The sequence below is a fragment of the Streptomyces zhihengii genome (assembly GCF_016919245.1).
Classification (GTDB): Bacteria; Actinomycetota; Actinomycetes; order Streptomycetales; family Streptomycetaceae; genus Streptomyces; species Streptomyces zhihengii.
On the sequence record NZ_JAFEJA010000001.1, the window covers coordinates 3,190,529 to 3,302,919 of the forward strand.

Below are 112,391 nucleotides of genomic sequence, written 5' to 3' on the forward strand. Positions count from 1 at the left end.
CACATCCTCAGCGACATCCCGATCCTGTCGGAGAACGGCGTCTCCGCCCGCGACTGACGCAGCGGCGAGAATGCCCCCGTGCGCCCCGCGCACGGGGGCATTCCCCTGTTCCGGCCATTTCCCCGGGAAATGCCGACTCTTCGCACATTCATTCATCACATCATCATGAATTCATTGATGGATTCCGCTCAACGGTTCGACCCATTATCGGTGAGGCATACGAGTGACTTTTCGAACCGGCGGTCTCCGACCGGTTTCCCATCGGGAAGCGAATCGTTACCAGTCTGCGGAGGCGCACGCCCGCAGCACCCCTGATGCGGCTGCGCGGCGCGAAGGCCGCGCCGCGTACCGCGCCCCTGCTGAAAGGATCGAAATGATGCACAAGAAGGCTGCAGCCGTGGTCGCGGGTCTCGTCCTGGCCCTCGGCGGTGCCACGCCCGCCATGGCCGACGCGGGTGCCGCGGGCGCCGCTGTCGGTTCCCCGGGCGTGCTCTCGGGCAACGTGATCCAGGTCCCGATCCACATCCCGGTGAACGTCTGCGGCAACTCGATCAACGTGATCGGGCTGCTGAACCCGGCGATCGGCAACACCTGCATCAACGCCTGACGTACCGTCACGACGCCCTGAGGGCACGGTGACCGAGAAGCCCCGGGGAGCGGCCCGCCGCCCCCCGGGGCTTCTCGCATGCCTACCGGGCCACCGCCGCCAAGGTGCCGCTGACCACGGTGGCCTCCCGTTCGCCGCAGACCTCGACCTGCGGCACGAGGCCGTGCGCGGTGAACGCCGCCACCGTCCACGGCGTCTGCCGGCCGCTGGTCTCGACGAGGAGCACCCCGCCGGGGGCGAGCCACCGCGCCGCCCCGGCGGCGACCCGGCGCTGGACGTCCAGACCGTCGGCGCCGCCGTCGAGCGCGACCCGCGGCTCGTGGTCCCGCGCCTCGGCGGGCAGCAGGGCGATCTCGCCGGTGGGCACGTAGGGGGCGTTGGCGAGCAGGACGTCGACCCGGCCCCTGAGCCCGGCGGGCAGCGGCGCGTAGAGGTCGCCCCGGTGGACCCGGCCCCCGAAGGGCGCGACGTTGCGGCGGGCGCAGCGCACGGCGGCCGGCTCGATGTCGGCGGCGTGGAGTTCGCCGCCGCCGAGCGCGTGGACCACGGCGGCGCCGAGCGCCCCGGAACCGCAGCAGAGATCGACCACCACGGCGCCGGGCGGGGCGAGGGCGGCGGCGCGTTCGACGAGGAACTCGGTCCGCCGGCGGGGGACGAAGACACCGGGGTCCACGGCGATCCGCAGACCGCGGAACTCGGCCCAGCCGACGACGTGTTCCAGCGGGAGGCCGCCGGCGCGGCGGGCGGCCATGGTGTGCAGTTCGGCGGTGTCGCGGGCGGCGGCCGCGAGGAGCGCGGCCTCGTCCTCGGCGAAGACGCAGCCCGCGGCACGCAGGGTGGTGACGACGGAGGGGAGAGCGGGGGATGTCGGCGGAACCGGCATGGAAAGCCTTTCGGGTACCCGAGGGCGCCCTCGCGGTCACCTACACCCGGTGGACCGCACGGCCTGTGGAGGAGGGCACCCGGCCTGCTGCTGCGGAGATCGGGCTCACCTCCCGGGTCGGTCCTGACATGCGCGGACGCACACCTTATCGCACGGACACCACCCGTCCGGGGTGCCCGGGTGACGAGCGCAACACCCGGTCGCCGATCGAGGGAATCGCAGGCCGCCGCCCGGCGGGAGCCCCCTTTCGAAGGACGCCGGGCGGCCCTGCCAGCGGAAGCAGCAAACCGGGATATTCGCCCCATGCTTTTCGCGGACCGCGGTCCGGAGCGATCACCTCCGGACCCCGGTAGCCTCACGGCATGCAGGTGATCCAGTCCACGAAGCTCGCCAATGTCTGTTACGAGATCCGGGGCCCGGTCCTCGAGGAGGCGATGCGGCTCGAGGCGGCGGGGCACCGCATCCTCAAGCTGAACACGGGCAACCCCGCGGCCTTCGGTTTCGAGTGCCCGCCGGAGATCCTCGAGGACATCCTGCGCAACGTCGGCAGCGCCCACGGGTACGGCGACGCCAAGGGGCTGCTCTCGGCCCGCCGCGGCGTGATGCAGCACTACCAGACCAAGGGGATCGACCTCGACGTCGAGGACGTCTACCTGGGCAACGGCGTCTCCGAGCTGATCCAGATGTCGATGCAGGCCCTGCTCGACGACGGCGACGAGGTGCTCGTGCCGTCGCCCGACTACCCGCTGTGGACGGCGTCGGTCTCGCTGTCCGGCGGCACGGCCGTGCACTACCGCTGCGACGAGCAGGCGGACTGGATGCCCGACCTGGCGGACATCGAGCGGAAGATCACCGACCGCACCAAGGCGATCGTGATCATCAACCCGAACAACCCCACCGGCGCGGTCTACGACGACGCGATGCTGCGCTCGCTCACCGAGATCGCCCGGCGGCACAACCTGGTGGTCTGCTCGGACGAGATCTACGACCGGATCCTCTACGACGGCGCCACCCACACGCCGACCGCCGCGATCGCGCCGGACCTGCTGGTCCTGACCTTCAACGGCCTCTCCAAGAACTACCGGGTGGCCGGCTACCGCTCGGGCTGGCTCGCGGTCTGCGGGCCGAAGGCGCACGCCTCCTCGTACATCGAGGGCCTGACGATCCTGGCCAACATGCGGCTGTGCGCCAACATGCCGTCGCAGCACGCGGTCGCCACGGCGCTCGGGGGGCGGCAGTCGATCGAGCAGCTGGTGCTCCCGGGCGGGCGCCTGCTGGAGCAGCGCGACACCGCGTACGACCTGCTGACGCAGATCCCGGGCATCACCTGCGTGAAGCCGAAGGGCGCGCTGTACCTGTTCCCGCGGCTCGACCCCGCGGTCTACAAGATCAAGGACGACCGGCAGATGGTGCTGGACCTGCTGCGGGCCGAGAAGATCATGGTCGTGCACGGGTCGGGCTTCAACTGGCCGGAACCCGATCACTTCCGGATCGTGACGCTGCCGTCGGCGGACGACCTGGCGGACGCGGTGACCCGGATCGGCACCTTCCTGGACGGCTACGGCCAGCACTGAGCACCGGCCCCGGGCGGGGGCGATCTCGCGAACGGCATCAACTTTAGACTGAATCCAATGTAGGATGGTCTCCTGACCGTGAGCAGGAGGCCATCCCCATGTACGAGCCGATCCGCAGCAAGTCGGTCCACTCGGTGGCCGACCCCGCGCAGTCGCCCCACCGCAGCCGCGAGGAGGAGCTGGACATCCAGCTCGCCGGGCATCTCGCCGCCCTGCTCGCCGTCACCGACGAGCTCGGTCTCGACGAGGCCGCCGAGGCCGTCGCCGCGCAGGTGGCCCGGCTGCGCGGCGCACCGCCGGCGCGGCACGCGGCGCTCAGCCGCTCCGACGACGCCGCCCTCCACCGCCGCGCGCACGCCCTCGCGGGCCGTGCCCTGGTCGTCGCCGCGTCCCGCGCCGACACGGCCGTCGCGATCCTGGCCGCCCAGCGCATGGACGCGCACGCGGCCGCCCTGAAGAGCCGCCACCTGGTCGGCACCTCCTGACGGCCCCGGTCCGCGGCCGGGGAGGCCGCGGACCGGGTTGCCACCTCTCCCCTTCTCCCCTCTCCGGCTCCCGTGCCGGGCGCGCCCGTGCGCCGGCCGGCCCCGGCAGGACCGGGGCGCCCCCGCCGGGCGGCTCCCGGTGTCCCCCGGCTCCGCGACCGCGCCGAAGTGGCCGGTTCCGGTTGCGTACTGGGATCACCCCTTCACCCCCCGTACACCGGACGCGCTCCGGAATGTGGGTTTCCGCGCGCACGCTTCAGCCGTGAGACGCATCGTGGGAATCGTCCTGGCGGTGCTGCTGATCGGGGGCGTGGCAGCCGCCCTCGTCGCAGGCCGCGACAGCCGGGACACGGGCACGGCAACGAAGACCGTGCGCGGGGTGATCGGGTCGGAGAAGGCGGAGTTCTTCGCCGACCCGGAGGTGGTGAAGGCCCTTGCTGCCAAGGGGTTCACCGTGACGACGGAGACGGCCGGGTCCTGGGACATGGACCAGCAGTCCCTTCAGGGACAGGACTTCGCCTTCCCGTCGTCCAAGGCGCCGGCCGACGCGCTGCGCGGCCGGTCGGCGATCCAGGCGGGCCCGCTGCGGCCGTTCTACTCGCCGCTGGTGGTGGTCGCGCACCGGGCCGCGGCCCAGGTGCTGGCAGGCAACGGCCTGGTCACCATGACCGGGGCGGCCAGGGGCACCCTGCGCATGGAGCCGTATCTCCGGGCCGCGGCCGACGACCGGACCTGGCAGCAGCTGAGGGGCGCCGACGCGCACGCCGAACTGTCGGGCACGGTCTTCGTGACCAGTACCGATCCCGTCGCCTCCAACTCCGGGGCGCTGTACCTGGCCGCCGCCTCGTACGTCGCGGACGGCGGGCGGGTGGCGGCCGACGAGGCGGCGGTGGAGCGCACCGCGCCGCTGCTGAGGAAGCTCATCCGGGTGCAGGGCGCCCAGCAGACCGGCAGCGACGCCCCGTTCCGCGACTTCGTCAGCGGGGTCGGCAACCCGCTGGTCCTCGTCTACGAGTCGCAGGTCGCCGCACTGCTGCTCCAGGGGCAGGACCCGGGTGACCTGATCGTGCTCTACCCGGACACGACCGTCTCCAGCGACCACACCCTGGTCCCGTTCACCGGGAGCGGGCGTGAACTGGGCACGCTGCTCGCCTCGGACGCCGGTCTGCGGGCGCTCGCCGTCCGGCACGGCTTCCGGCCGCAGGGCGCGGCGGCCGAGTTCACCGCCGCGACCGCCGGGCACACCGACCGTCTCGACCAGAAGCTGACCGGTGTCCGCCAGGCGCCCGTGCCGACCGCCGCGGTCCTGCGCACGATGGCCCAGCGGGCCCGGTCGTAGGGGGAATGACCGGCATGAACGAGCAGACCGTACCTCTCGTCCTCACCCCGCCCGAGCCCGTGCCGCCCGTCCACGCCGAGCAGGCGGCCGGACTGGTGCCGCTGGACGGGGCGGTGCGCGAGGAGATGGCCCGGCGCGCCGCGGACTTCGTCGCGTCACTGACCGGTGTGGACGCCAGGTCACCGGAGTTCGCGCGCCGCGTCGGGGAGATCGACCGGCTCGGCGAGGGCGAGATGAAGGGCGCCGCCCAGCAGTCCAACCGGATGCTGGACCGCACCGTGAAGTCCCTGGCCGGCGACGGCGGTGACGCGCAGGCCCGGGTCGGCGCGTCGCTGGTCGAACTGCGGCGCGCCGTCGAGGACCTGGACCCGCGCGACACCCCGGGCAGGGGCGCGCGCAGGCTGCTGTCCCGGCTGCCCGGGGGCGACAGGTTCCGTGACCACGTGGCCCGGTACGCCTCCTCGCAGGCGACGCTGAACCGGATCGTCGGCTCGCTGCGCGGCGGCCAGGACGAACTGCGCCGGGACAACGCCGCGCTCGCCGCCGAGCGGGCCCGGCTGTGGGAGACCATGGGGCGGCTCCAGGAGTACACCGTCCTCACCGGAGCGCTCGACACCGCCGTCTCCGGGCGGATCGCCGCCGTGGAGGCGGCCGACCCTGAGGGGGCCGGCGCCCTGCGCGCGGACGTCCTGTTCCCGGTCCGCCAGAAGCACCAGGACCTGCTCACCCAGCTCGCCGTCTGCGCCCAGGGGTACCTGGCGATGGACGTCGTGCGGCGCAACAACGACGAACTCGTCAAGGGCGTGGACCGGGCCGCCACCACCACGGTCTCCGCGCTGCGGATCGCGGTGATGCTGGCGTCCGCGCTGGAGAGCCAGCGCCGGGTCGCCGCGCAGGTCGACACGCTCCGGTCGACGACCGAGGAACTGGTCCGGGGCAACGCGGAGATGCTCGCCACCCAGAGCGGCGGGATCCAGCGCATCGCGGCGGACCCGGCGGTCGGCGCCGAGACGCTGCGCTCGGCCTTCCAGCAGATCTACCGGACCCTCGACGCGATCGACGCGTACAGGGCCGAGGCCGCCGAGTCGATGGCGGCCACCGTGGAGTCGCTCGCCGGTGAGCTGCGGACCGCGAGCGGGTATCTGGAGCGGACCCGTGCGGCGGACCCGGCCGACGGCGGTGCGTCATGAGCCGCCGCGCCCTGGCGGGCGTGCTGCGGCGGGCGGTCCGTCCGCCGGGCCGCGTCCGCGCCGGGGAGCCGCGGCCGGCGCGGCGCCCGGCCGTCGCCGCCGCCGTGCTCGGGCTCGCGCTGCTCGCCGGGTGCACCGGCGCGGACGGCGGTGGCGGGGACGGCGACCGGGAGGGGCAGGGCCCGCCCGTCACCCTGCGGGTGCTGGCCTCCAGCGAACTTCAGGACATGCTCCCGGTGCTGGAGGAGGCGCGCCGGGCCACCGGGGTCTCTGTGTCGCCGACCTGGAGCGGCACCCTCGACGCCGTCGAGGAGGTGGCGTCGGGCCGGGCCGACGGGAAGTACGACGCGGTGTGGCTGTCCTCCAACGACTATCTGCGGCTGCGGCCCGGCATCGCCGGGCGGCTGAGCAGCGAGACGGCCGTCATGACGTCCCCGGTCGCCGTCGGGGTGCGCGAGGAGACGGCGAAGCGGCTGGGCTGGAAGGACGGCGAGGTGACCTGGTCGCGGATCCACCGCGCGGTCGCCGACGGGGAGCTGACCTACGGGATGACCGACCCGGTGCGCTCCAACTCCGGTTTCGCCGCCCTGGTCTCCGTCGCCTCGGGTCTGTCCGGCGCGCAGTCGGCGCTCACCGACGCCGACGTGGCGAAGGCCACGCCCCGGCTGAGGGAGTTCTTCGCCGGGCAGCGGCTCACCTCCGGGTCCTCGGGGTGGCTGGCCACCGCGTACACCCGGCGCACCACGGTGGACGCGCTGGTCAACTACGAGTCGGTGCTGCTGTCCATGAACCGCGACGACGGGGCCGGGCTCACGGTCCTGCGGCCGAAGGACGGAGTGGTCACGGCCGACTACCCGTTCACCCTGCTGACCTCGGCCCCGGCCGGGCAGCGGGAGGCGGGGCGGCGGCTCACCGCGTATCTGCGCGGGGCCGGGGCCCAGCGGGAGATCACCGCGCGGACGCTGCGCCGGCCGGTCGCCGTCGGGGTGGCGCCGGACGGCCGGCTCGGCTCCGGGCAGCGGCGCGAACTGCCGTTCCCCGGCACCCGGTCGGTCGCCGACGGGCTGCTGGAGGCGTACGACAACCGGCTGCGGCGGCCGTCGCGCACGGTGTACGTGCTGGACACCTCGGGCTCGATGCACGGTGACCGGCTGGACCGGCTGAAGGCGGCGCTCACCGGGCTCACCTCCGACTTCCGCGACCGGGAGGAGGTGACGCTGATGCCGTTCGGTTCGGCGGTCAAGCAGGTGCGCACCCACACCGTGGACCCGGCGCGCCCCGGTACCGCGCGGGAGGCGATCCGCGCGGACGCCGAGGCGCTCACCGCGCAGGGCGAGACGGCGATCTTCGGCAGTCTGCGGGAGGCGTACGAGCATCTCGGCGACGGGACCGGCGCGTTCACCTCGGTGGTGCTGATGACCGACGGGGAGAACACCGCGGGGCCGCGGGCCGCCGACTTCGGCGCGTACTACCGGGCGCTGCCGGCCGGGCGCCGTGAGACGCCGGTCTTCCCCATCGTCTTCGGCGACTCCGACCGGCGGGAGCTCCAGGACATCGCGGCGCTGACCGGCGGCAGGGTCTTCGACGCGACGGCCGGTTCGCTGGACGGGGCCTTCGGGGAGATCCGTGGCTATCAGTAGCGGGGCGCTGCGCTACGCCGGGTCGCGGAAGAACCTGACCGGCTCGGCGCTCGGCCTGGTGGGTCTGGGGCTGACGTTCACCGGACTCGCGGGCGCCTACTGGCCGTTCGTGGTGGCGGGGCTCTACGGGGCGGGCGCGCTGCTCGCGCCGCCGGAGCGGCCGCCCGCGCCCGTCTTCCCGGCTCCGGCCGAGCATCCGGACGCGCTGCGCGAGGACCTCGCCGCGCTGCGGGCCCATCTGGCGTCGGCCGGTCTGCCCGCCCCGGCGCGGGCCGGTCTCGACGAGCTGACCGGGCTGTTCGCCGCGCTGCTCGCGCCGGGCTGGACGGCCGAGGTGCTGATCGCGGACCCGGAGGCGATGCACACGCTCCGCAGGGCGGTCCGGCAGGACGTGCCGGAGGCGGTGGACGCCTATCTGCGGACCCGGTGGTGGACGCGGGCCGGGCGGGGACGGGGCGGTGCGTCATCTGGACCGCCAGGTGGCGGCGCTGCGCGCGGAGGCCGGGAGCCTGGCGGCCGCGGTGCACGAGGCGGCGGCGCGGCGCCAGGAGATCCACACCCGCTACCTGGAGGAGCGCGGCGGGCGCGGGTGAGCGGCCGGGAACGGCGGAAGGCCCCGGAGCGGTGTGCTCCGGGGCCGTTTGCCGACCGGGGTCAGCCCAGGCGTGCGACGAGGGAGCGGTACTCGTCCCACAGCTCCGCGGGCGTGTGGTCGCCGAAGGTGTTGAGGTGCTCGGGGACCAGGGCGGCCTCCTCGCGCCAGACCTCGGTGTCGACCTTGAGCAGGAAGTCGAGGTCGTCGTCGGAGAGGTCGAGGCCGTCGGTGTCGAGCGACTCGCGGGTCGGCAGGACGCCGATCGGGGTCTCGACGCCCTCGGCGCTGCCGTCCAGGCGCTCCACGATCCACTTCAGCACGCGGCTGTTCTCGCCGAAGCCGGGCCACACGAACTTGCCCGCGTCGTTCTTGCGGAACCAGTTGACGTAGTAGATCTTGGGCAGCTTGGCGGCGTCGGCCGAGGCGCCGACCTTGACCCAGTGGGCCATGTAGTCGCCCATGTTGTAACCGCAGAACGGCAGCATGGCGAAGGGGTCGCGGCGCAGCTCGCCGACCTTGCCCTCGGCGGCGGCGGTCTTCTCGGAGGCGACGTTGGCGCCGAGGAAGACACCGTGGTTCCAGTCGAAGGACTCGGTGACCAGCGGGACGGCCGAGGCGCGGCGGCCGCCGAAGAGGATCGCCGAGATCGGCACGCCCTTCGGGTCCTCCCACTCGGGCGCGGCGATCGGGCACTGCGAGGCCGGCACGGTGAAGCGGGCGTTGGGGTGGGCGGCCGGGGTGTCGGACGCGGGCGTCCAGTCGTTGCCCTTCCAGTCCGTCAGGTGGGCGGGCGCCGTCTCGGTCATGCCCTCCCACCAGATGTCGTTGTCGTCGGTGAGGGCGACGTTGGTGAAGACGGCGTTGCCCCAGAGCGTCTTCATGGCGTTGGCGTTGGTGTGCTCGCCGGTGCCGGGCGCGACGCCGAAGAAGCCGGCCTCCGGGTTGATCGCGTAGAGGCGGCCGTCCTCGCCGAAGCGCATCCAGGCGATGTCGTCGCCGATGGTCTCGACCGTCCAGCCGGGGATCGTCGGCTCCAGCATGGCGAGGTTGGTCTTGCCGCAGGCGGACGGGAACGCGGCGGCGATGTAGCGGGACTCGCCCTGCGGCGGGGTCAGCTTGAGGATGAGCATGTGCTCGGCCAGCCAGCCCTCGTCGCGGGCCATGACGGAGGCGATGCGCAGGGCGTAGCACTTCTTGCCGAGCAGGGCGTTGCCGCCGTAGCCGGAGCCGAAGGACCAGATCTCACGGGTCTCGGGGAAGTGCGAGATGTACTTGGTGGAGTTGCACGGCCACGGCACGTCCTGCTCGCCCTCGGCGAGCGGGGCGCCCAGCGTGTGCACGGCCTTGACGAAGAAGCCGTCGTCGCCGAGCTCGTCGAGGACGGGCTGTCCCATGCGGGTCATGGTGCGCATGGAGACGGCGACGTAGGCGGAGTCGGTGATCTCGACGCCGATGGCGGAGAGCGGGGAGCCGAGCGGGCCCATGCAGAAGGGCACGACGTACATCGTGCGGCCCTTCATGGAGCCGCGGAAGACGCCCTTCTCACCGGCGAAGATCTCCTTCATCTCCGCGGGGGCCTTCCAGTGGTTGGTCGGGCCCGCGTCCTCCTCCTTCTCGGAGCAGATGAAGGTCCGGTCCTCGACGCGCGCGACGTCGGTCGGGTCGGAGGCCGCGTAGTACGAGTTCGGGCGCTTGACGGCGTCCAGTTTCCGGAACGTGCCCTTGGCCACCAGCTCCTCGGCGAGGCGCTCGTACTCCGCCTCCGAGCCGTCGCACCACACGATGCGGTCGGGCTGGGTGATCGCCGCGATCTCGTCGACCCAGCGGATCAGTTCCTGGTGGTTGGTCGGGGCGGTGCCGGGAGCCGCGTTGTCGCGCGCCACGATTGCTCCTAAGTGAGGGGTTTGTAGGTTGTTGCCCCGTGGGGGCTGCGACCCGGACGCTTCGTAGGCGCTCATCCGGTGCCGACCGCACTCATCTGATGATCGGCGTCGGACGCCCATATGTCCAGAGGGCCTCTCACCTGAGCATGCCCATCTGTGCGTGAGGATCGCCACATGTGCGGGCGTGTCGCGCCGGGCAGGTGAGCGCCGCCACACGGCTCCCGTCGCCTACGGTCGCGTAGGTAACATTCCGGCTATGACGTCAGCCGCACTCGAAGCGACCGAGAACGCCCTCCAGCAGGTCAAGCCCCGGCTCCGCGGCTGGCTCCACGCGGGCATGTTCCCCGCCGCCCTGGTGTCCGGAATCGTGCTGACCGTCCTCGCCGACTCGACCCGCGGCCGGATCGCCTGCGGCATCTTCGCCCTCACGGCCTGCCTGCTGTTCGGCGTGAGCGCGGTCTACCACCGCGGCACCTGGGGCCCGCGGGCGACCGCCGTGCTGCGCCGGCTCGACCACGCCAACATCTTCCTGATCATCGCCGGCACCTACACCCCGCTCACCCTGCTCCTGCTCCCCGACTCCACCGGGCGGGTCCTGCTGTGGGCGATCTGGGCGGCGGCCGCGGCGGGCATCGCCTTCCGGGTGTTCTGGGTCGGCGCCCCTCGCTGGCTGTACACGCCCTGCTACATCGCGATGGGCTGGGCGGCGGTCTTCTTCCTCCCCGACTTCATGCGCAAGGGTGGCATCGCCGTGCTCGTGCTGGTCGTCGTCGGCGGTCTGCTCTACAGCGCCGGCGGCGTGATCTACGGGATGAAGCGCCCCAACCCCTCGCCGCGCTGGTTCGGCTTCCACGAGGTCTTCCACTCGCTCACGCTGGCCGCCTTCGTCGTGCACTACGTGGGCATCTCGCTCGTCGCCTACCAGCACTCCTGAGCCGCCCCGCGGCACCGGCGGGCCCCGCATGCGCCCGCGGGCCGGGCACCGCCTCAAAGGACGGCGGAATCAGCCCCGTCGACCCGGGCGCCGGGCGGGTCCGATCTGATGTAATCGCCTCTTGACGACCCCGCGGGGGCGGGGTCAGAGGCGGGGGGCGGCGTTGCAAGCGCTGGATGCGGCAGATCCGCGGCAGGTGGGGCGGTATCGGATCCTCGCGCGCCTGGGCGCGGGCGGCATGGGCCGGGTGTACCTGGGGCGTTCCACCAGCGGCCGGATGGTCGCCGTCAAGGTGGTGCGCGACGAACTGGCGGGGGAACCCGACTTCCAGCGACGCTTCGCCCGCGAGGTGGAGGCGGCCCGCCGGGTCACCGGCTTCTTCACCGCGGCCGTGGTCGACGCCGACCCGACCGGGTCCCCGGCCTGGCTGGCCACCGCCTACGTCCCCGGGCTGCCGCTCGACGAGGCGGTACGCGCCCACGGGGCGTGGCCCCGGCCCTCCCTGCTCGTCCTCGGCGCCGGACTGGTCGAGGCCCTGGAGGCCATCCACGCGGCCGGGCTGATCCACCGCGACCTGAAGCCGTCGAACGTGCTGCTCTCCGGCGACGGCCCCCGGGTGATCGACTTCGGCATCTCGATCGTCGCCGAGGCGAGCGCCCTGACGCAGACGGGCATGGTGATCGGCACCCCCGGCTTCATGTCGCCGGAACAGGTGATGGGGCAGAGCGTCGGGCCCGCGAGCGACGTGTTCTCGCTGGGCGCGGTGCTGGCCTTCGCCGGCACCGGGACGAGCCCCTTCGGCACGGGCGCCGCCCACTCGGTGAACTTCCGCGCCGTCTACCAGGACCCCGAGCTCCAGGGCCTGCCGCCGGACACGGACTTCGTCCGGCGGTGCCTGCACAAGGACCCGGCGCAGCGGCCCGCGCTCCCCGAACTGCTCGCGGAGTTCGGACGGCTGCTCCCCGACACGGGCGGCCACACCCTCGCGGGCGGACTGCCCGAGGCGATGAACTGGCTCCCCGCCGCCGTGGCCTCGGCCGTCGCCGGCCGCGACGGGAGCGCCCTTCCCGTGCCCGCGTCCGACCCCCGGATCGACCTGGGCAAGCGCCCCGGGGAGCGGACGCCCGCCCCGCGTCCGGCCCCCGCGGCGGACCCCGCCCCGGCGCCGGGCCCCGTCCCGGACGCGGCTCCCGCCGACGCGACCCCGCCGCCTCCCTCCCCCGCCGTCGCGACCCCGCCGCCCGGCCCCTCGGCGGGGACCACGCCCGCGCCCTGGCCCGGCACCACCCGGGCGCAGGGCGATCCGGCGCCGCCGTCGCCGCCGCCCTCCTTCCCCCCGCCGTCGGTCCCGCCGCACCTGGTGAGCGGGCCGGTGACCCCGTACCCGGCGTCGCCGAAGCGCCCCGGCGCCGACGGCCCCGCCCGCGCCCGCCGCCGGATCGCGGCGATCGCCCTCACCGTGGCCCTGGTCGCCGGCGGCGGCGTCACGGGTGTGGTGCTGAAGATGCGGGCCGACGACAAGAAGGAGCAGACGCAGGGACAGGGCGACGGCAAGGGCGACGCCACCCCGGCGAAGGGCTTCGACGCCGCCGTCGGGCACGTCGTCAACGCCTCCGACAAGAAGGGCGGCACGCTGCGGCTGGTCAGCTCCCAGGACGCCGACTCCTGGGACCCGGCCCGCTCCTACTACGGGTGGGTCTGGAACATGCAGCGCCTCTACACCCGCACGCTGCTGACCTACGCGCCCGAGCCCGGCGGCAAGGGCCTCGAACTCGTCCCCGACCTGGCCGAGGCCCAGCCCGAGGTGTCCTCCGACGGCCGGACGTACACCCTCACCCTGCGCTCCGGTCTGACCTACGAGGACGGCTCCCCGATCACCTCCGCCGACGTGAAGTACGGCATCGAGCGGGTCTTCGCCCAGGACGTCCTCTCCGGCGGGCCGATCTACCTCGTGGAGAAACTGGACCAGGACCAGAACTACCCCGGCCCCTACCGGGGCGGCTCGACGGGGCTGAAGTCGGTCGAGACGCCGGACGACCGGACGATCGTCTTCGAGCTGGCCGAGGCCGACTCCCAGTTCCCCTATCTGCTCACCCTGGGCGCGACGGCCCCCGTCCCCCGGGCGAAGGACACCGGGAAGGACTACGGGGCGAAGCCCGTCTCCTCGGGCCCCTACCGGTTCGAGAGCTACGAGCCGGGGCAGCGGCTCCTCCTCGTCCGCAACGAGAAGTGGGACGCCGCCACGGACCCGCTGCGCAAGGCGCTGCCGGACGAGGTCGAGCTGACCGTCACCAGCGACCCGGAGGCGGCCGACGCGCGGCTGCTCGCGGGCGACGCCGACCTCGAAGCCTCACAGACCGGTCTCTCCCAGCAGTCGGTCATCAAGGTCCTCGGGGACGAGAAGCTGAAGGCCGACGCGGACAACCCCCACAGCGGCTACCTCCGCATGGTCACGATGGTCTCGAAGACCGCTCCGCTGGACAACGCGGACTGCCGCAAGGCGCTGGTGTACGCGACCGGCACGGACAATCTGCGGTCGGCGCGCGGCGGTCCGTCGTTCGGCTCGCTGCACGGCAACACGCTGCCGCCGACGCTGCTGGGCGCGGACTCCTACGACCCGTTCGGCGTGGCGAAGGGCAAGCAGCAACTCGACAAGGCCGCCGAGGCGCTGAAGGCGTGCGGGAAGCCCGACGGCTTCACCGTGAAGGCGGCCGTGCGCGGCGAGAACGTCAAGGACGTGACCGTGGCGACCGCGCTCAGGAACCAGCTCAAGGCGGCCGGCATCACCCTGGAGATCGAGGAGTTCGACGACTTCGGGGCCTACTACAACCTGATCGGCTCGCCCTCCACGCAGAAGAAGAAGAACATCGGCGTGCTGATCCTGGGCTGGGGCGCCGACTACCCGACGGGCGCGGGCTTCCTCCAGCCCCTGGCCGACAGCCGCCAGCTCCGGCCGAGCGGCAACTCCAACTACGCCCAGATCGAGGACCCCCGGATCGACGAGCTGTTCGACAAGGCGGCGGCCGAGACCGACCGGGCCGCGGCGGGCCGGATCTACCAGGAGATCAACCACAAGGTCACCGACGGGGCGTACTACCTGCCCGTCGTCGCCGACAAGACGGTCGCCTACCGCAACCCGCGGCTGACCAACGTCTACGTCCACCAGGCGTTCAACCTGATCGACATCCAGGCCCTGGGCACCGGCGGCTCCTGAGACACCGCGGCACCGGGCCCGGCGCACCCCGCGGGGTGTGCCGGGCCCGGTGGTGTCCGGTCCGGGCGCGGGCGGTCACCGCCTGCGCAGGTCCCCCTTCCCGCAGGCCGTGCCGTCGCGGTCCGGGTCGAGCCGCAGCGGGTCGTCGCCGCCGTTGACCCGCAGCCGGCCGTAGTCGTGGTCCGCGAGCCACCGGCAGCGGGCCGCCGTCGTCGGCTTCACCGACTCCGGGAACACCGTCGGCACGCAGACACCGGCGCTGCCGTAGTGGCGGTCGCAGCCGGCGATCGCCGGGTCGACCGGCACCGAATCGCGCTTCTTCAGCTTCTTCCGGGGCGCCTTGGCCAAATCGTCGGCGAACTCGTGCACATGCGCCGAGGGCGCGTGGTGCCCCGCCGACGAGCGGGCCATCGCCGCCGGGCCGCCGAGGCGCACCCACTCGGCGACGGACGGGATCCCGTTGGCGTCGACCGCGAAGAGCATGTACCAGCCGGGCGGGGCCAGGTTCGGGTTGCTGGTGACGTTGAGGTCGACGTTGTTGCCGTCGACGCTCAGCGGCAGGTCCACGAACCGCTGGTTCGGGTCGGAGGAGTGGGTCACGGCGGCCGGGCGGATCAGCTCCGCCTTCGCGATCGGCCGGTCCACGGTGATCCGCTGGGTGTCGCCGTACGTCCACTCCCCGTCGATGACCGAGGTGATCCGCGGCCGGGGCCCCTTGAGCAGGTACGGCGGCGTGTAGACGGACACGTTGTGGTTGTAGGTGCCGTTGCCCGGGTTGTCGCCGACGGACATCACCCGGCCGTCGGGCAGCAGGAACGACGACGAGTGGTAGCCGCGCGGGATCGGGTCGGTGGCGAGGCCCGGCTCGTAGGTGTCGGTCGCCGGGTCGAAGAAGGACGCCTCGTAGACCGGGTCGGCCCGGTCGTGGAGCGCGCCGCCGGTCTCGAAGACCTTGCCGTCGGGGAGCAGGACGGCCGAGACGTACATCTTGCCCTCGGCGCCCGTCTGGGGCCGCCTGCCCTGCCCCTGGTCGACCTCGCCCTGCGGGATCGGCGGCCCGTGCACATAGGCCGGGTTCGGCTGCTTGAGGTCGATGATGTCGGTGAAGCGGTTGGCCACCGGGTTGGTCTCGTTGTTGCCCCCGCCGATGGTCAGCACCCGCTGGTCCTGGGCGGGCGGCAGCAGCACGCTCGCCGACTCGTCGCGCTCGTCCTTCGCCCGCAGGCCCGGGACGTCGGTGACGGTGTTGGCGTCGTAGTCGTAGATCGAGGCGCCGGTGCCCGGGGTGCCGTTGCCGAAGGTGTGGCTGCCCGAGTAGAAGAGCCGGCCGTCCTGCATCAGGATCATCGCCGGGTACAGGCCCCAGTACGACCAGGTCTGGTTGACCTCGTTCATCGGCAGCCACTTGTTCTGCGCCGCGGAGAACTTCTCGGCGGTCACGTTGCCGGTGGAGTCCTCCTTCAGGCCGCCGAAGGAGATGACGTCGCCGTTGCCGAGGATGGTCGCCGACGGGTACCAGTGGCCGCCGTTCATGTCGTTGGTCCGGATGTAGCTCTCGGTCTCCGGGTCGAAGACGAACGAGTCCTTCAGGCCCTGGTAGCCGATGGTGCCGTCCGCGGAGGGGTAGCCCTTGTTGCCGGACATGATGAGGATCCTGCCGTCCTGCAACTGCACGTGGCCCGCGCAGAACATGTCGACCGGTGTCGGGATGGTGCGCCAGGTGCCGTCCTCGGGGTCGTAGACCGCGGAGGTGAAGGTGCCCGCCTCGAAGAGCGACTCGTCGTTGCCGGAGCCGGCGATCACCAGCACCTTGCCGTTGTGCATCACGACCGAGTGCATGGAGCGCACCGGGTTCTGCACCGGGAGCACGTCCCAGCGGCCCTTCAGGCACTCCTCGGGGGTGCCGGTGCACTGCGGCTCGGGCGTGGGGACGGACACCTCCTCCATCACGTAGTCGTCGGTGGTGACGGATCCGGTGCCGTAGACGGAGACGCCCCAGGCGATCTTGTCGGTGCCCGGCGGCACGGCCGGGGTGCGGACCTCGGCGCGGGCGTAACCGGCGCTGACCTCCAGCGTCTTGAGGTCCGTCCAGTACTGCCAGCCGGCCGTGGTGTCGCGCCGGAAGAGGGTGACGGAGACGTCGGGCGTCGTGGACTTGTACCAGAGCGAGAGGTCGTACTGCCGCTCCGGCACGACGGTCGGCGCGCAGGCGGTGTTCTCGGTGATCAGCGCCTTGCGGTCGCCGTCGACGCGGCGGGTGAGCGAGACCTTCATGGCCTTGGTGCCCGAGTGGGCGTCGGCGACGGTCTGGAAGGAGTAGTCGTTGTCGCCCCAGCCGGACTGGGACCAGCAGGCGGGCATGGTGCCCGTGCCGGCGGTCTCGAAGCCGGGGTTGCTGATCAGGTTCGGCGGGCCGGCCTGTGCCGACTGCGGCACCGACACCAGCAGGGCGGTCGTCATGGTGGCGACGGCGAGCAGCGCCGTCCGCCGTCTGCGGCGCAGCCAGTTCCTCGGCGGTGGTGACATGGGAGGTTTCCCCTTTCGTGCGGGTGACGGCCGGGGCCGCCGGCGGTACGACGGGTGCGGGTGGCCCGCGCCGGTCACGGCGCGGGCCGGGAGGCGGGAGCGGCGCGCGCTCCGGCTACGGCGCCGGCGAGGCGGCGGTGGCCGCCGCGTCGGCCGGGAGCGGCGCGGGGGCCGGGACCGGCGCGGGGGCGGCCGCGTCGGCCGGGACCGGGGCCGGGCCCGCGGCCCGGCCGGCCTTCCGGCCGCGGTCCCGTGCGCGGCCGGGGAGGTAGACCAGGGCCTCGGTGGCCGCGAACCGCACCACGAACGTGGTCAGCAGGGCGAGCGCGGTGGCGGGCAGCACCGTCATCCCCAGCTGGGCCACGAACAGCGCGATCAGCGGGATGCGCAGCAGCAGATCGGCGTTGGCCAGCAGCGCGAAGCGGCCCAGCCGGTCCGCCCAGTGCCGGTGGTGGCGCCGGTCCCGGAAGAGCAGCACCTCGATCAGCAGGAAGTTCCAGAGCACGCCGAACTGGTTGGCCACGATCTCCGCCGGGAGGTAGTGCATCCCGGCGCCGGTGAACAGATGGAGCGCGAGCAGGTTGGGCACGAAGCCGGTCAGCCCGATCAGGCCGAACGCGACCATCCGGGCGGCCGCCGACGCCGTGCGCAGCCCGGTGAGGTGGGACAGGAAGCGCAGGCCCTCCCTGGCCGTCGACTTGGACTCGCCCGCGAAGCGGTCCTGGAAGACGAACGGCACCTCCGTGACCGTCTCGGGGCGGCAGCGCACGGCCAGTTCCAGCAGGACCTTGTAGCCGAGCGGCTTCAGTCCGTCCGCGTCGACCACACTGCGCCGGATGGCGAAGAAGCCGCTCATCGGGTCGCTGACGCCGCGCAGCCGGCGCGGGAAGAGGCCCTTCGTCAGCCAGGTGGCGCCCCGGGAGACCGCGACGCGGTAGCCGCCGGCCAGCCCCTCGCGGCTGCCGCCGCGGATGTAGCGGCTGGCGACCACCAGATCGGCGGAGGCCCGCTCCCCGGCGGCCACCAGCTCCGGCACCAGGGCGGGCGGGTGCTGGAGGTCGGCGTCCATGACGACGATCCACTCCGAGCCGGCCCGCCGCATGCCCTCGACGACCGCCCCGCCGAGCCCCCCGACGGGGTCCTCGCGGTGGATCACCCCGACGGGGAAGGGGCAGTCCTGGGCGGCGTCCCGGATGACCTCGGGGGTGTCGTCGGTGGAGTCGTCGACGAAGAGGATCTCGGGTGCCAGCCGGGAGGGCACCGACTCGGTGAGGCGGCGCAGCAGTTCGCGGATGTTGGCGGATTCGTTGAAGGTCGGCACCACGACGGTGACGGCGCCCGGTTCGGCGACCTGGGCGGTGCTCAGGGCGGGGTCGCCGAGTTCCTCGGCGCTGGTGCGGGGGGTGGTCACCGTTCACCTCCGGCGGCGGTGACGCGGCGGATCTCGACGCGGTCCTCGCCCGCGCCGAAGACGGCGACCGGCCGCGAATGCTCCAGTGCCGCCTTGACGTTGGGCAGGTCGACGGCGTCACGGCGCACGGTCGGCGACGAGACGACGTAGTCGATGTCCCGCCAGCCGCGCGGCATGGTCTTCGTGACGGCCGGGTCGAGGTCGGCCTTGTAGAACCAGATCACCCCGGTGCCGGGGGTGAAGCCGTCGTGCACCAGGTCGAGCCAGAGGGCGTCGTCGACGAGCACCCGGGTGTCCGCCGGGTTCTCGACCTCGTTCTGCATCCACGCGGCGGCGGCCCGGTAGGGCGCGTTGGCGTCGACGGTCAGCGCGTCGCGGTTGCCCTCGTACCAGTGCGGTGCGACGAAGCCGAGGGCGGCGGCGGCGAGCAGCGCGGCGACACCCGTGCGGATCCGGCGCTCGGTGCGGGGCGTGGCCGCCCGCCGGACGGGGCGCCGCAGCACGGCGTGCGCCACGCTCGCCGCGCCGCCGGCCAGCACCAGTGCCAGGAAGGGCAGCGCCTGGATCACGTACATCGCGGGGAGGTAGCCGGAGGGCCGCATCGCGACGACCGCGAGGATGGCGACCACCAGCGACGGCCCGGCCAGCGCACGGGCGGTGACCGACCAGCGCAGGGTGAGCAGCAGCAGCGCCGCACCGGCCAGACCGCCCACGGGCAGCACGGTGTCGTAGTAGAGCCAGGAGCGCAGCACGCCGTTGGAGCCGGAGCCGGCGTCCAGGATGAAGCCGGAGCCCGGGCGGCTCATCTGGTAGGCGATGCCGTCGATCAGCGACACATGGCCGGGCCCGGGGAACAGCTCGCTCTTCAGCATCGCGTACAGCGGGTACGACAGGCCGATCAGCACACAGGCCGTGATCGCGCCCGTCACCGCGAACTTGCGGGTGTCGCGGTGGCTGTGGCGCCACATGGTCACCAGCAGCGCGGGCAGCACCAGCAGCATCGTCTCCTTCGTCAGCACGGAGACGGCGGCCGCCAGTCCGGCGGCGAAGTGGTGCCACAGGTGCCGGCTCGGGGAGGCGGCCAGGCAGAACGCCAGCAGCATCCACATGACCGCCAGGTTGTCCAGGAAGAGCTGCCGCTGGAGCACCACCGACAGCGGCGAGAGACCGAACAGCGCCATGGCGAGCCCGGCCGCCCAGCGCGGCAGGAACAGCCGCCGCGCCAGCACGTACACCAGCACCGCGCAGACCGCGCCGACCGCGAGCATCGCGAGGCGCATGGTGGCGACGGTCATCGTCTCGGGCGCGATCAGCGAGGGGATCCAGGTCAGGAAGGCGATCTGGATCCAGCCGAGCGGCGGGTGGTCGTACCAGTAGGTGTAGTGGGCGAGGCCCTCGCCCTGCTGGACGGCCCACGCCTGGGCGAGGTAGGTGCCCTCGTCGTCGCTCAGCGTCGGGAAGTTGCCGATGTTCCAGCCCTGCACGACGACGATCACGCAGAGCAGCGCCCCGCAGAGCAGCAGATCGGGCCGGGAGTGCCGGAAGCGCACGACGGGCCGGACGAAGCCGGGCGGCGTGACGGGGCCGCGGGACCGCTGCGCGGGGATGGAGACGGCAAGGGTGGAACCGCTGCCCGCCTTGGTGGTCTCCGGAACGGGCGGAAGGGTGGTGGTCACCGGCGGGCGTCCTCTCTGGCGTCGGTGCGGTCGGTGAGGTGCGCGCCGACGTGGCTCGTCAGCTCCCATTCGTTGCGGCCCCGGTACTCCCGCCAGACCGCGCGCACGGCGGCCCCGGCGAGCAGCATCTGGTAGAACGGGCCGCCGACGATCAGCTTCACGTAGTGCGCGAACCGGACCCGCAGGCCGTACTGCACCCCGAAGTCGTGCAGCCCGACCACCTCGAAGACGAAGGTGACCATGGCCGTGATCAGCGGCAGGAACGTCACGATGGCGACGGCGGCGGGCACGTCCAGGAAGAGCGCGATCCCCACGTTGAGCGGGATGATCACACCGGAGAACGCCTGGAGGAACGGCGTCATCAGGGTGTAGCGGGCGAGCATCCGCTGGCCGCGGCCGGGGAGCTGCTTCCAGTCCTTCTTCCGGTACACCTGGAGGAAGCCCTGGTTCCAGCGGGTGCGCTGCTTGAGCAGGCTCATCAGGGTGTCGGGGGTCTCCTCGCGGGTGACCATGTCGCTGTCGTACGCGACGACGACCTTCTTGCCCACCGAGGAGAGCCGCACGCCCAGGTCGCAGTCCTCGGCGAGGCAGTCCGGGTCCCAGCCGCCGGCGTCGCGGAGCACCTGGGTGCGCACGAAGACGGTGTTGCCGCCGAGCGGGATGAACCCTTTCTGCGCATGCAGATGCAGCCGGCTGCGGAAGTAGAAGAAGTACTCCAGGCAGTTGCGCAGGCTGTACCAGCTGGAGTGGAAGTTGATGAGCTGCACCCCGCCCTGCACCACGTCCGCGCCGGTGGTGGTGAAGGCGTGGTCGACGTGGGCGAGCAGCTCGGGGTGGACCTGGTCCTCGGCGTCGAAGACCCCGACGACGTCGCCGCGGCAGTACGGCAGCGCGGTGTTGAGCGCCTTCGGCTTGTTCTTCTTCTCGTGGTGGTCGGTGACCACCCGCACCCTGACCGGGTCCCGGGCCGCCGCGCGCTCGGCGCACGCGGCGGTCTCCGGGTCGTCGTGGCCGACGATGACGATGATCTCGAAGTTGGCGTGGCCGGACTCCAGCAGCCGCTCGACGGTGTGCTCCAGGACCGCCTGCTCATGGCGGGCGGGCAGCAGCAGCGAGAACGACAGCCCGCCGGTGCCGTCCGGCCGGTCGAAGCGGGTGGAGGCCAGCGTCTCCGGCGTACGCCAGGCGTGCATCTGCCACCACAGCGTGAACGCGGCCATCCAGAACAGCGCCATGGAAATGGCGACGACGATCACCGATACGAGCACGAGCCCCCCTATGGCCCCCTGCGCGCCGCGGCAAGGACCCCCCTTGGCCTCCGGCACGCACGACTTCCCCCACGCACGCACCCCCCGGTACGCGCGCCGACTGCGGGTCGTTCAGGACGATAGGGGCGGAGGATTGCGTTCCGGTGCTCCCGCGTTAAATTCCGCCGGTTCGGGCTCAGTTGGTGAGCTTTCGGGCAAGTTCTGCTTCGTCTGTGGTCGGTGCCTCGCACACGAATGCGCGGCAGACGTACGCGGCCGGATTCCCGTCCACCAAGGGCCTCGACGCCAGCAGCGGGAACTCGTCGCCGTCCGGCTCCCCCACCGCGACCACCGCTCCGGGCGCGGTCGCCAGCAGGGCCCTGTGGTGAAGCTCACCACGGCGCGCGTCCCCGCGGGGCCCGACGACCGCGACCTCCCGGGGCCCGTCCAGCAGCGCCTCCGCGACCGCGAGCCCCCAGCCGATGAACCGCGGCGCCCGCGGCCCGAGGGCCTTCACCACGCCCAGCGCGCCCTCCGCGGCGCCGCGGTGGACCTCCGAGCCGGTGTGCGCCGCGTACGACAGCAGCGCCCCGGCCGCGGCCGACCAGCCCGAGGGCACCGCGTTGTCCGTCGGGTCCTGGGGCCGCCGGATCAGCCGCTCCGCGTCGTGCGCGGTGTCGTACAACTGGCCGCCCTCGCCGGTGAACCGGTCGATCACCATGTCCAGCAGGAAGCCGGCGAACTCCAGCCACACCCCCTCGCCGCCGACGGCAGCCAGCGCGAGGAAGCCCTCCGCCACGTCCGCGTAGTCCTCCAGCACCCCGGCGCCCGTACCGGCCCTGCCGTCCTTCGACGTCCGGTGCAGCCGCACCCCGCCGGCCCCGAAGTCCATGTGCAGCCGCACCAGCAGGTCGGCGGCCTCGGTGGCGCGCTCCACCAGGTCGGGGCGGTCGAAGTAGGCGCCGGTCTCGGCGAGCGCGGCGATCGCCAGCCCGTTCCAGGCCGCCACCACCTTGTCGTCCCGGCCCGGCCTCGGCCGCGCCTCCCGGGCCGCCAGCAGCCGCGCCCGCAGCTCCGCGTCCGGCTCCCCGGCCGGCAGCCGCAGCACCGACGCACCCTCCTCGAAGGTGCCCTCCTCGGTCACCCCGTACAGCTCGGCCGCCCGCGCCGCGTCCTGTTCGCCCAGCACCTCGCGCAACTGCCCGGGCGTCCACACGTAGAACGCGCCCTCGGCGTGCCCGCCGTCCGCCGTGTCGCTGTCCGCGTCCAGCGCGGAGGCGAAACCGCCCTCGGCGGTGCGCAGTTCGTTCACCATGAAGTCGGCGGTCTCCAGCGCGATCCGCCGCGCCAGGTCGCTGCCGGTGGCCCGCCACAGATGGGCGTAGACGCGGCAGAGCAGCGCGTTGTCGTAGAGCATCTTCTCGAAGTGCGGGACCACCCACTCCCGGTCCACCGCGTAGCGGGCGAAGCCGCCGCCGAGCTGGTCCCAGATCCCGCCGCGGGCCATCGCCTCGCCCGTGCGGACGGCCATCTCCAGCGCGCCCTCCGCCCCGGTGCGGGCGTGGTGGCGCAGCAGGAACTCCATCACCATCGACGGCGGGAACTTCGGAGCCCCGCCGAACCCGCCGTGCTTCTCGTCGTAGTCCCTGGCCAGCCCGAGCAGCGCCTGCGCGAGCTCGTCCTCACCCGGCACCCCCTGACCCCCGTGCGCGAGGGAACGCGACGCCAGGTCCCCGGTGATCTTCCGGGCCACCTCGGCGACCTCCTCCGGCCGCCCGGTCCACGCCTCGCGCACGCCCTCCAGCACCTGCCGGAACGACGGCATCCCGTGCCGGGGCTCGGGCGGGAAGTAGGTGCCGAAGTAGAACGGCTCCCCCTCGGCGGTCATCCACACCGACATCGGCCAGCCGCCCTGCCCGGTCGCCGCCTGCACGGCCTCCATGTACACGGCGTCGACGTCGGGCCGCTCCTCGCGGTCCACCTTGATGCTGACGAAGTGCTCGTTCATGTACGCGGCCGTCTCCGCGTCCTCGAAGCTCTCGTGCGCGAGCACATGACACCAGTGGCAACTGCTGTACCCGACGCTGAGGAACACCGGCACCCCCCGCCGCCGCGCCTCCTCGAAGGCGGCCGGCTCCCACGGCCACCAGTCGACCGGGTTCTCGGCGTGCTGGAGGAGGTACGGGGACGTGGCCTGCGCAAGTCGGTTCGCCATGCCCCCATCCTCGCGCACCCGGCCTCCGCCCCGCCCGTGCGCCACCGGGGTGGCGTTCGGGCCGCGGAGGTCGAGAAGCGGCGGCGGCGTCTGTCCGACGCGGACTCGATGGATGAGCCGCCTGGGACCTGGGCTTTTGCTCTGTGCCGAAAGCGTCTGTCCGTGCCGACGCCCACGTGTGAGGGTGTCCTGCAGGCGATCAGCGCGGGGCCACATGCCTGCCGGTCCCCGCCGGTTCAGGAGCCGGCGGGCAGCCCGGAGGAGTGGTCACATGGGCCGCGGAGGCAGGCTTCCAGGGCTTGTCCGAGCGGCGCAGGGCGGGTCACCTCCCGTCGGCGGCTACGAGAACGGCGCGTCCGTGTCCCCCGTCAGCAGTTCGACGATGCCGTACCCCGCCCACGCCGCGGCAGCCGATCAGCCACACCGTTACCAAGGGCGGTTGCGGCCGGATGCACGGAGTGACCCGGCCGCAACCGCGCATCGCCGATCAACCCCCGCGCACCAACAGTGTTCTGAGCCCGACCATGATGGACGAGAGGCACACATGTTGAAGGTATCCGTCCTGGGACCGCTGGAAGTAGCCGTCGCGGGGAATCAGGTGCCCGTCACCGCCCAGCGCGCGGCGCGGTGTCTGGCGGCCCTGGCCTTGGCGTGCGGAAAGCCGGTCAGCGTCGCACACCTGGTCGATTCGGTGTGGGACGGCGGCACCGCAGACGGCCGGGGCTCAGCTCCAGACAGTGGTGTGGCGGCTGCGTACGTCCCTGGCGGAGGCAGGATTGGCGACCGACACCATCGCCCGCCGGTCGGGGGGATACCTACTCCCGGAGGACGAGTTCACCACCGACCTTGCTCAGTTCCGGCGCGAAGTGAGGTCGGCCCGCGTCGAACTCGGCCGGGACCGCCTGGACGAAGCTGCCACTCTCCTGCGCTCGGCTCTCGGCCGCTGGCGCGGGCCCGCCCTGTTGGGCATCGGGGGCGGGCCCGTACTGGCCGCGTCAGTCGAACGGATCGAGGAGGAGCGCTGCCGCACCCTTGAGCAGTGCGCCCGGCTGGACTTGCTGCGCGGGAGACACCACGCGGTCAACGCGGAGCTGCGGGAGCTGGTCGGGCTGTATCCGCTGCAGGAATCCCTGGCCTGCACCCTCGCGCTTGCGCTGTACCGGTCGGGGCGTCAAGGAGACGCACTCGGCGTGTTGCGCCGGCTCCGGGAGCGTCTCCAGGACCGGCTGGGCTTGGATCCGGGCCGGGAATTCATGACGGTCGAGCAGGCGATACTGCGGCAGAGCATCAGCTTCTCGGCCACCGAGAACCGACTAGAACTTCGCCAGATTGAGCGCGCGCTGGAGGGCTGATGTGGTGGCGACGCCCCAACTGCCGTCCACCGGCAGCCCGGCACCGGTCATCCGGTTGAGGTAGCTCTGCAGGGCCTTGACCGAAGCGGTGCCGAAGTCGCCGTCGACGAGGAGTCCGGCGTCGTGCCGGAGGTTGAGATGCGACTGCAGCGCCCGCTTGGACGCCGGCCCCCAGGAACCGTCCACCGTGGCGCCTGTGACCCGCTGCACGGAGCGGATGGTGGCAGGCCCGAACTCCCCGTCCACGGTGAGCCGGGCGCCGAAGTCCAGGTAGGTATTGCACGCCTCCTCGGTCTTCGAACCCCACATCCCGTCATCCGCCACGCCGATGAGTCTCTGCAGCCAGCACACCCCGGCGTACGTGAGCGGTCCGAAGACTCCGTCCACATCCAGCGGAGGGCGGTGGCCCAACCTGTTGACGGTCCGCTGCTGGTAGCTGACCGGCCGGAGGTCGGTGGTGCCCCGCCCCCCGGATCCGGAATGACCCAGGTGGGTCAGGTAGGCCGACTCGGTGGACGGTCCCCAGATACCGTCATCATCAGCGCCTACCCGACGCTGCAGCCACTCCACCCCGGCCACGGTGAGCGGCCCGAAGCTGCCGTCCACGTCGAGTCGTGGGGTGTAGCCCAGGCCGTTGACAGCCCGCTGCTGACTGGCGACCGAGCGAACGATGCCGCTGTCCTGGGACTGGCCGGTGTGGGCGAGGTAGGCGGCTTCGGTGCCGGGCCCCCAGGAGCCGTCGTCCGCGGTGCCGACCTTGCGCTGCAGCCACATGACTCCAGCCTCGGTGAGGGGCCCGAAGATGCCGTCCACCGTCAGCGCCGGCACATACCCCAGGCCATTGACGGCACGCTGCTGACCGGCGGTCGAACGGACCGACGTCTCACCGCCGGAGTAGCCCCCGACGTAGGCGAGGTAGGCGGCTTCGGTGCCGGGCCCCCAGATGCCGTCGTCCGCCGTGCCGACCTTGCGCTGCAGCCACATGACTCCAGCCTCGGTGAGGAGCCCGAAGATGCCGTCCACCGTCAGCGCCGGCACATACCCCAGGCCATTGACGGCACGCTGCTGACCCACCACGGGCCGGTGGATGACGTTGGGATAGCCACCGCCCCCTCCGCTGCCGCCGCCGACGCTGTTTCCACCGCTGGAACCGTCCACGACTTCGAGGGCGGTACCGGGCATACCGTCCTCGACCCATTTCCGCAGGGTGTTACCGGGGCACTGCGTGCCTTCCAGCGCACCGTGATACGTGGCGTCCAGCGTTCGGCCCATCACTTCGTTGGCCTTCTCGTACATGCTCTTTACCGCTTTGACGACTCTGTCCGCGATTTTGCCGGTAAAATCCGACAGCATATCCTCATCGGTACCGATGACACATACGGCGATATGCGTCGTATTATAGTTCGGCGTATGAGCCCCTTTCATGTGCCAGCCGCGGGCCTCGTAGACCCTGCCCGCGACATCAATCATGAAGTTGTAGCCGATGTCATCCAGATCCTTACCGTCCATCATGTAGTCCTGGATTTGCCTGACGGTCTGACTGGAAGGCGCTCCGCTGTAGTGGACGACGAAACCCGTCCGCTTGCTGGACGGAACCGGGACGAGGGGCTGCTTGGGCTCCCTGGCCCCCCACTCCGCCCGCGAGGCGATGACGATCTTCAGGAGAAGGGGGAGTGACATCAGTTTTCCTCACCGGATCGCTGGGGCAGGACGATGGAACCGCTCTCGACGGCTTGACGCAGTCCGTCCCCGGGGCTGCCCGACGCGCTGCCGGGGGGGACCAGTTCGGCGCCTGCGGCGAAGTGGCCTTCAAGGCCCGCGAGATACGTGTTGAGGCTGTTCATCGCGTCGATCAGCGCGTCGGTCGGTGAATCCTGGACGCCGATCAGCGCGCACACCGCGTAGTACCTCATGTTCCCACCGGGGATCGGCTCGTTGGCGAATGGCCGCACCAAAACCCCGCGCCCCTCGAAAACCACCCCGTGCACACAGACCAGATAGCTGTGGGAGATATCGGGCTCTGCAGGCAGCTTCTCGACGCCGGCCACCGACATGTCGGCTTTCTGAAGGCCCCGCACCAGAGTGAAGCAGCCGCTGTGCGCAGCGGGGGCCACACGGTCCTGCCCAAGGCAGTGAATTACCACACCCCCGTTCACCGGCATCCAGCTCGACGGAGGGTGTGGGTCCGGTGCGACCGCACCCCAATCGGACCGTTCCACCATCTCAAAGGGTGGAGATTCCGGCTCGTAGATCGCCATATACGTCCTCACGGGCTTTGGTCGGCATTCAGGTGGACCTTCGACAATCGTCTCAGCACGCCCTCTCCCGCACCTCTCACCGCACTCTCACCGCGGCATCCGGAATTCCGATTCCCGTCGAGAGCCGAACGAGAGTGAATGGATAGCCGAAGGTGGTCGACAGCGGCAATGATGTCCGTGTCGATGTTCTCTGCACAGGGAGGTCTTCTTGCCGGCCATATCGCGACGCAAGGCCGTGGCAGCGGGTGGGGGAACGGCTGTCGGTATGCTCTGCGCTCCTTCGGCCTCCGCGCTGGACCGGCTCGTCGGCCGTTCCGCCACCGGTTTTCCGAACGGGGTCGCCACTCCTGCCTCGGGCTACACGATCACGGTGCTCGCCACCACACCACCGGGCAGCGGGGACTGGGAGAGCCTTGCCTGCCTCCCGGCGCCGGTGAAAGGTGGGGCGGGTTCGCAGTTCCTGGCTGTCGGCCATGCGCCGGCACGAGTGAGCTCACCCGCGGAACTCGCGCGGTACCTGGCGAGCCCGGCGATCTCCTTCCTGACCGGAGGCGTAGTCGACGGAGACCTCACCCGGAACACGAGGACAGCGCTGTCGGGACCGCTCCGAGAGGACGCTTCCCGGCTCCTGTCCGGCGCACCGCCCGCGGGGCTGCTGGGCAGCGGCCCGCTGGCGAGCACTCCCTGGGGCACGCTGCTGTGCGCGGACGGCACCAGCGGTGCGCACTTCGGCACGGCGGACGCCCGTTGGCGGGCGAACGAAGCGCATCGGCGCTACGGCGTGGGTGCGGGTGGAGCCGATGACTGGAGCCGGCTCGACCAGCGCTTCGAGATAGCGCGCAACGAGCAGTCGCCTCATCACTTCGGATGGGTGCTGGAGAGTCCGGCGTCCCAGGGCACGTGGGCCGGACAGCCGACGAAGCGCACCGCACTCGGCCGGATGCGCCACTCCGGTCTGGCTGCGACCGCCTCGCGGGGGCACGCGGTCGTCTATGCCGGGGACGGCGAACACGGCGAGTACCTCTACAAGTTCGTCGGCAGCAGGAGAACCGAAGGGGCACTGGACCACGGAGTGCTGCACGTCGCCCGGCTCCATCCGGACGGCAGCGGCGAGTGGCTGCCTCTGGTACACGGGCAAGGGCCGCTGACCCCTCGGCACGGCTGGAAGAACCAGGCGGACGTGCTGCTCCGTACCCGGCTCGCGGCGGACGGCGTCGGTGCCACTCCGCTTCCGACCCCCGGCAGGATCGCGGCCAGTGGAACGAGTGGAGAGGTGCTCTGTGCGCTGGGACGCCTCAGTGAGGCGGGCGGGTGCGAGGCGGCAGGCGGCGGCGCTCGGTCCCGCGCCACCTCGGTTCCCTTGCTACCACTTGCCGGGAACGTGCTGCGACTGCGCGAGGAAGGCCGCGATCCGGCGGCGACCGACTTCCGCTGGTCCGATGAGGAACTGTCCGGACGAGGCCTGCGGAAGGTGTCCGCCAGGGCGGGGACGCGGGCGTCCGGTGTCGTACGGGATCTGCATTACGGCCCTGGTGGCGAGCTGTGGGCCGTGGTGGCCGACGACGGGTCGTCCGACGACGCACTGCTGGTCGTCGACACCGCCGATGGCCCGGCCCGGTGTGTGGTGAAGGCAGAGCAGGGCGTCCTGTTCACCGCGGCTGCGGTTGCCACGGACGGGCGTCAGTCATTCATCGCCGTCCGTACCGTCGGGACGGACCGGCGATCGGTGGTGCTGTCCGTCCGGGGGCGCCGGTCGGCCTGACATGGAAGGCGGGACGCCGGCCTGCGCCGCCGTTCCACGTCCCGACGACGTTTCACGTACTCCTCACCCCCCGGACGTGAGAGCTCCGGAGCAGCGAGGCCTGACTCATCAATCACTGGAGGAGCACACCATGCTGGATGTCATGGCATACAGACGGATCGTCGGGATCGGTATCGCCGCGCTCGTCGTACTGAGCGGATCCGTCATCAGCAACGTCGGCACTGCCCATGCGGCAACGTACTCATGCCATATCCACATAGACGACCGCGGCTACGTCTCCGCCGGCCACTATGTCGGAACAACCGTCCAGCCCTCCTCGACCTCGGTCACGGAGGCCGGCAAGGAGGCCCAGTGCCTGCTGAAGTACTACGGCCACAACCCGGGCACCGTCGACGGTATCTTCGGCTCGAATTCGCAGACCGCGGCAAAGAAGGCGCAGCGGATCGCCAACGACAAATGTGACGCGGGCCTCGCCGTGGACGGCAAGGTCGGTCCGAAGACGTGGCCGGCCCTGCGATTCGAGTACTGCGTTACGCCCTGAGCCGAGGCAGGCAGAGGACACACGGACCGGGCCCGCACGAGCGGTCCCGGTCCGTGCCACCACCGCCCGGCCGGCGGGCGGTGGTGGTTCCTCCTGGACGGTGCTCAGTCGGTGCCGAACTCCATGGCGGCGCGGTCGAGCAGTTCGTCGTCCTCGGCGACCTCGCCGCGCGACGCGATGGCCTCGGCGCCGCCCTCCGGCATGGCGCCGATGAGGCCGGTCGACGCGGCCTGCGCGGCGCCGACGAGCGCGGCCTGGCCGGAGCCGACCATGCCGAGGCCCGCGTACTGCTCCAGCCGGGCGCGCGAGTCGGCGATGTCGAGGTTGCGCATGGTGAGCTGGCCGATCCGGTCGACCGGGCCGAACGCCGAGTCCTCGGTGCGCTCCATGGACAGCTTGTCCGGGTGGTAGCTGAAGGCCGGGCCCTTGGTGTCGAGGACCGAGTAGTCCTCGCCGCGCCGCAGCCGCACCGTGACCTCGCCGGTGACGGCGGAGCCGACCCAGCGCTGGAGCGACTCGCGCACCATCAGCGCCTGCGGGTCGAGCCACCGGCCCTCGTACATCAGCCGGCCGAGGCGACGGCCCTCGTTGTGGTACTGGGCGAGGGTGTCCTCGTTGTGGACGGCGTTGACGAGGCGCTCGTAGACCAGGTGCAGCAGGGCCATGCCGGGGGCCTCGTAGATGCCGCGGCTCTTGGCCTCGATGATCCGGTTCTCGATCTGGTCGGACATGCCCAGGCCGTGTCGGCCGCCGATCGCGTTGGCCTCCATGACGAGGTCGACCGGGGAGGCGAACTCCTTGCCGTTGATCGTGACCGGGCGGCCCCGGTCGAAGCCGATCGTCACGTCCTCGGCGGGGATCTCGACCGCCGGGTCCCAGAACCGCACGCCCATGATCGGCTCGACGGTCTCGACACCGGTGTCCAGGTGCTCCAGGGTCTTCGCCTCGTGGGTGGCGCCCCAGATGTTGGCGTCGGTGGAGTACGCCTTCTCGGCACTGTCGCGGTACGGCAGGCCGTGGGCGACCAGCCACTCCGACATCTCCTTGCGGCCGCCGAGCTCGGTGACGAAGTCCGCGTCGAGCCAGGGCTTGTAGATCCGCAGGTGGGGGTTGGCCAGCAGGCCGTAGCGGTAGAACCGCTCGATGTCGTTGCCCTTGAAGGTGGACCCGTCGCCCCAGATCTGGACGTCGTCCTCCAGCATGGCGCGGACCAGCATGGTGCCGGTCACGGCGCGGCCGAGGGGCGTCGTGTTGAAGTAGGCACGGCCGCCGGAGCGGATGTGGAAGGCGCCGCAGGCGAGCGCGGCGAGACCCTCCTCGACCAGGGCGGCGCGGCAGTCGACCAGGCGGGCGATCTCGGCACCGTAGGCCGTCGCACGGCCGGGCACCGAGGCGATGTCGGGCTCGTCGTACTGGCCGATGTCGGCGGTGTAGGTGCAGGGGACGGCACCCTTGTCGCGCATCCACGCGACAGCGACCGACGTGTCGAGGCCGCCGGAGAAGGCGATGCCGACGCGCTCGCCGGTGGGCAGTGAGGTGAGAACCTTGGACATGGCAAAAGTATGCATCAGAATGCATTCTCATGCACGCGAATCCGCGTGATCGTCCGCATCGGCACGGGTGACCTTGCCCACGCTCCGAGCGGTGACGGGCGGACCGCCCGGCGTGACGGCGCCCCGGGCAACCGACGTCGATGCCCACGGACGGCTCCCGCCCCGGACCTGCGCGAGTCACGCCGACGACCGGGCCGCCGCTCCTCCGTCAGCCTTCGCGGCCCTGCCAGGTGGTCACGCAGACCTCGTTGCCCTCCGCGTCGGCCAGCACCGTGAACGCCGGGGCGCGGTCCTCGGACACCAGACGGCCCCCGGCCGCGAGCGCGGCCGCGATCCTGGCGTCCGCCTCGTCGTGGGGCACGCACACGTCGAAGTGGATCCGGTTGCGCTGCGGGCGCGGGGCGTCCATCTGCTGGAACCAGACCGCCGGGCCCTGCCCGAGGGGATCGACGACCGCGTCCGCCTGGCCGTCGGCCTCCGCCTCGTCCGCGTAGCCGAGCACGGCCTTCCAGAACGGGCGGACGGCCGGAATGTCGAGCGCGTCGATCGCGATCTCCACGAGCTGCACCGACCGGGGCGCCTCCCCCCGGCCGGGCTCCGTCCGCAGCCCGGCCGCACCGAGCGCGGCGCTGATCCGGTGCGCCAGTTCCGCGTCCCGGCCGGTCACGGCGGCGGCCCGCACCGACTGGAGCGCCAGCACGGCCTGCCCGGGCCGGACGTCGGCCACGAGGTGCCCGTCGGCGTCGGCCCCGCACGCCTCCACGGCGATGCGCACGGCCTCGGCGGCGCGGCCGACGGTGGCCACGGGCACGGCGGTCCGCAGCGTCCCCAGCAGATACCGCCACCCGAGATCCCCGACCGCGTCGGACGCGGCCTGCCGGCTCAGCGGCTCCCCGTCACTCACCGGCACCCGCCACGAACTCGGCCCAGGCGCCCCGCCCGAGGGTGAGCGCGGGTCGCGAAGTGTCCTTGGAGTCCCGGACGTGGACGACGGAGGGGGTGGCGGCGACCTCGACGCAGTCGGAACCGGGCTCCCCGCTGCTGTAGCTGCTCTTGAACCAGGCCGGCTCCATGGCGGTCACCTCTCCCCAACCCCCGCCACGAACACGGCCCAGGCACCACGCCCGAGGGCGAGCGCGGGTCGCGAAGTGTCCTTCGAGTCACGCACATGGACGGCGGAGCGGTCGGCGGCGACCTCGACGCAGTCGGAGTCGACCTCGCCGGTGCTGTAGCTGCTCTTGAACCAGACCAGGTCTCGCGTCATGCCGGTCGCCTCTCCCCGACACCGGCCACGAACCCCGCCCAGGCGCCCCGCCCGAGAGTGAGCGAGGGGAGGGATGTGTCCTTCGAGTCCCGAACGTGGACGGCGGAGCGGTCGGCGGCGACCTCGACACAACTGGAGTCCGGCTCACTGCTGCTGTGGCTGCTCTTGAACCAGCGCAGATCTCCTGCGCCTGTGTCGGTCATGTCTCCCCCAGCAGTTTCTCGATGAAGGTCAGGGACTCATGCGGAGTCAGCGCCTGTGCCCGGATGATTCCATACTGGATTTCGAGCGGCTGTACGTCCTGCGGGTGGGAGACGAGGCGCGAGAACCGCTGTACGTCCACATGGCCGACCGTCGCCCCACTGGTCAGCTTGAGGAGTTGGAAGGGACCCGCCATGCCCGCGTGGTCGGCCCGGTCGGTCGGCATGACTTGGATCTCCACATGCCGGAGCCCACCGACCTCCAGCAGCCGTTCGAGCTGCCGGCGCCACACCGTCCGCCCGCCCAGGGGGCGCCGCAACGTCGCCTCCTCCTGGACGAAGCTGACGATCGGCGCCAAGGATCCGCCGAGCACGGCCTGCCGGGCCAGGCGCGCCATGACGCCCTGCTCCACCACCTCGTCGCTCAGCACCGGACGGCGCATCCGGAACAACGCGCGGGCGTGTTCCTCCGTCTGCAGAAGACCGTGCACATTGTGGCTCTCGTACGCCCCCAACTCCACAGCCTCCGCCTCCAGTCGGGCCAGATCCCGCACCTTCTTCGGGTACCGCGCCTCCGCGACGTCACGCTTCATCGCGGCGATGATCCCCCCGGCCTCCAGCACCTCGTCCGCCTTGTCGAGGAACTCGGGCTTCGGGACGCGGCGCCCCCGTTCGACGGAGGACACCTGCTCCTCGCCGTACCCGATGGCCGCGCCCAGCTCGCTCTGACGCAGCCCGGCGCGCTCGCGCCATGCCTTGATCTGGCGGCCGACGGCCTTCAGCACGGCGGCGGACTCGTCGTCGGCTCCATGCGGATTCATGTCGTCCATGCGCACGGCCCCTCACAGCTCGGCGGTCGTCCGGCGTACGCGGCCGGACAGCCGCCGGCCCGTCCCGGACAGAAGCCGCACGTCCCGGCTGCGGCCCTGTTCAGCGTATGCACGCTCGACCACGCTGAGTGACGTGAACCAGGAAATCACCCGAACCGGCGGATCCGCCGCCGACCTCGCCCCCGCCCCGGTCCGGCAGGTCACCGTCATGCTCTCCGCGACCCGCAGGGGCGCCCGGCTCGCGCGGCGGCTCACCGTCGCCCATCTCGCCGACTGGGGGCGGCCGCACGGAGCCGCCGAGCAGATCGTGGCCGAGTTCGCCGCCAACGCCGTCACCCATGGGCTCGTCCCGGGGCGGGACTTCCGCCTCGGCCTGACGCTGCGCGCGGACGGCTCCGTGCGCGTCGAGGTGACGGACGCGCGGGGCGACCGCCTTCCCGTCGCCGCCGTACCGGGCGCGGGCGCGGAGTCGGGCCGGGGGCTGCTGCTCGTGGCGGCGCTGGCGGACCGGTGGGGCGTCACCCCCGGGCCCGTGCCGTGCAAGACGGTGTGGGCGGCGATCGGGACACCCTGACCGGCTCCCGCCCCGCTCCCGCCCCGACACCGACCCGGGTACGCACCGGAACCCCTCGCACTTCCTCCCCCGGAGGGCGACACTTGACGGCGCGACAGATGGGTAGGGCACACGGGACCGGGCTCTTCCCGGGGGACGGGGGACGCAGATGCGGGACAGCCATCGGGCCGAAGCGGAACGGCTGTTGGGCCGGGCCGTGGAGGAGGAGGTGCGGCGCAGCGGCGGGCGGACCGACGGCCAGTTGCTGCTGTCCCGTGCCCGTGCCGAGCTCGACGCCCTGGCCGCGAGCGCGGGCGAGGAGTACGCGGCGTACGAGCAGGCGCTCGACGAGGCCGAGGCCGGTGCGCTGCCCCTGTCCGAGCGGTTCTCCCGGCGGCACGTCGGCACCCCTGCCCTGGTGACCGCCGTCGCCGCCGCGGCGGCCGTCGGCGCCGACATGGCGCTCGGCACGGCGACCGGGACGGCGCTCGGCGCGGGCGCGGTCGTCGCTGTCGCGGGGGCCGCGACCACGGTGGCGAAGGTGACGGCCTCGCACTGGCCGGCCGCGCACCGCAGGGCGGGAGCGGCCGGACAGCCGGGCGGGCCCGAGCAGTTGCGGCTCCAGTGGCTGACCGCCCTGGAGGTGCGGGGCATCCGGCCGTACCTGGACCAGCAGCGGATGCTGTCCACGACGGCCCGGCCCGCGAAGAAGACGGTGCCCGCGCCGCGGCTGCGCGGCGCGGACCGCAGCGCGGCCGCCCGCCGCAGGTCGGTGCTGGAGCAGTCGTTCGGCCATCTGCCCGAGCCGCAGGGGCCGTTCGCGGGCCGCCGTGAGCATCTGACGCGGATCGCGCAGTGGGTGCACGCGGCCCGCGCGTCCACGGAGACCAAGCCCACGCTGGTGGTCCTGCACGGGGACCCCGGCTCGGGGCGCACCACGCTGGCGGTGCGCGCCGCGCACCATCTGAAGGACCAGTTCCGCGGCGCCTGCGTGGTGGACCTGCGCGGCGAGAGCGGCCGGCCGCTGTCCACCCGGGACGCGCTGCTGCACCTGCTGAACCGGCTCGGCGCACCGCGGGAGCAGCTGCTGTTCCGGGAGCGGTCGTCGCCGGAGCAGCAGGTGCGGCGGCTCGGCGAGCTGTACCACCAGCATCTGACCGGTCTGCCGGTCACCGTCGTGCTCGACGACGCGGCCGACCCGGAGCAGGTGCGCACCCTGCTGCCGGAGCGCTCCGACTCCCTGGTGCTGGTCACGGCGCGCCGCCCGATCGCGCTGCCCGCCGACCTCCCGGCGTGGGTGCACGAGCTGCCGGTCGAGGCGCTCGACGCGGCCGGCGCGGAGGAACTGCTGCGCGAGACGGCGGGCGCCGCGGGCGCCGGCCCGGGGCCGTACGACGCCCAGTCCTCGGACCGGGTGCGGGAGCTGTGCGGCGGGCTGCCGCTCGCCCTGCGGGTCGCGGGCTCCTCGCTCGCCGTCCGCGGCGCCGACCGCCTCGCGGCCGACCTCGCCGCCTACGGCCCGGTGGAACCGGTGGAGCGCGCCCTGTGGCTGCGCTACACCGACCAGCCGGACCAGGCACGGCGGCTGCTGCGCCGCCTCGCGCTCGCGGGGCGCGCCTCGCTCGGCGCGGCCGCCGCGGCGGCGCTGCTGGGGGCCGACGAGCAGGAGGCGCAGCGGCTGCTGACGGTGCTGGCCGACGCCGGTCTCGTCGAGCGGGTGCGGGCCAGCCGCTACCGGCTGCACGACGCCGTGCGGGCCTTCGCCCTGGCGCGGCTGCTGGACGAGGAGGACGCGGACGACCGCACGGCCGCGCAGGAGCGGCTGATCGAGAACTACGCGGATCTCGCCGGTGCGGTGATCCGCATGGTCGACGGGAAGATGTCGACGCGGGCGGGGAACTTCGGCGCGCACGGCTTCCCGTCGCTGGACGCGGCGCTGCGCTGGCTGGACGACGAGTCCAGCTTCATCACGTCGGCCCTGCGGCACGCGGACGGCGTGAACCAGCAGGCGGTGCTCGGGCTGCTGGGCGCGCTGTGCGACTACTGCCTGCTGCGCGGCGACCTGTACCGACTGGGCGAGATCAGCGAGCTGACGCAGGCGGTGGACCAGGGGCTGCTGGAACGCTCGGTGCGGTGGCGCACCGGTATCGCGGCGCGCCAGCTCGGCGAGCTGGACACGGCGCGCACCACGCTGTCGTCGGTGGTCGGCCTCTACCGCGAGGCGCAGCACGACGCGGGTGCGGCGCTGGCGCTCTGCTCGCTCGGCATCACGCTGCACCACCAGGGCAACCTGACGGAGGCGGCGGCCAGGCTGAACGAGGCGATCTCGCTCCAGTCGTCGCCGGAGCAGGCCGAGGACCGGGCGTGGTCGCTGCACGCGCTGGCCGCCGTCGAGCGGGACCGGGCGAATCTCGCGGAGGCGCTGCGGCTGCTGGAGACGGCGCTGCGGCTCCACCGCGAGGGCGAGTCGCTGCACGGCGAGGCGTGGACGCGGTTCCAGTGGGGGCAGGTGTGCCTGCGGATGGGCGACGTGCCGGGCGCGGAGGACGCGCTGCGCGCGGCGCTGGACCTGTACGGGCGGACCCAGGACGCCCGCGGCGAGGCGTGGGCCGGCACCCAGCTCGCGCGGGCCCGGCTGGTCGGCGGGGACGCGTCCGAAGCGGTCGAGCAGCTCCGGCCCGCACTCGCCCGCCACCGGGAGAACGAGGACGCCCGCGGCGAGGCGTGGACGCTGTACTACCTCGGGCAGGCGCTGGAGGAGGAGGGCCGCCGCGACGAGGCGGTCCGGGAGCTGGAGCGGGCCCGCACGATGTTCTCGCGGATGCGGGACGTGTACGGCCTGGCGTGCGCCCGCCACCACTCGGGGCGGGTCACCCGCGACCAGCGCGCCGCGCAGACGGGCAACCTGCTCAACTCCGGCTTCGCCCGGCAGCTCCTGATGGACGCCCGCGCCGACTTCGCGCGGATCAAGGTGGCGCACGGCGAGGCGTGGACCTGCCTGGAGCTGGCCATGATCGACGCCGGCAACAAGCGGGCCCCGCAGGCGCTGGCGCTGTGCGACGAGGCGGCCGAGCTCTTCGCGTCGTACGAGGACCGCCGCGGCGGCGACTGGGCGGCGTTCCTGCGCTGCACGCTGCTGCCGTACGCCTCGCCGGGCGGGACGGAGGTCGGCTCGGTGGTGGCCCAGGAGGAGCTGTCGCGTCTGATGTCGGCCCGGCACCCGTCGCGCGACCCCAAGCTGGAGGACTGCGCCGAGGCCCTGCGCCTCGTACTGGAGCGCGGTGTCCGCCTGGAGGACGGCTGGCAGGCATGGGACCTGGGCCTGGTCCCGGGCCGTCACGCCCGCGAGGTGATGGGGGTCCCGGTGAAGTGACGGGGCCGCACCCCGTGCCCGGCCGGTGCGGGGCGGACCCGCCGCCGCGGCGGCCCGGGCGCGGCCTCTAAGGTCCCCGCATGGAACTCAACCTCGTCGGCCGCGCCCCCGAGGGGCTGTCCCGGCGTGCCCGGTCCCTGCTGGGCGGGCACTGCGTCCGGGTGGAGGTCACCCCCGTCGAGAGCAACCGGGCCTGGTGGCTGGAGCGCGGGATCCCGGCGGAGCAGATCGACCGCATGGCGGCGTTCCAGGACCGGTGGGGCGGGCTGCTGCTGCCGCCCTCCCAGCAGTACGAGGGCGGGCCGAAGTACTTCGACCCGGACGTGCCGGAGGAGGACGCCGACGGCTGGTGGTTCGGGGCGGGGATGCAGCGGGCGTCGGTGGACTTCTCGTTCATGATCGGCCCCGACGACTCGTTCGGGATCCATGCGCGGCGCTGGACGCCGCTGCACGCCTCGGTCGACGGCTGGGTCGAGTCCGTGGCGCTCGCGTACCACGCGCGGATGTGGTCCCGGTCGGTCACCAGGGTGACCGGCGACGACGTGGACGCCCTCCCGCTGGCCGACTGCGACGCCGTGCCGGAGGTCCGCGGCCTGGCCGACACCTGGTGGCGCGGCGAGGACCTCCTCGTCGCCCTCCACACCGGCGAGGCCCTCTGCCGCGACGCCCCCGACGCCCGCACCGCCTACGTCTACTCGGGCCTCGACACGTGGGGCCTGGACGTGTAGGGGCTGCGCCGGTCCGTCAGGCGGGCCGGTGCTCAGGGCCCCGGCGTCGCGCGGCGGGCGGGGGGGGGGGCGGGGGGGGGGGGGGGGGGGGGCCCCCCCCCGGGGGGGGGTGGGGGGGGACGGCCGCACACGGCGAGACGTCCGTCAGGCCGAGCCGCCCGCCGCCTGCTTGCGCGGGGCGGTCGTCTCCGGCTCGGGCTCCTCCTCGAAGTTCACCCGGCCCATGTGGCGGTTCATGGACTTCATCAGGAGCCACACGCCGACCGCCAGCGCCGCGAAGACGAGGAAGCCCAGGACACCGGGGGTGACCTTGTTCTCGTCGAGCTCCTTGGCCAGGGTGGCGACGTGCGTCATTGCGAGGTTTGCGCTAGCGCTCATATCAGGCATTGTCGCGGATGCCCGCGAAGAGGTCGTGCTCGGGGAGGGAGGTATCGACGAGCGACTTGGCGAGCTCGTACTCCTCCGTCGGCCAGACCTCCTTCTGGACCGCCATCGGCACCCGGAACCAGCCGCCGTCCGGGTCGATCTGCGTGGCGTGGGCGATCAGCGCCCTGTCGCGCGTCTCGAAGAAGTCCGCGCACGGGACGAAGGTGGTCAGCGTCCGCTCGGCGCGCTCGAACTCCTTCCAGCGCTCCAGCCACTCCCCGTAGGGGGACTCCAGGCCGCGCTCCAGCAGCGCCTCGTGGAGGGCGACCGTGCGCGGGCGGTTGAAGCCCTGGTTGTAGTACAGCTTCTGCGGCTGGTACGCCTCGCCGTACTCGGACTCCGGGAACTTCTCGGCGTCCGCGCTGCCCTCGAAGGCCACCATCGTGATCTTGTGGGTCATGATGTGGTCGGGGTGCGGGTAGCCGCCGTTCTCGTCGTAGGTGGTGACGACCTGGGGCCGGAACGCGCGGATCTTGCGCACCAGCTCGCCCGCCGCCTTGTCGAGGTCCTCCAGGGCGAAGCAGCCCTCGGGGAGCGGGGGCAGCGGGTCGCCCTCCGGCAGTCCGGAGTCGACGAAGCCGAGCCACTCCTGGGAGACGCCCAGGATCGCGCGTGCCTCGTCCATCTCCTTCCGGCGGACCTCGTGGATGTTGGCCTCGATGGAGGCGTCACCCTGGAGCTTCGGATTGAGGATGGAGCCGCGCTCGCCCCCCGTGCAGGTCACGACCAGCACGTCCACCCCCTCGGACACATACTTCGCCATCGTGGCCGCGCCCTTGCTCGACTCGTCGTCGGGGTGCGCGTGCACGGCCATCAGTCGCAGCTGCTCAGTCAAGACTCGATCCTCAGTGATTCGTCGCGTCGTGCGCTCTCTATAGTGACCGAACCGGGGGACGGAAAATTCCTGTCCCCGGGACCTGGAGGGATCGATCATGGCTGCTGTGCGCGAGGAGCTTCCGCAGGGGCGTTACGGCCGCTCGGCGGACGAGCGCGCGGACCGTCGGCTGAAGATCCTCGGAGCCGTGCTCGGCACCGGCATGATCGCCATGACGGGCTGGTTCGGCTACGACTACATCGCAGGTCAGACCATCAGCGCCGAGGTCATCAAGTTCGACGTCGTCGACGGCGCCCGCGAGGTCCAGGTGCACCTGGAGGTGCGCAAGGACGCCGGCGCCACCGGTACGTGCACCGTGCGGGCGCTCGCGGAGGACGGCGCCGAGGTCGGGCGGCTGGACGCGCGGATCGACGACGCGGGCACCGACCGGATCGACCGGGTCGTGACGATCCGCACCACCCGCGAGGCGACCGCCGCGGAGCTGAAGGGCTGCACGGCCGCCTGAGACCGGCCCCGGGGGTCCCGGGGCCCGCCGGCCGGAGGTTCTTCCTCCGGCTGTTCCCCAGGGATCTGTGCTGACCTGGGGAATCCTTGATCCGGACACGTATGTCCTCCCCCTTTCGCCCCGAAATTGTTAGGCTCGTGGTTTCGCCCACCCAGGAAGGACAATCCTTCTGGGTAGGGCGTTGCTTTGTATTCCCAGTACCTACGAGGAGCACCTGTGACCCAGACCAGCGAGAACGTCACCTGGCTCACCCAGGAGGCGTACAACCAGCTCAAGGCCGAGCTGGAGTACCTGTCTGGTCCCGCGCGCACCGAGATCGCGAAGAAGATCGAGGCGGCGCGCGAGGAGGGCGACCTGCGGGAGAACGGCGGGTACCACGCGGCCAAGGAGGAGCAGGGCAAGCAGGAGCTCCGTGTGCGCCAGCTGACCCAGCTCCTCGACAGCGCGAAGGTCGGCGAGGCCCCCGCGGACGACGGCATCGTCGAGCCCGGCATGGTCGTGACGATCGCCTTCGACGGCGACGAGGACGACACCCTGACCTTCCTGATGGCGTCGCGCGAGTACGCCAGCTCGGACATCGAGACGTACTCGCCGCAGTCGCCGCTCGGTGTCGGCGTCAACGGCAAGAAGGTCGGCGACGACGCCGAGTACGAGCTGCCCAACGGCAACCGCGCCATGGTGCGGATCCTCGCCGCCAAGCCGTACGCCGCCGCCTGACGCGGCCCGGACGACAGCGAGCCCCCGCGGCGCCGCAAGGCGGCCGCGGGGGCTCTGTCGTGTGCCGGCCGGTCAGGCGGTGGCGGAGCGGTACTTGCGCACCGCGAGGGTGCGGAAGACCACGACGATCAGCACCGACCAGAGCACGGACGCGAGGACCGGGTTCTGCATCGGCCAGGCGTCCGGCACCGGATAGCCGGGCGGCAGGTTGCCGAACAGCTCCCGGGCGGCCTGCACGGTCGCGCTGAAGGGGTTCCAGTTGGCGATGGTCTGCAGGAACGACGGCATGTTCTCCGACGGCACGAACGCGTTGGACACGAACGTCAGCGGGAAGAGCCAGATCAGGCCGCCGGAGGTGGCCGCCTCCGGGGTGCGGACCGACAGGCCGATGAGCGCGCCGATCCAGGAGAAGGCGTAGCCGAGCAGGAGCAGCAGGGCGAAGCCGCCGAGCACGCTGAAGAAGCCCTCGTGGGTGCGCCAGCCGACGAGCAGCGCCACCAGTGCCAGCACCACCAGGGTCAGCGTGGTCTGCACGAGGTCGGCCAGGGTGCGCCCGGTCAGCACCGCGCCGCGCGCCATGGGCAGCGAGCGGAAGCGGTCGATGAGGCCCTTGTGCATGTCGTCGGCGATGCCCGCGCCCGCGCCGGCCGTGGCGAAGGTGACGGTCTGCGCGAAGATGCCCGCCATCAGGAACTCGCGGTAGCCCTCGGCGCTGACGCCGGAGCCGGGCACGCTGATCGAGCCGCCGAAGACGTAGCTGAAGAGCACCACGAACATCACGGGCTGGATGATCCCGAAGATGATCATCTCGGGGATCCGGCTCATCCGGATCAGGTTGCGCCGGGCGACCACCAGCGAGTCGTTGACCGACTGCACGATGCCGCCGCGCGGCCTGGGGGCGACGACCTTGACCGCCTCCGCTGTGCTGCTCACTTCGCGCTCTCCTTCCGGGACTTCCCGCCGCGCCCGTCGTCCTCGGCGCCGTCGGACTCGCCCTCCGCCGCGGCCTCGGCCGCATGCCCGGTGAGGGAGATGAACACGTCGTCGAGGGTCGGGCGGCGCAGGCCGATGTCGTCGATCTCCACGCCCCGGGTGTCGAGGTCGCGGATGACCTCGGCCAGCAGCTTGGCGCCGCCGGTGACCGGAACGGTGAGCTTGCGGGTGTGCTCGGCGACGGTGACCTCGCCCTTGCCGTAGCCGGCGAGCACCTCGCGGGCGGGCGTGATCTGCTCCCGCTCGTGCACCACGACCTCCACCCGCTCGCCGCCGGTGCGGGCCTTGAGCTGGTCGGATGTGCCGCGGGCGATGACCTTGCCGTGGTCGACGACGCAGATGTCGTCGGCAAGGTGGTCGGCCTCCTCCAGGTACTGCGTGGTGAGCAGCAACGTCGTGCCGCCGCCCACGAGTTCCTGGATGACCTCCCACAACTGCTGGCGGTTGCGCGGGTCGAGACCGGTGGTCGGCTCGTCCATGAACATCACCGGCGGGGAGACCACCAGGGCGGCGGCGAGGTCGAGCCGGCGCCGCATGCCGCCGGAGTACGTCTTGGCGGGGCGGTCGGCCGCGTCGGCGAGGTTGAAGCGCTCCAGGAGCTGGGCCGCGCGGGCCTTCGCGTCGCGGGAGGTCATCTGGTAGAGCTGGCCGACCATCCGCAGGTTCTCACGACCCGTCAGATACTCGTCCACGGCGGCGAACTGGCCGGACAGACCGATCGACCTGCGCACCTCGTTGGGGTGCTTGAGCACGTCGATGCCGGCGACGACGGCGGAGCCGCTGTCGGGCTGGAGCAGGGTGGTCAGCACACGCACGGTGGTGGTCTTGCCGGCGCCGTTGGGGCCGAGAAGTCCGAGGACCGTGCCTTCGGGGACGTCGAGATCGACGCCGTCCAGAGCCCTGACGTCACCGAACGTCTTCACCAGACCTTCGGCGTAGATGGCGCCTGGCATAGGGGGTCTCCCAGGGAGCGGGGTGGATGGATCGCGTACGCGAAAGAGTAGAGAGGCGGGTGAGTCGGCGCCCCCGGGATCGCGGACCGGAGGCCGTGCCCGGCAGGTCCGAACCATAACGCGATGTATCGCGTTACTCAAGCGGTTCGGGCCGGTCCGCGCACGCCGTGTCGCACCGGCCGGCACCCGCCCCGTGAAGGGGCGGCCGCCCAGGGGCGCTCGGGCCGGGGACCGCGTACGGGCCCTCAGTCGAGGACCGTGTACCCGGCGGCCCGCAGCGCGGCGGCGACCTCGTCGCAGTGCTCCGGACCCTTCGTCTCCAGCTGCAGCTCCACCTCGGCCTCCGTGAGCCCGAGACGCGGATCGGTCCGCACATGACTCACGTCGAGCACATTGGCATCCGCCACCGACAACGTGCCCAGCAGCGCCGCCAGCGCACCGGGCCGGTCCGTCAGCCGCAGACGCAGCGAGAGGTACCGGCCCGCCGCCGCCATGCCGTGCCGCAGGATCCGCTGCATCAGCAGCGGGTCCACGTTGCCGCCGGACAGCAGCGCGACCACCGGCCCGTCGAACGACCGCGGATCGCTCAGCAGCGCGGCCACCGTACTGGCGCCGGCTGGTTCGACGACCAGCTTGGCCCGCTCCAGGCACAGCAGCAGAGCGCTGGAGAGCGCGTCCTCGGAGACGGTACGGACCTCGTCCACCAGATCGCCAACGATTTTGAAGGGCACCTCCCCCGGCCTGCCGACCTTGATCCCGTCCGCCATCGTCACCGGCGTCGGGATCGACACCGGGCGGCCCGCCGCGAGCGACGGCGGATACGCCGCCGCCCCCTCCGCCTGCACCCCGATCACCTTCACGTCCGGCCGCAGCGCCTTCACCGCCACCGCCACCCCCGCCGCGAGCCCGCCGCCGCCCATGCCCACCAGGATCGTGCGCACCTCCGGGCACTGCTCCAGGATCTCCAGCCCGAGGGTGCCCTGACCCGCCACGATGTCCGGGTGGTCGAAGGGATGGATGAAGACCGCCCCGGACTCCCGGGCGAACTCCTGCGCCCGCTCCAGCGTCTCGTCCACCACCTGCCCCACCAGCCGCACGTCCGCCCCGTACTCGCGGGTCGCGGCGACCTTCGGCAGCGGCGCACCCACCGGCATGAAGACCGTCGACCGCACCCCGAGCAGCGACGACGCCAGCGCGACCCCCTGCGCGTGGTTGCCCGCGGACGCCGCGACCACCCCGGCCGCCCGCTCCTCCGGCCGCAGCCCCGAGATGCGCACATACGCGCCGCGCAGCTTGAACGACCCGGTGCGCTGGAGGTTCTCGCACTTCAGATGGACGGGGGAGCCCACCAGCGCGGACAGATGACGGCTGCCCTCCATCGGCGTCATCCGGGCGACGCCCGACAGCATCTTCTGCGCTCCCCGGACGTCGTCGAGAATCACCGGACCGAGGACCTGGGGCAGGCGGAAGCTCATGGCACAAGTCTCGCAGTTCGCCCGCGGCGCCGGGCCGCCGTCCGAATCCCGGGCCGCGGGGGACGGATTGTCCGGCACGCCTGTACGGCACCGCACGGCCGCGTACTCTGTCCCCCACCAACCGACCGCCGCACGAGAGAGCCCCCGCAGCCATGCCCACCTCACAGGACATGACGACAGATCTCGGTCCCGGACTCCTCGATGCCCTCCAGCACCAGGTGGCCGTCTTCGCACGGCGCGCGGAACAGACGCGCCTCGGCGGTGTCGGCCAGGTCCGCAACTCCATGGACCGCGCCGCCTACCTCCTGCTCAACCGCCTCGACCAGGAAGGCCCGATGGGCGTCAAGGCCCTCGCCGCCGGCATGGGCATCGACTCCTCGACGGTCACCCGGCAGGTCGCCCCGCTCGTCGACACCGGCCTGGTCAAGCGCACCTCGCACCCCGACGACGGCCGCGCCGTCGTCCTCCAGCTCTCCCCCCGCGGCCAGGCCCGGCTCGACGAGGTCCGCGCCTCGCGCCGCGAGCTGATGCGCCAGGTCACCGACGGATGGACCGAGAGCGAACGCGAGTCGTTCTGCACCCTGCTCACCCGCTTCAACACCGCGCTCTCCGCCCGCCAGGCCGGACAGGGCACCGCCGAAGGCCCGGCCGGCACGGAAGGACAGGCTCCGCCCGCCTCCTGACGGACGGGCCCGGCAGGCCGCGGCACCGCCGCCGCGACCCCGGGGAAACGCCTCCCGGGGCCCGGCGCACACCGCCCCCGCCGACCCCTTGACCCCGGCCCCTGTCCGGGCCCTATATGAAGGTGTGAGCGAACGGCACTCGGACCGTGACCGGCGCCGCGCCCGCGAGTTCGACGGCTTCGTGGCGGGCGCGGGCGGACGGCTGCTCCACGTCGCCACCCTGCTCACCGCCGAACCCCCCGACGCCAACCCGGCCGCCCAGCGGCTGCTGACCGCCTCCCTCGCGCGCACCTACGCCGACTGGGACCGGCTGCGCGGCGAGGACCCGTACGACCGCACCCGCCAGGACCTGGCCCGGCGCTTCGCCCGCACCGCCTGGCGCCACCACCGCACCGCCGGCGGCGTCCTCGACCGCCTCACCCCGCTGGAACGCCTGGTCCTGGTGCTGCGGGTGTACGACGCGGTCGCCGAGGAACAGGTGGCCGCCCAGCTCGGCATCCCCGCCGACCGCGTCCGCGCCGCCTGCACCCGCGCCGTCGCCGTCATGCGCGGCGGCCCCTCCGCCCCGCGGGCCCGGCTGGGGACGACGGCATGAGCGGCACCGAACGCAAGGAGAGCGAGGTCCGCAGGATGATGCAGACCCCCGCCCCCGGCGTCCCCGCCGACCTCGGCGTCCGCGCCGCCGCCCGCGGCGGACGGCTGCTGCGCCGCCACCGCGCCCTGCGCAGGACCGGCTGGGCCCTGCTGGTCGCCGCACTCCTGGCGCTCACCCTGTGGGCCCTGGTCACCGAGCCGTGGCTGGCGCCCCCGTCGCCGACCAGCCCGCCCGTCGTCGGCTTCTGACGCCCTTCCGCCGCCCTGATGTCCCGGCCGCCGCGAACTATCCTGGAGACCTGGGGCCGCAACACGGCAGAGGAGGCCCTCATGACCAGGAAAGTCGCAGACTGCCGCAACACTCCCAGCGTCTCCGGATGCACCCTCACCATCTCCGGTGAGGAAGAGGAGGTCGTACGGGCTGCCGCGGAGCACGCCGTCTCCGTCCACGAGCACGCCGACAGCCCCGAGCTGCGCCGGATGATCCGTGAATCCCTCGAGGACGAGAAGGTACCCGCCTGAGACGGACCGGCACACGCGACGGGGCCCCGGCCGCACCTGTGCGGCCGGGGCCCCGTCGCGCGGGAGCGGCAGGGCTCAGCCGAGCGCCTGCTTCAGGTCGGCCAGCAGGTCGTCGGCGGCCTCGATGCCCACCGACAGCCGGACCAGGTCGCCCGGCACCTCCAGCGCCGAACCGACCACCGACGCGTGGGTCATCCGCCCCGGGTGCTCGATCAGCGACTCCACGCCGCCCAGCGACTCACCCAGCGTGAACAGCTTCGCGCGGTCGCAGACCGCGACCGCCGCCGCCTCCCCGCCCTCGACCCGGAACGACACCATCCCGCCGAACGCCTTCATCTGCTTCGCCGCGACCTCGTGCCCCGGGTGCTCCGGCAGCCCCGGGTACAGCACCTGTGTCACCTTCGGGTGCCGGGTGAGCATCTCCGCCACCCGCTCCGCGTTCTCGCTGTGCCGGTCCATGCGCACCGGCAGCGTCTTGATGCCGCGCAGCACCAGCCACGCGTCGAACGGGCCCGCGACCGCGCCCATCGCGTTCTGGTGGTAGGCCAGTTCCTCGCCCAGCTCCGCGTCCGCGGCGATCAGCGCACCGCCGACGACGTCCGAGTGGCCGCCCATGTACTTCGTCAGCGAGTGCACCACCACGTCCGCGCCGAGCGCGATCGGCTGCTGGAGATAGGGGCTCGCGAAGGTGTTGTCCACGACGAGCCTCGCCCCCGCGGAACGCGCCACGTCGGCCACCGCGGCGATGTCCGTGATCCCGAGCAGCGGGTTCGACGGCGTCTCGACCCAGATCACCTTCGTGCGGTCGTTCACCGCGGCGCGCACCGCCGCCGGGTCCGAGGTGTCCGCCACCGAGAAGTCCACGCCCCAGCGCTGCACGACCTTCGCGAACAGCCGGAACGTGCCGCCGTAGGCGTCGTTCGGGATCACCACGTGGGCACCGGGCGCCAGCAGTGTCCGCAGCAGGGCGTCCTCGGCGGCGAGCCCGGACGCGAACGCCAGGCCCCGGCGGCCGCCCTCGATCGCGGCGAGGTTCTCCTCCAGGGCGGTACGCGTCGGATTCGCGCTGCGGCTGTACTCGTAACCGCCCCGCAGACCGCCCACCCCGTCCTGCTTGTAGGTGGACACCTGGTAGATCGGGGGCACCACGGCCCCGGTCAGCGGGTCGGCGGTGTTGCCCGCATGGATGGCGCGGGTCTCGAAGCTGTGCACGCTGTGGTCGTCGCTCATGAGGCCCGAGCGTAGTCCCGCCGACGGCCCGCCGCGGCCGGGAACCCGCCCGCTCCGCGCGGGCGAGGCGGGCGGCACGCGGCCCGGGGCGGCCGGCCCGGTCCCCACGGCCCCGGCGGCGGGGGACCCGGCCCGGCCGGGAGGGGGGACGGACGGGGAACCCGGCCCGGCCGGGAGGGGGGACGGACGGGGAACCCGGCCCGGCCGGGAGGGGGGACGGACGGGGAACCCGACCCGGCCCGGCAGCCCGGACGGACGGCATACCCGACCCGGCCCGGCAGCCGGGGCGTCCGGGACAATGGAGCCATGGAGATTCTCTGGTTCCTGATCGCGATGGCCATGCTGGCCGCGGTCATCGGCCCCGTCATGATGCGCCGCCGCGCCGGAATCCGGCTCGCCGCCCCCGGCTCCCCCGACGCCGCGGACCCCGACACCTACGGCTTCGTGCGCCAGGAACTGCTCGACGTGCGCCTGCCCGGCCCCGACCAGGACCTCCTCGACGTCCTCGACGTCGTCCAGCGCACCCAGGACTGGCGCGCCGCCGCCCAGCTCCTCGCCGGCACCCCCAAGGAGGGCGAGGTCCGCTGGCAGCGCGTCCAGGCCTTCGCCGGCGCCGCCTCCCTCGAACTCGCCCAGCAGCCCGGCACCGGCGGCGCGTGGCTGCGCGCCTGGCGCTCGGAGTCCCCCAAGGACGCGGGCGGCGCCCAGGTGCACGCCGAGTTCCTCGTCCAGCAGGCCTGGCGCACCGCCACCGCCGGCACCGACGAGTTCCGCATCATCCTGGAGGAGGCCCGCGCCGTCTGCTCCGAGGCCACCCTGCTCGCCCCGGGCGACCCGGTCCCGTACATCACCGACCTCGCCGTCGCCCGCGGCCTGGGCGACTCCCACGAGCAGTTCGACCAGCTCTGGGCCAAGGTCATCGACCGCGCCCCCGACCACATGGGCGCCCACCTCGCCGCGCTCCACCACCTCTGCGAGAAGTGGCACGGCTCCCGCGAGGACGCCGACCACTTCGCCACCACCGCCGCCGCCCGCGCCCCGCGCGGCTCCCTGCTCGCCGCGCTGCCGCTCTTCGCCGTCTACGAGCACCTGCCCGAGGTCAACCTGGTCGGCAGCTTCTACCAGGGCGCCGTCGTCACCAAGGCCCTGGAAGGCGCCCTGTACGCGGTCCATTCCGCCCGCGCCGACGACCCGATGCTCGCCCATGTGCGCCACCTGCTCGTGCTGTTCCTGGTCCGCTCCGAGCGCTGGGCCGAGGCGATGAACCAGCTCGTCCACGTCGACGGCCACGTGGGCGCCCTGCCCTGGACGCACAGCGGCGACCCGGCCGCCGAGTACACCGTCTACCGCGCCCTGGCCGTCGCCGGCTACGAGGCGAACGGCGGCAGCCCGGCCACGCTGCTGCGCTGAGCCGAGCCGGCCCCGCGTGCCGGACCCGGCCCCGGGCTGCGGAAGGACGCGGGGCCGGGATCGCCCCGGGGCGAGGCCCGCCCGGCGACGGGCACGAACCGATCTTGCTCCGACCCGACTCGATGGGTGATACTCCGCTTCCCCCCACCACGCCGTGCCATGTCCGCATTTCTTTCCCGTGGGGGGAACCCGCCCGATGGGCACCACCCTGCGCGCGCTGCGCGCACTCGTCCTGCTCGCCGGCCTCCATCTGCTCGGCCTGCTGCTCCTCGTGCTGCTCGCGGGCACCGGGTACCTGCTGCACCTCCTCGTGCCGGCCGCCCTCGCCGCCACGCTCTGCCTCGTCCTCCTCCTGCTCGCGATCCCCGTGGTGCGCGGACTGTCCATGCTCCGCCTCTCCGAGGACGACGCCGTCGGGCTGCCCGTCGGCGAGGCCGACGAGCCCCGGCTGTGGGCCACCGTCCGGGAAGTCGCCGACGACCTCTCCACCCGCGCGCCGACGAAGATCGTCCTCACCGCGGAGACGGCCGCCACCGTCACCGAACGCACGCGCCTGCTCGGCCTCGTCGGCGGCCCGCTCCGTCTCCACCTGGGCGTTCCGCTCCTCCAAGGGCTGAACGAGGGCCAACTGCGCGCCCTCGTCGCCCACGAGCTGGGCCGCCACGCCACCGACTCCCGACTCGCCGCCCTCGACGCGCGCTGCCAGGACCGCGTCGCGCGCACCCTGACCCTCGCCGGTCGCCGCCCGGCCGGAGACGGCGGAGACGAGCACGGCCACGTGCACGGCGACACCGACGACGGGCACCTGCACGTGTTCGCCACGGGCCGCCCGAGCGGACCGGCCGGCGGACGCGGCTCCGGCATCACCCACCGCGCCGCGGCACGTGTCCGCGCCACCTGGGCCCGCCGCTGTCTCCGTGCCACCCTCGCGGCCGCCCACCGGCGCGCGTACGCCGCCGACGACGCCGCCGTCCGCGTCGCCGGCCGCGACGCGACCGCGTCCGCGCTGCGCGAACTCCACGCCCTCGACTCCGCGTACGCCTACTACCTCCACTGCTACGCACTGATCGGCATCCCCGCCCGTACCCTGCCGCCCCGCGGCCGGCTCTTCGGCGACTTCGGTTCCCTGCTCACCGCACGCCAGCTCGAACTCGTGCCGCTGCGCCTGCGTCCGCCGGCGGACCCCGGGTCGGCACACGACCCGCACCCGCCCCTCGCCGACCGCGTCCGCCGGATCGAGGCCCTGCCCGGCGACGGACGCGCCGACGACGGCACCGGCCCGGCCGCCGATCTCCTCACCGACCCGGCGCGGACCTACGCCGCTCTGGAGGACGCGGTCCTCGCCCCCGAGACGCTCTCCTGCGGCCGCGCCGCCGGCTGGCAGGAACTTCTCGACGCCGCCATGACCGCACGGCTCACGGTGTCCGGCACCCCCCTGCACCGGGCCACCGCCATGTACACCCGCACACCGGCGTCGCTGCACGCCGTACTCGGGGTCGTCGACGACGGGCAGCTCTGGAAACTCGCCCTGCGGATGCCGCTGTCCGACCAGGCCGTGCGGGCCGAGGGGCGAGCCTTCCGCGAATTCGTCCGGCCCGCGCTGCGCCGCGACCTGCGCACCATGACCCTGGCCGAACTCTCCGCACGCGGAGCGCTCACCTGGCACTTCTCCTGGGCCGAAGCCGCGTCCGTACGACTGCCCGCCGCTCCCGACGGCTGTGAACACGACCTGGACACGGCGCTGGACGCGGCAGTCGCCGACCGCCCCGACACGGCCCCGCTGCGCGCCCTGCTCGCCGCCGAGCCCGCCGCCTGAACTCCCTCCCTACACCACTGGAAGCTCCGTGAAGATCATCCTCTGGGTCGTGCTGACCCCGGTCGTCCTCCTCCTGCTCGGCCTCGGCCTCTATCTCCTCAAAGCCATCGTCCAGGGCGCCTTCGAAGGCTGGCGCAGTGCCGGGAACGGCGACGACGACGGGAGCTACCGACTCCCCGACGAGGCGACCGCCCTCGGCATGCTGCCGCCGAACCGGCAGGACACCGACAACGCCGCCCCGGTCCCCGCGGAACTCGCCGCGGCGAAGGCCGCGACGCTCACGAACGACTGGAAGTCCGTCGCGGCGCTGTTCGAGGCGGTGGGCACGGACTGGGAGCGGCGCGGCGCCTACTCGGAGAAGCTGGCCGACATGGCGGCGGTCGAGGACGAATGGCTGATCGCCTGGGAGACCGCACGTCCCGACGACCCGACCGCCGCTCTGCTGCGGGCCCGCAGCACGGTCTTCCTCGCATGGCGCCTCCGCGGCTCCCAGCGGGCGAAGCACACCACGAGCGAGCAGTTCGACGGCTTCCACCGCACCCTCGCCCGGTCCCGCGAGATGAACGCCCGAGCGGCTGACCTCGCACCCGGCGACCCGACGCCGCTCATCAGCGAGATCTGGACCGCGATCGGCATGGGCTACCCGCACAGCGACATGGACCGCATATGGTCCGAGATCGTCGCCCGTGCCCCGCACCACTTCGAGGCGCACTTCTCCGCCCTCCAGTACTGGTGCGCCAAGTGGCGCGGCTCCGAGCAGCTGGCCCGCGCGTTCGCGGCCGAGGCCGCCGCCGGGGCCCCGCTCGGCAGTCTGCTGACCGTCTTCCCGCTGATCGCCCACTTCGAGCACCACGACGACGACAGCACCACGGAGGCCGACAGCACACCCGAGATGATCGCCCTGGTCGACGCCTGCCTCGCCGACGCGGCCGCCGCCCCCGCCGATCACCCTCGTCTGCCCGAGGTCCGGCACCTCCTGGCCTACTACCTGTCCCTCCAGGACCGGGACGCGGCATCCGTCGAGCAGTTCCGCCTGGTCGACGGGCATGTCGACGCCCTCCCGTGGCGCTACCGCGCCGACCCGGCGGCCGCCTACTGCCGACTGCGGGACATCACGCTCCGGCAGGCCGCGGCCACCACCTGAGCCGTACCCGGCGACGGAATGCCCGGGGGCCCTGGGGCGTTGACGACTGAGCCCCCATCCGTGAAGGAGTCGCACCATGCTCTTCGGCCGTACCCCCGTGCTGCCCACCCCCGAGGAGGCCCTCACGGGCCGCCCCACCCCGTCCTTCACCGTCCCGGACCGGCACACCGTCCTCGGCAACCCCCTGCTCGGCCCGTACCCGCAGGGCCTGGAGGTCGCCGACTTCGCGCTGGGCTGCTTCTGGGGCGCGGAGCGGAAGTTCTGGCAGGTGCCGGGGGTGTGGACGACCCTGGTCGGCTACCAGGGCGGCTACACGGAGAACCCGACCTACGAGGAGGCCTGCTCGGGCCGGACGGGCCACACCGAGGCCGTACGCGTGGTCTTCGACCCCGCGCAGGTCGGCTACGAGCAGCTCCTGAAGCTGTTCTGGGAGTCCCACGACCCCACCCAGGGCTTCCGCCAGGGCAACGACGTGGGCACCCAGTACCGCTCCGCGATCCACACCCACTCCCCCGCCCAGGCCGCGGCGGCGGAGGCCTCGCGCGCCGCCTACCAGAAGGTCCTCGGCGGCTCCGGCTACGGCACCATCACCACGGAGATCCTCCCGGCCGAGGGCAGGCCCTTCTACCCGGCCGAGGCATATCACCAGCAGTACCTTTCGGACGCGAAGAACCCGAACGGCTACTGCGGCATCGGCGGCACGGGCGTGAGCTGCCCGATCGGCGTCGCCAAGGCGCCCGGGGAGTGAGCAACCCCTCGCTCCCCGACTTGGCGCACGAGCGGCTGACCCGGCTCTGGCAGGCCTCGGCCTGCCGGAGCCGGTCGCTGCCGTAGGGGGCCTGGCCGGCGAGAGCGTTCAACACGCCGGCAGCGGTAGTCCGGACCCCCAACACAGCGACGGGGCACCGGCCGGATGATCGTGCCCCTTTCCGCTTCAGCTCGCGGTCAGTCACGCCACTTCGGGACCAGCAGGTCAGGGTTGAAGGGGCGTCGGCCTCCACCGCCTACCGGCAGGACGACAACCGCATGCAGCGCCTCCCTGATCAGAGCGCGCTTCTGCGCCAGGTCGAGCCTGCCGGAGTTCCAGCGCCCCCGGACGTCTCCGGTTACCTCGGCTGCGCGCTGTTGGTTGAGGACGTGGCGAGTACGGTCCTCACGAAGTTGCTTGACCCGGGATTCCATTCTCTGGTTCTCAGGGAAGAACAACTCGTCCGAGATCTGGTCCTTCTGCCAAGCCTGCAGCAGCTTGCGTTGCTTCCGCGTCAATCGGTCCAGCTCGCCCTCCCCTGCCCATCTCGTTTCCACCTGCACCGCGCCGACTCGTTCCTCCAGCTTTGACAAAACTGCTTCGGTAATGAATTCGTCGATCTTGGCGCCATTGCGGCCCGTTCCACCGCAACCGCCCATTTCTCTGCTGGGACACTGGTACAGGTAGCCGCCGGAGAGGTCCGGTCGCACGGCCGCACGAAGGGGCGAGTTGCAGATCCGGCCGTCCCCTCCAGGCTTTCCGCATCGAAGGATTCCGGTCAGCAGATACGACGGGGTGCGGTAGTCCGCGACCGTTCCGTCAGCTTTCACCCGGGGGCCGACGCGGGCCGAGAAGATGGCGTCGATGGCCATCCACTCCTTCGAGGTGATAATCGGCTCCCAGCGACCCACAACCGGCACGCCGTTGGCGTCACGGACCAGCTCTCCGTTGTGCTTCCGCCAGCCACACAACCGCGGGTTCCACATCGCGAGTTTGAGGGATCGACTCGCCCACGCCTTGCCGTTGATCGTACGGACGTCGGCATCCCGCCACTCTCGAAGGATCGAGTGCATGGACCTGCCCGCGATCACCTCACGGGCACCCTTCGCCAGCCACGCCGCTTCCTCAGGCTCCAGCGTGAGCTTGTCGACCTGCCAACCGAACGGGCGCTTTCCGCCTACGGGGATGCCCATTTCTGCGCGAGCACGGTGCGAGCGGCGCGCACGCCGCTGCATCTTGCGCACCTCCATCTTGGAGATGACGACGCCGAAGAGCCCCATGGACTCCACATCCTCGCTGTAGAGGTTCTTCGACCCCTTGGCGTCGGCGTAGAGGCGGCCCTCCTCGTAGGTGAGCGCGTCCACGAACCGCTCGTAGTCCCCGGCTCTGCGCGCGAGCCGGTCGTCCGCAACGACGATGACGCCTCGAACCGGCTGTCCGTCAGGCAGGTGACCTGCCTTGAGCGACTTCACCATGGTCTCGAAGTCCGGGCGAAGCACACCCGCCTTCGCCGCCGACAGGTCATTGTCGGTGTAGCGGTGAACGATGGTCCAGCCCAGGCGGACCGCCGTCTCCGCATTCACTTTGTGCTGGTCCTCGACGCCGTGGCCGTCCCTGGCCGTGTCGACGGAGATACGCGCGTAGGAGACGACAGGGATCACCGATACCGCTTCACCCATTTCCCACCCCTTCACTAAGAGTAGCTAAACCTACGCGAAGAGGAGTCGCGCTGCAGTGGTACCTCGACAAGAATCCGGCCGGCTACTGCGGCATCGGCGGCACGGGCGTGAGCTGCCCGATCGGCGTCGCGAAGGCCGGCGACTGAGGCGTGCTCCGCACGCCTCAGCTTTGAGGCACCGCCCGGGGGCCCGGGGGAACCGTCGTCCGGTTCCCCCGGGCCCCCGGCTCGCGCGGGTGCCGTCAGGAGGTCAGACCGCCCACTTGTCGCAGGTGCCGGCGCTCACCCAGCGGTGCGAGCTGATCGCGTTGCTGACCAGGACGCCGCTGGTGAAGTAGTCGTTGGTGAGGTCGGAGGCGTAGCCCTCGTTGCGGGACAGGCAGATGTGGCCGCCGGTCCACGTGGCTGTGCCGTTGAAGAACTGGACCTCCTGGTTGTTGCCCTTGTTCAGGATGGACGTCGCCTTGTTGGCGTCGCCGCCCTGGAAGCTGCCGCCGCTGTCACCCCAGTTGGCGTCGTTGCCCGCGGCCCGGCCCAGGAGGCCCTCGCAGTAGGTGTAGTCGTAGGCGTACATGTAGCCGGAGAGCGCACCCGAGTAGTTGTCGGCGCAGGACGCGGCGGCCTGCGCGGAGGAGACGGGGACGGCGACTCCGAGAGCGGCCATGGCCAGGACGGTCAGTGCGGCGGGCATCTTCTTCATGACAGGACTCCTCGATCATCGGTCGGGTGGGACGGTCCGCGGACAGGAACCACGGAAATCTGTGGTGGAGCGTGCGGCGGGTTCAGAGGTCCCGGGCCCGGGAGAGGGCGGCCAGGCGCATCGTCCGGTAGGCGGTGAACTCCCCGGCGTGATCGGCGAGCGCCTTCGCCCGGTACTCCCTCTCCAGCGAGCGCGCCGTCGTCCCCAGGGATGTCTCCCGGGCGCATTCCGCCTCGGTGACGGCGAGCTCGACCTCCGCCCGCTGTGCTTCGTCCTCGCTCATCCCCTGGACGAGGCCGTCTCTCTTCTCACGGATCTCGTCCGGGCTGCGGAACGGCTTCCCCGCCTTCGCCATGCACCGCGCCCAGGCGTCGGACGCCGAGGTCAGGCGCTCGTCCCGGAGGATGAGCGGGACGTACAGCGGCGTCAGCGACGTCACGGTCTTCGCGGCACGGAACCAGGCCGCGTGGTCGCCGTACAGGTGCTCCCGCGCCTCGGCGTGACATCCCTCGCGCGGGGTGCGGACCGCGCCGCCGGAGGGCAGTTCGGCGGTGACGACGTCGTCCAAGTCCCCGTCGAGGGCCAGCGAGTAGCGGATGCGCTCCCGTTCGGGCAGGGCGTTGGCGTAGGTGATGTTGGGGTGGGTGCGGCGCGTCTGCTCGGCCGCGCGGTCGAACGCGCGGCCGTACCCGTGGCGGCGGGCCCAGTCGACGTCGTCGACGACGTACCGGCCCGTCTTGCGTTCCTCGACGCCCGCCACCGGGCCGGGCCAGTAGCGGAAGCCCTCGCGTTCCATGCACCGCAGGACGAGGCGGTCCTCCGCGCGGTCGATCTCGACCTCCTCCGCCGGGGTCAGGTCCCTGAGCCGGGTGTCCGGCGGGGCGGCTTCCCCCTGCGAGGGGCGCGCTGCGTCCGCCCGCTCCCCCTGACCGCCTCCGCAGCCCGCGGTGAGGCACAGGAGCACGACGAGCGGGACGAGAGCGGATGTCCTCCTGCGCATCCGGCACGCTCCTTCCCTCTCCGGGGAGCCCACGGCTCCGCATATGACGGGTGTGGAGAAGCCACCGGGATCCCAGGCCGGCGGCGGCTTCACCGAGGAGATTAGGGACGGCCGCCGGAGCCGGCTGTGTCGTGCGTGCGCCGTCCTTGGCCGCTCGTGCAGGCCGGGCGGGGCCGGGCGGGGGCCGTCCTCGGCCCGTCGTGCGCGGCCGCGAGGGGCCGGTCCGCGCGGCCGGCAGGAGCCGTGCGTGCGCCGTCCTCGGCCCGTCATGTCCCGCCGGGCCGGGGCCGTGTCCCGGCGGTGGGCCAGCCCGGAGGCGCCGCCCGGCCGCCCCCGGGCCTCCCCCGGACGGCATGCCTATATCAAGTTCTACGCGCGTAGGATACGGTGGCCCCGCGTTCTCCTGTGACTTCAAGTGGCCTATGGGACAAGGGAGTTGACATGTGTGAACACCATGCGGAAGACAGCGGCCGGGCACGCGCGGGGCGAGGCCTGGTCAGCCGGCGGGCGCTGCTCCGGGGATCGGCCGCCGCGCTCGGGGTGGCCGCCGGCAGCGGACTGCTCGCGGCGGCCCCCGCGCACGCGCTGAACCTCTACAACCCCTTCAGCGGCTACCCGCTCACCAGCGGCTGGCAGGACCACATCAACCGCGGCTCGCTCGGCGGGATCGACTACGCGATGGGCGTCGGCACGGCGCTGCCGGCCGCGGACGCCGGGACCGTCACCAACATCGCGGACAACGGGACCGGCGGCCACACGGTGACCATCACCCACGGCGACGGCTACCGGACCCAGTACATGCACCTGTCGCGGTTCGCGGTGGCCAACGGCACCTGGGTGCCGAGGGGAGGCATCGTCGGCTGGTCCGGCGGCGCGGCGGGCGCCCCCGGCTCGGGCAACTCCACCGGCCCTCATCTGCACTGGCACCTCATCACCCCGGGCGGCGTCCGGGTCAACCCGCTCGACCACCTGGGCGGCGGGGGCGGCGGACTGCCCAAGACGTCGACGGAGCAGGACGGCGTCCCCGGGCCCGTCATGTGGCGGCGGGCGCAGAACTGGCTGCGCATCGAGTCCGGTTACACCGGCCCGATCGACGGCGTACCCGGCCCGAACACCTACGCCGCCCTCCAGCGGAACATGCGGAACTGGGGCTACACCGGCCCCGTCGACGGCGCCCCCGGCCCCAACACCTGGGCGGCCGTCCAGCGGCTCGCCGCCGCCCACGGCTACACGGGCCCGATCGACGGGGCGATGGGCCCGGGCTCCTGGCGCGGCTTCGCCCGCTTCCTCAACCAGGACCGCTGGGACTAGACCGCTCCCGGCCCGAGAGGACGGCGGGCCGCCCCCGGGCCGTCGCGGCACGCAAAACCGGGTGAACCCGGACCGCACCGCCCGGTAGCGTCCGGCGGGCGGGCCGCCCTCCCGGCGGCGCCTCCGCCCACGTCCACCCCACGGAGACCACCATGACCGGCCGACCCGCGACGACGACCCTGTGGCGGCCCACCGGGCCCGAGGAGCTGGCGCTGGTACGGGAGTCGGGGTGGCGGGCGTGGCCGCCCCGGCTGCCGGAGCAGCCCATCTTCTACCCGGTGCTGAACGAGGACTACGCGATCCGGATCGCCCGGGACTGGAACGTGAAGCACAGCGGGGCGGGCTTCGTGACCCGCTTCGAGGTCGACTCGGAGTTCCTGACGCGGTACCCGGTCCAGCAGGCGGGCGGCCGGACGATCCTGGAGCTGTGGGTGCCGGCCGAGGACCTCGCCGAGTTCAACGCCCACCTCGTGGGCCCGATCCGGGTGGTCCACGAGTTCCGCTGAGGGACGCGGCGGCCCCGGTCACCCGCCGCCCTCGTACAGCCGCCTGAGCCACCAGCGGCGCGGATCCGCTCTCCAGCGGCTGCTCCAGGACAGCGGGTCGGGGAAGGTCCGGCGGCGGAACCGGGCGTCGAGGCGGTCGAGCAGCCGTCGCAGCTCGCCGGCGGCGGCGGGCGGCAGGACGGCCACGACCTCCTCCAGGGTGTCCCGGCACTCGGCGATGTCGTCGTAGCGGCAGCCGGGGCAGGCGGGGCACGAGGAGGGTTCCAGCGCTGCCCGGCCGCCGGGTGCCCGGACGAAGGCGCGGTAGCGGGCGAGCATCCGGGCGGTGACTCCGGGCGCGATGTCCACGTGGCGGGACGTGTGTTCGGCGAAGTGGATCGCGGCGGTCGTCCCGGCCGACAGCCGGTCGTCGACGGGGCCGAGATCGCGGGCCCAGGCCGGTGCGGGCCGATGGGCGGGGAGTGCGGCGCGCAGGGCGCCCGGCCGTCTACGCGGCATGTGCCTTTCGGCAGGTGGTCGTCATGCCGTCATCCTGCCACGGCCGCCGCGACCGTCCGGGGCGTTCAGACGCGGGCGGCGTCGAGGGACGGGAAGCCGATGACCACGGCCGCCTCCGGCCGGTCGCCCTCCAGAACCTCGTGGGCGGCGTGATGCGGCTACGGGTACGGGTCAGGTCGCGCGCCCCGGGGCGGCTTCGCCTGTCGGCCCCCCGAAGGGTCAGGGCCCCGGGAGGTCAGGGGCCGGCGGGGCCGGGCGGCACGGTGGCCTGGAAGTAGCCGACGAGGCGTTCGCGGCGGTAGCCGAGGCGGTCGTTGACGGCCAGCATGGGGCCGTTCTCGTCGGCGACGGTGGTGGCGATCTGGCGGAGTCCGGGGCGTTCGGCGGCGAGGACGCCCATCAGATGGCGCTTGACCGCCCGCCCGAGGCCGCGTCCGCGGTGGGCGGGGACGACGACGGTGTCGTACTGGAGCGCACGGGTGTCCGCCGGGTCGCGGAGCACGACCTCGGTGTAGGCGGCCACGGAGTCCGTGGCGGTGTGCAGGATGGCGGCGGTGTGGATCGCGCCGCCGCGTTCCTCGACGACGCGCGCGGCGGCCCGCACGCGTGCCGCGTCCCAGGCGGGCGCGGCCTGTTCGAGCTCGCCGACGGGGGCGTCGGCCATGTCGTCGTGCGCCCGGGCGAAGACGTCGGCGAGCGGGTCGGGCACGACGCCGGACCAGTGGGCGTACGCGTACCCCGCGGGCAGCGCGGACCGCTCCGGGTGGTCGTCGAGGGCGGTGGCGAGGTCCTGGACGTACCAGGCGAGGGGCAGGGCGTTCACGAAGCCGCGGGCGCGGGCGAACTCCTCGCCGGGGCCGCCGTTCTCGACGAGGACGGACACCGACCGGCGTCCGTCCGCCACGAGTTCGGCGCGGACGGCCCCCCACAGCAGGGATCCGGCGCCGTGCTTCCTGGCGCGCGGGTGGACGGCGAAGGCGTCGACGAAGGCCGTGTGGCGGTTGTCCGCCTCGCCGAAGAGGACGAGCGTGGCCACGCCGTCGTAGCCGGCGCCTTCGGCGGCGGGGACGGCGAAGTGGACGGTCCGGGTGCGGGCGGAGGGCTTGCGCAGGCGGCCGGCGCTGTCGGTGCGGGAGGGCGGCGGCACGCTGTCCGCGAGGTCGTGGAGATGGGCGGCGCGCAGGACCGCGTGCCAGTGGTCGACGTCTGCGTCGGTGGGGTCGGCGGGCAGGCGGGTGACGGTCATGCGGTGGACGGTACGTCGGGCGTCCGGGCGGCGCAGGTCAATTTCGGGGCGCGCGGCCGGACTCGGACACCTGCCCCGGACACCCGCACGGGGCACGGGCACACGCGCCGGCACGGCGAAGGCGGCGGCCCCGGTGCACGGGACCGCCGCCTTCGCGGTAGGACGGGCGGGATCAGACGGCGGAGCCGGCCTTCCACTGCGACCAGGCCATGTTCCAGCCGTTCAGGCCGTTGTCGGGCTGGATCACCTTGTCCTTGGAGTTCTTGACGACGACCACGTCACCGATGAGCGAGTTGTCGTAGAACCAGGCGGCGGCCTGGTTCGGGTCGCCGGCGCCCTTGACGTCGTTCAGACCGACGCAGCCGTGGCTGGTGTTGGCGTTGCCGAAGACGGAGTCGGCACCCCAGTAGTTGCCGTGGATGAAGGTGCCGGAGGTGGACAGCCGCATGGCGTGCGGGACGTCCTTGATGTCGTACTCGCCCTTGCCGTCGTCGTCGGTGAAGCCGACGGTGGCGCCGTTCATCCGGGTCTCCTTGAACTTCTCGGAGATCACCATCTGACCGTTGTAGGTCGGGTTGTCGGGCGAGCCGGCGGAGATCGGGATGGACTTGATCGTCTTGCCGTCCTGGGTGACCGTCATCGTCTTGGTGGCGACGTCGACGGTGGAGACCTGGTTGCGGCCGATCTTGAAGGTGACGGTCTTCTGCTGGACGCCGAACACGCCGTCCGCGCCCTCGACGCCGTCCAGGGCGAGCTTCAGGGTGACCGTGGAGTTCTCGGTCCAGTACTGGTCGGGACGGAAGTCGAGGCGCTGGTTGTTGAACCAGTGGCCGACGACCTCCTGCCCGGCGCTGGAGGTGACGGTGATGCCCGACTGGACGGCCTTCTTGTCGGTGATCGCCTTGTTGAAGTTGAGGGAGACCGGCATGCCGACGCCGACGGTCGACCCGTCCTCGGGCGTGAAGTTGCCGATGAAGCTGTTGTCCGGCGACACGGTGGTGAAGGAGGAGTTCTCGTGGGCCTCCAGGCCCGCGGAGTCCTTCGCCGTGGCGGCGATCTTGTAGGTGGTGGAGCGCTTCAGCGGGGCGGACGGCTTCCAGCTCTTGCCGTCGCCGGCGAGGGTGCCCTCGACCGGGGCGCCGTCGGCCGTGGTCATGGTGACCTCGGTCAGGGTGCCGTCGGAGACGGTGACCTTGGCGGCGTTGTTGATGCTGGCGTTGTCGGAGCCGTTCTTCGGCGAGATCGCTATTCGGGCCTTGGAGACCTCCTTGGCGGCCGCCTCGTCCACCTGGGCCTGTGACGCCTTCGAGCTGTCGGCGGAGCCGGCTTCCTTGTCGCCGCCGCTGCAGGCGGAAAGGACCATTACGCCGCCGAGGACCGCGGACGCGACCACGAGGCCCTTGCGCCGCTTGCTGTCCGTCATCACACGCTTCTCCATCGTTGCCGATTCCCCTGACCGTCACTACGGACAATCCCCATAACGGGGCATCCGGTTCCCCATCCGCAAGGGATGTGGGCAAGAACACTGCCGCCGGCGTGACCCCCGACACATCCGGCGTCCGCCTCGTCGATCTGATCGACGCGGCTCGTGGGCCGCCGGTTGCAGCGGAGCCCTCACTGTGAGGCACGCGACTGGCCTGCTCCTGGTTCGCCTGCCCGACGATCCGGATCCGAAGCATGCCGATCGGGCCCCGGGCCGGAGCCCGCCGATCACGGGGATCCGCGGGCGCGCCGCGTGTCCCCCTCCATCATCCCCCGCGCCGGACCCGCCCCCGTACCGGGTCCGGCCCCCGGCCGACGCCGTCAGACCCGGGCCGCGTCGCCGTCCTCGGCCTCGTCGTCCTCCGTCTCGTCGGCGTCGTCGGCGTCGTCGGCCTCGTCGTCGAGCTCCCACTCCTCGTCGTCCGGGTCGTAGTCGATCTGCTCGCTGCTCCAGGACGCCTGGGCCAGGTCCACCCCGGGCACCTCGGCGACCAGGTCGAACGGGTCGACCAGGTACGCCAGCGCCTCCGCCTCGTCCTCGCGCACCGCGGCACGGGCGTGCGCGCGCTCCTCGTCCGGCATGAACTCGTCGGCGGCGATCCGCTCCAGCGCGGCCCCCGTCAGGGCCTCGGGCTCCTCGATCTCCAGCACCAGCTCCACGCGCAGGCGCACAAACCGTGATGTCTCAGAAGTGCTCATGGTCCGGAGCGTAGGGGGCCCGGCCCCCGCCGCTTTCCCACGACCCGCTGCGTTCACTAGCATCGGCGCAGCCACCGATTCGACGATGTCTCAAAGGGGATCGAGTTCGTGTCCGTCGCACGTCGACCGCTGCTGACCGCGACCGCCGCAGGGAGCCTCCTGTGCGCGCTGTGGTTCGTCCCTTCGGCGAACGCGACCGCCGAGAGACCGGCCGCCGGCCAGGAGCGGGCGCAGGACGCCGCCGCCCGGGCCGCGGCCGCCGAGGCCGCCGGCGAGGAGCTGCGGCTCGCGGACACAGGTGCCGGGATGGACACCACGCCGTACGTGATCGGCGGCTCGGCCTTCCTCGCGATCGGAGCGGGCTTCGTGGCGTACTCGGTGCGCCGGAGCCACGCCTACGCGCTCTGAGGGCACTCCCCGCGAGCCACGCCCGCGCGCTCCGATGGCACTCCCCGCGAGCCACGCCTACGCGCTCCGAGGACTTCCCCGGAGCCACGCCCGCGCGCTCCGAGGGCACTCCCCCGCACCGCCGTGCCGCCGGGCACCCGCCCCCGCGCGTCCGCCCCGGGCCGCGGGAGGCGGACCGGGGCGGCGCGGGGCCCGGGAGGCCCCAGGCCCCAGACGTCAGGCGTCAGGCGTCAGGCCCCAGGCGTCAGGCCAGGGGGCCCGTCACGGGCTCCACGGCCGCGAGGAGCCTGCCGTCCCGCACGAAGGCGTCCGCGGCCTCCAGGTCGGGCGCGAGGAAGCGGTCGGGGCCGGGGCCCTCGACGCCGGCGGCCCGCAGGGCGGCGATGGCCGCCCGGGAGGCCGGGGCCGGCGTCAGATGGCGGCGCAGCTCGATGGCCCGGGTCGCCGCGTACAGCTCGACGGCGACGATCCGGTTGAGGTTGCCGATCGCGGTGCGCAGCTTGCGCGCGGCGGACCAGCCCATGGAGACGTGGTCCTCCTGCATCGCGGAGGACGGGATGGAGTCGGCCGACGCCGGGACGGCGAGCCGCTTCATCTCGCTGACCAGGGCGGCCTGCGTGTACTGGGCGATCATCAGACCGGAGTCGACGCCCGCGTCGTCCGCGAGGAACGGCGGCAGGCCGTGCGAGCGGTTCTTGTCGAGCAGCCGGTCCGTGCGGCGCTCGGCGATGGATCCGAGGTCCGCGGCGGCGATGGCGAGGAAGTCGAGCACGTACGCGACGGGCGCGCCGTGGAAGTTGCCGTTGGACTCGACGCGGCCGTCGGGCAGGATCACCGGGTTGTCGACGGCGGAGGCGAGCTCGCGGTCGGCGACGAGGCGGGCGTGGGCCATGGTGTCCCGGCCCGCGCCCGCGACCTGCGGGGCGCAGCGCACGGAGTAGGCGTCCTGGACGCGCGGCGCCTCCTCCTCCTGGAAGTGGCCGGTGAGGCCGGAGCCCTCCAGGACGGCGAGCATGTTGGCCGCGGACGCGCCCTGGCCGGGGTGCGGCCGGATGGCGTGCAGTTCGGGGGCGAGGACCCGGGCGGTGCCGAGCAGGGCCTCCAGGGAGAGGGCCGCGGTGACGTCGGCGGACTTGTAGAGCCGTTCGAGGTCGGCGAGGGCCATGATCAGCATGCCGAGCATGCCGTCGGTGCCGTTGAGGAGGGCGAGGCCCTCCTTCTCGCGCAGCTCGACGGGCTGGATGCCGTGGGCGGCGAGCAGCTCGCCGGCGGGCCGCACGGTGCCGTCGGGGCCCTCGGCGTCGCCCTCGCCCATGAGGGCCAGGGCGCAGTGCGAGAGCGGTGCGAGGTCGCCGGAGCAGCCGAGGGAGCCGTACTCGTGGACGACGGGCGTGATGCCCGCGTTCAGCAGGTCGGCCATGGTCTGCGCGACCTCGGGGCGGACGCCGGTGCGGCCGGAGCAGACGGTCTTCAGGCGCAGGAACATCAGCGCGCGCACGACCTCGCGCTCGACGCGCGGCCCCATGCCGGCGGCGTGCGAGCGGACGATGTTGCGCTGGAGCTGGGCACGCAGCTCGGGGCTGATGTGCCGGGTGGCCAGGGCGCCGAAGCCGGTGGAGACGCCGTAGACGGGCTCGGGCTTGGCGGCCAGGGCGTCCACGACGGCACGGGCCGCGGCGAGCGCGGCGACGGCTTCGGCGGCGATCTCGACGCGGGCGTCCCGGCGGGCCACGGCGACGACGTCATCGGCGGTGGTACCGGACGTCCCCACCACCACAGTGTGCATATCCATATTCAGAAGCCTACGGACTGAATCCCAACCTGTCACCAGTAGTCGCCGGTTCCGCCCCTTACGGCCCGGCCGCACGCCGCCGGCCTGCGCGGACGTCCGCGCCGTGCCCCGGGGCGGGCGGCGGCGTCAGGGCTCGCTCCAGGGCTCCCGGGCCTCGGCGTCGTCCTCCGGGCTGGCGTCACGGAAGCGGCGGCGGTCCTGCGGGGCGCGCGGCGGGGAGTCGGCGAGCCGCAGCACCGTGCCGTCCCGGCCGGCCACCACGGGGCCCGGCGAGCGCGCCGCCTTGGCCCGGTACTGCGCGGCATCGGCCAGCCGGAACAGCCGGCGGCCGGAGACCACCTGCCCGATCGGGTCGCCGGTCGACGCGACCCCGCAGGCGACACCGGCGCCGAGTTCCAGCTCTCCGGCCCGTACGCACAGTTCGGCGGCGGCCGCGATCACGTCGTCGGCGGGCGGCCCCTCGGCCACCAGGCAGAACTCGTCACCCCCGAGACGGGCCGCGAGAGCCCCCGGCAGCACCGCGCCGCAGCGCGAGAGCACCGAGCCGAACCGTTCCAGCAGACGGTCCCCGACGGAGTGGCCCAGGGTGTCGTTGACCTGCTTGAGCCCGTTCAGGTCGCACACCACCAGACTGACGACGACACCGTCCCTGCGGTGCCGCTCCAGCGCCTCGTCCAGCCGGCTGTCCACGGCCCGGCGGTTGGCGAGTCCGGTGAGCGGGTCGGTGAAGGCGAGCCGGCGGACCTCCTCCAGCCGCTCGGTCTGGGCGATGCCGGCGGCCACGACGGAGGCGAGGACGGCCGCGAAGTCGGCGTCCTCGCGGCCGTACACGGGCGCGCCGACCGGCCGGGCCACGTACAGCTCGCCCCAGGCCCGCCCGTGCAGCACGATCGGGGCGACCACGCAGCAGCCGCGGCGGCGGCGGCGCAGGGCGGAGACGCGCTGGTGGCAGTAGCCGTGGCCGTCGGTGGCGGGCCCGTCGGCGGTCTCCACCCAGGCGTCCGGCTCGCCGCCGCCGGCCCACTGCTCGTGGAGGAACTCGGTGATCTCGGGGAAACGATTCACCGGGTAGGTCTCGGACTCGGGGAACTCCTCCTCGCCCTCGGCCCGTTGCCCGGCGTTGACGAGCACCTTGAGCCGGCCGCGCTCCCTCTCCCAGACGGAGAGCGCCCCGAAGGTGCTGTCGAGCGCGACACACGCCCCGAGCGCCGCGGCCCGCCAGGACTCGCGAGGAGTGTGGGCGGCCGCCATCGCCTGCGCCAGTGCCACCACGGCCCGCAGCCGCCGATCCTCAGCCATCACCCCAGCTTAGGGAGCTTTGCCCCGCTTTGAGCGGTGACGCGGGCTACTCCAGCCCGCCCGGCGATCGAGGACACGGCCGCAGGCCGCACCCAACCCACCGGCACGCACCGCCCCCGCCCACACAACCCGCCCCGGCGGGGCACCGCCCCGCACCCCGCGCCTCAAACGCCGGCGGGGCTGAAGAAAGCCAAGGGGCTACTCGCCCGGAACGGGGCACCTCCAGCCCGCCCGGCGATCGCGGACACGGCCGCAGGCCGCACCCCACCCACCGGACGCGCACCGCCCCCGCCCACACACCCCGGTCCAGCGGGGCTCCGCCCCGCACCCCGCGCCTCGAACGCCGGCGGGGCTGAAGAAGGCCAGGGGCTACTCGCCGGGCCAGGACGGGCGGCGCTTGGCGTTGAAGGCGGCGACGCCCTCCGCGCGGTCGCCGGAGAAGGCGGTGGCACGCCAGGCGGCGTCCTCGACCTCCAGGCCGGCGCGCAGGTCGAGCCCCTGGCCCAGGCGCATCGCCTTCTTCGCGTTGCGCAGCCCCACCGGCGAGTTGACGGCGATCCGGGCGGCCAGCGCGAGGGCCTCGGTGCGGGCGTCGTCGGCGAGGACGTCGACGAGGCCCAGCTCGCGGGCCTCCGCCGCCTCCACCTTGCGCGCGGTGAAGACGAGCTCCGCGGCGCGCGCCGCCCCGACGCGCCGGGGCAGGAGCTGGGTGCCGCCGCCCCCGGGGATGACGCCCACGGAGACCTCGGGCAGCCCCACCACCGCGGTCGCGTCGGCGACGATCACGTCGCAGGAGAGCGCCAGCTCGAACCCGCCGCCGAGGGCGAAGCCGTGCACGGCGGCGACGGTGGGCATGGGCAGCTCCAGCACGCCGGTGTAGGCGCCGCGCGCCGTGGGGCGCTGGCGCACCAGGTCGGCGTCGGAGAAGGAGTTGCGCTCCTTGAGGTCGGCGCCCACGCAGAACGCGCGCTCGTTGCTGGAGGTCAGCACGGTGACGCGGACGTCCCGGTCGGCGGCGAGGGCCGCGCAGGCCGCGCCGATGGAGACGGCCATGTCGGTCGACACGGCGTTCATGGCCTTCGGCCGGTCCAGCACCAGCTCGGCGACATGGCCCTGCTCGTGCCTGCGTACCGCGACGAACTCCCCGAACCTCTGCTCGGACTCCGGCATGACGGCCCACCCTCCCGGTTAACGATGGTTCACAGGGATCATAGGACCCGCCGCCGGCCGTCCGGGAGACGCCCGCCCTCAGCCCGCCCTCAGCCCGCCGTCAGCCCGCCGTCAGCCCGCCGGCCTGCGCCCCAGCAGCCACGGCTCCACCACGCCGAGACCGCGCACCGGGCGCTGCCACATCGGCTGGAGTCCGTAGCGGTACGGCGAGGGCTCGTCGCTCTCCTTCTCCGCGGCGGCGGCCTCCGTCTCGGACGCGGGGGCGTCCCCCGTCCTGATCAGCTCCTCCGCGAAGGCGCCGTCCACCAGCACGGCGTCCTTCGGCGCTATCGAGGTGAGCCGGCTCGCCAGGTTCACCGTGGTGCCGAAGACGTCGCCCATGCGGGTGGTGACCGTGCCGAAGGCGATGCCCACGCGCAGCGCCGGCATCGTCTCGTCCTGGGTCATCGCGTCGATCAGCCGGAGCGCGATCTCGGCGGCGGTGCGCGCGTCGTCCGCCGCGTAGAGGACCTCGTCGCCGAGGGTCTTGATCAGCCGGCCGCCGTGCGCGGCCACCAGGTCGGCGCAGGTGGTCTCGAACGATTCGACCAGCTCGCCCAGTTCCTCCTCCTCCAGGCGGCGGGTCAGCCGGGTGAAGCCCACGAGGTCGGCGAAGCCGACGGCCAGCCGGCGGTCGACCATCTCCTCGTCGTCGGCGGCCTGCACCACGCGGCCGGTGGCCGCGGCGAGCTGGCGCCGCCAGACGTAGACGAGGAACTCCTCCAGCTCCGGCAGCAGCAGCTCGACCAGGGGGTAGGTGACCTCGGTGCGGGTCATGCCCGGCTCGGGCGGCTCGGTGAGGCCCTCCAGGAACGAGTCGATCTGCCACTCGGCCAGCCGGGCGGTGGTCTGCCCGGTGGAGCGCGCGACCTGGATCGCCATCGGCTCGCTCAGCAGCCCCGCCTCCACGAGACCGGCGAGCCGCCGCAGGGCGAGCACGTCGGCCTCGGTGAGGGCCTTGGCCTGGCCGATGTCGGCGAAGCCCATGGCGCGCCAGAAGCGCGAGGCCAGGTCCATGGAGACACCGGCCGTGCGGGCGGCCTGGAAGGGGGTGTAGCGGCGCTCGGCGCCGAGGATGAGCTGTTCCAGCCGGATGGCCAGCGGGTCGTCGGACGGCTCCGCCGTGTGGTCGACCTCGTGGTGCGGCGGGTGCACGGCCCCCTGGGAGCCCGATGACGCCGAGGACGCGCCCTGGGACCCGGAGTCCCGCGGCGGCTGCGCGCCCGCGCCGGAAGTGGTGTCGTCGACGGTCACCAGCCGCCTCCTGCCCGTTCCCTGCGCACGTACCTGCCGATCTGTCGCTCGATCGCCTCAACGATACGGCAGGTGTGCCCCAGCTCACGTCCCGGCGGCGGACCCGTCCCCCGCCGTATCCGGTATACGCCGTACGCGGTGCGTGCCCACGGCGCGCGGGCGCGGCGGCGGTGCGCGGCCACGGCCCGCCCCCGGCGGGGACGGGCCGCGCGCGGAGGTCAGGCGGGGCGCAGATGGACGATGTCGCCCGCGCCGACCGTGGTCCGGGTGCCGTCGGGCAGGGCGATGACCAGGCGGCCGTCGCCGTCGATCGCGACGGCCTCGCCCGTGGCCGAGGTGCCGCCCGGGAGCTCGGCGCGGACGGTGCGGCCGAGGGTCGCGCAGCCCGCCGCGTAGGCCGCCTGGAGCCCGGACGCGGCCGGGTCGCCGCCCGCCGCGCGCCATTCGCCGTACCAGTGCTCCAGGGAGCGCAGCACGGCCCGCAGCAGCGGGTCGCGGTCGGTGGAGACGGCGTCCGCCAGGGCGAGCGAGCCCGCCGCGGGCACCGGGAGTTCCCCGGCGCGCAGGGAGACGTTGATGCCCATGCCGAGGACGACCGCGTCCTCGCCCGCGCGCTCGGCGAGGATGCCGCCGGTCTTGCGTTCCTCGCCACGGACGGTGACCAGCAGGTCGTTGGGCCATTTGAGGGACATGTCGGTGCCGGCGGCCCGGGCGAGACCGGTGGCGGCGGCGACGCCGGCCAGCAGCGGCAGCCAGCCCCAGCGCTCGACGGGCACGCCCGCGCCGGGGCGCAGCAGCACCGAGAGGAAGATCCCGGATCGCGCCGGCGCGATCCAGCTGCGGTCCAGGCGCCCCCGTCCCGCGGTCTGCTCCTCGGCGACCAGCACCGCGCCCTCGGGCAGCTCCGCCGCCCGTGCGGCGAGGTCGGAGTTGGTCGATCCGGTCGAGGCGACCACGTCGAACGAGGTCCACAGCGAGCCGGGGACCAGCAGCCCCCGGCGGAGCGCGGGGACGTTCAGGGGAGGTCGGTCGAGGTCGGACCAGCGGCTCGCGGGTGCGCCGTCAGGCGCATTGCCTTGCGTCATGCAACCCAGACTAGGTGTGGCAAACGCCGCACTGCCGAACGGTATCCGCGCCGATACGCTACGAACCAGTAGCAACGGAACCGCTTCTTCCTTCCGTTACCGTCCGTCCCCGTGACCAGCCAGGGAGCCGCATCCCGATGTCCGAGCCGGAAGCCATCGACATCCACACCACCGCGGGCAAGATCGCGGATCTTCAGCGCCGTATCGACGAGGCGACGCACGCCGGCTCCGCGCGCGCGGTGGAAAAGCAGCACGCCAAAGGCAAGTTGACCGCCCGGGAGCGGATCGCCCTGCTGCTCGACGAGGACTCGTTCGTGGAGCTCGACGAGTTCGCCCGGCACCGCTCCATCAGTTTCGGCCTGGAGAAGACCCGCCCCTACGGGGACGGCGTGGTCACCGGCTACGGCACCGTCGACGGCCGGCCGGTGGCGGTGTTCTCGCAGGACTTCACCGTCTTCGGCGGGGCGCTCGGCGAGGTGTACGGCCAGAAGATCATCAAGGTCATGGACTTCGCGCTGAAGACCGGCTGCCCGGTCGTCGGCATCAACGACTCCGGCGGCGCCCGCATCCAGGAGGGTGTGAGCGCGCTCGGCATGTACGGCGAGATCTTCCGCCGCAACACCCACGCCTCGGGTGTGATCCCGCAGATCTCGCTGGTCGTCGGCCCCTGCGCGGGCGGTGCGGTCTACTCGCCCGCGATCACCGACTTCACGGTGATGGTGGACCAGACCTCGCACATGTTCATCACCGGCCCGGACGTCATCAAGACCGTCACCGGCGAGGACGTCGGCTTCGAGGAGCTCGGCGGCGCCCGCACCCACAACACCACCTCGGGTGTGGCGCACCACATGTCGGGCGACGAGAAGGACGCGATCGAGTACGTCAAGTCGCTGCTGTCGTACCTGCCGTCGAACAACCTCTCCGAGCCCCCGTCCTTCCCCGAGACCGCCGATGTGGCCGTCAGCGACGAGGACCGGGAGCTGGACACCCTCATCCCGGACTCGGCGAACCAGCCGTACGACATCCGCACGGTCGTCGAGCACGTCCTGGACGAGGGCGAGTTCCTGGAGACCCAGGCGCTGTTCGCGCCGAACATCGTCACCGGCTTCGGCCGTGTCGAGGGCTTCCCGGTCGGCATCGTGGCCAACCAGCCGATGCAGTTCGCCGGCTGCCTGGACATCGACGCCTCCGAGAAGGCCGCCCGCTTCGTGCGCACCTGCGACGCGTTCAACGTGCCGGTGCTGACCTTCGTCGACGTCCCCGGCTTCCTGCCGGGCGTGGACCAGGAGTACGGCGGCATCATCCGGCGCGGCGCGAAGCTGATCTACGCGTACGCCGAGGCGACCGTCCCGCTGATCACGGTGATCACCCGCAAGGCGTTCGGCGGCGCGTACGACGTCATGGGCTCCAAGCACCTGGGCGCCGACCTCAACCTGGCCTGGCCGACGGCGCAGATCGCGGTCATGGGCGCGCAGGGCGCGGTGAACATCCTGCACCGCCGCACCATCGCCGCCGCCGAGGGCGCCGAGGAGCAGGAGGCCACCCGGGCGCGGCTCATCCAGGAGTACGAGGACGCGCTGCTCAACCCGTACACGGCCGCCGAGCGCGGGTACATCGACGGGGTGATCATGCCCTCCGAGACGCGCGCCCAGATCGTGAAGGGTCTGCGGCAGCTCCGCACCAAGCGGGAGAGCCTGCCGCCCAAGAAGCACGGCAACATCCCCCTCTAGGACCCCTGCCAGGAGGCCGCCGAAATGATCAAGGTCGTACGGGGCAACCCGACCCCCGAGGAGCTGGCCGCCGCCGTCGCGGTGGTGCAGGCGCGGGCCGCTGCGAGCGCGGCGGCCGCGGCCGGGACGAGCGACGCCGTGCCGGAGGGCTGGTCCGATCCCTCCCGCATCGCCCGCACCCGCAGGCCGATGCCCGGCCCGCGGTCCTGGGTGCGCAGCTACTGGCCGTCGTAGGGCGTGACGGCACGGCGAAGGGCCGGGTCCCCCGCGGACCCGGCCCTTCCGCGCGCCCGCGCCCGCTTGCGGCGCCGGGTGCGTGCCGGGCCGCCAGGCGCAGGCCGGGCGCGCCGGGGGCGCGTGCCGGGCCGCGGTGGCGCCTGTCGCCGGGGGCGTGTCTGCGCCCGTCGTGCGCCGAGCGCGTCGGGGGCGCGTCCCGCCGGGTCCGCGTGCGCCGTTCGCCTGCCGGGCGCTCACAGGACCGCGGCGACCTCCTCGGCCATGACCCGGTAGCCCTTGTCGTCGGGGTGGAGCAGGTCGCCGCTGTCGTAGGCGGGGTGGAGGCGCCGCGGGTCCACGGGGTCGGCGAGCGCCCGGTCGAGGTCGACGACGGCGTCGAACTCGCCCGAGGAGCGGATCCAGTCGTTGGTCTCGCGGGCGGCCCGGGAGGAGTGCGGCCCCCAGTGGTCGGAGCCGCCGAGCGGCAGCAGCGTGGCGCCCACGACCCGCAGCCCGCGCTCGTGCCCCGCGGCGATGAGCCGCCGGTACCCCGCGACGAGTTCCCCGGCCGTGACGCGGGGCGCCGGGCGGTAGGTGGGCTCCTGCGGGGCCTCGGCGAAGCCGATGTCGTTGAGGCCTTCGAGGACGACGACGGTGGAGACGCCCGGCGCGGCGAGCACGTCGCGGGCGAAGCGGGCGGTGCCGCGCTCGCCGTACCAGGCCGAGTCGTTGAGCAGCAGGTTGCCGCCGATCCCCGCGTTGAGCACGGGCCGTCCGGTCAGTTCGGCGAGCGCGTCGGACCAGCGCCGGTCGGCGCCGTGGGTGGAGCCGAAGCCGTCGGTGATCGAGTCGCCGAACAGGACCACGCCGTCGTCGCGGCCGGCGTCGGTCTCCACCGCGCTCAGGTGGTACCAGGACGCGGTCCGCTCCCCGAAGGACTCGCCGCCGGGCGCGGTGAGCCGGTCGCCGGCGGCGCGCCAGGAGTCGGTCCACGCCTGGGCGTGGAAGGTGGCGGGGCCGGTGGTCCCGGCGAAGTGCAGGGAGACGGTCACGGCGTCGAGCGCCTCGGTCGCGAAGTCCACCGGGTCGCTGAGCAGTTCGCCGCGCGCGGGGACCGAAGCGCCGGGCCGGCCGCCGAAGGTGAGCGCCCGGACCGAGCCGGGCTCGACGGCCGCCCCGCCCGCCGGGCGCGCGACGGTGGCGCCGGTGAGCGGCAGGGGCGAGGTGCCGTACGCGTGGGAGAGGCGGACGCGCAGCCGGCCGCCGCCGGCGGTGAGGCGGACGACCTGGCGCACGGTCTGCGCGGAGAAGCCCTCCTGGGACCAGTTGGGGGTGAAGCCGGTGCTGGGCGCCTGGGGAGAGGCGGCCCAGGCCGCGGTCCAGGCACGGGAGACGGATCGCATGGGCATCGGGGACAGGGACGACATGCGGGACCCCTTAATGGGCATCGAGTTCCATTAGGATGACGAGGAGACCGTAGCACCGTCAGCCCTCCTAATGGAACTGGAGTCCCGTTTGAACGCCGTACCCGGTACCGTCCGCCCCGGCGGCCGCACCGCCAAGGTCCGCGCCGCCGTCCTGGAGGCCACCCGGAACGCCCTGGTGGACGACGGCTTCCACGCCCTGAACCTCGACCGGATCGCCGCCGCCGCCGACGTCGGCAAGACCACCGTCTACCGGCGCTGGGGCTCGGCCACCGGGCTCGTCGCCGACCTGCTCCGGGACATGGCCGAGCAGTCGCTGCCCGCCGCCGACACCGGATCGCTCGAAGGCGACCTGCGCGCCAACGCCCGCCTCGTCCTCGACACGCTCACCGACCCGCGCATGGGCCCGGTGTTCGCCGCGGTGATCGCGGCGGCGGCCTGCGACGAGGAGTGCGCCGAAGCCCTGCGCGGCTTCTACGCGACCCGCCTGGAGACCTGGGCCGCGGTGGCCGAACGCGGCTTGGCCCGCGGCGAGATCCCCGCCGGGACCGACCCGGTGGAGGTCCTGCGCGCCGTCTCCGCGCCGCTCTACTACCGGTTCGCCGTCAGCCGCGAACCGCTCTCGCCCCCCGACGCCGACCGCGCCGCGGCAGCGGCCCTCGCGGCCGCCCGGGCCGGCGCCCTGCGGTCGCAGGCACCGGACGCCGCGGGCTGATCCCGCCCCGGCCGGACCCCGGCTCCGGGGCCCCGGGAAGTACCCGAGGACGAGGCGGAGGCCAGGGTTGAGTACGCATACTCAGGCGTCACGGACCCGGCGCCAGCAGGATCGAAGGCATGCTGTGGTCCGATCCCGAGAACGAACCCCCGAAGGAACTGCGGGACATGCAGGCGATGCTGCGCCGCGCCGGTCTGCTGCTGGCGCTGGCCATGCTCGTGGCGATGCTCTCCGCCGGCCTGCGCTGACCCGCGCCCGCCCCGGCCGCCGCCCCGGGGCCGGCTCCGGGGGCCCGCCTACGATGGCCCCCATGACCCTCACGCCCCGCCGCCGGCTCGTGCTCGCCTCCGCCTCGCCCGCGCGGCTGAACCTGCTCAAGCAGGCCGGACTCGACCCGCACGTCATCGTCAGCGGAGTCGACGAGGACGCGCTGTCCGCGCCCACCCCCGCCGAACTGGCGCTCGTGCTCGCCGAGGCGAAGGCCGCGGCCGTCGCCGCCCGCGAGGAGGCCGCCGGGTCGCTGCTCATCGGCTGCGACTCCGTCCTCGAACTCGACGGCCAGGCCCTCGGCAAGCCCGCCGACGCCGAGGAGGCCACGGCGCGCTGGAAGGCGATGCGCGGCAGGGCGGGCGTCCTGCAGACGGGCCACTGCGTGATCGACACCGCGACCGGCCGCCGCGCCTCGGCCACCGCCTCCACCACCGTCCGCTTCGGCGAGCCGTCGGACGCCGAGGTTTCGGCCTACGTGGCCAGCGGCGAACCGCTGCACGTGGCGGGCGCGTTCACCCTCGACGGGCTCTCCGCTCCGTTCGTCGACGGCATCGACGGCGACCCCGGCAACGTCATCGGCCTGTCGCTGCCGCTGCTGCGCAGGCTCCTCGCCGAACTGGGGATCGAGATCACCGACCTCTGGGTCTGAGGCGTCCCGCACCCCGGGGCCCGCGGTGCCTCAGGCGGCCGCGGGCTCGGCCCCCGCCGCCGGCGCGTCCGGACCGGACGGGCCCGCCGGGCGCGCCTTCTGGCGCGGCTGCTTCCCGTAGGCGACGAGCGGCAGGACGATCAGCGCCAACACCACCATCATGAACGTGAACGCGGGCCAGCCGACCAGACCCACCGTCAGGGCGCCCAGCACCCCGTGGAGCACGGCGCAGGAGATGAGCGCGATCCGGGCGAAGCGGCCGGGCGCCCGGTCGCGTACGCCGGCGAGCAGCAGCAGCACCGAGCACAGCAGGAGGAAGAGCCCTCCGCCGATGCCCAGGCCCCAGGTGCCGCCGGCCATCACATCCGTGTCGAGCCCGTCCAGGGACATGTTCTGCCCCTGGACGAACCTCGCCATGATGCCGTTGAGCACGACGATGCCCGCGGCCTCCACCAGCAGGACAAGCGCAGCCACCACGGCCACCGGTCTGCGCACCACGGCGCCCCCAACCCTCGTCAACCGGAAGTACGTACGACAGCCCGCACGCTACTGACCGGTAAACGCGGGGACAAGAGATGCGGCACACCCGGCCACGACTCAAAGAATCATTGGTCCATTCGTAGGGACTCCACAAAGAAACCTGTTCGGCCGATGACCTCTTGAACAGAGACCTTGACCACACAGGGCGGCTACTGTGCGAGGGAGGAACCCGTCGTACCTTGGTGCGACAAGGGATTTCGCGGGTCAGCGAGCCTCGAATCACGCTCCGTGTGGGCAAGCTCACCAATGGGGACGGGTCGAAAGGCCGTGTCGGCAGTCCCTAAACTCAGCTTGTTTCAAGGAGGGAGCCATCGTGCGCAAGGTGCTCATCGCCAACCGTGGCGAAATCGCTGTCCGCGTCGCCCGTGCCTGCCGTGACGCCGGGATCGCCAGCGTAGCCGTCTACGCCGACCCGGACCGGGACGCTCTGCACGTCCGGGCGGCCGACGAAGCGTTCGCCCTGGGCGGTGACACCCCGGCCGCCAGCTATCTGGACATGGCCAAGGTGCTGCAGGCCGCAGCCGATTCGGGAGCGGACGCCGTCCACCCCGGCTACGGCTTCCTGTCCGAGAACGCCGAGTTCGCCCAGGCCGTCCTCGACGCCGGGCTGACCTGGATCGGACCGCCCCCGCAGGCCATCCGCGACCTGGGCGACAAGGTGGCGGCCCGCCACATCGCCCAGCGCGCCGGCGCCCCGCTGGTCGCGGGCACTCCCGACCCGGTGTCGGGCGCCGACGAGGTCGTCGCCTTCGCCCAGGAGCACGGCCTGCCCATCGCGATCAAGGCCGCCTTCGGCGGCGGCGGCCGCGGTCTGAAGGTCGCCCGCACCCTGGAAGAGGTGCCGGAGCTGTACGACTCGGCCGTCCGCGAGGCGGTCGCCGCCTTCGGCCGGGGCGAGTGCTTCGTGGAGCGCTACCTCGACAAGCCGCGCCACGTCGAGACCCAGTGCCTCGCCGACCGGCACGGCAACGTGGTCGTCGTCTCCACCCGTGACTGCTCCCTCCAGCGCCGCCACCAGAAGCTGGTCGAGGAGGCCCCGGCCCCGTTCCTGACGGCCGAGCAGAACGCCGAGCTCTACCGCGCCTCCAAGGCGATCCTGAAGGAGGCCGGCTACGTCGGCGCCGGCACGGTCGAGTTCCTGGTCGCCGCGGACGGCACGATCTCCTTCCTGGAGGTCAACACCCGCCTCCAGGTGGAGCACCCGGTCACCGAGGAGGTCACCGGCCTCGACCTGGTGCGCGAGATGTTCCGCATCGCCGACGGCGAGGAGCTGGGGTACGACGACCCCGCCGTGCGCGGCCACTCCTTCGAGTTCCGTATCAACGGCGAGGACCCGGGCCGCAATTTCCTGCCCGCGCCCGGCACCGTCACCACCTTCCGTCCGCCGACCGGCCCGGGTGTCCGCCTGGACGCGGGCGTCGAGTCCGGCTCGGTCATCGGCCCGGCGTGGGACTCGCTGCTCGCCAAGCTGATCGTCACCGGCGCCACCCGCGAGCAGGCGCTCCAGCGCGCCGCCCGCGCGCTCGCCGAGTTCGAGGTCGAGGGCATGGCCACGGCCATCCCGTTCCACCGCGCGGTCGTGGCGGACCCGGACTTCACCGCCGACCCGTTCCGGGTGCACACCCGCTGGATCGAGACCGAGTTCGTCAACGAGATCAAGCCCTTCACCGTCCCCGGTGAGGCGGACGAGGACGAGTCCGGCCGCGAGACCATCGTGGTCGAGGTCGGCGGCAAGCGCCTGGAGGTCTCCCTCCCCTCGTCGCTCGGCATGACGCTCGCCCGCACCGGCCTCGCCGCCGGCGCGAAGCCCAAGCGCCGGGCCGCGAAGAAGTCCTCCTCCGCCGCCTCCGGCGACACCCTCGCCTCCCCGATGCAGGGCACCATCGTGAAGGTGGCCGTCGAGGAGGGCCAGGAGGTCAAGGAGGGCGACCTGATCGTCGTCCTGGAGGCCATGAAGATGGAGCAGCCGCTGAACGCGCACCGCTCCGGCACCGTCAAGGGCCTCGCCGCCGAGGTCGGCGCGTCCCTGACGTCGGGCGCGACGATCTGCGAGATCAAGGACTGACCCGCCCTCCCGCCGTACGTCGCAGGGCCCCCGGTGCCACGCACCGGGGGCCCTGCGCCGTCCCCGGCGGCCGCGCGGGGCCTCTGTCCGGGATCGCTTCCGGCTCCGCGCCCCGCCCGCGCGCGGCCTCCCTTCCGGACCGGGGCGGATCGGCGGAAGGCCCCGGGGGCGGCCGCCCGGCGGGCGACGCGGCGGGGTGCGGCATCCTTGACGTGTGACGGAGACCAGGCCGAAGCGCGCCGACGCGCGGCGCAACTACGAGCGACTGCTCACCGAGGCGCGTGCCGTGTTCGCGGCACGCGGCACCGACGCGTCGCTGGAGGAGATCGCGCGCCGCTCGGGGGTGGGCATCGGCACCCTGTACCGCCACTTCCCGAGCCGCCACGCGATGATGAGCGCCGTGTTCCAGGAGGCGCTCGCCGAACTGCTGGAGCGCTCGCGCGAACTCGCGGAGGCCGAGCAGCCCTGCGCCGCGCTGGTCGGCTGGCTGCGGGCGGTCGTCGCCCACGCCGGCGAGTACCGGGGGCTGGCCACGGCCCTCATGTCCGGTACGGCCGACGACAGTTCCGCGATGGCGTCCTGCAGCATCCCGCTCCGCGAGGCCGGCGAGGGCCTGCTCCGGCGCGCGCAGGAGAGCGGCGCCGTGCGGTCCGACGTGTCCATCGGCGACCTGATGCAGCTCACCAACGCCATCGCCCTGGCCACCGAACAGACCCCCGGCGACAGGGAGTTGCCGGACCGGCTGCTCGCGCTCACCCTGCGGGGGCTGCGGGCGGACGGTCCGCCCGCGGCCTGACGCGCCGGCCCGGACGGCCCCAGCCGCACACGAGCGCCCTGTCCGGCCCGTTGGAACCCGGGCGGCCCGGCCCGTGCGGAGGCCATCGCGCCGCGCGCGATGCAGCGACAACCGGCCGAAGCCAGCCCCAGAGGGGCGCATCCACCGGCGGACCGCCCACGCCCCGGCCCGGCGAAAGCCTCCGAGCCACGGGGTCGCACCCGCGCGCGGAGCCGGCCACTACCGCGGAGCGGGCTCAGCGGCGCCGGAGGTCGGCGACACGGGCCGCCGGACGCTCGGGGTGGGCGTCCGGCGACAGCCCGCCGGCGGCGCTGCGCAGCCCCGTACGCGTACGGCGCTGGCCGGGGAGCGGGACGTCGTGGCGGGCGGGCCCGGCGGGCGCCTCCGCCCCGGCGACCGCGATCTGCACGCCCTGGTCCGCGAGCGCCTGGAGCTCCGTCGCGGCCCGGTCGTCGTGCACCGGCGGCTCGTCGGTCACCAGGCGGGTGATCACGTCCGTCGGCACGGTCTGGAACATGGTGTCGGTGCCGAGCTTGGTGTGGTCCGCGAGGACCACGACCTCCGCCGCGGCCTGCACCAGCGCCCGGTCCACGCTCGCCGAGAGCATGTTGGAGGTGGACAGGCCCCGCTCGGCCGTGAGGCCGCTCCCGGAGAGGAAGGCGCGGGACACCCGCAGCCCCTGGAGGGACTGCTCGGCACCGCTGCCGACCAGGGCGTAGTTGGAGCCGCGCAGCGTGCCACCGGTCATCACGACCTCGACCCGGTTGGCGTGCGCCAGCGCCTGGGCGACCAGCAGGGAGTTGGTGACGACGGTCAGACCGGGGACGCGGGCGAGCCGGCGGGCCAGCTCCTGCGTGGTCGTCCCGGCGCCGACGACGATGGCCTCGCCCTCTTCGACGAGGCCGGCGGCGACGTCGGCGATGGCCGTCTTCTCGGCCGTGGCGGACAGGGACTTCTGCGGGAAGCCGGATTCACGGGTGAATCCGCCCGGCAGGACCGCACCGCCGTGGCGGCGGTCGAGGAGTCCTTCTGCCTCCAGTGCCCGCACGTCCCGCCGTACGGTCACTTCGGAGGTCTGGACGACGCGGGCGAGCTCCCGGAGCGACACGGCTCCGTTGGCGCGCACCATTTCGAGGATCAACTGACGACGTTCTGCAGCGAACACAAAACTGACAGTAACCCCACCGCCCGTCAGTTTTCAGCTCTATGCACCGGATATCGGAAATTGCGCACTTGGGAGGCCGCCAAGTGATATAGACGGCCTCCCAGTTGATCGCATCGCGCGCGGAGTGCCCGGGGTTCGCCGGGTTTCTTCCCCCGGCGGGGGCCGTCAGCCCTCGCCCTCGGTCTTCCGGGTGTGGAGCTGACGTGCCACTTCGGCGATCGAACCCGACAGAGACGGGTACACGGTGAACGCGTTCGCGATCTGTTCCACCGTCAGGTTGTTGTCGACCGCGATCGAGATGGGGTGGATCAGTTCCGAGGCGCGCGGCGAGACGACCACGCCGCCGACGACGATCCCGGTGCCCGGCCGGCAGAAGATCTTGACGAAGCCGTCCCGGATGCCCTGCATCTTGGCGCGCGGGTTGCGCAGCAGCGGCAGCTTGACGACCCGGGCGTCGATCTTGCCCGCGTCCACGTCCGCCTGGGTGTAGCCGACGGTGGCGATCTCCGGGTCGGTGAAGACGTTGGACGACACCGTCTTGAGGTTCAGCGGCGCGACCGCGTCGCCGAGGAAGTGGTACATCGCGATGCGGCCCTGCATCGCCGCGACCGACGCCAGCGCGAAGATCCCGGTGACGTCGCCGGCCGCGTAGACGCCCGGCGCCGAGGTGCGCGACACCTTGTCCGTCCAGATGTGGCCCGAGTCCTTCAGCCGGACCCCCGCCTCCTCCAGGCCCATGCCCGCGGTGTTCGGGATGGCGCCGACCGCCATCAGGCAGTGGGTGCCGGAGATGACCCGGCCGTCGGAGAGGGTGACCTCGACCCGGTCGCCCACGCGCTTGGCGGACTCCGCGCGCGAGCGCGCCATCACGTTCATCCCGCGCCGGCGGAACACGTCCTCCAGCACCGCCGCCGCGTCCGGGTCCTCGCCCGGCAGGACCCGGTCGCGGGAGGAGACCAGGGTGACCCGCGAGCCGAGGGCCTGGTAGGCGCCCGCGAACTCGGCGCCCGTGACACCGGAGCCGACCACGATGAGCTCCTCCGGGAGCTCGGTCAGGTCGTAGACCTGCGTCCAGTTCAGGATGCGCTCGCCGTCGGGCTGGGCGTCCGGGATCTCGCGGGGGTGGCCGCCGGTCGCGATCAGCACGGCGTCCGCGGTGAGCGTCTCCTCGGTGCCGTCGCCGGCCCGCACGATCACCTTGCGGGAGCCGTCCACGGACTGCTGCCCGTCCAGCCGGCCGCGGCCGCGCATCACCCGCGCGCCCGCCCGGGTGACGGAGGCGGTGATGTCGTGCGACTGGGCGAGCGCCAGGCGCTTCACACGGCGGTTGACCTTCCCGAGATCGACGCCGACGACCCGGGCCGCCTGCTCGATGTGCGGGGTGTCGTCGGCCACGATGATGCCGAGTTCCTCGTAGGAGGAGTCGAAGGTCGTCATGACCTCGGCCGTGGCGATCAGGGTCTTCGACGGCACGCAGTCGGTCAGCACCGATGCCCCGCCCAGACCGTCGCAGTCGACGACGGTCACCTCCGCGCCGAGCTGGGCGGCCACCAGGGCCGCCTCGTATCCGCCGGGTCCGCCGCCGATGATCACGATCCGGGTCACTGAAAAGTCCGCCTCGCATTGTCGATCCCGGCCCGCCTGCCCGCTCCGCCGGGGGTCCGGGGAGGTCCCCGGGGGAATGCAGTACGTACTTCATTGTCCCGCACCGCGCGGGTGTTCTCGCCACGGGGGCGGCGGTGCCCGCGGGGGGCGCCGGGCGGGCGGCCCCGCTCCGGCGTGTCCCCGCTCCCGCCCCGCGCTCCCGTACCCTCGATCCCATGTCGCTCTACGCCGCGTACGCCGGCAACCTCGACGCGCGGCTGATGACCCGCCGCGCACCGCACTCCCCGCTGCGCAGCACGGGCTGGCTGAACGGCTGGCGCCTGACCTTCGGCGGGGAGCAGATGGGCTGGGAGGGCGCCCTGGCCACCATCGTCGAGGCGCCGCGTTCCCAGGTCTTCGTCGCGCTGTACGACATCGCGCCGATGGACGAGGACTCCATGGACCGCTGGGAGGGCGTGGGGCTCGACATCTACCGCCGGATGCGGGTGCGGGTGCACACGCTCGACGGCGAGGAGCCGGCCTGGGTGTACGTGCTCAACGCCTACGAGGGCGGCCTGCCCTCCGCCCGCTACCTGGGCGAGCTCGCGGACGCGGCGGAGTCGGCCGGCGCACCCCACGACTACGTGATGGAGCTGCGCAAGCGCCCCTGCTGACCCGCCGGTCCCGGGGCCCGCACGACGCGCGGCCGTCATCCGGCCGTCATTCGTCGGAAACGACAAGACAACGATCCGAGGACCGTACGCGGCGTCATCTACGCGCGTAGGGATTCACGGGTTACCCTCATCGGCGTGAACGCATCTGTGAATCCGGACTCCCTCGGCCCTCTCGCCGACCCCCATGCCGCGGCCGACCAGGCCGCCGCGCGCCTGCGCGAGCTGACCGGCACCGGGACTCATGACGTCGCGCTGGTGATGGGCTCCGGCTGGGCCCCCGCGGTGGACGCGCTCGGCGCCCCCGAGGCGGAGTTCCCCGTCACCGATCTGCCCGGGTTCCCGCCCCCGGCCGTCGAGGGCCACGGCGGCACGGTCCGCTCCTACCGCATCGGCGACAAGCACGCGCTCGTCTTCCTCGGCCGTACGCACTTCTACGAGGGCCGCGGCGTGGCCGCCGTCGCCCACGGCGTGCGCACCGCCGTCGCCGCCGGCTGCAAGACCGTCGTGCTCACCAACGGCTGCGGCGGCCTCCGCGAGGGCATGCGCCCCGGCCAGCCGGTGCTCATCAGCGACCACATCAACCTGACGGCCGCCTCGCCGATCATCGGCGCCAACTTCGTCGACCTGACCGACCTGTACTCGCCGCGGCTGCGGGCCCTGTGCAAGGAGGTGGACGAGACGCTGGAGGAAGGCGTGTACGTCCAGTTCCCCGGCCCGCACTACGAGACCCCGGCCGAGATCGGCATGGTCCGCGTCATGGGCGGCGACCTGGTGGGCATGTCCACCGTGCTGGAGGCCATCGCCGCCCGCGAGGCGGGCGCCGAGGTGCTCGGCATCTCCCTCGTCACCAACCTCGCCGCCGGCCTGTCGGGCGAGCCGCTGAACCACGAGGAGGTCCTCCAGGCCGGCCGCGACTCGGCCGCCCGGATGGGGACGCTGCTGGCCCGGGTGCTGGAACGCCTCTGACCCCCGGCGCGGGCGGCTGGGCGGGCGGCGGGGCCGCCGGCACTCCACCACGACGATCATCCTGACGATCACCACGAGAGGCGGACCAACCGTGCAGCACGACGTCATCACGCGGGCCCGGGCATGGCTGGCGGAGGACCCCGACCCCGAGACCCGCGCCGAACTCGCCGCGCTCCTCGACGCCGGGGACCTCGACGCGCTCGGTGAGCGGTTCGCCGGCACGCTCCAGTTCGGCACCGCCGGCCTGCGCGGCGAGCTGGGCGCCGGGCCCATGCGGATGAACCGGGTGGTCGTCATCCGCGCCGCCGCGGGCCTCGCCGCCTACCTCAAGGCCAAGGGCCGCGGCGACGGACTGGTCGTCGTCGGATACGACGCCCGCCACAAGTCCGCCGACTTCGCCCGCGACACCGCCGCCGTGATGACCGCCGCCGGGCTGCGGGCCGCCGTCCTGCCCCGCCCGCTGCCCACCCCGGTCCTCGCCTTCGCCATAAGGCACCTCGGGGCCGTCGCCGGGGTCGAGGTCACCGCCAGCCACAACCCGCCCCGCGACAACGGCTACAAGGTCTACCTCGGCGACGGCAGCCAGATCGTGCCCCCCGCCGACCGGGAGATCGCCGACGCCATCGACGCGATCGCGAGCATCGACGACGTCCCGCGCGCCGACAAGGGCTGGCGGACCCTCGGCGACGAGGTCCTGCGCGCCTACCTGGAGCGCACCGACGCCGTGCTCTCCCCCCACTCCCCGCGCACCGCCCGCGTCGTCTACACCGCGATGCACGGCGTCGGCCGCGAGGTGCTGACCGCCGCCTTCGCCCGGGCCGGCTTCCCGCCGCCCGCGCTGGTGGCCGAACAGGCCGACCCGGACCCGGAGTTCCCCACCGTGGCGTTCCCCAATCCGGAGGAACCCGGCGCCATGGACCTCGCCTTCGAGGCGGCCCGGGCCGTCGCGCCCGACGCGGTCATCGCCAACGACCCCGACGCGGACCGCTGCGCCGTCGCCGTGCCGGACGCCTCCGCCGAGGGCGGCTGGCGCATGCTCCGCGGCGACGAGGTCGGCGCGCTGCTCGCCGCGCACCTCGTCCGCAAGGACGCGTCGGGCGTCTTCGCCGCCTCGATCGTCTCCTCCTCCCTCCTCGGCCGGATCGCCGCCGCCGCGGGCCTCCCCCACGAGGAGACCCTCACCGGCTTCAAGTGGATCGCCCGCGTGGAGGGGCTGCGCTACGGCTACGAGGAGGCGCTCGGCTACTGCGTCGACCCCGGCGGCGTGCGCGACAAGGACGGCATCACGGCGGCGCTGCTCGTCACCGAGCTGGTCTCCGAGCTCAAGGAGCAGGGTCGGACGCTGACGGACCTGCTCGACGAGCTGGCCGTCGAGCACGGCCTGCACGCCACCGACCAGCTCTCCGTGCGCGTCGAGGACCTGACCGTCATCGCCGACGCCATGCGCACCCTGCGCGAGCACCCGCCGGAGTCCCTGGCGGGGCTGCGGGTCGTCTCCGCGGAGGACCTCACGGAGGGGTCGGCGAAGCTGCCCCCGACGGACGGGCTGCGGTATCACCTGGACGGTGAGTACACGGCCCGGGTCATCGTCCGCCCGAGCGGCACGGAGCCCAAGCTCAAGTGCTACCTGGAGGTCGTCGTCCCCGTCCCGTCCGCCCCCGCGCTGCCCGCCGCGCGTGACGCGGCGGGCGTGGTCCTGGCGGCCCTGAAGCGCGACCTGTCCGTCGCGGCCGGGCTCTGAGGGGGGCCTCCTGGTTCCGGGGGCGCTCGGGCAGGGGTTGCCGGTCCCGTGCCGGCCGGGCTGATGGGGCTGGGGGCGTCCGCCGCGTGGTGGCCGGTGGTCGTGGCGCACCCCCGCTGCGCGCGGGGTGCGCTGGTGCCGGGCGGGCTGTTCCGGCGTGCCGGCCGGTGGTCGCGCACCCACGCTGCGCGCGGGTGTCCTCAAGCGCCGGACGGGCTGGGGTTGCCCGAGCACGGTCCGGTTGGTGCGGGTGCCGTTGGGGCGCTGCGGGGGTGGGTGCGGGCGAGGCTCGCCCGGGGTTGGCCCGTCCCTAGCTCGACGACCGTTTTATCGCCCTCACCCACCCCCTCCGCGCCCCCGCCCACGGGAACCGGCCCGTCCATCGTGGCGGAGGGGGTACTTCAGCCCCTCCGGCGCTTGACCACACCTGTGCGCAGCACGGTGCCACAACCCACGAACCGGCCCCGCCCGGGCACCCTCAGCCCGTCCGGCGCTTGAGGACACCGCGCGCAGCACGGTGCCGCGACCGACGAACCCGGGCACCCTCAGCCCGTCCGGCGATTGAGGACACCGTGCGCAGCGCGGTGCTGCGACCACCGGCCCGCAGGCGGGTCGATCCCACCACCAAGGGCGGACCGGTCCGCAGGCCCCGGGGACGGGGCGCGCAGGGGGCGTGGGCGGGCGATAAAACGGTCGTCGAGCTAGGGCAACGCAGGATAGGGCGAGCCTCGCCCGCACACGCCCCCGGAGCGACCCGGGACCCCCACCCCACGAACCGGGCCCAGGCCGGGCAACCCCAGCCCGTCCGGCGCTTGAGGACACCCGCGCGCAGCGGGGGTGCGCCACGACCACCGGCCGGCACAGGGCCGGAACAGCCCGCCCGGCACCAGGGCACCCCGCCCGCAGCGGGGGTGCGGGCACACGACGGCCCCCACGCCGGAACAGCCCCGAAACCAGAAGCCCCTACAGTGCCAGCAGCACCAGCGCGAGCACCGCCCCCGCGCCCAGGGGGGCGAGCAGTTCGAAGGCCCAGCGGGTGGTCGGCTCGCCCTGGGCCTCGGGCCGGCCCCCGAGCCGCTCCGCCGTCGCGCGGAGTTCCGCGATCGTGCGGTCGGCCGGCGCCATGCGGGACTCATCGTCGGAGACGTCCGCCGTGACGGACGTCCGCCCGTGCGGGTCGTCCGCCGCGCGCTGCATCTGCCGCCGGGCCGCCCGCTTGCGCTGCCGCAGCGAGACGGGGATGGCCCAGAGCTGGTACTTGGTGCCGGACTGCGTGACGAGCTCGCTCGAGTAGCTCGCGCGCACGTCCGCGACGGCGCCCCACGGCACGGTGACGGTACGGAAGGGGTTGCGGATCCGCAGCCGCTCGTCGTTGACGTGGACCGCGGGCCGGAAGGTGAAGGCGACGATCAGGGGGACGGCGAACAGGGCGACGGTCAGCGCCACCCAGGGCGCCCGGCCCTCCCCCCGGACGGCCGCGTCGACGACGATCCAGCCGATGATCGCGAGCAGCAGCCCGCCGCCGGCCATGGCGGCGGGCGACCGGAAGACCCGGTCGGCGTAGGTGGGCTCGGCGGGCGGCTCGGAACTCGTCATGGGTCCGATTCTGCCGCACCGGCTCCCGTCGCCCCACGACAGGAGCCCCGCGCCCCCGGGGACACCGGGCCCAGGGGGCGGGCGCCGAAGGGCGGGGCCCCCGCCCCGGGGGCTCCCGGGGCGGGACCGGCGCGCCCCGCCCCGGGAGCCCCCCGCCCCGGCCCCCGGCCGGAACTCCCTCCCCCCTGTACAGGTCGCTACGCGCGTAGATATGCTCATCTGGTGACCATGCCCACCAATGCACCAGCACTCGCCGACGTGACCGCGTCCGACGGTGCGCTGCGCCGCTTCCTGCACGGGCTGCCCGGCGTCGACGCCGTCGGCCTGGAAGCGCGCGCCGCCTCCCTCGGCACCCGTTCGATCAAGACCACGGCGAAGGCGTACGCCATCGACCTGGCCATCTCGATGATCGACCTCACGACGCTCGAAGGCGCGGACACCCCGGGCAAGGTCCGGGCGCTCGCCGCCAAGGCCGTCAATCCCGATCCGACCGACCGCACGACCCCGAGAACCGCCGCCGTCTGCGTCTACCCCGACATGGTGGCGACGGCCAGGGCCGCGCTGGCGGGCTCCGGTGTGAAGGTCGCCTCCGTGGCCACCGCCTTCCCCGCGGGCCGTGCCGCCCTCGACGTGAAGCTCGCGGACGTGGCGGACGCCGTCGCCGCCGGCGCGGACGAGATCGACATGGTGATCGACCGGGGGGCCTTCCTCGCCGGGAAGTACCTGAAGGTGTACGAGGAGATCCGCGCGGTCAAGGAGGCCTCCGGCGAAGCCCGGCTCAAGGTCATCTTCGAGACCGGTGAGCTCTCCACGTACGACAACATCCGCCGGGCCTCGTGGATCGGCATGATGGCGGGCGCGGACTTCATCAAGACGTCGACCGGCAAGGTCGCGGTCAACGCCACCCCGGCGAACACCCTGCTGATGCTGGAGGCCGTGCGCGACTTCCGGGAGCAGACTGGAGTGCAGGTGGGCGTCAAGCCCGCCGGCGGGATCCGTACCTCGAAGGACGCGATCAAGTTCCTGGTCCTGGTGAACGAGACCGCCGGCGAGGACTGGCTGGACAACCACTGGTTCCGCTTCGGCGCGTCGAGTCTCCTCAACGACCTGCTGATGCAGCGGCAGAAGCTCGCCACCGGCCGCTACTCCGGCCCCGACTACGTGACAGTGGACTGATCATCATGGGTTCCGTATTCGAGTACGCACCGGCCCCCGAGTCGCGGTCGGTCGTCGACATCGCCCCCTCGTACGGGCTGTTCATCGACGGTGAGTTCACCGACGCCGCGGAGGGCAAGGTCTTCAAGACCGTCTCGCCGTCCAGCGAGGAGGTGCTCGCCGAGGTCGCGCGGGCCGGCGAGGCCGATGTGGACCGGGCGGTGAAGGCGGCCCGCAAGGCGTTCGAGAAGTGGTCGGCGCTGCCGGGTGCCGAGCGCGCCAAGTACCTGTTCCGGATCGCCCGGATCATCCAGGAGCGCAGCCGTGAGCTGGCGGTCCTGGAGACGCTGGACAACGGCAAGCCGATCAAGGAGACCCGCGACGCGGACCTCCCGCTGGTCGCCGCGCACTTCTTCTACTACGCGGGCTGGGCCGACAAGCTCGACCACGCCGGCTACGGCCCCGCGCCGCGGCCGCTCGGTGTCGCGGGCCAGGTCATCCCGTGGAACTTCCCCCTGCTGATGCTGGCGTGGAAGATCGCCCCGGCGCTGGCGACGGGCAACACCGTCGTGCTGAAGCCTGCCGAGACGACCCCTCTGTCCGCGCTGTTCTTCGCCGACATCTGCCGTCAGGCCGGGCTCCCCAGGGGTGTCGTGAACATCCTGACGGGCTACGGGGACACCGGTGCCGCGCTGGTCGGCCACCCGGACGTGGACAAGGTCGCCTTCACCGGCTCCACGGCGGTCGGCCGGGCCATCGCCCGGCAGGTCGCCGGCACCCGCAAGAAGGTCACCCTGGAGCTGGGCGGCAAGGGCGCCAACATCGTCTTCGACGACGCCCCGATCGACCAGGCCGTCGAGGGCATCGTCAACGGGATCTTCTTCAACCAGGGCCAGGTCTGCTGCGCGGGCTCGCGGCTGCTGGTCCAGGAGTCGGTCGAGGACGAGCTGCTGGACTCCCTGAAGCGCCGGCTGTCCACGCTGCGTCTCGGCGACCCGCTGGACAAGAACACGGACATCGGGGCGATCAACTCCGAGGAGCAGCTCTCCCGGATCACCACGCTGGTGGAGGCGGGCGAGGCGGAGGGCGCCGAGCGCTGGTCGCCCGCGTGCGAGCTGCCGTCGGCCGGCTACTGGTTCGCGCCGACGCTCTTCACGGGCGTCACCCAGGCGCACACCGTCGCCCGTGACGAGATCTTCGGCCCGGTGCTGTCGGTGCTGACGTTCCGCACGCCGGACGAGGCGGTCGCCAAGGCGAACAACAGCCAGTACGGCCTCTCCGCCGGCATCTGGACGGAGAAGGGCTCGCGCATCCTCGCGGTGGCGAACAAGCTCCGCGCGGGTGTGGTGTGGGCCAACACGTTCAACAAGTTCGACCCGACCTCGCCCTTCGGCGGCTACAAGGAGTCGGGCTTCGGCCGCGAGGGCGGCCGTCACGGTCTGGAGGCCTACCTCGATGTCTGAGCCGATGCGCCTGAGCGTCTTCAAGACCTACAAGCTGTACGTCGGGGGCAAGTTCCCCCGCTCCGAGAGCGGCCGGGTGTACGAGGTGACGGACTCGAAGAAGGGCAAGTGGCTCGCGAACGCGCCGCTCTCCTCCCGCAAGGACGCCCGTGACGCGGTCGTCGCCGCGCGCAAGGCGTTCGGCGGCTGGTCCGGGGCGACCGCGTACAACCGCGGCCAGGTCCTCTACCGCGTCGCGGAGATGCTGGAGGGCCGCAAGGGCCAGTTCGTGCAGGAGGTCGCCGACGCCGAGGGCCTGTCGAAGTCGAAGGCCGCCGGCGTCGTCGACGCGACGATCGACCGCTGGGTCTGGTACGCGGGCTGGACGGACAAGATCGCGCAGGTCGTGGGCGGTGCCAACCCGGTGGCGGGCCCGTACTTCAACCTGTCCACGCCCGAGCCGACGGGCGTGGTGACGGTGCTGGCGCCGCAGGAGTCCTCGTTCCTGGGCCTGGTCTCGGTCCTCGCGCCGGTCATCGCGACCGGCAACACGGCCGTGGTGATCGCCTCCGAGAAGGCGCCGCTGCCGGCCCTGTCCCTGGGCGAGGTGCTGGCCACCTCCGACGTGCCGGGCGGCGTGGTCAACGTGCTCTCCGGCCGCACGGCGGAGATCGCGGCGCCGCTCGCCGCGCACCAGGACGTCAACGGCATCGACCTGACCGGCGCCGACGAGGTGCTGGCCAAGGAGCTGGAGGCTGCCGCGGCGGAGAACCTCAAGCGCGTCCTGCGTCCACAGGCTGTGGATTTCTCCGCGGACCCCGGCACCCGGCGTCTGACGGCGTTCCTGGAGACCAAGACGGTCTGGCACCCGACCGGTTCGCTCGGCGCCTCCGGTTCCGCCTACTGACCGGCTCCGCGGGTTCCTCTCCGTCCGGAGGAGCCCGCGGCCCGCACGGCCCCGACGGGCAGCGCCCGTCGGGGCCGTGCGCTGTCCGGGCGGCGGACCCGGGGTCGGGCGGTAGCGGGGGCTCCGGTACTGTCCGCGTTCTTACGCCGCACATACATCTGCTCCCCGGGGGAACACATGACCGTCCAGCCGCCGTCCGGCAATCCCTTCGCCGCCCAGCCCGGCCAGCCCGCACAGCCCGCACAGGGCAACCCGTACGCCACGGTCCCGCCGCAGAACTCCGGCAACCCCTTCGCGCAGGGCCAGCCCCAGGGGCAGCCGCAGGGCCAGCCGCAGAACTCCGGCAACCCGTTCGCGCCCGGCGCGCCGCAGGGCGGCCCCGCCGGTGTGCCGGGCGGCTGTCAGTTCTGCGGCAGCGTCCCCGCGGCCGAGGCGACGGTCCGCGCCCGTCAGGGCATGATCATCGCCAACCGGACCCAGAAGGTGGAGGGCCACTTCTGCCGCTCCTGCGGCATGGCCGTCCACCGCGAACTGAGCGCGAAGACGCTGCTCCAGGGCTGGTGGAGCGTCCAGTCGTTCCTGCTCACCCCGTTCACCCTGATCGGCAACCTGAGCGCCCGCGGCAAGTTCAAGAAGCTCGCCGAGCCGTCGGGCGGCTTCCAGCAGCCGATGACGCCGGGCAAGCCGATCATGCGGCGGGCCGCGGCCGTCGGCGTCCTGGTCCCGCTGGCGCTGGTCGGCGCCATCGTGACCGCCGTCGTCATGGACGACAGCGCCGGCACCGCGAGCGCGGGCGACTGCGTGCGCAACAACGGCACCACGATCGACCCGGACATCGCCGTGGTCGAATGCGGCTCGGCCGAGGCGCAGTTCAAGGTGGCCGAGCGCCACGACGGCACCGTCGCGCAGTGCGACCGCAACCGCTTCTCCGAGTACCGCGAGTACGGGGGCAGCAGCGACTTCACCCTCTGCCTGGAGCCCCTGCCGTAGGGCACCGGCCCGCACACCGCCGGGGCCGCCGGACGCACGCGTCCGGCGGCCCCGTGCGCGCACGGCTCAGGGCAGCAGCCCCTGTGCCACGGGCCCGGCGACCGGCAGGTCCTCCAGGGCCTGGCCGCGGGTGATGTTGTCCGTGACCAGCGCGGTGCTGACCGGCTGGAAGTCGGCGACCTGGGTGCCCACCGCGTTGTCGAGCGGGTCCACCCCGGTGTTGGCCAGCGGGTGGAGCTGGAGACTCTTCAGTTCGCCGACGCCCGCCACCGAGTTGGCGGCGAGACCGGTCGCCGCGCCCAGCGGCACGGCGCCCAGCACGGACTCCGCGCCGACGGGCGCTGCCGCGGGCGCCGCCTGTGCCGAGACGGCCCCCGCGCCGAGCGCCGCGCCCGCCGCGGCGACGGTCAGGCCGGCGCGCAGCAGGGTGCCGCGGCGGGGGGAGGGAGCTGCGTGTCGAGCCATGGTCTGTCCTTCTCCTGGAGTCCTGGGTACGAGGTCCGGTGGCGGTGCGCCCGGGCCGCGGCCGGTGGCGAGGTCCGGTGACGGCGGCGGCGCGGAGCGCGGATGTGACGCGTCGCTCGGTACCGACCGCGTCCCCGGGGGTCCCACGGGGGCGTCCATGCGTCAGACTTGTCTCCCGTGAGTTCCCAACCCATCCCGACCCGCGTCGTGCTGCTCGCGGGCCCTTCCGGTTCCGGAAAGTCGTCCCTCGCCGCCCGTACCGGACTGCCGGTGCTGCGCCTGGACGACTTCTACAAAGAGGGCAACGACCCGACACTCCCCCGGGTGACGGGCAGCGCCGACATCGACTGGGACTCACCCGCGTCCTGGGACGCGGACGCGGCGGTCGCCGCGATCGGCGAACTGTGCGGGACGGGCCGCACCGACGTCCCGGTGTACGACCTGGCCACCAGCTCCCGCGTCGGCCACGACACGTTCGACATCGAGCGGACCCCGCTGTTCGTCGCCGAGGGCATCTTCGCCGCCGACATAGTGCGGCGCTGCCAGGAACTGGGCGTGCTCGCGGACGCGCTGTGCCTGCGCGGCCGCCCGTCCACCACGTTCCGCCGCCGGCTCGCGCGTGATCTGCGCGAGGGCCGCAAGTCGGTGCCGTTCCTGCTGCGGCGCGGCTGGCGGCTGATGCGGGCGGAGCGCGGGATCGTCGCCCGTCAGGCGTCGCTGGGCGCCCACCCGTGCGGCAAGGCGGAGGCGCTGGGCCGGCTCACGGACGCGGCGGCCGGCCGGTGCCGGGTCCCCGCGGCGCGCCAGGCGGCCTGAGGCTCCGGCCGCGCACCGGCCCCGGACCGGTCTCCGGCCCCCGGACACGGAAGCGGGGCCGGACAGAACCCCCCGGCCTGTCCGGCCCCACTTCTCCCCCGTGGATCCCCGTGTCCCCCGTGGATCCCTGCCGCCGCCTCCCCCGACGCGACGGGCCGTGCGTCCCCCGTGCTCCCCCGTTTTCCCCCGTGGTGCCGGGATCCCCGTTCCCCCGTGGATCCCTCCCCGTTCCGCCGCCTCCCCCGACGCGGCGGTCGTGCCCTCAGGCCACCAGCTCGCCGAAGGACTCCTCCTCGTCACGGCCGAAGCTGAGGACCTCGTCCTCGCGCAGCCGGCGGAGCGACCGCCAGATGCTCGACTTCACCGTGCCGACACTGATGTCCAGGATGTCCGCGATCTCCGGGTCGGTGCGGCCCTCGTAGTACCGCAGGACCAGCATCGTGCGCTGGAGTTCGGGAAGCCTGGCGAGCGCCTGCCACAGCACGGCGCGCAGCTCGGTACCCCGCATCGCGTCGGTGTCGCCCGCCGTCTCCGGCAGCTCCTCCGTCGGGTACTCGTTGAGCTTGCGCCGGCGCCAGGCGCTGATGTGCAGATTGGTCATGGTGCGGCGCAGGTAGCCGCCGACCGCCGCCTTGTCGCTGATCCGGTCCCACGCCCGGTAGGTCGAGAACAGCGCGCTCTGCAGCAGGTCCTCGGCCTCGTAGCGGTCGCCGGTCAGGTGGTAGGCGGTCGCGTACAGAGAGGCGCGGCGTTCCTGGACGTAGGCGGTGAACTCCGCCTCCGACAGGGACGCCGGCTCCCCCGTTCCCTCTCCGTACGCGGACCGCCCGGTCCCTGTCGCGGCATCCACCACCGCCATGTACGGCGCCTTGTGCTGCCGCCCGGCGCCGCGAACGCACCCCCGTCCGGTCACGGCGCCGGACTTCTCCGGTCCCCGCACGACGTCGTGGAGACGCGTGACAACTGCGCTTGAGGTTGTGCTGTGCAGTGCGTTCATCTCGCGCCCCCCGTCGAGTGGAGTCCGGTCGTTCCGTGTGATGAGAACTCTGCCCGGGCACTTTCATCGCGGTGTCCGCCGATTGTCACAGGCACGTCACAGAGGACTTCGCAACCGGTGATGCTCCGGGGGAGTCGTCCCCGCGCTGCCCATGGGCCAGAATGGGCCCGTGCCTTTCCTGTTGCTGATCGAGGACGACGACGCCATCCGCACGGCCCTCGAACTCTCCCTGTCCCGCCAGGGCCACCGTGTGGCCACCGCGGCGACGGGAGAGGACGGTCTCCAGCTTCTGCGCGAGCAGCGGCCGGATCTGGTCGTGCTCGATGTGATGCTGCCCGGTATCGACGGCTTCGAGGTGTGCCGCCGCATCAGGCGCACCGATCAGCTGCCGATCATCCTGCTGACCGCCCGCAGCGACGACATCGACGTCGTCGTCGGGCTGGAGTCCGGCGCCGACGACTACGTCGTCAAACCGGTGCAGGGACGGGTGCTGGACGCCCGTATCCGCGCCGTGCTGCGCCGCGGCGAGCGGGAGTCGACCGACTCCGCGACCTTCGGCTCGCTGGTCATCGACCGGTCCGCGATGACCGTCACCAAGAACGGCGACGACCTCCAGCTCACGCCGACCGAGCTGCGGCTGCTGCTGGAGCTCAGCCGCCGGCCCGGACAGGCCCTGTCCCGGCAGCAGTTGCTGCGGCTGGTGTGGGAGCACGACTACCTGGGCGACTCGCGCCTGGTGGACGCCTGTGTGCAGCGGCTGCGGGCCAAGGTGGAGGACGTGCCCTCCTCGCCGACCCTGATCCGCACGGTGCGCGGCGTCGGCTACCGGCTGGACGTACCGCAGTGATCCACGGGTTCGTCGTCTGCCGTCCGGCGCGCGGGACCGCCGGGTGAGCGGTGCCCCGGGGCGCGGCATACTCGCCGGCCTCCGTCTGACCAGCCTCCGGCTGCGCCTCGTCGTCGTCTTCGCCCTGGTGGCGCTGACGGCCGCGGTCTCCGCGTCCGGCATCGCCTACTGGCTCAACCGCGAGGCGGTGCTCACCCGCACCCAGGACGCGGCGCTGGACGACTTCCGCCGGGAGATGCAGAACCGGGCCGCGGCGCTGCCGCTGCGCCCCACCCAGGCCGAACTCCAGAACGCCGCCGAGCAGATGGCCGACGGCGGCGACTACAGCGTGGTGCTGATCGGCGAGCGCGACGCGGGCAAGCCGATCACCGGTGTCTCCGACCGGGACGACTTCACCCTGGAGGACGTGCCCCAGTCGCTGCGGGACGCCGTCGACGACCGGCTGGACGTCGGCGCGGGCAACCCGGCCCCGTACCACCTGTACTGGCAGCGCATCGACCGCGGCGGCGCGCCCTATCTGGTCGGCGGCAGCCGGATCGTCGGCGGCGGGCCGACCGGCTACCTGCTGAAGTCGCTCGGCCAGGAACGCGAGGACCTCGCCTCGCTGGGCTGGTCGCTGGCGATCGCCACCCTGCTCGCGCTGATCGGCTCGGCGCTGCTCGCCCAGGCCGCGGCCACCACCGTGCTGAAGCCGGTGCACCGGCTCGGCGAGGCGGCGCGGCGGCTCGGCGAGGGCAAGCTCGACACCCGGCTCAGGGTGTCGGGCACGGACGAACTGGCCGAGCTGGCACGGACGTTCAACAAGACCGCCGAGTCGCTGGAGACCAAGGTCGCGGACATGAGCGCGCGGGAGGAGTCGAGCCGGCGTTTCGTCGCCGACATGTCCCACGAGCTGCGCACGCCGCTGACCGCGCTCACGGCGGTCACCGAGGTGCTGGAGGACGAGGCCGACTCCCTCGACCCGATGATCGCGCCCGCGGTGAACCTCGTCGTCAGCGAGACCCGCCGGCTGTACGACCTGGTGGAGAACCTGATGGAGGTCACCCGCTTCGACGCGGGCACGGCACGGCTCGTGCTGGACACCGTCGACGTGGCCGACCAGGTCACCGCCTGCATCGACGCCCGTGCCTGGCTGGACGCCGTCGAACTCGACGCCGAACGCGGCATCATGGCCCGTCTCGACCCGCGCCGGCTCGACGTGATACTCGCCAACCTCATCGGCAACGCCCTCAAGCACGGCGGCTCCCCCGTGCGGGTCTCGGTGCGGCCCGGGGACACCGAGCTGCTGATCGAGGTGCGCGACCACGGGCCGGGCATCCCCGAGGAGGTCCTGCCGCACGTCTTCGACCGCTTCTACAAGGCCAGCGCCTCCCGCCCGCGGTCCGAGGGCAGCGGTCTCGGACTGTCGATCGCCATGGAGAACGCCCACATCCACGGCGGCGACATCACCGCCGCCAACTCCCCGGACGGCGACGGCGCCGTCTTCGTCCTGCGCCTCCCCCACGACGGGGAGGCGGCCGCGGACTGCGAGGCCGCCGAATCGGGCGGCCCCGGCGACGGGGGGAACGGCACGGGCCGGGACACGGGGTCCCGGGGCCCGGACGCCGCGCACGGCGAGGAGGGGCCGCGATGACACGCCGCTCGAACCGGGGCGCCGTCCCCGCCGCTCTCGTCCTCGCGGGCCTCGCGCTGGCGGGCTGCGGGATCCGGCCCACCCAGATCCCGGTCGACGCCGGTCCCGCGCCCTCCCGGGTGCCGTGCGAGGTGTCGTCCGCCGACGTGGTGCCGCAGGCCGGGCGGACGGCGGTGCCCGTGCAGGTGTACCTGGTCTGCGCCTCGCAGCTCGTCGCCGTCGACCGCACGGTCGCCACCCCGGAGGACAAGGCGGCGAGCAGCCGGGTCGGCGAGGCCCAGGCGCTGGTGGACCAGCTCCAGCAGCAGCCGCCGCCCGCGGAGCACGAGGCGGGCTTCGTCACCTGGGTCCGCGGGCCGCTGGTGCTGGGCGACGCCCGGGACGACGACCCGGCGGGCACCCTGCGGCTCAACCGGCAGCCGGAGGACCTGCCGGCCGAGGCGCTGGCGCAGCTCGTGTGCACGCTGATGGAGAGCCGGGCGGCGACCGACGGCGCGGTGCTGCTGGGCGGCCCGGGCGACGGGGCGCCGCGCGCTTACACGTGTCCGGCCTCGGTGAAGGACCGACCCGAGTCGATGCAGCCCGCTCCCGCCCTGCCGTCGCCCACGTCCTGAGCACCGGCCGGCCCTCCGGGGCCGGCCGCCGGGCCCGGGAACCGTTCCGCGGGATGCGGGCGTCTTGGGGGTCGTGCAGCGTCAAGGCTCGGGCGGCAGTGCCGCCATCCACTTCCGCACGGCGGGGCTCGTCCTCCTCGTCGCCCACCTGCTGCTCGTCGCCTGGGTGACGCTCCGTCCACGCGACGTACTGTGGGTGACCGCGGCCAACCTGGAGCCGCTCGCGGGGATCCGCGCCTCCCTGGACGCCGGGCTCGTGGAGGGCCTGCGGCACATCGGGGAGGGACTGCTGCTGCTCGCGCCGCTCGGTGTGCTGCTGCCGATGGCCGGGGGACGGCTCGCCGTCTCCCCCTGGGCCTCGCTGACCCGGACCGTCGCGGCGGGGGCGCTGCTCTCGCTCGGCATCGAGCTGCTCCAGACGGCGGTGCCCGGCCAGGTCGTCGACGTCGACTCGCTGCTGCTGAACACCACCGGTGTGGCGCTCGCCCATCTCGCCGTGGTCCCCGCCTGCCGGGCCCGGCTGCGCCGCCGGCTGCTGCGGCCGAACGGCGCGCCCGGACGCCCCGGGGGCACCCTCGGGAAGGAGACCGGGGCCATGCTCGGGGACGAGGGCGTCAGGGGTGCGACCCCGACGATTCCCAGGGTCCCGATCGCCCCGTAGAGCGACGTTTTCGACCCATGTGCGGCGCGAGGATGGAGAGGTCGGGAGCACACCGAGAGGCTCCCGGAACCCACTCGTGAAGGAGCCCACCATGGCCGCGATCATCCGCCCCCGTGAAGGCCGCATGCTCGGCGGCGTGTGCGCCGCGCTGGCGCAGCGGTTCGGCACATCGGCCACGACGATGCGGATCGTCTTCCTCGCCTCGTGCCTGCTGCCCGGCCCGCAGTTCCTGCTCTACATCGCCCTGTGGTTCCTGCTGCCCTCCCAGAAGCAGGCCTCCCCCGCCTGGTGAGCCGGCGGGCTCCCGGCGTCAGCCGGCGAGCACCCGGGCGAGCTTGGCGAGCTGCTTGTCCGCGACCTCCTGCGGGACCCTGGCCGGTTCGGCGCCCGCGAGGTCGACGGCCATGAAGCGCAGCACGGCGGCGCCCTCGCGGACGACCACCAGATGCAGCGTCACGTCGTGGCCCCGGTCGGACGCGACGGCCGTCCAGCCGGTGACGGCGTCGGCGCCCGGGACGGCGAAGGGCGTCCGGCGCAGCGGGCCGTACGCGGCGACGCGGCCGTCGAGGGTGGCCCGGAAGCCGTCGCCGCAGACGGCGAGCGCCGCGTCCAGCCCCTTCATCAGGGCATCGGCATCGGCCGGCCGGTAGGAACCGAGCGTGGCCGAGACGGCGAGACCGAGGCGCTCCAGGGAGCCCAGGCCGGTGCCGACGGTGTGCAGGGCACGGGCCCCCGCCCCGTCGCCCATCGCCTCGGCGAGGGGCCGGCACTCCGCGCGGTCGGCCACGGGACGGCCCTCGGGCGCTATGCCGCCGCGGCCGGACAGGACCTGGAAGCCGGACAGGTCGCCGCCGGTGAGGGCGGCGCGCTCCAACTGCTCCCGCGTGGGCGGGAGCAGGGTGCCGCGCTCGGCGGCGTCGCCCGTGCGGACGGCCGCGGCGGGTCCGGAGGGCTTGGCGTCCGCGCCGCCGCTCCCGCCGGCGGTGCAGGCCGCCAGGGCCAGCAGTGCACCGGCCGCGAGCAGCTTCGTCGGGGCGGTCGGAAGGCGCATGGCGGCGATCCTGGCACAACGCCGGGGGGCGCACACCCGGTTCGGATGCACGCCCCCGTGCGGCACGGAGCCGGTGTCAGCCGCCGAGCGGCAGGCCGCCGCCCAGCTCGCCCGCGGGCAGGCCGCCGAGCAGGCCGGTGACCGGTGCGGCCGCGTTGTCGCTGGAGAGGGTGTCGCCGGTGGCCTCCTGGAGGGCGCCGGGCAGCGTGGACGCCGCACCGGTCAGCGCCTGCGGCGCTCCGGCCGGGAGCTTGCCGGCCACCTCCTGGACGGGCGCGACCTGGGAGACGGGACCGAGCAGGCCGGTCGCGTCGGGCAGCGCCGGCGCGGCCGACGCGGTGCCGGCGGCGGCAGCGGCGAACGCGGCACCGAGAGCGGCGGTACCGAGAGTCTTTGCGGACTGCTTCATCAGAGAAATTCCTCGGGGACGGAAATATGAGCGGCTCCGCAAGCTAGTCAGCTTCGCACAGGCCCCGCAAACACCGCGAAGCGGCCGGAGATTGACGTCTCCGGCCGCTTCGCGATAAAGGGCGGCCACGGGGCCGACGGGCGCTCAGTTCCCGGTCGTGGCGGTCTGCTTGAACAGCCAGGCCGACTTCAGTTCCGCGTATCCGGGCTTGATCACGTCGTTGATCATCGCCAGGCGTTCATCGAAAGGAATGAATGCGGACTTCATCGCATTGACGGTGAACCACTGCATGTCGTCGAGCGTGTATCCGAACGCCTCGGTCAGCAGCTCGAATTCACGGCTCATGCTGGTGCCGCTCATCAGACGGTTGTCCGTGTTGACCGTGGCGCGGAAGTGCAGCTTGCGCAGCAGGCCGATGGGGTGGTCCCGGTACGAGTCGGCCGCGCCCGTCTGGAGGTTGGACGTCGGGCACATCTCCAGCGGGATCCGCTTGTCGCGCACGTACGCGGCCAGCCGGCCGAGCTTCACGGAGCCGTCCTCGGCGATCGTGATGTCGTCGATGATCCGCACACCGTGGCCGAGGCGGTCCGCACCGCACCACTGGAGCGCCTGCCAGATCGACGGCAGGCCGAACGCCTCGCCGGCGTGGATGGTGAAGTGGTTGTTCTCGCGCTTGAGGTACTCGAACGCGTCCAGGTGCCGGGTGGGCGGGAAGCCGGCCTCGGCGCCCGCGATGTCGAAGCCGACGACGCCGGTGTCCCGGTAGCGGTTCGCCAGTTCGGCGATCTCCAGGGCCCGGGCGGCGTGGCGCATCGCGGTCAGCAGGGCGCCGACGCGGATGCGGTGGCCGCTCTCGCGGGCCCGCCGCTCGCCCTCGCGGAAGCCCTCGTTGACCGCCTCGACGACCTCCTCCAGGGTCAGCCCGCCCTCCAGGTGCTGCTCGGGGGCGTAGCGGACCTCGGCGTAGACGACGCCGTCCTCGGCGAGGTCCTCGGCGCACTCGGCGGCGACGCGGACCAGGGCCTCACGGGTCTGCATGACGGCGCAGGTGTGCGCGAACGTCTCCAGGTAGCGCTCCAGGGAGCCGGAGTCGGCCGCCTCGCGGAACCAGATGCCCAGCTTGTCGGGCTCGGTCTCGGGCAGGCCCGTGTAGCCGGTCTCCCGGGCGAGATCGATGATCGTGCCCGGGCGCAGACCGCCGTCGAGGTGGTCGTGGAGCAGCACCTTCGGGGCGCGGCGGATCTGGTCCCCGGTGGGTGAATCAAGGGTCTGGCTCGTCATCTGCGCACTCTAGCGCCTACGCGCGTAGATTGCCCACCGTCGATATGTAACAGTGACCGCGCGTACGGATGGAGTACACCTGGCCTTCTGAGAATGTTGGGCCATGGCACACCATGCGCTGCCCCGCTGGTGGGGGCGTCGGGCAGAGCCGGCGCACCCCCCTGACACGACGGTCGACCGCACGGCGCAGGGGAGCCGGGTACCCCGGCAGGCCCGGCTCGGCGGGCTCTCCGGGCGCCTCGGGCTGCCCGCCCTCCCCACCCTTCCCGTCCGCTCCCCCGCCGGACCGCCGGGCGCCCCCGACGGGGCCGGCGCGGACCCGGCCGATCCCGCCGTGACGGGCGTGGTCCTGCTGCTCCCCGACGGCGAGGCCGAGTCCGACCGCAGGGCCTCCGCCCTCTCCTACGCCGCGGTGCTCCCCCTCGGCCGCGCGCTCGCCCGGGCCGGGCGAGCCGAGGGCCTGCTCGTCCACCGCGTCCGCTACCGCACCCGCGGCTGGAACGGGGCGGACGCGCATCTCGCGGCGGACGCGACCTGGGCGGCCGAGGAGGTCGTACGCCGCCACGGCGACGTCCCCGTCTGCCTCGCCGGCCACGGCATGGGCGGCCGCGCCGCCCTGCGCGCCGCGGGCCACCCGGCGGTCAACTCCGTGCTGGCGCTGGCCCCCTGGCTCCCCGAGGACGACGTGGCCGCCGCGCCGGAGCCGGTCGCCCAGCTCAACGGACGCCGCGTGCTGATCGTGCACGGCACGAACGACCGGGCCACGGACCCGGAGCTGTCCTACCGGCTCGCGCAGCGCGCGAAGAAGTCCAACCGGGACACGTGCCGCTTCGAGGTCCACACGGACGGGCACGCCCTGCGCCAGTACCAGGACGAAGTCCTGGCCCTGGCCGCCGACTTCGTCCTCGGCTCCCTCTACGCCCGCCACTACGCCCGCCCGGTCGCCGACGCCCTGGCGGCCCCACCGCCCCTGGGGTTGCGCATGCCCCTGGCGGCGGGGTTCGGGGGGCGGTGACTGTCGGGGGCTCCTGGTTTCGGGGGCCTCCTGGTTTCGGGGGTCTCCTGGTTTCGGGGGCGTTCGGGCTGGGGTTGCCGGCCCCGTGCGGGCCGGGCTGATGGGGCTGGGGTCGCCCGCCGCGTGCGGGCCGGTGGGCGCGCAGCCCCGCTGCGCGCGGGGTGCCCTGGTGCCGGGCGGGCTGTTCCGGCCTGCGGGCCGGTGGTCGTGTCGCACCCACGCTGCGCGCGGGTGTCCTCAAGCGCCGGACGGGCTGGGGTTGCCCGAGCACGGTCCGGTTCGTGCGGGTGCCGTTGGGGCGCTGCGGGGGTGGGTGCGGGCGAGGCTCGCCCGGGGTTGGCCCGTCCCTAGCTCGACGACCGTTTTATCGCCCTCACCCACCCCCTCCGCGCCCCCGCCCACAGGAACCGACCCGTCCGTCGTGGCGGAGGGGGTACTTCAGCCCGCCCGACGCTTGACCCCACCGCGCGCAGCACGGTGCCACAACCCACGAACCGGCCCCGCCCGGGCACCCTCAGCCCGTCCGGCGCTTGAGGACACCGCGCGCAGCACGGTGCCACCACCCACGAACCGGCCCCGCCCAGGCACTCTCAGCCCGTCCGGCGATTGAGGACACCGTGCGCAGCGCGGTGCTGCGACCACCGGCCCGCAGGCGGGTCGATCCCCCACCAAGGACGGACCGGTCCGCAGGGCTCGGGGACGGGGCGCGCAGGGGGCGTGGGCGGGCGATAAAACGGTCGTCGAGCTAGGGCAACGCAGGATAGGGCGAGCCTCGCCCGCACACGCCCCCGGAGCGCCCCGGGACCCCCACCCCACGAACCGGCCCCAGACCGGGCAACCCCAGCCCGTCCGGCGCTTGAGGACACCCGCGCGCAGCGGGGGTGCGCCACGACCACCGGCCGGCACAGGGCCGGAACAGCCCGCCCGGCACCAGCGCACCCCAGCCCGACGCCCCCGAAAACGCACCCCGCACGGGCACCCCGCTCACGGCAGCAGCGACCCCCTGCGCGACAGCAGGAACCGCTTGAAGGCCGCCACCGGTGGCGTGTCCGGGTGGCCGTCGAGCCAGGCGAGGCCGATCTCGCGGGCGGCCCTCGGCGCGGTCACCGTCAGTTCGACGACGCCCGGGCGGGCCACCGCCGGCGGTGGCAGCAGGGCGACGCCGAGCCCGGCGGCGACGAGGCCGCGCAGGGTCTCCGCCTCCTCGCCCTCGAAGGCGACCCGGGGGGTGAACCCCGCCTGGGCGCACAGGTCGTCGGTGATGCGGCGCAGGCCGTACCCCGGTTCGAGGGTGACGAAGGTTTCCTCGGCGGCCTCGGCGAGGCGGACGCGCTTGCGGGAGGCGAGGCGGTGGTCGTCGGGGACGACCAGCCGCAGCCGCTGCTCGTCGAGGCGGCGCGCGACGAGGTCGGGGGCGTCGGGCACGGGCGAGGTGAGGCAGAGGTCGAGCTCGCCCGCGCGGAGGCGTTCGATCATCGCCTCGCCGTAGTTCTGGACGAGGGTGAAGCGCACCCGCGGATGGTCCGCGCGGAAGGCGCGGATCAGCGACGGGACGGTCTCGGACCCCATGGTGTGGAGGAAGCCGAAGGCGACCCGCCCCGCGCCGGGGTCCGCGTCCGCGCGGACCGAGTCCGCGGCGCGCTCGACCTCGGCGAGGGCGCGTTCGACGGAGGCGAGGAAGGTGCGGCCGGCGGGGGTGAGGGAGACCGTGCGGCCGCGCCGGGCGAAGAGGGCGACCCCGAGGTCGTCCTCCAGGCGGACGATCGCGCGGGAGAGGGTCGACTGGGGCACGCCCATCTCCTGTGCGGCGCGCGTCACATGCTCGTGGCGGGCGACGCCGGCGAAGTACGCGAGCCTCGGCGCGAGACGGAGGACGGTGTCGTCGTGCGCTTCGTGTTCTACGTAACTACTGCGTGACAGCCGATCCCCTGAGCTGTGTTCATGCACCATGGGAACGATTATGGCCATTCCATGCATTGGACGCATGAAAAGCGGGGGCATACGTTCGAGGCATGCCTTCCGCCAGTACCAAGGCGCCCACCACCCTGGGCGCCGCCTCGCCGTTCCCGTCCGCCGAGACGCGGACCATCCCGTCCGCCGAGACGCGGACCACCCCCTCCACGGACACCCGGATCGCCCCCGGCGCCCCCGGCTACCGCCGGATGAGCTTCGCGCTCTTCGCCGCCGGTATGGCGACCTTCGCCCTCCTCTACTCCACGCAGGCGCTGCTGCCCGCCGTGTCCGCCGGTTTCGGTGTGAGCGCGGGGGCCGCGAGCTGGACGGTGTCGGCGGCGACCGGCGCGCTGGCGCTGTGCGTGCTGCCGATGAGCGCGGTCTCCGAGCGGTACGGGCGGACCACCGTGATGCGGGTGTCGCTGGCGGTGGCGGTCGTGGTCGGGCTGCTGGTGCCGCTGGCGCCGAACCTGGAGTCGCTGGTCGCGCTGCGCGCCGTGCAGGGCGCGGCGCTGGCGGGGCTGCCCGCGTCGGCGATGGCGTACCTGGCCGAGGAGGTCCGGCCGAAGGCGCTGGTCGCGGCGATCGGCCTGTTCGTGGCCGGCAACAGCATCGGCGGCATGAGCGGACGGATCCTGACGGGCTGGGTCGCGCAGTTCGGCGGCTGGCGGGTGGCGCTCGCGGCGGTCGGCGTGCTGGCGCTGGTGTGCGCGCTGGTGTTCCGGGCCATGCTGCCGGCGGCCCGGCACTTCACGCCGGGGACGCTGAACCCGCGCTCGCTGGCGCGGACGGTCCGCGGACACCTCGCCGATCCGCTGCTGATGCGGCTGTACGCGATCGGCGCGCTGTTCATGACGGTGTTCGGCGCGGTGTACACGGTGATCGGCTACCGGCTGGTGGAGGAGCCGTTCAGCCTGCCGCAGGGTGTGATCGGCTCGATCTTCCTGGTGTACCTGGTGGGCACCCTCTCGTCGGCGGCGGCCGGCCGGCTGGTGGCGCGGCTGGGGCGGCGCGGGGCGCTGTACCTGGCGGTGACGACCACGGCGGCGGGCCTGCTGCTGTCGCTGGCCGGTTCGCTGGTGCCGGTGCTGCTGGGCCTGGTGCTGATCACCGCGGGGTTCTTCGCGGGGCACGCCGTGGCCTCGTCGTCGGTGAGCCGCACCGCGACGACGGGCCGGGCGCAGGCTTCGGCGCTCTACCAGTCGGCGTACTACCTGGGCAGCAGCGCGGGCGGCACGCTGGGCGCGGTGGCGTTCCACGCGGGCGGCTGGGCGGCCACGGTGGGTCTCGGGCTGCTGGCCGTGGCGGGGGTCGTGGGCCTCACCCTGTACGGCACGTACGCGGCGCGGGTCCGGGAACGCGGCCTCGCGACGGCGTAGCCGGAATACGTCCGCTGTCCCTGCAACTGTGACTCCCCTTAGTGTGTCTCACCCGGCAGAACGTCCCAACCGGAAAGCATGCAAAGGGGAGTTGGGGGCAATGAGGGGCAGAACAGGACGAATAGGAATCGTGCTGGGTCTCACCGGCCTGCTGGTGCCGCTGACCGCGGTACTGGGCGGCGGGACCGCGCAGGCGGCGTCGTGCAGCACGTCGACGGGGCCGCACCAGAAGCAGGTGGAGAAGTTCCTGGGGCGCACGGCGGACGGCCGGCAGTCGGCCGCCGACTGCAAGGCGATCCGGGCGTTCCAGTCGCAGCACGGGATCACGCCGACGATCGGCTACGCGGGCCCGATCACCTGGCGCACGATGAACACGATGCTCCAGCAGCGCGCGGCGGGGAAGAACCCGAACAAGGCGGGCAAGTGCCCGACGAACAAGGGCCGCATCGCGTGTGTGGACCTGACGCGCCAGCTGTCGTGGATCCAGGACGGCAAGAAGCTGGTCTACGGCCCGGTGCCGGTGCGCACCGGCAAGAACGGCACCGAGACCCGCACCGGGCTGAAGAAGATCTACTGGCGGAACATCAACCACTGGTCGACCATCTACAAGGTCCGGATGCCGCATTCGCAGTTCTTCGACGGCGGCCAGGCCTTCCACTCGGTGACCAAGTCGATGTACAACCCGCCGGGGTCCGGGGGTTGCGTCAATATGCGGCCCGCCGACGCGAAGGCATACTGGAACAAGCTGCGGAACGGCGACGACGTGTACGTGTACGGGCGCAAGCCCGGCACCTGATGCCCGCACGCGCGCACCCGACGGCGGGCGTGAACCCGCGACCCGGCCCCGTTGTCGGTGCTCTCCGGTAGGTTCCGGAGGGCCGGAACAAACGGGTGACAGGGGTGGACCGATGAGTGACCTCGCGACGCAGGATCTCGATTCCAGACTGGAGCAGCACCGCCGGGAGCTGACCGGCTACTGCTACCGGATGCTGGGGTCGTCCTTCGAGGCCGAGGACGCGGTCCAGGACACGATGGTGCGCGCGTGGCGGAGCATCGAGAAGTTCGAGGGGCGTTCGTCGCTGCGGTCGTGGCTGTACCGCATCGCGACGAACGTCTGCCTGGACATGCTGAACGCGGGCAACCGCCGTGCGCGTCCGATGGACCTGACGGCCGCCACCCCGGTCGCCCAGGCCCAGCTCAACGCCCGTCCCGAGGTCACCTGGCTGGAGCCGGTGCCCGACGGGCGGGTGCTGCCGTCGGTGGCCGACCCGGCGGAGACGGCCGTGGAGCGGGAGACGATCCGGCTGGCGTTCGTCGCCGCGCTCCAGCATCTGCCGCCCAAGCAGCGGGTGGTGCTGATCCTGCGCGAGGTGCTGGCCTGGAAGGCGAGCGAGGTCGCGGAGCTGCTCGGCACCTCGGTCGCCTCCGTCAACAGCGCGCTCCAGCGGGCGCGGGCGACGCTGGCGGAGCAGCAGCCCGGCAGCTCGGACGCGGCCGACCCGCTCGACGAGGAGCAGCAGGCGCTGCTGGACCGCTATGTGGCGGCCTTCGAGGGGTACGACATGAAGGCGCTGACGGCGCTCCTCCACGAGGACGCGACGATGTCCATGCCGCCGTACGACCTGTGGCTGCGCGGTCACGACGACATCGTGGGCTGGATGCTGGGCGTCGGCGAGGTCTGCCGGGGCTCGCGGCTGGTGCCGACGGTGGCCAACGGCGTCCCGGCCTTCGCGCACTACCACCCGAGCCAGGAGGGCGACGGCTACGAGCCGTGGGCCCTGATCGTGCTGGAGCTGCGGGACGGCAAGGTGGGCGGGATGGACTTCTTCCTCGACACCAAGCGCTGGTTCCCGCTCTTCGACCTGCCGGACCGGCTGGACAAGGACGGCGCGCCCGTCGTCTGAGGCGCGGACACCCGCGGGCGGGCGCCGTCGGGCGCCCGCGCGCGGCGGCGGTCACTCCCCCGGTCCGGCGCGGGCCGCCTCGCCGATGCCCGCGGGGCCGGAGAGGCCCACCAGGGCGAGCAGGAGCATCAGCTCGGGCCCGGCGCCCGAGAGCTCGATCCGGGTGCCCTGACGGCGGGCGGTGAGCTGGAGCCGGGCGAGGGTGTCGACGACGGCGAGGTCGATCCGGGTCAGTCCGGCGACGTCGACCGTCACCGGCGGGCGCCCGGGCTCGCCCCGGGCGAGCGGCGCTCCCGGGGGGCCGTCGCCTCGGAGCCGGTCCCGCAGCTTCTGGCGCAGTTCCTCGGACAGGCGTGGCGCGTCCTCCGGGGAGAGTCCCCCGGCGATGCGCAGGGTGATCGTCTGTTCGGCTTCCACATGGGGATGACCGGCCGCCGCCCGAGAAGTCATCGGCGGCCGGTCCTGCGGGCTGCCCCGGTCAGGCGATGCGGTCCAGCACGATCGGGTTCGGCGTGAAGTCCGTGCCCGCGGCGGCGATGTCGTACGCGGAGGTCAGGGACTTCAGCGCGTAGTCGAACTTGTCGGGCGTGTCCGTGTGCAGGGTCAGCAGCGGCTGGCCGGCCGTGACGGTGTCGCCGGGCTTGGCGTGGAGCTCGACGCCCGCGCCGGCCTGCACCGGGTCCTCCTTGCGGGCGCGGCCCGCGCCGAGGCGCCAGGCGGCGATGCCGACGTCGTAGGCGTCGAGGCGGGTCAGCACGCCCGAGGAGGGGGCGGTGACGACGTGCTGCTCACGGGCGACGGGCAGGGCCGCGTCCGGGTCGCCGCCCTGGGCCGCGATCATCCGGCGCCAGACGTCCATGGCGGAGCCGTCGGCGAGCGCCCTGGCCGGGTCGGCGTCCTTCAGGCCGGCCGCGTCGAGCATCTCGCGGGCCAGCGCGAGGGTCAGCTCGACGACGTCGGCGGGGCCGCCGCCGGCGAGGACCTCGACGGACTCGCGGACCTCCAGCGCGTTGCCCGCGGTGAGGCCGAGCGGCGTGGACATGTCGGTGAGCAGGGCGACGGTGCGCACGCCGCTGTCGGTGCCGAGGCCGACCATGGTGGCGGCGAGCTCGCGGGCGTCCTCGATGTTCTTCATGAAGGCCCCGGTGCCGCACTTGACGTCGAGGACGAGCGAGCCGGTGCCCTCGGCGATCTTCTTGGACATGATCGAGGAGGCGATCAGCGGGATGGCCTCGACGGTGCCCGTGACGTCGCGGAGCGCGTAGAGCTTCTTGTCGGCGGGGGCGAGTCCGTCGCCCGCGGCGCAGATGACGGCGCCCGTGGTGTCGAGGACGTGCAGCATCTCCTCGTTGGAGAGCAGCGCGCGCCAGCCGGGGATGGACTCCAGCTTGTCGAGGGTGCCGCCGGTGTGGCCGAGGCCGCGGCCGGAGAGCTGGGGCACGGCCGCGCCGCAGGCGGCGACGAGGGGCGCCAGCGGGAGGGTGATCTTGTCGCCGACGCCGCCGGTGGAGTGCTTGTCGGCGGTGGGCCGGGCGAGCGAGGAGAAGTCCATGCGCTCGCCGGAGGCGATCATCGCGGCGGTCCAGCGGGCGATCTCGCGGCGGTTCATGCCGTTGAGCAGGATGGCCATCGCCAGGGCGGACATCTGCTCGTCGGCGACCGCACCGCGGGTGTAGGCGTCGATGACCCAGTCGATCTGCTCGTCGCTCAGTTCGCCCCGGTCGCGCTTGGTGCGGATGACGGAGATGACGTCCATGGCATGTCCTCCAGATGGTGGTTCCGTGCGCAGAGGGAGGCTCTACGCGCATAGAGCAAGGGTATGGGAGCGGCCCTTCCACCGGAGCGGAAGGGCCGCGGGAGTCGCTCGGTTCAGCGCAGATGGCCGGGGCCGAACGCCTGCGGGAGCATCGCGTCGAGCGTCAGCACGCCCTCCGGGGTGTCCAGCAGCAGGTCCGGTCCGCCGAACTCGTAGAGGAGCTGGCGGCAGCGCCCGCAGGGCACCAGCGGCCGGCCCCGGCCGTCCACGCAGGAGAAGTGCGTGAGCCGCCCGCCGCCGGTGGCCTGCAACTGGGACACCAGACCGCACTCCGCGCACAGCCCGAGGCCGTAACTGGCGTTCTCGACGTTGCAGCCGGAGACGGTCCGCCCGTCGTCGACTTGCGCCGCGGCCCCGACCGGGAAGCCCGAGTACGGCGCGTACGCGTGCGACATGGCCTCGCGCGCCCGCTCCCGCAGGGCCTCCCAGCCGCCGGCCGGCGCCGTCATTTGCCCTGGCCTCTGCGGTAGGGCAGACCGTCGGCCTTCGGCATCCGCAATCGCTGCGCGGACAGCGCGAGGACCAGCAGGGTGGTGACGTACGGGGCGGCGTCCACGAACTGGCTGGGCAGCGTGTCGGTCAGCGCGTACCAGGCGTACAGGCCGGCGGCCACCGCCAGGCAGATCGCGCCCTGCCAGTGCTTCTTCTTGTAGAGCTGCCAGGCGAAGGCCAGCACCAGCAGGATCGCCAGCAGGAGCAGCATCGCGTGGACGTTCTCCGCGCCGCCGCGCAGCTTGAGGCTGTCGGTGAAGCCGAACAGGCCCGCGCCGAGCGCCAGTCCGCCGGGCATCCAGTTGCCGAAGATCATGGCGGCGAGACCGATGTAGCCGCGGCCGCCGGTCTGGCCCTCCTGGTAGATGCCGGTGGAGACGATGGCGAGGAAGGCGCCGCCGAGGCCGGCGAGGCCGCCGGAGACGATCACGGCGATGTACTTGTACTTGTAGACGTTGACGCCCAGCGACTCGGCGGCGACGGGGTTCTCGCCGCAGGAGCGCAGCCGCAGGCCGAAGCCGGTGCGCCACAGCACCCACCAGGTGCCGGGGACGAGCAGCAGGGCGACGACGGTGAGCAGCGACAGGTTGGTGACGAGCCCGCCCAGCACGCCGGCGACGTCGGAGACGAAGAACCAGTGCTTGGCCTGGAGGTCGGACAGCCAGTCCGAGAGGCCGGGGATCGTGATGTCGGTGATCTGGTCGATGCGCGGGGACTGCTTCGACGAGCCGCCCTCGGCCTCGGCGAACGTGAAGTTCGACAGGTAGCGGGTGAAGCCGGTCGCGAGGATGGTGATGGCGACACCGGAGACGATGTGGTTCACGTTGAACGTCACCGTCATGATCGCGTGCAGCAGGCCGCCGAGCGCGCCGCCCAGGATGCCGACGAGGACACCCGTCCAGGGGCCCGCCTGGTAGCCGGCCCAGGCGCCGAACCAGGTGCCGAGGATCATCATGCCCTCGAGACCGATGTTGACCACGCCCGCGCGCTCGGCCCAGAGGCCGCCGAGGCCCGCGAGGCCGATGGGCACCGCGAGCTGGAGCGCTCCGGAGACCTGGCCGGTCGAGGTGAGGTCGTTCGCCCCGCTGATCACGCGGACCAGGGAGAACAGCAGCAGTCCTCCGGCCACGATCAGCAGGATGACGGGCAGGGACAGCTTGCGGCGGCCGCCGCCCTTCTTCGGCGCGGTGCTCGCCATCGAGACCGTGCTCGTGGACTCGCTCATGCCGTCCTCGCCTCTTCCTTGTTCTTCCGGGCCTGGGCGGCCAGTTCCTCGCCGACCTTCTGCTGCTGGCGGCGCAGGCCGTACTGGCGGACCAGCTCGTAGGAGACGACCACCGAGATCACGATCAGGCCCTGCATGATCAGGGCGATCTCCTTCGGGTAGCCGGCGATGCCGATGCCCTCGGCGGTCTTGTCGAGGAAGGCGATCAGCAGGGCCGCGAAGAAGATGCCGACGGGGCTGTTGCGGCCGAGCAGCGCGATGGTGATGCCGGTGAAGCCGACGCCCGTCGGGAAGCTCAGGCTGTAGGTGTGGGTGCTGCCCAGCAGCAGCGGCAGGCCGGCGAGGCCCGCGACGGCGCCGGAGATCAGCATGGCCGTCAGCACCATCTTCTTGGCGTCGACGCCGCTGGCCTGGGCGGCCGACTGGCTGGCGCCGCTGGCGCGCAGGTCGAAGCCGAACCGGGTGCGGTTGAGGACGAACCAGTAGACGACGCCCATCGCGAAGGCGACGAAGGTGAAGCCGTAGATGGTGCTGCCGTCGAAGTCGACGCCGGGGAACCAGCCGGACTCGGGGATCTCGCCGGTGGTGAACTCGTTGGAGCCCTTGACCTGCTCGCCGAGGTTGGCGGGCAGGATCATCCAGGCGATCAGGCTGGTGGCGATCGCGTTCAGCATGATCGTGGAGACGACCTCGCTGACGCCGCGGGTGGTCTTCAGGACACCGGCGATGCCCGCCCACAGCGCGCCGACGCCCATGGCGACGAGCACGATCAGCAGGATGTGCAGCGGACCGGGCAGCTCCACCGAGGCGCCGACGACGGCGGCCAGCATGACCGCGAGGCGGTACTGCCCGTCGACGCCGATGTTGAACAGGTTCATCCGGAAGCCGATGGCCACGGCGAGAGCGGCGAGGTAGTACGTGCCGGTCTGGTTCAGGACGAGCACCTGGACGTCGGTGAACTCGATCTGCTCGACCATCAGCGTGTACGGCTCGAACGGGTCGAGGTCCGAGAGGACCAGCACCACGGTGGTGAGCAGGAAGGCCACGGCCAGCGCGAGCACCGGGCCGGCGATGCCCAGCAGCAGCCGGTCCTTGTCGAACTTCTTCATCGGCCCTCACCGTTCTCAGGCGTCTCGGAGGCTTCGAGGTGTCCGCTGGCGGCGCCCGTCATGGCCGTGCCCAGTTCCTCGGGGGTGATCGTGGCGGGGTCGGCGTCGGCGACCAGGCGGCCCCGGTACATCACCCGCAGGGTGTCGGATAGGCCGATCAGCTCGTCCAGGTCGGCGGAGATCAGCAGCACGGCCAGGCCGTCGCGGCGGGCTTCGCGGATCTGGTCCCAGATCTGGGCCTGCGCGCCGACGTCGACGCCGCGGGTCGGGTGGGCGGCGATCAGCAGCTTGGGCGCGTGGCTCATCTCGCGGCCGACGATCAGCTTCTGCTGGTTGCCGCCGGAGAGGGAGGCCGCGGTGACCTCGATGCCGGGGGTGCGCACGTCGTACTCGCGCACGATCCGCTCGGTGTCCTTGCGGGCGGCCTTGAGGTCGAGCAGGCCCCGCTTGCTGTTGGGCGCCTCGGTGACATGGCCGAGGATGCGGTTCTCCCACAGCGAGGACTCCAGCAGGAGACCGTGCCGGTGGCGGTCCTCGGGGATGTAGCCGATGCCGCTCTCGCGCCGCTTGCGGGTGGGCGCGTGCGAGATGTCGGCGCCGTCGAGGCTGATGACGCCGCCGTCGGGGTCGCGCAGGCCGATCAGCGATTCGATGAGCTCGGTCTGGCCGTTGCCCTCGACGCCGGCGATGCCCATGACCTCGCCCTTGTGGATGGTGAAGCCGATGCCGTCGAGGACCTCGCGGACGATGCCGTCCGGGTCGGTCTCGGTGAGCCGCAGCGCGTCGACCTTCAGCATCGGGACGTCCGTGACCGTCGACTCGCGGGTCTCCGGGGAGGGGAGCTCGCTGCCGACCATCAGCTCGGCGAGCTGCTTGGTCGTGGTCGACTTCGGGTCGGCCGTGCCGACGGTGGTGCCGCGGCGGATGACGGTGATCTCGTCCGCGACGGAGAGCACCTCGCCCAGCTTGTGCGAGATGAAGATGACCGTCAGGCCCTCCGCCTTGAGCTCGCGCAGGTTGGCGAAGAGCGCGTCGACCTCCTGCGGCACGAGCACGGCGGTCGGCTCGTCGAGGATCAGCGTGCGGGCGCCGCGGTAGAGGACCTTGAGGATCTCCACGCGCTGCCGGTCGGCGACGCCGAGCTGCTCGACGACCGCGTCGGGGCGGACGTTGAGGCCGTACGCCTCGGAGATCTCCTGGATCTTCCTGCGGGCGGCCGCACCGATGCCGTGGAGCTTCTCGGCCCCGAGGACGACGTTCTCCAGCACGGTGAGGTAGTCGGCCAGCATGAAGTGCTGGTGGACCATGCCGATGCCGCGGGCGATGGCGTCGCCGGGGCTGGAGAAGCTGACCTGCTCGCCGTCGACGGTGATGGTGCCCTCGTCCGGCTTCTGCATGCCGTAGAGGATCTTCATCAGGGTCGACTTCCCGGCACCGTTCTCACCGACGAGGGCGTGCACGGTGCCCCGGCGGATGGTGATGTCGATGTCGTGGTTGGCGATGACGCCGGGGAAGCGCTTGGTGATGCCGCGCAGTTCTACGGCAGCAGCCGGCGGCGTTGACGGACTGGACGCGTTGATGACGCACTCTCCTTGGCGGGAAACGGAGCCGGGAGGGCAGGGCGGGGACCTGTCGGCGGGCAGGAGGGCAGGGTGGCTCGGCGGGCAGGGGGGCGGGGCGAAGTTATCGCGCCGAAGAGGTGTCTACGCGCGTAGCAATGCCGAATCACAGAAACCGGTGGCCAGAACTTCGGTCCGGGCCCGGTGGGCGGCGTTTGTCCGCCGCCCACCGGGCCCGGTTTCCGTACGGCCTCCGGATGACGCTGGGCGCTCCGGGGAGTCCGGTGCGACCTGCCTTACGGGGCGGTCTTGACCTGGATCGTGCCGGCGATGATGTCGGCCTTGGCCTTGTCCACCGCGGTGATGACGTCGGTCATCGAGGTGAACGCCGGGTTCGACTTCGCCAGGGCGACGCCGTCGTCCTCGAGGCCGTAGCGGATCTCGCCCTGCTGCGGCTTGCCGTCCTGGACGGACTTGATCAGGTTGAAGACGGCGCCGGAGACGTTCTTCGTGACCGAGGTCAGGATCCGCTCCTTGTAGGCGGCCAGACCCTTCTGGTTGTACTGGTCCGAGTCGACGCCGATGGCCCACTTGCCCGCCTTGGCGGTGGCCTCGATGGCGCCCGCACCGGCGAGACCGGCGGCGGCGTAGATCACGTCGGCGCCCGCGTCGAGCTGGCCCTGCGCGGCGGCCTTGCCGAGGTCCGGCTTCGAGAAGCCACCGAAGTCCGGCGGCTGCGTCAGGTACTGGACCTTGACGTTGACGTTCTTGTTGGTGTCCTTGACGCCCTGGACGAAGCCCGCCTCGAACTTCTTGATCAGCGGGGTCTCGACACCGCCGATGAAGCCGACCGTGTTGGACTTGGTCACCTTGGCGGCGGCGACGCCGGCCAGGTAGGAGCCCTGCTCCTCGTTGAACACCAGGTTGGCGATGTTCGGTCCGGTCTTCGACGTGTCGTCGACGATGCCGAAGGTGGTGTCCTTGAACTTCGGGGCGACCTCGGCGACGGCCGGCGCGTAGGCGAAGCCGACGCCGATCACCGGGTTGTTGTCGGCACGGGCGAGCGAGGTGAGGCGCTGGACCTTGTCCGGGTCGCCCTCGCCCTCGCTGGGCTCCGCCTCGGTGCCCTTGACGTCGAGTTCCTTCTCGGCCTTGACCAGACCGGCGTAGGCGGCGTCGTTGAACGACTGGTCGCCGCGGCCACCGATGTCATAGGCGATGGCGGCCTTGCCGCCGTTGTCGTCCGAGCTCGAAGAGCCGGACGACGAGTCGCTGCCACACGCGGTGACAGACAGTGCGAGAGCCGCGGACGCGATGCCCGCGGTGGCGATCCTGGTGATCCGGCGCACTGGGAGGCTCCTTAAAACCTGACCGAAAGCGCCACTTCCGGCGCTGGGTTCGCGGCGATCGTAACGCGCGTAGATGTCAGTTAAAGACCCGTTCATCAGTCGTTATCGGATCGTCGCGAACAAGCCACCCACCTTGCACGGCGTGCCACGCGCGGTCACCTCTCCGCCGTGGCCCGGCGTGTCGCGCGCGTCGCGGCGGCGTACGCCGTGGCGGGTCGCGGCGGAGAGGGTGTGCTCCTTACGGGCGGTAGCGCCTGCGGCCGTCGATCAGCGCGGCGGCGGTGAACAGTTCCACGCCCGCGGTGATCGCCTCCTCGTCGACGTCGAAGTCGCCGCGGTGCAGGTCGCGGGTCCTGGTGTCGCCCGGGGGGCGCACGCCGAGACGGGCCATCGCGCCCGGGACGTGCTCCAGGTACCAGGAGAAGTCCTCGCCGCCGAGGCTCTGTTCGGTGTCCTCGATCGCATACGGTCCGCGCCGGGCCGCGTGCGCGTCGCGCAGCAGCTCGGTGACGCCCGGGTCGTTGACGACCGGGGGGACGCCGCGGACGTAGTCGATCTGGGACTTGGCCCGGTGCAGCGTGGCGATCTCGTCGATCGCGGCGTGCACCAGGTCGGGCGCCTCGCGCCAGGCCTCCAGGTCGAGGCAGCGCACGGTTCCGGACAGTTCGGCGTGCTGGGGGATGACGTTCGGCGCGTGGCCGGACTCGATGCGGCCCCAGGTGACGGAGAGACCCGAGCGGGCGTCGACCCGCCGCGCGAGCAGCGCGGGGACGTCGGTGGCGACCCGGGCGGCGGCGGTGACCATGTCCGTCGTCAGATGCGGACGCGCGGTGTGGCCGCCGGGGCCGTCGAGGGTGACCTCCAGGCGGTCGCAGGCGGAGGTGATCGGGCCCGCGCGCAGCCCGATGCGGCCGGCGTCGACCTTGGGGTCGCAGTGCACGGCGACGATCATGCCGACGCCGTCGAGCACGCCGTCCAGGATGCCGTCGGCGGCGCCGCCGGGCAGGACCTCCTCGGCGGGCTGGAAGATCAGCCGCACCGGCTGCGTCAGCAGGCCCCGGCGGTCCAGGTCGGCCAGCAGGATGCCGGCGCCGAGCGCCGCGGTGGTGTGCACGTCGTGCCCGCAGGCGTGCGCCCGGT

At 72.9% G+C, this 112,391-nt stretch carries 104 protein-coding genes and 3 pseudogenes (2 of these 107 running past the window's edge); 54 read left to right on the forward strand and 53 right to left on the reverse strand.

What is annotated here, in order from left to right; translation table 11 throughout:
* Positions 1–57 carry the final stretch of a rodlin gene (locus JE024_RS13120; protein ID WP_187742093.1) on the forward strand. 357 nt of this gene lie to the left of the window's left edge, so 57 of the gene's 414 nt are visible here — the last part of the coding sequence; its start codon lies off the left edge, out of view; the stop codon is at positions 55–57.
* A 316-nt stretch (positions 58–373) separates the two neighbouring features.
* Positions 374–607 carry a chaplin gene (locus tag JE024_RS13125; protein WP_205373768.1) on the forward strand — a complete coding sequence of 78 codons (234 nt, stop codon included), beginning with the start codon at positions 374–376 and terminating at the stop codon, positions 605–607.
* 82 nt (positions 608–689) lie between these two features.
* On the opposite strand, the gene JE024_RS13130 is transcribed toward JE024_RS13125, so the two are convergent.
* Positions 690–1,490, reverse strand: coding sequence for a putative protein N(5)-glutamine methyltransferase (locus JE024_RS13130; protein ID WP_205373769.1), 801 nt, complete (start codon positions 1,488–1,490; stop codon positions 690–692).
* A 362-nt stretch (positions 1,491–1,852) separates the two neighbouring features.
* Here JE024_RS13130 and JE024_RS13135 point away from each other — a divergent pair, with 362 nt between their 5' ends.
* The 6 genes and pseudogenes from JE024_RS13135 (at position 1,853) to JE024_RS13160 (ending at position 8,311) form a co-directional block, all read left to right on the forward strand.
* Entirely contained in the window at positions 1,853–3,064 is a 1,212-nt protein-coding gene (locus tag JE024_RS13135; protein WP_205373770.1) for a pyridoxal phosphate-dependent aminotransferase, read from the forward strand.
* Positions 3,065–3,162: 98 nt separating this feature from the next.
* The gene (locus JE024_RS13140; RefSeq protein WP_205373771.1) at positions 3,163–3,549 is read left to right on the forward strand and encodes an SCO4983 family protein; all 387 of its coding nucleotides are present in this window, start codon (positions 3,163–3,165) and stop codon (positions 3,547–3,549) included.
* Between the two features lie 235 nt (positions 3,550–3,784).
* Entirely contained in the window at positions 3,785–4,888 is a 1,104-nt protein-coding gene (locus JE024_RS13145) for a hypothetical protein (protein WP_205373772.1), read from the forward strand.
* 14 nt (positions 4,889–4,902) lie between these two features.
* Positions 4,903–6,078: a toxic anion resistance protein gene (locus JE024_RS13150; protein ID WP_244882819.1), complete on the forward strand. Its 1,176-nt coding sequence runs from the start codon at positions 4,903–4,905 to the stop codon at positions 6,076–6,078.
* Positions 6,075–7,718 (forward strand): vWA domain-containing protein, encoded by a 1,644-nt coding sequence (locus JE024_RS13155; protein ID WP_205373774.1) that lies wholly within the window; start codon positions 6,075–6,077, stop codon positions 7,716–7,718. Before JE024_RS13150 ends, JE024_RS13155 begins: the two co-directional genes overlap by 4 nt.
* A gap of 7 nt (positions 7,719–7,725) precedes the next feature.
* A pseudogene (locus JE024_RS13160) lies at positions 7,726–8,311 on the forward strand (hypothetical protein).
* Positions 8,312–8,372: 61 nt separating this feature from the next.
* Here the strand turns inward: JE024_RS13160 and JE024_RS13165 are convergent.
* Positions 8,373–10,196 (reverse strand): phosphoenolpyruvate carboxykinase (GTP), encoded by a 1,824-nt coding sequence (locus tag JE024_RS13165; RefSeq protein ID WP_205373775.1) that lies wholly within the window; start codon positions 10,194–10,196, stop codon positions 8,373–8,375.
* Positions 10,197–10,452: 256 nt separating this feature from the next.
* Between JE024_RS13165 and trhA the strand changes: the two genes are divergently transcribed.
* Together trhA and JE024_RS41925 are read left to right on the forward strand one after the other, a co-directional pair.
* Positions 10,453–11,130 (forward strand): PAQR family membrane homeostasis protein TrhA, encoded by a 678-nt coding sequence (gene trhA / locus JE024_RS13170; RefSeq protein WP_205373776.1) that lies wholly within the window; start codon positions 10,453–10,455, stop codon positions 11,128–11,130.
* A gap of 196 nt (positions 11,131–11,326) precedes the next feature.
* Positions 11,327–14,344 carry an ABC transporter substrate-binding protein gene (locus tag JE024_RS41925; RefSeq protein WP_205373777.1) on the forward strand — a complete coding sequence of 1,006 codons (3,018 nt, stop codon included), beginning with the start codon at positions 11,327–11,329 and terminating at the stop codon, positions 14,342–14,344.
* A gap of 75 nt (positions 14,345–14,419) precedes the next feature.
* Here JE024_RS41925 and JE024_RS13180 read toward each other — a convergent pair whose 3' ends face one another.
* The 5 genes from JE024_RS13180 to JE024_RS13200 all read right to left on the reverse strand — a co-directional run bounded on the left by JE024_RS13180 (position 14,420) and on the right by JE024_RS13200 (position 23,419).
* Positions 14,420–16,804 carry a galactose oxidase family protein gene (locus JE024_RS13180; RefSeq protein WP_205376523.1) on the reverse strand — a complete coding sequence of 795 codons (2,385 nt, stop codon included), beginning with the start codon at positions 16,802–16,804 and terminating at the stop codon, positions 14,420–14,422.
* 181 nt (positions 16,805–16,985) lie between these two features.
* Positions 16,986–18,281, reverse strand: a complete 1,296-nt coding sequence (locus tag JE024_RS13185; protein ID WP_244882821.1) for a glycosyltransferase — start codon at positions 18,279–18,281, stop codon at positions 16,986–16,988.
* Positions 18,278–19,957 carry an ArnT family glycosyltransferase gene (locus JE024_RS13190; protein ID WP_205373778.1) on the reverse strand — a complete coding sequence of 560 codons (1,680 nt, stop codon included), beginning with the start codon at positions 19,955–19,957 and terminating at the stop codon, positions 18,278–18,280. Before JE024_RS13190 ends, JE024_RS13185 begins: the two co-directional genes overlap by 4 nt.
* Positions 19,954–21,225: a glycosyltransferase gene (locus JE024_RS13195; RefSeq protein ID WP_205373779.1), complete on the reverse strand. Its 1,272-nt coding sequence runs from the start codon at positions 21,223–21,225 to the stop codon at positions 19,954–19,956. The genes JE024_RS13190 and JE024_RS13195 overlap by 4 nt, the downstream gene beginning before the upstream one ends.
* Positions 21,226–21,400: 175 nt before the next feature.
* On the reverse strand, positions 21,401–23,419 hold the full coding sequence (locus tag JE024_RS13200; protein WP_205373780.1) for a thioredoxin domain-containing protein: 2,019 nt from the start codon (positions 23,417–23,419) through the stop codon (positions 21,401–21,403).
* A gap of 776 nt (positions 23,420–24,195) precedes the next feature.
* On the opposite strand from JE024_RS13200, the gene JE024_RS13205 reads away from it, so the two are divergent.
* On the forward strand, positions 24,196–24,771 hold the full coding sequence (locus JE024_RS13205) for an AfsR/SARP family transcriptional regulator (protein WP_205373781.1): 576 nt from the start codon (positions 24,196–24,198) through the stop codon (positions 24,769–24,771).
* On the opposite strand, the gene JE024_RS13210 is transcribed toward JE024_RS13205, so the two are convergent.
* On the reverse strand, positions 24,733–26,451 hold the full coding sequence (locus JE024_RS13210) for a peptidoglycan recognition protein family protein (protein WP_205373782.1): 1,719 nt from the start codon (positions 26,449–26,451) through the stop codon (positions 24,733–24,735). The genes JE024_RS13205 and JE024_RS13210 overlap by 39 nt on opposite strands.
* Positions 26,451–27,029: a peptidoglycan recognition protein family protein gene (locus tag JE024_RS13215; protein WP_205373783.1), complete on the reverse strand. Its 579-nt coding sequence runs from the start codon at positions 27,027–27,029 to the stop codon at positions 26,451–26,453. Before JE024_RS13215 ends, JE024_RS13210 begins: the two co-directional genes overlap by 1 nt.
* Positions 27,030–27,516: 487 nt before the next feature.
* On the opposite strand from JE024_RS13215, the gene JE024_RS13220 reads away from it, so the two are divergent.
* Positions 27,517–28,791, forward strand: coding sequence for a PhoX family protein (locus JE024_RS13220; protein ID WP_205373784.1), 1,275 nt, complete (start codon positions 27,517–27,519; stop codon positions 28,789–28,791).
* Between the two features lie 130 nt (positions 28,792–28,921).
* Positions 28,922–29,332: a peptidoglycan-binding domain-containing protein gene (locus JE024_RS13225; protein ID WP_205373785.1), complete on the forward strand. Its 411-nt coding sequence runs from the start codon at positions 28,922–28,924 to the stop codon at positions 29,330–29,332.
* Positions 29,333–29,436: 104 nt separating this feature from the next.
* Here the strand turns inward: JE024_RS13225 and argG are convergent, their stop codons facing one another.
* The 6 genes from argG to JE024_RS13255 form a co-directional block, all read right to left on the reverse strand.
* Complete coding sequence (gene argG, locus JE024_RS13230) at positions 29,437–30,885, reverse strand: argininosuccinate synthase (protein ID WP_205373786.1); 1,449 nt, start codon at positions 30,883–30,885, stop codon at positions 29,437–29,439.
* Positions 30,886–31,093: 208 nt separating this feature from the next.
* On the reverse strand, positions 31,094–31,789 hold the full coding sequence (locus JE024_RS13235) for a 4a-hydroxytetrahydrobiopterin dehydratase family protein (RefSeq protein ID WP_244882822.1): 696 nt from the start codon (positions 31,787–31,789) through the stop codon (positions 31,094–31,096).
* On the reverse strand, positions 31,782–31,958 hold the full coding sequence (locus tag JE024_RS13240) for a DUF397 domain-containing protein (RefSeq protein ID WP_205376525.1): 177 nt from the start codon (positions 31,956–31,958) through the stop codon (positions 31,782–31,784). The genes JE024_RS13235 and JE024_RS13240 overlap by 8 nt, the downstream gene beginning before the upstream one ends.
* A 5-nt stretch (positions 31,959–31,963) precedes the next feature.
* Entirely contained in the window at positions 31,964–32,149 is a 186-nt protein-coding gene (locus JE024_RS13245) for a DUF397 domain-containing protein (RefSeq protein ID WP_205373787.1), read from the reverse strand.
* Positions 32,146–32,352, reverse strand: coding sequence for a DUF397 domain-containing protein (locus tag JE024_RS13250; protein WP_205373788.1), 207 nt, complete (start codon positions 32,350–32,352; stop codon positions 32,146–32,148). The genes JE024_RS13245 and JE024_RS13250 overlap by 4 nt, the downstream gene beginning before the upstream one ends.
* A complete protein-coding gene (locus JE024_RS13255; protein ID WP_372449865.1) occupies positions 32,349–33,170 on the reverse strand; it encodes a helix-turn-helix domain-containing protein in 822 nt (273 codons plus the stop codon). Before JE024_RS13255 ends, JE024_RS13250 begins: the two co-directional genes overlap by 4 nt.
* Before the next feature lie 142 nt (positions 33,171–33,312).
* Here JE024_RS13255 and JE024_RS13260 point away from each other — a divergent pair, with 142 nt between their 5' ends.
* The 3 genes from JE024_RS13260 (at position 33,313) to JE024_RS13270 (ending at position 37,833) form a co-directional block, all read left to right on the forward strand.
* A complete protein-coding gene (locus tag JE024_RS13260) occupies positions 33,313–33,753 on the forward strand; it encodes an ATP-binding protein (RefSeq protein WP_372449801.1) in 441 nt (146 codons plus the stop codon).
* Positions 33,754–33,901: 148 nt separating this feature from the next.
* The gene (locus tag JE024_RS13265) at positions 33,902–37,105 is read left to right on the forward strand and encodes a tetratricopeptide repeat protein (RefSeq protein ID WP_205373790.1); all 3,204 of its coding nucleotides are present in this window, start codon (positions 33,902–33,904) and stop codon (positions 37,103–37,105) included.
* 80 nt (positions 37,106–37,185) lie between these two features.
* Positions 37,186–37,833: a hypothetical protein gene (locus JE024_RS13270; RefSeq protein WP_205373791.1), complete on the forward strand. Its 648-nt coding sequence runs from the start codon at positions 37,186–37,188 to the stop codon at positions 37,831–37,833.
* A 144-nt stretch (positions 37,834–37,977) separates the two neighbouring features.
* On the opposite strand, the gene JE024_RS13275 is transcribed toward JE024_RS13270, so the two are convergent.
* Positions 37,978–38,220, reverse strand: a complete 243-nt coding sequence (locus JE024_RS13275) for a hypothetical protein (protein ID WP_205373792.1) — start codon at positions 38,218–38,220, stop codon at positions 37,978–37,980.
* Positions 38,213–39,094: a mycothiol conjugate amidase Mca gene (mca, locus tag JE024_RS13280; protein ID WP_205373793.1), complete on the reverse strand. Its 882-nt coding sequence runs from the start codon at positions 39,092–39,094 to the stop codon at positions 38,213–38,215. The genes JE024_RS13275 and mca overlap by 8 nt, the downstream gene beginning before the upstream one ends.
* A 97-nt stretch (positions 39,095–39,191) precedes the next feature.
* On the opposite strand from mca, the gene JE024_RS13285 reads away from it, so the two are divergent.
* Positions 39,192–39,599, forward strand: coding sequence for a DUF4307 domain-containing protein (locus JE024_RS13285; RefSeq protein WP_205373794.1), 408 nt, complete (start codon positions 39,192–39,194; stop codon positions 39,597–39,599).
* Between the two features lie 216 nt (positions 39,600–39,815).
* Positions 39,816–40,316 (forward strand): transcription elongation factor GreA, encoded by a 501-nt coding sequence (greA, locus tag JE024_RS13290; protein WP_205373795.1) that lies wholly within the window; start codon positions 39,816–39,818, stop codon positions 40,314–40,316.
* 72 nt (positions 40,317–40,388) lie between these two features.
* Here greA and JE024_RS13295 read toward each other — a convergent pair whose 3' ends face one another.
* From JE024_RS13295 to ilvA, 3 genes are all read right to left on the reverse strand, one after another.
* Positions 40,389–41,249: an ABC transporter permease gene (locus tag JE024_RS13295; RefSeq protein ID WP_205373796.1), complete on the reverse strand. Its 861-nt coding sequence runs from the start codon at positions 41,247–41,249 to the stop codon at positions 40,389–40,391.
* Positions 41,246–42,262 carry an ATP-binding cassette domain-containing protein gene (locus JE024_RS13300; RefSeq protein WP_205373797.1) on the reverse strand — a complete coding sequence of 339 codons (1,017 nt, stop codon included), beginning with the start codon at positions 42,260–42,262 and terminating at the stop codon, positions 41,246–41,248. The genes JE024_RS13295 and JE024_RS13300 overlap by 4 nt, the downstream gene beginning before the upstream one ends.
* Before the next feature lie 245 nt (positions 42,263–42,507).
* On the reverse strand, positions 42,508–43,737 hold the full coding sequence (gene ilvA / locus JE024_RS13305) for a threonine ammonia-lyase (protein WP_205373798.1): 1,230 nt from the start codon (positions 43,735–43,737) through the stop codon (positions 42,508–42,510).
* Positions 43,738–43,889: 152 nt separating this feature from the next.
* Here ilvA and JE024_RS13310 point away from each other — a divergent pair, with 152 nt between their 5' ends.
* From JE024_RS13310 to JE024_RS13325, 4 genes are all read left to right on the forward strand, one after another.
* Positions 43,890–44,420, forward strand: a complete 531-nt coding sequence (locus JE024_RS13310; protein WP_205373799.1) for a MarR family winged helix-turn-helix transcriptional regulator — start codon at positions 43,890–43,892, stop codon at positions 44,418–44,420.
* 124 nt (positions 44,421–44,544) lie between these two features.
* Positions 44,545–45,015 carry a sigma factor-like helix-turn-helix DNA-binding protein gene (locus tag JE024_RS13315; RefSeq protein WP_205373800.1) on the forward strand — a complete coding sequence of 157 codons (471 nt, stop codon included), beginning with the start codon at positions 44,545–44,547 and terminating at the stop codon, positions 45,013–45,015.
* A complete protein-coding gene (locus JE024_RS13320; RefSeq protein WP_205373801.1) occupies positions 45,012–45,263 on the forward strand; it encodes a hypothetical protein in 252 nt (83 codons plus the stop codon). The genes JE024_RS13315 and JE024_RS13320 overlap by 4 nt, the downstream gene beginning before the upstream one ends.
* Before the next feature lie 81 nt (positions 45,264–45,344).
* The gene (locus JE024_RS13325; RefSeq protein ID WP_205373802.1) at positions 45,345–45,536 is read left to right on the forward strand and encodes a DUF1059 domain-containing protein; all 192 of its coding nucleotides are present in this window, start codon (positions 45,345–45,347) and stop codon (positions 45,534–45,536) included.
* A 75-nt stretch (positions 45,537–45,611) separates the two neighbouring features.
* On the opposite strand, the gene JE024_RS13330 is transcribed toward JE024_RS13325, so the two are convergent.
* Positions 45,612–46,766: a cystathionine gamma-synthase gene (locus JE024_RS13330; protein ID WP_205373803.1), complete on the reverse strand. Its 1,155-nt coding sequence runs from the start codon at positions 46,764–46,766 to the stop codon at positions 45,612–45,614.
* A 306-nt stretch (positions 46,767–47,072) separates the two neighbouring features.
* Here JE024_RS13330 and JE024_RS13335 point away from each other — a divergent pair, with 306 nt between their 5' ends.
* The 4 genes from JE024_RS13335 (at position 47,073) to msrA (ending at position 51,884) form a co-directional block, all read left to right on the forward strand.
* Positions 47,073–48,176 carry a hypothetical protein gene (locus tag JE024_RS13335; protein ID WP_205373804.1) on the forward strand — a complete coding sequence of 368 codons (1,104 nt, stop codon included), beginning with the start codon at positions 47,073–47,075 and terminating at the stop codon, positions 48,174–48,176.
* Positions 48,177–48,372: 196 nt separating this feature from the next.
* The gene (locus JE024_RS13340) at positions 48,373–49,992 is read left to right on the forward strand and encodes a M48 family metallopeptidase (RefSeq protein WP_205373805.1); all 1,620 of its coding nucleotides are present in this window, start codon (positions 48,373–48,375) and stop codon (positions 49,990–49,992) included.
* A gap of 28 nt (positions 49,993–50,020) precedes the next feature.
* On the forward strand, positions 50,021–51,136 hold the full coding sequence (locus JE024_RS13345) for a hypothetical protein (protein ID WP_205373806.1): 1,116 nt from the start codon (positions 50,021–50,023) through the stop codon (positions 51,134–51,136).
* A 76-nt stretch (positions 51,137–51,212) separates the two neighbouring features.
* Positions 51,213–51,884, forward strand: coding sequence for a peptide-methionine (S)-S-oxide reductase MsrA (gene msrA / locus JE024_RS13350; protein WP_205373807.1), 672 nt, complete (start codon positions 51,213–51,215; stop codon positions 51,882–51,884).
* A gap of 197 nt (positions 51,885–52,081) precedes the next feature.
* On the opposite strand, the gene JE024_RS13355 is transcribed toward msrA, so the two are convergent.
* Positions 52,082–53,563, reverse strand: a complete 1,482-nt coding sequence (locus tag JE024_RS13355) for a recombinase family protein (protein WP_205373808.1) — start codon at positions 53,561–53,563, stop codon at positions 52,082–52,084.
* A gap of 53 nt (positions 53,564–53,616) precedes the next feature.
* Between JE024_RS13355 and JE024_RS41060 the strand changes: the two are divergent.
* A pseudogene (locus JE024_RS41060) lies at positions 53,617–53,709 on the forward strand (peptide-methionine (S)-S-oxide reductase MsrA); the annotation flags it as partial.
* Between the two features lie 103 nt (positions 53,710–53,812).
* Here the strand turns inward: JE024_RS41060 and JE024_RS13360 are convergent.
* Positions 53,813–54,262, reverse strand: a complete 450-nt coding sequence (locus JE024_RS13360) for a hypothetical protein (RefSeq protein ID WP_205373809.1) — start codon at positions 54,260–54,262, stop codon at positions 53,813–53,815.
* Between the two features lie 82 nt (positions 54,263–54,344).
* Positions 54,345–55,262, reverse strand: a complete 918-nt coding sequence (locus JE024_RS13365; protein WP_205373810.1) for a hypothetical protein — start codon at positions 55,260–55,262, stop codon at positions 54,345–54,347.
* Positions 55,263–55,703: 441 nt separating this feature from the next.
* On the opposite strand from JE024_RS13365, the gene JE024_RS13370 reads away from it, so the two are divergent.
* Positions 55,704–56,573: a peptidoglycan DD-metalloendopeptidase family protein gene (locus tag JE024_RS13370; RefSeq protein ID WP_205373811.1), complete on the forward strand. Its 870-nt coding sequence runs from the start codon at positions 55,704–55,706 to the stop codon at positions 56,571–56,573.
* Between the two features lie 152 nt (positions 56,574–56,725).
* On the forward strand, positions 56,726–57,079 hold the full coding sequence (locus JE024_RS13375; protein ID WP_205373812.1) for a hypothetical protein: 354 nt from the start codon (positions 56,726–56,728) through the stop codon (positions 57,077–57,079).
* 18 nt (positions 57,080–57,097) lie between these two features.
* On the opposite strand, the gene JE024_RS13380 is transcribed toward JE024_RS13375, so the two are convergent.
* The 5 genes and pseudogenes from JE024_RS13380 to JE024_RS13400 form a co-directional block, all read right to left on the reverse strand.
* Positions 57,098–57,577, reverse strand: a complete 480-nt coding sequence (locus JE024_RS13380; protein ID WP_205373813.1) for a hypothetical protein — start codon at positions 57,575–57,577, stop codon at positions 57,098–57,100.
* 65 nt (positions 57,578–57,642) lie between these two features.
* Positions 57,643–57,717: pseudogene (locus tag JE024_RS42280) on the reverse strand (DUF1330 domain-containing protein); the annotation flags it as partial.
* A gap of 95 nt (positions 57,718–57,812) precedes the next feature.
* Positions 57,813–58,823, reverse strand: coding sequence for a GNAT family N-acetyltransferase (locus JE024_RS13390; RefSeq protein ID WP_205373814.1), 1,011 nt, complete (start codon positions 58,821–58,823; stop codon positions 57,813–57,815).
* A gap of 172 nt (positions 58,824–58,995) precedes the next feature.
* Positions 58,996–60,261 carry a L,D-transpeptidase gene (locus JE024_RS13395; RefSeq protein ID WP_205373815.1) on the reverse strand — a complete coding sequence of 422 codons (1,266 nt, stop codon included), beginning with the start codon at positions 60,259–60,261 and terminating at the stop codon, positions 58,996–58,998.
* 365 nt (positions 60,262–60,626) lie between these two features.
* Positions 60,627–61,004 (reverse strand): hypothetical protein, encoded by a 378-nt coding sequence (locus tag JE024_RS13400; protein ID WP_205373816.1) that lies wholly within the window; start codon positions 61,002–61,004, stop codon positions 60,627–60,629.
* A gap of 108 nt (positions 61,005–61,112) precedes the next feature.
* Here JE024_RS13400 and JE024_RS13405 point away from each other — a divergent pair, with 108 nt between their 5' ends.
* Positions 61,113–61,412 carry a hypothetical protein gene (locus tag JE024_RS13405; protein WP_205373817.1) on the forward strand — a complete coding sequence of 100 codons (300 nt, stop codon included), beginning with the start codon at positions 61,113–61,115 and terminating at the stop codon, positions 61,410–61,412.
* A gap of 244 nt (positions 61,413–61,656) precedes the next feature.
* Here JE024_RS13405 and hutH read toward each other — a convergent pair whose 3' ends face one another.
* From hutH to JE024_RS13430, 5 genes are all read right to left on the reverse strand, one after another.
* Positions 61,657–63,198, reverse strand: a complete 1,542-nt coding sequence (gene hutH, locus JE024_RS13410) for a histidine ammonia-lyase (protein ID WP_205376528.1) — start codon at positions 63,196–63,198, stop codon at positions 61,657–61,659.
* A gap of 132 nt (positions 63,199–63,330) precedes the next feature.
* Entirely contained in the window at positions 63,331–64,503 is a 1,173-nt protein-coding gene (locus tag JE024_RS13415; protein ID WP_205373818.1) for a GGDEF domain-containing protein, read from the reverse strand.
* Positions 64,504–64,872: 369 nt separating this feature from the next.
* The gene (locus JE024_RS13420) at positions 64,873–65,673 is read right to left on the reverse strand and encodes an enoyl-CoA hydratase/isomerase family protein (RefSeq protein ID WP_205373819.1); all 801 of its coding nucleotides are present in this window, start codon (positions 65,671–65,673) and stop codon (positions 64,873–64,875) included.
* 111 nt (positions 65,674–65,784) lie between these two features.
* Positions 65,785–66,966 (reverse strand): adenylate/guanylate cyclase domain-containing protein, encoded by a 1,182-nt coding sequence (locus tag JE024_RS13425; protein ID WP_205373820.1) that lies wholly within the window; start codon positions 66,964–66,966, stop codon positions 65,785–65,787.
* A gap of 218 nt (positions 66,967–67,184) precedes the next feature.
* Positions 67,185–68,051, reverse strand: a complete 867-nt coding sequence (locus JE024_RS13430; RefSeq protein WP_205373821.1) for a biotin--[acetyl-CoA-carboxylase] ligase — start codon at positions 68,049–68,051, stop codon at positions 67,185–67,187.
* Between the two features lie 137 nt (positions 68,052–68,188).
* Here JE024_RS13430 and JE024_RS13435 point away from each other — a divergent pair, with 137 nt between their 5' ends.
* Both JE024_RS13435 and JE024_RS13440 read left to right on the forward strand, forming a co-directional pair.
* Positions 68,189–69,781, forward strand: coding sequence for an acyl-CoA carboxylase subunit beta (locus JE024_RS13435; RefSeq protein WP_205373822.1), 1,593 nt, complete (start codon positions 68,189–68,191; stop codon positions 69,779–69,781).
* 24 nt (positions 69,782–69,805) lie between these two features.
* Entirely contained in the window at positions 69,806–70,015 is a 210-nt protein-coding gene (locus JE024_RS13440; protein ID WP_205373823.1) for an acyl-CoA carboxylase subunit epsilon, read from the forward strand.
* Positions 70,016–70,251: 236 nt separating this feature from the next.
* Here the strand turns inward: JE024_RS13440 and JE024_RS13445 are convergent, their stop codons facing one another.
* Positions 70,252–71,424: an SGNH/GDSL hydrolase family protein gene (locus JE024_RS13445; protein ID WP_244882825.1), complete on the reverse strand. Its 1,173-nt coding sequence runs from the start codon at positions 71,422–71,424 to the stop codon at positions 70,252–70,254.
* 70 nt (positions 71,425–71,494) lie between these two features.
* Here JE024_RS13445 and JE024_RS13450 point away from each other — a divergent pair, with 70 nt between their 5' ends.
* From JE024_RS13450 to JE024_RS13455, 3 genes are all read left to right on the forward strand, one after another.
* Positions 71,495–72,136, forward strand: a complete 642-nt coding sequence (locus JE024_RS13450; RefSeq protein WP_205373824.1) for a TetR/AcrR family transcriptional regulator — start codon at positions 71,495–71,497, stop codon at positions 72,134–72,136.
* A 119-nt stretch (positions 72,137–72,255) separates the two neighbouring features.
* On the forward strand, positions 72,256–72,384 hold the full coding sequence (gene mmpB, locus JE024_RS41930; protein ID WP_280521559.1) for a morphogenic membrane protein MmpB: 129 nt from the start codon (positions 72,256–72,258) through the stop codon (positions 72,382–72,384).
* 62 nt (positions 72,385–72,446) lie between these two features.
* Positions 72,447–73,055 carry a nucleoside triphosphate pyrophosphatase gene (locus JE024_RS13455; RefSeq protein WP_205373825.1) on the forward strand — a complete coding sequence of 203 codons (609 nt, stop codon included), beginning with the start codon at positions 72,447–72,449 and terminating at the stop codon, positions 73,053–73,055.
* Positions 73,056–73,085: 30 nt separating this feature from the next.
* Here JE024_RS13455 and JE024_RS13460 read toward each other — a convergent pair whose 3' ends face one another.
* Positions 73,086–73,538 carry a hypothetical protein gene (locus JE024_RS13460; RefSeq protein WP_244883167.1) on the reverse strand — a complete coding sequence of 151 codons (453 nt, stop codon included), beginning with the start codon at positions 73,536–73,538 and terminating at the stop codon, positions 73,086–73,088.
* 370 nt (positions 73,539–73,908) lie between these two features.
* On the opposite strand from JE024_RS13460, the gene JE024_RS13465 reads away from it, so the two are divergent.
* Both JE024_RS13465 and JE024_RS13470 read left to right on the forward strand, forming a co-directional pair.
* Complete coding sequence (locus tag JE024_RS13465) at positions 73,909–75,660, forward strand: acetyl/propionyl/methylcrotonyl-CoA carboxylase subunit alpha (protein ID WP_205373826.1); 1,752 nt, start codon at positions 73,909–73,911, stop codon at positions 75,658–75,660.
* 214 nt (positions 75,661–75,874) lie between these two features.
* Positions 75,875–76,456, forward strand: a complete 582-nt coding sequence (locus JE024_RS13470) for a TetR/AcrR family transcriptional regulator (protein WP_205373827.1) — start codon at positions 75,875–75,877, stop codon at positions 76,454–76,456.
* 235 nt (positions 76,457–76,691) lie between these two features.
* On the opposite strand, the gene JE024_RS13475 is transcribed toward JE024_RS13470, so the two are convergent.
* Together JE024_RS13475 and JE024_RS13480 are read right to left on the reverse strand one after the other, a co-directional pair.
* Positions 76,692–77,585: a DeoR/GlpR family DNA-binding transcription regulator gene (locus JE024_RS13475; RefSeq protein WP_244883168.1), complete on the reverse strand. Its 894-nt coding sequence runs from the start codon at positions 77,583–77,585 to the stop codon at positions 76,692–76,694.
* 201 nt (positions 77,586–77,786) lie between these two features.
* Positions 77,787–79,226, reverse strand: coding sequence for an NAD(P)H-quinone dehydrogenase (locus JE024_RS13480; protein WP_205373829.1), 1,440 nt, complete (start codon positions 79,224–79,226; stop codon positions 77,787–77,789).
* Between the two features lie 215 nt (positions 79,227–79,441).
* Here JE024_RS13480 and JE024_RS13485 point away from each other — a divergent pair, with 215 nt between their 5' ends.
* The 3 genes from JE024_RS13485 (at position 79,442) to JE024_RS13495 (ending at position 82,586) form a co-directional block, all read left to right on the forward strand.
* The gene (locus tag JE024_RS13485; protein WP_205373830.1) at positions 79,442–79,879 is read left to right on the forward strand and encodes a gamma-glutamylcyclotransferase family protein; all 438 of its coding nucleotides are present in this window, start codon (positions 79,442–79,444) and stop codon (positions 79,877–79,879) included.
* Positions 79,880–80,014: 135 nt separating this feature from the next.
* Positions 80,015–80,845 (forward strand): purine-nucleoside phosphorylase, encoded by an 831-nt coding sequence (locus tag JE024_RS13490; protein WP_205373831.1) that lies wholly within the window; start codon positions 80,015–80,017, stop codon positions 80,843–80,845.
* Positions 80,846–80,936: 91 nt separating this feature from the next.
* The gene (locus tag JE024_RS13495; protein WP_205373832.1) at positions 80,937–82,586 is read left to right on the forward strand and encodes a phospho-sugar mutase; all 1,650 of its coding nucleotides are present in this window, start codon (positions 80,937–80,939) and stop codon (positions 82,584–82,586) included.
* 963 nt (positions 82,587–83,549) lie between these two features.
* On the opposite strand, the gene JE024_RS13500 is transcribed toward JE024_RS13495, so the two are convergent.
* Positions 83,550–84,182 carry a PH domain-containing protein gene (locus tag JE024_RS13500; protein ID WP_205373833.1) on the reverse strand — a complete coding sequence of 211 codons (633 nt, stop codon included), beginning with the start codon at positions 84,180–84,182 and terminating at the stop codon, positions 83,550–83,552.
* Positions 84,183–84,410: 228 nt separating this feature from the next.
* On the opposite strand from JE024_RS13500, the gene deoC reads away from it, so the two are divergent.
* From deoC to JE024_RS13520, 4 genes are all read left to right on the forward strand, one after another.
* Complete coding sequence (deoC, locus tag JE024_RS13505; protein WP_205376531.1) at positions 84,411–85,358, forward strand: deoxyribose-phosphate aldolase; 948 nt, start codon at positions 84,411–84,413, stop codon at positions 85,356–85,358.
* Positions 85,359–85,363: 5 nt separating this feature from the next.
* Positions 85,364–86,800, forward strand: coding sequence for an aldehyde dehydrogenase family protein (locus tag JE024_RS13510; RefSeq protein WP_205373834.1), 1,437 nt, complete (start codon positions 85,364–85,366; stop codon positions 86,798–86,800).
* Positions 86,793–87,686, forward strand: coding sequence for an aldehyde dehydrogenase family protein (locus JE024_RS13515; protein WP_205373835.1), 894 nt, complete (start codon positions 86,793–86,795; stop codon positions 87,684–87,686). Before JE024_RS13510 ends, JE024_RS13515 begins: the two co-directional genes overlap by 8 nt.
* Before the next feature lie 177 nt (positions 87,687–87,863).
* Entirely contained in the window at positions 87,864–88,676 is an 813-nt protein-coding gene (locus JE024_RS13520) for an LppU/SCO3897 family protein (RefSeq protein ID WP_205373836.1), read from the forward strand.
* Between the two features lie 66 nt (positions 88,677–88,742).
* On the opposite strand, the gene JE024_RS13525 is transcribed toward JE024_RS13520, so the two are convergent.
* Positions 88,743–89,141, reverse strand: a complete 399-nt coding sequence (locus JE024_RS13525) for a hypothetical protein (protein ID WP_205373837.1) — start codon at positions 89,139–89,141, stop codon at positions 88,743–88,745.
* A 177-nt stretch (positions 89,142–89,318) separates the two neighbouring features.
* On the opposite strand from JE024_RS13525, the gene JE024_RS13530 reads away from it, so the two are divergent.
* Positions 89,319–89,957 (forward strand): uridine kinase family protein, encoded by a 639-nt coding sequence (locus tag JE024_RS13530; protein WP_205373838.1) that lies wholly within the window; start codon positions 89,319–89,321, stop codon positions 89,955–89,957.
* A 262-nt stretch (positions 89,958–90,219) separates the two neighbouring features.
* Here JE024_RS13530 and JE024_RS13535 read toward each other — a convergent pair whose 3' ends face one another.
* Positions 90,220–90,954 (reverse strand): SigE family RNA polymerase sigma factor, encoded by a 735-nt coding sequence (locus tag JE024_RS13535; protein WP_205373839.1) that lies wholly within the window; start codon positions 90,952–90,954, stop codon positions 90,220–90,222.
* A 169-nt stretch (positions 90,955–91,123) separates the two neighbouring features.
* Here JE024_RS13535 and afsQ1 point away from each other — a divergent pair, with 169 nt between their 5' ends.
* The 5 genes from afsQ1 (at position 91,124) to JE024_RS13560 (ending at position 95,001) form a co-directional block, all read left to right on the forward strand.
* Complete coding sequence (gene afsQ1 / locus JE024_RS13540) at positions 91,124–91,801, forward strand: two-component system response regulator AfsQ1 (protein WP_187283180.1); 678 nt, start codon at positions 91,124–91,126, stop codon at positions 91,799–91,801.
* 43 nt (positions 91,802–91,844) lie between these two features.
* Positions 91,845–93,434, forward strand: a complete 1,590-nt coding sequence (locus JE024_RS13545; protein ID WP_205373840.1) for an ATP-binding protein — start codon at positions 91,845–91,847, stop codon at positions 93,432–93,434.
* Positions 93,431–94,048 (forward strand): hypothetical protein, encoded by a 618-nt coding sequence (locus tag JE024_RS13550; protein WP_205373841.1) that lies wholly within the window; start codon positions 93,431–93,433, stop codon positions 94,046–94,048. The genes JE024_RS13545 and JE024_RS13550 overlap by 4 nt, the downstream gene beginning before the upstream one ends.
* Positions 94,049–94,121: 73 nt before the next feature.
* Positions 94,122–94,709: a VanZ family protein gene (locus tag JE024_RS13555; RefSeq protein WP_205373842.1), complete on the forward strand. Its 588-nt coding sequence runs from the start codon at positions 94,122–94,124 to the stop codon at positions 94,707–94,709.
* Between the two features lie 91 nt (positions 94,710–94,800).
* Positions 94,801–95,001 carry a PspC domain-containing protein gene (locus JE024_RS13560; RefSeq protein ID WP_205373843.1) on the forward strand — a complete coding sequence of 67 codons (201 nt, stop codon included), beginning with the start codon at positions 94,801–94,803 and terminating at the stop codon, positions 94,999–95,001.
* A gap of 18 nt (positions 95,002–95,019) precedes the next feature.
* On the opposite strand, the gene JE024_RS13565 is transcribed toward JE024_RS13560, so the two are convergent.
* The 3 genes from JE024_RS13565 to JE024_RS13575 form a co-directional block, all read right to left on the reverse strand.
* Positions 95,020–95,760, reverse strand: a complete 741-nt coding sequence (locus tag JE024_RS13565; RefSeq protein WP_205373844.1) for a hypothetical protein — start codon at positions 95,758–95,760, stop codon at positions 95,020–95,022.
* A 76-nt stretch (positions 95,761–95,836) separates the two neighbouring features.
* Positions 95,837–96,169, reverse strand: coding sequence for an ATP-binding protein (locus JE024_RS13570; protein ID WP_205373845.1), 333 nt, complete (start codon positions 96,167–96,169; stop codon positions 95,837–95,839).
* A gap of 144 nt (positions 96,170–96,313) precedes the next feature.
* Entirely contained in the window at positions 96,314–97,450 is a 1,137-nt protein-coding gene (locus JE024_RS13575) for an adenosine deaminase (protein ID WP_205373846.1), read from the reverse strand.
* Between the two features lie 343 nt (positions 97,451–97,793).
* Between JE024_RS13575 and JE024_RS13580 the strand changes: the two genes are divergently transcribed.
* Positions 97,794–98,465 carry an alpha/beta hydrolase gene (locus JE024_RS13580; RefSeq protein WP_205376532.1) on the forward strand — a complete coding sequence of 224 codons (672 nt, stop codon included), beginning with the start codon at positions 97,794–97,796 and terminating at the stop codon, positions 98,463–98,465.
* A 984-nt stretch (positions 98,466–99,449) separates the two neighbouring features.
* Here JE024_RS13580 and JE024_RS13585 read toward each other — a convergent pair.
* The gene (locus tag JE024_RS13585) at positions 99,450–100,415 is read right to left on the reverse strand and encodes a LysR family transcriptional regulator (protein WP_205373847.1); all 966 of its coding nucleotides are present in this window, start codon (positions 100,413–100,415) and stop codon (positions 99,450–99,452) included.
* Positions 100,416–100,477: 62 nt separating this feature from the next.
* Here JE024_RS13585 and JE024_RS13590 point away from each other — a divergent pair, with 62 nt between their 5' ends.
* The 3 genes from JE024_RS13590 (at position 100,478) to JE024_RS13600 (ending at position 103,701) form a co-directional block, all read left to right on the forward strand.
* Positions 100,478–101,797, forward strand: coding sequence for an MFS transporter (locus tag JE024_RS13590; protein WP_205373848.1), 1,320 nt, complete (start codon positions 100,478–100,480; stop codon positions 101,795–101,797).
* A gap of 100 nt (positions 101,798–101,897) precedes the next feature.
* Positions 101,898–102,593, forward strand: coding sequence for a L,D-transpeptidase family protein (locus tag JE024_RS13595; protein ID WP_205373849.1), 696 nt, complete (start codon positions 101,898–101,900; stop codon positions 102,591–102,593).
* A 112-nt stretch (positions 102,594–102,705) separates the two neighbouring features.
* Positions 102,706–103,701, forward strand: a complete 996-nt coding sequence (locus JE024_RS13600) for a sigma-70 family RNA polymerase sigma factor (RefSeq protein WP_205373850.1) — start codon at positions 102,706–102,708, stop codon at positions 103,699–103,701.
* A 51-nt stretch (positions 103,702–103,752) separates the two neighbouring features.
* Here the strand turns inward: JE024_RS13600 and JE024_RS13605 are convergent, their stop codons facing one another.
* The 8 genes from JE024_RS13605 to JE024_RS13640 form a co-directional block, all read right to left on the reverse strand.
* Positions 103,753–104,151: an STAS domain-containing protein gene (locus tag JE024_RS13605; RefSeq protein ID WP_205373851.1), complete on the reverse strand. Its 399-nt coding sequence runs from the start codon at positions 104,149–104,151 to the stop codon at positions 103,753–103,755.
* Between the two features lie 28 nt (positions 104,152–104,179).
* Positions 104,180–105,457: a thymidine phosphorylase gene (locus tag JE024_RS13610; RefSeq protein ID WP_205373852.1), complete on the reverse strand. Its 1,278-nt coding sequence runs from the start codon at positions 105,455–105,457 to the stop codon at positions 104,180–104,182.
* A 113-nt stretch (positions 105,458–105,570) separates the two neighbouring features.
* Positions 105,571–105,966, reverse strand: a complete 396-nt coding sequence (locus JE024_RS13615) for a cytidine deaminase (RefSeq protein ID WP_205373853.1) — start codon at positions 105,964–105,966, stop codon at positions 105,571–105,573.
* On the reverse strand, positions 105,963–107,234 hold the full coding sequence (locus JE024_RS13620; protein ID WP_205373854.1) for an ABC transporter permease: 1,272 nt from the start codon (positions 107,232–107,234) through the stop codon (positions 105,963–105,965). Before JE024_RS13620 ends, JE024_RS13615 begins: the two co-directional genes overlap by 4 nt.
* Positions 107,231–108,343 (reverse strand): ABC transporter permease, encoded by a 1,113-nt coding sequence (locus tag JE024_RS13625; RefSeq protein WP_187742016.1) that lies wholly within the window; start codon positions 108,341–108,343, stop codon positions 107,231–107,233. Before JE024_RS13625 ends, JE024_RS13620 begins: the two co-directional genes overlap by 4 nt.
* A complete protein-coding gene (locus tag JE024_RS13630) occupies positions 108,340–109,923 on the reverse strand; it encodes an ABC transporter ATP-binding protein (RefSeq protein WP_205376533.1) in 1,584 nt (527 codons plus the stop codon). Before JE024_RS13630 ends, JE024_RS13625 begins: the two co-directional genes overlap by 4 nt.
* A 275-nt stretch (positions 109,924–110,198) precedes the next feature.
* On the reverse strand, positions 110,199–111,251 hold the full coding sequence (locus JE024_RS13635) for a BMP family lipoprotein (protein ID WP_205373855.1): 1,053 nt from the start codon (positions 111,249–111,251) through the stop codon (positions 110,199–110,201).
* Positions 111,252–111,489: 238 nt separating this feature from the next.
* Positions 111,490–112,391: the 3' portion of an amidohydrolase gene (locus JE024_RS13640; RefSeq protein WP_205376534.1), read on the reverse strand. The gene runs 376 nt beyond the window's last position; the window shows 902 of its 1,278 coding nt (coding positions 377–1,278); its start codon lies off the right edge, out of view; its stop codon occupies positions 111,490–111,492.

What these genes read in the sequence shown, in the direction of transcription:
- JE024_RS13430 (WP_205373821.1), bottom strand. Translation starts at nt 68,051, where the DNA reads ATGACGCAAGGCAATGCGCCTGACGGCGCACCCGCGAGCCGCTGGTCC.
- JE024_RS13180 (WP_205376523.1), bottom strand. Translation starts at nt 16,804, where the DNA reads ATGACGACCGCCCTGCTGGTGTCGGTGCCGCAGTCGGCACAGGCCGGC.
- JE024_RS13500 (WP_205373833.1), bottom strand. Translation starts at nt 84,182, where the DNA reads ATGACGAGTTCCGAGCCGCCCGCCGAGCCCACCTACGCCGACCGGGTC.
- JE024_RS13450 (WP_205373824.1), top strand. Translation starts at nt 71,495, where the DNA reads ATGGAACTGGAGTCCCGTTTGAACGCCGTACCCGGTACCGTCCGCCCC.
- JE024_RS13370 (WP_205373811.1), top strand. Translation starts at nt 55,704, where the DNA reads ATGTGTGAACACCATGCGGAAGACAGCGGCCGGGCACGCGCGGGGCGA.
- JE024_RS13375 (WP_205373812.1), top strand. Translation starts at nt 56,726, where the DNA reads ATGACCGGCCGACCCGCGACGACGACCCTGTGGCGGCCCACCGGGCCC.
- JE024_RS13605 (WP_205373851.1), bottom strand. Translation starts at nt 104,151, where the DNA reads ATGACTTCTCGGGCGGCGGCCGGTCATCCCCATGTGGAAGCCGAACAG.
- ilvA (WP_205373798.1), bottom strand. Translation starts at nt 43,737, where the DNA reads ATGAGCTTCCGCCTGCCCCAGGTCCTCGGTCCGGTGATTCTCGACGAC.
- JE024_RS13515 (WP_205373835.1), top strand. Translation starts at nt 86,793, where the DNA reads ATGTCTGAGCCGATGCGCCTGAGCGTCTTCAAGACCTACAAGCTGTAC.
- JE024_RS13455 (WP_205373825.1), top strand. Translation starts at nt 72,447, where the DNA reads ATGACCCTCACGCCCCGCCGCCGGCTCGTGCTCGCCTCCGCCTCGCCC.
- JE024_RS13365 (WP_205373810.1), bottom strand. Translation starts at nt 55,262, where the DNA reads ATGCGCAGGAGGACATCCGCTCTCGTCCCGCTCGTCGTGCTCCTGTGC.
- JE024_RS13475 (WP_244883168.1), bottom strand. Translation starts at nt 77,585, where the DNA reads ATGGTGCGCGCCAACGGAGCCGTGTCGCTCCGGGAGCTCGCCCGCGTC.
- JE024_RS13525 (WP_205373837.1), bottom strand. Translation starts at nt 89,141, where the DNA reads ATGGCTCGACACGCAGCTCCCTCCCCCCGCCGCGGCACCCTGCTGCGC.
- JE024_RS13445 (WP_244882825.1), bottom strand. Translation starts at nt 71,424, where the DNA reads ATGTCGTCCCTGTCCCCGATGCCCATGCGATCCGTCTCCCGTGCCTGG.
- JE024_RS13440 (WP_205373823.1), top strand. Translation starts at nt 69,806, where the DNA reads ATGATCAAGGTCGTACGGGGCAACCCGACCCCCGAGGAGCTGGCCGCC.
- JE024_RS13415 (WP_205373818.1), bottom strand. Translation starts at nt 64,503, where the DNA reads ATGGCTGAGGATCGGCGGCTGCGGGCCGTGGTGGCACTGGCGCAGGCG.
- mmpB (WP_280521559.1), top strand. Translation starts at nt 72,256, where the DNA reads ATGCTGTGGTCCGATCCCGAGAACGAACCCCCGAAGGAACTGCGGGAC.
- JE024_RS13285 (WP_205373794.1), top strand. Translation starts at nt 39,192, where the DNA reads ATGGCTGCTGTGCGCGAGGAGCTTCCGCAGGGGCGTTACGGCCGCTCG.
- JE024_RS13560 (WP_205373843.1), top strand. Translation starts at nt 94,801, where the DNA reads ATGGCCGCGATCATCCGCCCCCGTGAAGGCCGCATGCTCGGCGGCGTG.
- JE024_RS13400 (WP_205373816.1), bottom strand. Translation starts at nt 61,004, where the DNA reads ATGAGCACTTCTGAGACATCACGGTTTGTGCGCCTGCGCGTGGAGCTG.
- JE024_RS13585 (WP_205373847.1), bottom strand. Translation starts at nt 100,415, where the DNA reads ATGGTGCATGAACACAGCTCAGGGGATCGGCTGTCACGCAGTAGTTAC.
- JE024_RS13255 (WP_372449865.1), bottom strand. Translation starts at nt 33,170, where the DNA reads ATGAATCCGCATGGAGCCGACGACGAGTCCGCCGCCGTGCTGAAGGCC.
- JE024_RS13210 (WP_205373782.1), bottom strand. Translation starts at nt 26,451, where the DNA reads ATGTCACTCCCCCTTCTCCTGAAGATCGTCATCGCCTCGCGGGCGGAG.
- JE024_RS13150 (WP_244882819.1), top strand. Translation starts at nt 4,903, where the DNA reads ATGAACGAGCAGACCGTACCTCTCGTCCTCACCCCGCCCGAGCCCGTG.
- JE024_RS13590 (WP_205373848.1), top strand. Translation starts at nt 100,478, where the DNA reads ATGCCTTCCGCCAGTACCAAGGCGCCCACCACCCTGGGCGCCGCCTCG.
- JE024_RS13535 (WP_205373839.1), bottom strand. Translation starts at nt 90,954, where the DNA reads ATGAACGCACTGCACAGCACAACCTCAAGCGCAGTTGTCACGCGTCTC.
- JE024_RS13215 (WP_205373783.1), bottom strand. Translation starts at nt 27,029, where the DNA reads ATGGCGATCTACGAGCCGGAATCTCCACCCTTTGAGATGGTGGAACGG.
- JE024_RS13140 (WP_205373771.1), top strand. Translation starts at nt 3,163, where the DNA reads ATGTACGAGCCGATCCGCAGCAAGTCGGTCCACTCGGTGGCCGACCCC.
- JE024_RS13390 (WP_205373814.1), bottom strand. Translation starts at nt 58,823, where the DNA reads ATGACCGTCACCCGCCTGCCCGCCGACCCCACCGACGCAGACGTCGAC.
- JE024_RS13565 (WP_205373844.1), bottom strand. Translation starts at nt 95,760, where the DNA reads ATGCGCCTTCCGACCGCCCCGACGAAGCTGCTCGCGGCCGGTGCACTG.
- JE024_RS13125 (WP_205373768.1), top strand. Translation starts at nt 374, where the DNA reads ATGATGCACAAGAAGGCTGCAGCCGTGGTCGCGGGTCTCGTCCTGGCC.
- JE024_RS13620 (WP_205373854.1), bottom strand. Translation starts at nt 107,234, where the DNA reads ATGAGCGAGTCCACGAGCACGGTCTCGATGGCGAGCACCGCGCCGAAG.
- JE024_RS13325 (WP_205373802.1), top strand. Translation starts at nt 45,345, where the DNA reads ATGACCAGGAAAGTCGCAGACTGCCGCAACACTCCCAGCGTCTCCGGA.
- JE024_RS13520 (WP_205373836.1), top strand. Translation starts at nt 87,864, where the DNA reads ATGACCGTCCAGCCGCCGTCCGGCAATCCCTTCGCCGCCCAGCCCGGC.
- JE024_RS13395 (WP_205373815.1), bottom strand. Translation starts at nt 60,261, where the DNA reads ATGGAGAAGCGTGTGATGACGGACAGCAAGCGGCGCAAGGGCCTCGTG.
- argG (WP_205373786.1), bottom strand. Translation starts at nt 30,885, where the DNA reads ATGTCCAAGGTTCTCACCTCACTGCCCACCGGCGAGCGCGTCGGCATC.
- JE024_RS13265 (WP_205373790.1), top strand. Translation starts at nt 33,902, where the DNA reads ATGCGGGACAGCCATCGGGCCGAAGCGGAACGGCTGTTGGGCCGGGCC.
- JE024_RS13245 (WP_205373787.1), bottom strand. Translation starts at nt 32,149, where the DNA reads ATGACGCGAGACCTGGTCTGGTTCAAGAGCAGCTACAGCACCGGCGAG.
- trhA (WP_205373776.1), top strand. Translation starts at nt 10,453, where the DNA reads ATGACGTCAGCCGCACTCGAAGCGACCGAGAACGCCCTCCAGCAGGTC.
- msrA (WP_205373807.1), top strand. Translation starts at nt 51,213, where the DNA reads ATGCTCTTCGGCCGTACCCCCGTGCTGCCCACCCCCGAGGAGGCCCTC.
- JE024_RS13340 (WP_205373805.1), top strand. Translation starts at nt 48,373, where the DNA reads ATGGGCACCACCCTGCGCGCGCTGCGCGCACTCGTCCTGCTCGCCGGC.
- JE024_RS13240 (WP_205376525.1), bottom strand. Translation starts at nt 31,958, where the DNA reads ATGGAGCCGGCCTGGTTCAAGAGCAGCTACAGCAGCGGGGAGCCCGGT.
- JE024_RS13575 (WP_205373846.1), bottom strand. Translation starts at nt 97,450, where the DNA reads ATGACGAGCCAGACCCTTGATTCACCCACCGGGGACCAGATCCGCCGC.
- JE024_RS13250 (WP_205373788.1), bottom strand. Translation starts at nt 32,352, where the DNA reads ATGACCGACACAGGCGCAGGAGATCTGCGCTGGTTCAAGAGCAGCCAC.
- JE024_RS13600 (WP_205373850.1), top strand. Translation starts at nt 102,706, where the DNA reads ATGAGTGACCTCGCGACGCAGGATCTCGATTCCAGACTGGAGCAGCAC.
- deoC (WP_205376531.1), top strand. Translation starts at nt 84,411, where the DNA reads ATGCCCACCAATGCACCAGCACTCGCCGACGTGACCGCGTCCGACGGT.
- JE024_RS13510 (WP_205373834.1), top strand. Translation starts at nt 85,364, where the DNA reads ATGGGTTCCGTATTCGAGTACGCACCGGCCCCCGAGTCGCGGTCGGTC.
- JE024_RS13435 (WP_205373822.1), top strand. Translation starts at nt 68,189, where the DNA reads ATGTCCGAGCCGGAAGCCATCGACATCCACACCACCGCGGGCAAGATC.
- JE024_RS13550 (WP_205373841.1), top strand. Translation starts at nt 93,431, where the DNA reads ATGACACGCCGCTCGAACCGGGGCGCCGTCCCCGCCGCTCTCGTCCTC.
- JE024_RS13225 (WP_205373785.1), top strand. Translation starts at nt 28,922, where the DNA reads ATGCTGGATGTCATGGCATACAGACGGATCGTCGGGATCGGTATCGCC.
- JE024_RS13155 (WP_205373774.1), top strand. Translation starts at nt 6,075, where the DNA reads ATGAGCCGCCGCGCCCTGGCGGGCGTGCTGCGGCGGGCGGTCCGTCCG.
- JE024_RS13300 (WP_205373797.1), bottom strand. Translation starts at nt 42,262, where the DNA reads ATGCCAGGCGCCATCTACGCCGAAGGTCTGGTGAAGACGTTCGGTGAC.
- JE024_RS13355 (WP_205373808.1), bottom strand. Translation starts at nt 53,563, where the DNA reads ATGGGTGAAGCGGTATCGGTGATCCCTGTCGTCTCCTACGCGCGTATC.
- JE024_RS13595 (WP_205373849.1), top strand. Translation starts at nt 101,898, where the DNA reads ATGAGGGGCAGAACAGGACGAATAGGAATCGTGCTGGGTCTCACCGGC.
- JE024_RS13335 (WP_205373804.1), top strand. Translation starts at nt 47,073, where the DNA reads ATGGAGATTCTCTGGTTCCTGATCGCGATGGCCATGCTGGCCGCGGTC.
- JE024_RS13275 (WP_205373792.1), bottom strand. Translation starts at nt 38,220, where the DNA reads ATGCCTGATATGAGCGCTAGCGCAAACCTCGCAATGACGCACGTCGCC.
- JE024_RS13570 (WP_205373845.1), bottom strand. Translation starts at nt 96,169, where the DNA reads ATGAAGCAGTCCGCAAAGACTCTCGGTACCGCCGCTCTCGGTGCCGCG.
- JE024_RS13320 (WP_205373801.1), top strand. Translation starts at nt 45,012, where the DNA reads ATGAGCGGCACCGAACGCAAGGAGAGCGAGGTCCGCAGGATGATGCAG.
- JE024_RS13615 (WP_205373853.1), bottom strand. Translation starts at nt 105,966, where the DNA reads ATGACGGCGCCGGCCGGCGGCTGGGAGGCCCTGCGGGAGCGGGCGCGC.
- JE024_RS13330 (WP_205373803.1), bottom strand. Translation starts at nt 46,766, where the DNA reads ATGAGCGACGACCACAGCGTGCACAGCTTCGAGACCCGCGCCATCCAT.
- JE024_RS13360 (WP_205373809.1), bottom strand. Translation starts at nt 54,262, where the DNA reads ATGAAGAAGATGCCCGCCGCACTGACCGTCCTGGCCATGGCCGCTCTC.
- JE024_RS13610 (WP_205373852.1), bottom strand. Translation starts at nt 105,457, where the DNA reads ATGGACGTCATCTCCGTCATCCGCACCAAGCGCGACCGGGGCGAACTG.
- hutH (WP_205376528.1), bottom strand. Translation starts at nt 63,198, where the DNA reads ATGCACACTGTGGTGGTGGGGACGTCCGGTACCACCGCCGATGACGTC.
- JE024_RS13380 (WP_205373813.1), bottom strand. Translation starts at nt 57,577, where the DNA reads ATGCCGCGTAGACGGCCGGGCGCCCTGCGCGCCGCACTCCCCGCCCAT.
- JE024_RS13200 (WP_205373780.1), bottom strand. Translation starts at nt 23,419, where the DNA reads ATGGCGAACCGACTTGCGCAGGCCACGTCCCCGTACCTCCTCCAGCAC.
- JE024_RS13130 (WP_205373769.1), bottom strand. Translation starts at nt 1,490, where the DNA reads ATGCCGGTTCCGCCGACATCCCCCGCTCTCCCCTCCGTCGTCACCACC.
- JE024_RS13270 (WP_205373791.1), top strand. Translation starts at nt 37,186, where the DNA reads ATGGAACTCAACCTCGTCGGCCGCGCCCCCGAGGGGCTGTCCCGGCGT.
- JE024_RS13135 (WP_205373770.1), top strand. Translation starts at nt 1,853, where the DNA reads ATGCAGGTGATCCAGTCCACGAAGCTCGCCAATGTCTGTTACGAGATC.
- JE024_RS13485 (WP_205373830.1), top strand. Translation starts at nt 79,442, where the DNA reads ATGTCGCTCTACGCCGCGTACGCCGGCAACCTCGACGCGCGGCTGATG.
- JE024_RS13420 (WP_205373819.1), bottom strand. Translation starts at nt 65,673, where the DNA reads ATGCCGGAGTCCGAGCAGAGGTTCGGGGAGTTCGTCGCGGTACGCAGG.
- JE024_RS13310 (WP_205373799.1), top strand. Translation starts at nt 43,890, where the DNA reads ATGCCCACCTCACAGGACATGACGACAGATCTCGGTCCCGGACTCCTC.
- JE024_RS13625 (WP_187742016.1), bottom strand. Translation starts at nt 108,343, where the DNA reads ATGAAGAAGTTCGACAAGGACCGGCTGCTGCTGGGCATCGCCGGCCCG.